We start from the raw sequence: 111770 nt of genomic DNA, 5'->3' as shown, positions 1-111770 counted from the left end.
CGATAACGATAAGGTACGAGATTCTACAGAAGTGAGCAACCCGCCTCTTTTTTCGTGCTTTACAAAGCACTGGTGGGATTATTATGCAAACGGGAAAACTTTGTGTTTGATGGTTTCAATATAGGATGTCCCCTAGTTTCCTGGTTTTTGTCTTTTCTGTGACTTCTCTTTTGCTTCTTGCTTTTATTGGCCTTCATGTGTATGATGAAAGTAAGCCTTCCGGTATAGGCATTCATCGCCGGACGGAGTTCCAGTCAACCTGAGACGGAGGAACACCATGAACTTCATCCGCCGGCCGGCTTCTGCTTCTCCCCTCCTTGATATTGTTTCCAGAGGGGAAGGTCTCTATACTGAATTCAAGCTCAAGGTGCATTCTCCTCCGAAAGTGGCCAAACCCATTGCCGCCTTCGCCAACACCCTTGGCGGCACCATGCTGGTTGGCGTTGATGACGATGGCAGTATCAAAGGGATACATAGCGAAAAAGAGGCGCTTGAAATCATCCATGAGGCCGTCAGGCATCACATCGACCCGATTCCCGACATCAGCGCCTATGTGGAGATTTTCCGGAAGCGGCTGGTGCTGGTCATCATTGTCCCCGAAAGCACATCCAAACCTCATGTTCACTGCAAAGAGCCCATTGAGGCTGGCTGCGGAACTGAAGGGAGCATAAGAAAAGTCTACATCAGGGAAGGAAGCCACAGTAGAGCTCTTGCTGATGGGGCAGACAAAATTGACTGGAAAGAATAAACACCGTGCATATATAACGCACATAAAAAAACCACAAAAGTATATATTGTCTGTATAATAGGCGGTCCCACCCCTAAACCCTTACAGACAATGAAACCCATCTGCATCAACGGCTACTGCTTTGACCGCATTCACCTCTGGGTACAGTACCACAAGAGCATACCCCTCTTCATTGAAGTCGTCGTCGAGGTCTTTTACCCGAAACACCGTCAGGCTGAGGGTCTGGTCATGTTCAACCACGGATTTCTCATTGGGAACGACCTTCTTTACTACCCAAAAAAAATCCTCGGTGCCTTCCTCAACGACAATCCTCTTTTCGGCATCAACCCTTCGTATTATTACAATTACAGCAGTGCTGCTGCCGATAACAACTGGGCGATTGCGTTCATCAGTGCGTCCCACTCACAGGGAACGGGCCTCCCGGCGATTGACATCGGCGGCAATCCGAGAGTTGGCCAAGAGGCCTATGCTGCTGCATCCTATCTGATCAAATACGGAGCAACTGATTTGTTTTACCGGGAAGATGAGTGCGGCAGGAACCAGTTGTTTTTTGACTGCAGCCTTCCCGGGAAATCCCGTTTCATGACATCCAACAAGGTTATTTTTGCCGGCCACTCGGTTGGGGGAGCACACGCCCAGGCAGCAGCATGCGGTTTTGATGAGCTGAAGAAGATTGGAGGAAAAACCGGAAAGCCCTTCAACCCTATCATTTATGACCGGGAGTTTCTGCCGGTTTCATCGGAGCCCCTCTCAGAGTGGGAGCCGGCACACAGGGCCTCACCGGTCGGACTGCTGCAGCTCTCACCGGTTGACCAGTATTTTCCCCTCGTAGCCCCGGGAATGCAGCCCTACAGAGAGGCGCTTTCAGTGAAGCCGATGCCTATTGTGATGGCGGTTGGAGAGTGTGACTGCCCGAGCCTCCTCAGCTCAACTCCCCCTGCCTGGCAGGAAAATACCGATAAACCAACGCAATTCAAGCAACTGGCACCAGCCGGAGGAAATTCCTGGGCCGTGGCGGCAAGAATAGCAAAAGGCAGCCATTGTGGCTACCTGACTGAACCCGACACTCTCTGCCAGGTAAGCGACAGCGAAAAAGAGTGCAATCTCTGCCCCGGCATTGCACCCTACCCGCCGGACGGGGATGAATCAGCCTTCACGACTGAACTCTTCAGGCGCTTTATCGCGCTGAATTCCAAACGCAACGAAGGAAAAGGCAGTCGCAACGAATGGCTTACAAGCCCGTTCATCTCCTGGCTGAATAAACAGAGCCCGGACGGAACAGTGAAACTGCTCCCGTTCAGGAGCGGGCAGTATATTGACTATGCAGGGGCAGAAACCATGCAGAAAGCTCAGGGTGCGGGAATTCCGTAGTATTCCCGGTACCAGACCACAAACCGCTTGATTCCTTCGTCAACGGAGGTCTGGGGCTTGTACTGCACATCCTCCATGAGTTGTTCCACATCGGCGTAGGTATCTGGCACATCGCCCGGCTGGAGCGGCAGAAACTCTTTTTCGGCTGTTTTTCCAAGCTCGCGTTCAAGGGCGCCGATGTAATCCATCAGCTCAACCGGTTTGCTGTTGCCGATGTTGTAGACTCTCCATGGGGCCCGGCTTGAACCAGGATCAGGCTTCAGGCCTGACCAATCAGGATTGGGTTCTGCAACATGATCAAGTGTGCGGATGACCCCCTCAACGATGTCGTCAATGTAGGTGAAGTCCCTCCGGTGCTTCCCGTAGTTGAACACCTTGATCGGCTTTCCCTTGATGATGGCATCGGTGAAAAGGAAAAGCGCCATGTCGGGCCGTCCCCAGGGGCCGTAGACGGTGAAGAAACGAAGACCTGTGGTCGGAAGCTGATACAGGTGGCTGTAGGTATGTGCCATCAGCTCATTGGCTTTCTTGCTGGCAGCATAGAGGGAAAGTGGATGATCAACATTGTCATGCACGGAAAACGGCATAGTTTCATTGGCCCCATACACGGAGCTTGATGAGGCGTAAACCAGATGCTCCACCCCGTTGTGGCGGCATCCCTCAAGAATGTTGGTAAAGCCGAGAATATTGCTCTCAATGTATGAATGGGGGTTGATGAGCGAATACCGCACACCGGCCTGAGCCGCCAGATTGACAACACGGTCGAACCCCCCTTCAGCAAACAGCTCCTCCATAGCCTTGCGATCGGCCAGATCCATCTTCACAAACCGGAAGTTCTCCTGCCCGGTCAGCCTCTCAAGCCGTGCCTCTTTGAGCGACACATCGTAGTAGTCGTTCATATTGTCAATTCCCGTCACCCGGTCGCCCCGCTCCAGAAGCCTGCGGGAAACATTGGAGCCAATAAAACCGGCAGCGCCGGTAACAAGTACTTTCATTAGTGCTGAGTTCTGAGTTCTGAATGATGAGTTCTGAATCCTTATACATATATAAAAACTAATCCCCGTGCCTGCAACCTCCCGACCACCTTTCTTCCATTATGTAACTTTTTTAGGCGTTAAATCTTTTTTTCCATAAAAAATTAAGGTATATAGCGGAAGGGCTATAAAAGCCCCTCCCGGCAATATGTAAAACGACGGATATGAAGCGTTTCTTTGACGGCTACCATCCTGAAGCGAGCCGTTTTTTTGATGAAGTCATGACAGGGGAAGGTTCCCCCCGCCCCCATTACGACAAACTGCTCAGCCGCTTCGGGCAGTTTTCCGTTGACGACATCAAGGCCCGCCGTGAGATGGTCAACATCTATTTCCGGAATCAGGGCATTACCTTTACCGTCTATGGACTTGAAGAGGGCATAGAGCGACTGTTCCCCTTCGACCTCATTCCCAGAGTGGTGCCCTCAGAAGAGTGGGCGCTGATAGAAAAAGGTCTCACCCAGAGAATCACGGCACTCAACCTCTTTCTGCACGACATATACCACACCCAGAAAATCCTGCGCGACAAGGTCATCCCCCCGGAGCTTGTTCTGGGCAGCCCCCATTTCAGGAGAGAATTCGTCGGAATCACACCGCCACGGGGAATTTATATCCATATCACAGGCAGCGACATCATCCGCGATGGCGAAGGGAACCATCTCGTTCTGGAAGACAACCTGCGCACGCCGAGCGGCGTCTCCTATATGCTGCAGAACAGGCAGGCAATGAAACGGGCCTTTCCCGTTCTTTTTGAGAAATACAAGGTCCGCCCTGTTGAAAACTACCCTCAGGAGCTGCTCCGCACCCTCCAGGAGGTTGCCCCGCATGGACGAGGCAATCCCAATGTGGTTGTCTTGACTCCGGGCATTTACAACTCGGCCTATTTCGAGCACAGCTTCCTTGCCCGCCAGATGGGTGTTGAGCTCACTGAAGGCCGAGATCTCGTTGTCAACGACAACATGGTCTACGCCCGCACCACCAGAGGACTGGAACGGGTCGATGTCATCTACCGCAGAATTGACGACGACTATATTGACCCGCTGATGTTCCGTCCCGACTCAAAACTCGGCGTTGCCGGCCTCATCAACGCCTATCGAAAGGGCAATGTCACTCTGGCAAATGCAATCGGAACGGGCATTGCCGACGACAAGGTCATCTACAGCTTCGTACCGAAAATCATCCGCTACTATCTCGGAGAAGATCCCATACTGCAGAATGTCCCGACCTGGCTACCGGGAAATCCGTCTGACCTCAAATACATTCTCGAACATCTTGACACGCTTGTGGTCAAAGCGGCAAACGAATCAGGCGGTTACGGAATGCTCATCGGGCCCGAATCAACTACCGAGGAACAGGAGCGGTTCGCCGAACTGATTGTCAAGAACCCCCGCAACTACATAGCACAGCCGACCATCTCCCTGTCGCGTCACCCCAGCCTCTTCAACGACTCGGAGCTTTACGGCTGCCATATTGACCTTCGTCCCTATGTCCTGAACGGAAAAACCACAACCATTGTGCCTGGTGGCCTTACCAGAGTTGCCCTGAAACGGGGCTCTCTTGTGGTGAACTCCTCACAGGGCGGAGGCAGCAAAGACACTTGGGTTGTTGATGAATAAACACACCATAAACTCCACTGCCACGACATGTTAAGCCGCGTTGCCGAATCACTGTTCTGGATGAGCCGCTATGTTGAGCGGGCCGAAAACACTGCGAGGTTTCTTGATGTGAACTTCAACCTCCTGCTTGATCTCAACCGGATCACCCCCACAGAGAACCCCGACTGCTGGATTGCGCTGACCGTTGCCACCAGCGACCCGGAAAAGTTTGAAAGCCTGTATGGAGAATACAGCGCGCGGAGCGTCACCGACTATCTGGTATTCAACCGCAGCAACTCAAACTCCATCATCTCCTGCATTGGTCTTGCAAGGGAAAACGCCCGCAGCATCATTGAAAGCATTTCAAGTGAAATGTGGGAACAGATCAACAACCTCTACCACCTGCTGCAGACAATGCGGCCGGAAAATGTGCAGAACGACCCCTTCAGCTTTTACCGCGAAATCAAGAATGCCTCGCACCTTTTTCAGGGTATTACCGACAACACCATGGCACGAAGCCAGGGATGGGACTTCATTCAGGTTGCCAAATATCTTGAACGGGCAGACAATGTCACCCGTCTCATTGATGTCAAGTACCATATGCTTACCCCTCAAACCAGCAGAGAGGCAATTGGGCTCATCAGCTCAGTCGACATCATCCAATGGATGGCCGTCCTGAAAAGCTGCAGCGCGCTTGAAGCATTCAAGAAAGTTCATCTTTCACGCATCAAACCCGAGAACATTCTGGAATTTCTCATTCTCGATAAAACATTTCCGCGTAGTATCCATTTTTCCATCGGTGCGGCAAAAGAAGCCCTATGGCGGCTCTCGGGAAACTCAACCCAGAAAAACCTCTCCAATTCCGACAGACTGATAGGCAAAATGGAAGCCGAGCTGAGCTACACCACCGTTGAGGACATTATGGAACGAGGGCTGCACGATTATCTTGGCGACATCAAACAACGGCTGCAAAAAGCAGGCGAGCAGCTGCATCTGGTCTATTTTGCGTATCATACCCCTGAAATCGAACCGCAGGACGAGAGCAAGGCGCTCCCCTTCACGGGAGTTGCAGGCGGACGGGCAAACTGGAGCCAGGCACAGCAGCAACAACAGCAACAGTTCTCCTTACGGAAAAACCGGGCAAGGAACAACGCATGATACTCAAAGTAGAACACCGTACGCTGTTCGCCTACAGCCGCCCCATTTATGAAACCGCCACCGAAGTGCGGCTTCACCCCGACAGCAGCCAGAACTCTTCACAGCGCTGCAGCAGCTTTACGCTTGACATTGAACACACCCCAACCATTTTTGAATACACAGACTTCTACGGCAACAAAGTCCACCATTTCAACATCCTGCAAAGTCATGACAGGGTCAGCATTCTGGCCACATCCATTATTGAAACAGGCAAAGGAACCCCGCTCTCTTCAGATAACGAAGCGATTCTGCTTATGGACTTCTCCGCCGAAAGCCGCTTTGTGCATTTCGATCCTGCCATCCGCGAGTTCACCTCCTCCTTCTCCCCCAAAATGCCCCCTCTGGCCCTTGGGGAAGCGATCTGCCGGAAAATCCACGACTCCTTCATCTATGAACCCGGCGTCACCGATGTTCACAGCACCAGTGCGGTTGTGATGGCACTGGGACGCGGTGTATGCCAGGACTTTGCACACATCATGCTTGCCGCATGCCGCAGCCTTCAGATTCCCGCCCGTTATGTCAGTGGCTACCTTTTCGGCGGCAGCACCCCTCTTGGCCACGAAGAAGCATCGCATGCATGGTGCGAAATTTACGGCGGCCCCGAAACCGGATGGGTCGGAATGGACCCCACCCACAGCTCACTCTTTGTCGATGAACGATACATCAAAATCGGCTCAGGGCGCGACTATGCCGATGTTCCGCCTGTCCGGGGAACATGGAAAGGCAATGCCGAGGAGACCCTCAGCGTCTCAGTCAAACTCACCGCCATCAGTTAAACCCCCATCAGCCCTCTTTCCTTTTTTATTTCTCTCCTCTGAAGGTTACCTTCATGGGGAGGCAAGGATATTAGTGAACAGTAAAAAAGCACCAGGCACTAAGAACCGAGCACTGAGAACTGAGCACTTCCATTCCCTTACCCGGTTTCATGAACTTCCGCCTTCTTCACACCGACACGAACACAGCTGCCCGTTGCGCAGAGCTCTACACTGACCACGGAACCATACCGACACCTGTATTCATGCCGGTAGGCACACGGGCAAGCGTCAAATCGGTGGAGCCGCATGAGCTTAAGGAACAGCAGGCCCATATCATTCTGGCCAACACCTACCACCTCTACCTCAAGCCCGGAAACGCCATCATGGAAAAGGCCGGAGGAGTGCACCGGTTCATGAACTGGCAGGGCCCTCTGCTTACCGACAGTGGCGGTTACCAGGTCTACTCGCTTTCCGAGCTCAGGAAAATCACCGAAGAGGGGGTCACCTTCAAATCGCACCTCGACGGCAGCATGCTGCAGTTCACCCCCGAAAATGTAGTTGACACCCAGCGCATCATCGGCAGCGACATCCTGATGCCGCTTGATGAATGCCCTTCCTCCACCGCTGAGAGGGAGTACATACGCAAATCGGGAGAGATGACCATCCGGTGGGCAGAACGGGCAAAACAGCACTTCAGCCTCACCAGGCCGCTCTACGGCCACGGCCAGATGCTCTTCGGCATAACCCAGGGAGGAACCCACGCCGACCTGCGCACCATTTCGGCAAAAGCTCTTGTCGATCTCGACTTCGATGGCTATGCAACCGGTGGCATGGCAGTCGGAGAACCGGCAGAAGAGATGTACCGGATTCTGGAACTCTCCCACACCCTGCTTCCCGAACACAAGCCCCGCTACCTCATGGGGGTCGGCACGCCCGAAAACATCCTCAACGCCATAGAACGGGGTGTCGACATGTTCGACTGCGTCATCCCGACCCGCGAAGGGCGGAACGGAAGGGTCTATACCCGGCATGGAAAAATGAATCTGCGCTCCGCAAAATATTCAGAGGACTTTTCATCCATTGACGAAGGGTTTGACAACGATGTCTGCCGGAATTATTCCCGAGCCTACATCCGCCACCTTCTGAATGTAGGAGAGATTCTCGGGCTCAAACTCTGCACCCTGCAGAACATCTCCTTTTTTATGTGGCTGACCCGAACCGCCCGCACCCAAATCCAGAATGGATCGTTTCGTGAATGGAAGGAGAGTTTTCTTGAACAATACAAACGCAATGACTGAACAATCCAACAGGGTCTTTCTGTTGAGCCTCGGCTGCTCGAAAAACACCGTCGACTCTGAACGGCTGATGGCACAGGCAGAAGCAGCCGGGGTTGTCTTCACAGAGAGCGCCAGTGATGCCGAAACAATCATCATCAACACCTGCGGCTTCATTGCCGACGCCAAAGAGGAGTCCATCAACGAAACGCTTGCCGCCATCACTGAAAAAGAGAGCGGCCGGGTCCGGAAAATATTCGTCATGGGCTGCCTCCCGGAACTCTACCGCAGCGAACTGCAGACTGAACTTCCTGAAGTCGATGGATTTTTCGGCACCCGCGAACTGCCCGCCATACTTACTGCCATAGGGGCACGCTACCGCAGTGAGCTTCACCTCCACCGTTCCCTTACCGCGCCCGGACACACCTCATTTCTCAAAATCTCCGAAGGGTGCAGCCGAAGCTGCTCGTTCTGCTCCATCCCCAGAATCCGCGGCCCATACATCAGCCAGCCCCTCGACCAGCTCCTCCGCGAAGCCCGGCTCCTCCAGGAGAAAGGGGTTCAGGAACTCAACATCATAGCGCAGGACATAACCCTTTACGGCGTTGACCTCTACGGGCGTCAGATGCTCAACGACCTTCTCCTCCGCCTCTCCGACATGGCGTTTCACTGGATCCGTCTTCTTTACGCCTATCCGCTGAACTTCCCGCTTGAAGTGATTGAGACCATGAGCCAGAGAGGAAATATATGCAACTACCTCGACCTCCCGCTCCAGCACTGCAATGACAGGATTCTCCGCTCCATGAACCGCGGCATCACCAAAGAGGGAGAACTTGCGCTTATTGAGGCCATTCGACAGAAAAACCCCGACATCCGCCTCCGCACAACCATGATTGCCGGGTATCCGGGTGAAACACGGCAGGAATTTGAGGAACTGCTGGAGTTTGCCGCAACCGTCCGCTTTGACCGACTCGGATGCTTCTCCTACTGCCACGAAGAATTCTCACCGGCATTCGCACTCGAAGACAGTGTTCCCGAAGAGGAAAAACAGAGCCGCACGGCTGAGCTTATGGAACTTCAGGAAGGTATTTCAGAAGAGAAAAACAAGCGACTTGAAGGGAGGGAAATCGCCGTCTGCATTGATCGGATTGAGGAAAACACTGCATGGGGCAGAACCGAGTGGGACGCCCCCGAAGTTGACAATGAGTGTTCGCTTGAAGGCGCCGGCCACACCATTGCCCCCGGATCGTTCTGCCTTGCCCGCATTGACGGCAGTTCCCCCTACGAACTCTTCGGCACCGTCCTGAAAGTGCTGGAATAGCCCCCCTTTCCAGTCGGGGCTTTTCGTCGTTTTTCGCTATATTTGTTCCAAAACCGGCAAGCCAGATAAAACCCCCGGAACCCCGAAGAGACCTAAACAGCAGTCGTGGAAAAACAGCACTCACTTATTTTTCTGACAGGATTCAGCGGATCGGGCAAATCCAGTATAGGGCCGCTTCTGGCAAACTCCCTCGGGTATGACTTCATTGACATTGACAGCGCAATTGAAGAGCAGGAAGGTAAAACCATCACCAGAATTTTTGCCGAAGAGGGAGAAAGGGCATTCCGGAAACTTGAACAGGCAATGATTGCCACAATCGCTGAAAGAAAAGAGATGGTTGCCTCTCTGGGAGGCGGGGCGCTGGAACACACCCCGACATTTGAACTGATAAGCACCACAGGCACCCTTGTCTACCTGAAATCTGATCCGAAAAATCTGGCAAAACGGCTTTTCCATAAAACAGACCGCCCTCTTCTCCGGAGCAGCGGCACAGAAAAACCTGATCGGGAAGCACTGGAGCGGAACATCTCCGCAATTTTAGAAAAAAGATCACCGCGATACGAATCCGCAGCCATCACTGTCTACACCGACCAGAAACGGATAGGTTCCACAGTTGAAGAACTGACAAGGAAAATAGAGCGGTTCGTCCGCAAACAGAGCTCCATAGAGCAAAACGACCAACACAAAGACAGACCATGAGCTCAATAGTTGTTGCAACACCTGCCACCGCCGGACTGGGAGAACTGTTCAGAACACACAAGCTTTCAAAAAAAACCGTTGTACTTTTTGACGCAAACACGAAGCGACTGTTTGGAGAGGACATTCTTCAAACCCTCCACAACGAAGGGTTCCGCACTCTGGAACTGGTAGTGCCGGCCAGGGAAACCTCCAAAAGCCTCACCACTGCCAACCGTCTCTACGGCAGCATGATTGAAGCCGATGTCGACCGGAGCTGGAACCTTATGGCAGTCGGGGGAGGCGTTGTGGGCGATCTCGGCGGCTACATTGCAGCCAGCTACTACCGCGGCATTCCAGTCATTCAATTCCCCACAACCCTGCTTGCCATGACCGACAGTTCCATAGGCGGGAAAGTGGCAATCAATCACCCGCTCGGCAAAAACCTGATCGGGTTCTTTCACCTGCCGGAACTGATCCTCATTGACCCCTCACGCCTCAAAACCCTTCCTTTGCGGGAGATATACTCCGGCATGGCCGAAGTGGTCAAATACGGATTCATTGCCGATGCCGCATTCCTTGCCCTGCTTGAGGAGCACTTCACAGACATCGTCGCCCTCCAGGAGCCCTGGCTGAGCGAAGCAGTCCGGAAAAGCGCGGGAACGAAAGAAGATGTGGTACGGCGGGACTTCAGGGAAATGAACGGTCTGCGCGCAACTCTGAACTTCGGTCACACCTTCGCACACGGATTGGAAAAAAGTGCAGAGTACCGCCATATCGGCCACGGAGAAGCAGTCACCATCGGCATGGCATGCGCCCTCATCCTCTCCCGGGACCTCGGATTCCTCAACGGGCAGGAGTGCCAGAGGGGGCTCAATCTCATCAACCGGTTCCGCTTTCCCAAAGGGCTCCTGAAAAAACGCTTCCTTGCAATTGATGGCCCCACACTGCTCCACAACATGCTTTCAGACAAGAAAAAGCTTGACCGAAAGCTCCGGTTCGTCTTGCTGAAACAACTCGGAGAGGCTTTTCTCCATGAGAAAGATGTGGATGACACGCAGGTTCTTGATGCAATAGAGAAGGCAAAAGAGTTCTTCAGCCTGAAGCGCCCCGATTGAGAGCAAACAGGTAACGGGCACCATGGAGAACAGCATGCTCGTCTATTCTCCATGTACCATCAAGCAGCCGGGCAAGAAGCGGCGCATGACCCCCGGTAGCAATGACCCTAACCTCCTGTTCACCATGCTCATCTTCAAGCCATCGGGTGATTTTTGAAACCAGCCCCTCAACACCCGACACACATCCCCAAACAACTCCGCTTTGAATGCACTCCCGGGTTGAATGGCCAAGAATCTCCCCCGGCAGAGTCACCGCCACCCTTGGCAGACGGGCAGTACCGGAATGAAGCACATCGGCCATCAGCTCCAGACCGGGCATGATGATGCCGCCCATATAGCGACCGTCTGAACCCAGCACATCAGCCGTAATGGCCGTCCCGACATCCAGCGCAATCACTGCCACCGATTCCTCCATCATTGAAGCACGGGCACAGAGGGCTATACGGTCAGACCCGAGAGCTCCAGGAGGATCATAGGAAAGGAGAAAAGGAAGCCGCAGTGACGCATTCACCCTCATCACCTCTCTATGGAGAGCGCCCTCAAGCCACTCTCCTACCGCCCGCTCCGCAGTAGGGACCACACTGCTTAAAACAGCATCGCAGAGGCCGGGAAAGCGGGAAAGAAAGGGAAGAAAAAGGGGAGACACCCCACCCGAAGAAATGAGTTCACTGGTTGCCCCCCTCAGGAAGGCAACCGGTTCATCACCTTGAAACACAGCTGCCACCAGAGTGGTATTGCCAATCTCGACAGCGAGCAGAAGATTGCCCTCCCTCAACCGCTCACTCATTCGCCTGCAGCTTCGCCCTGAGGCCGGTACCCTCACTCAAAAGCTCAATGAAGCGGTCGAACCCCACAAGCTTTCTGGTCACAAACAGCGAATCGCTGAGAGAATTGCGCGAAGCCACAATGAAAATTTTTGCCGGCGGATTGTAGGTGATGCTCTCCTGGCGGACAGCGGTAATCTCCGTCAACAGAAAAGACTTTTCAGTACCCGTGCGGTCAAGATAGCTGAGAGTGCTGCCGTCTATTTTCACTGAAGCCCCATCCTCTCCATGTTCTGCGGCAAAACGGGTATTGTAATACATGGGCCCCCCAAGGGTAACAACAAAGAGCACAAGCATCATCCCGGTTTTCCAGAAACACCCCAGATTGATTGCATAGGTGAAGCGGCCGAAACGGAAAAAAAGCCCCCACCCGAGAGCAAGCAGCAGCATGCTCAGAAACCAGGTCACATAATAGTAATAGTCCAGCCAGAGAGCCGGATAGGGCATGGGATAGTGAAAAACCTCAGCCATGGCACAGAGAGTTACATTGGAGATACACAGTCAAAAGGCAAACCGCTTGTGAATGTAGCAATAAAAATAATCCATAACCCAGCTATTACAAACAGCAATAGCTCACATCATTCTCAAGAGGAACTTCCGCATAGCCCCAAGGAACACCTCCGGCTGCTCCTCATGCGGCAGATGGGCGCAATCGGCAACAACCTCGAGAACTGAATCCTGAAGCTCTTCAGCAAGGCGCACGCTCTCCTCAACCTTGACGGTACGGTCAGCTTCACCGGTCAAAACAAGCACAGGCACACTGATTGAACCAAGCTGTTCATCAAGATGAAGATGGTGGGTTTCAAGAAACACCTCCCAGAACCCCCTCGGCCAGTTCCCCTGCATCATGTCCCCCCTATAGGCCGCAATCGTCCCGGCGCTCAACCTTGCGGGATCATTCCAGAAACTCAGCAGCAGGCGGTCAAAAAACTTATTGATCAGCAGGCGCATCAACCGGGCAAAAAGAGGGCTTGCCGCCTTCAGAACCGGCTTCATCACAGAGGGCACTCCGCTCGCCGCATAGGCGCTGTAAATCATGGCATCCACAAACACAAGCCCCGACACCCTTTCCGGATGGCGAAGGGCTGTAAGCATGGCCAATGTTCCCCCCGTTGAATTACCGACAAGAATCGCCTTTTCAATACCCAACACCCCCAAAAACTCATCAATCATGTCGCTCTGCGCCTCAGGCGCATAGCTCACAGCGTTCTGCCTTGAAGGCACTGGTCGTGAAGTGTTCCCGAAAGCCGGACGGTCAAGAACCACCACCGTCCCCATTTCCGACAGCGGCCCTGCAACAGAACGCCATGAACGCATACTGAGGAAGCTCCCGTGCAGAAGCAGCATGAACGGCCCCTCCCCGCTCCCCATCATCCGATAGTGCAGACGAAACCCCCTGCACTCAGCAAAGCGGCTCTCTGCATTATAGAGATCAATCATAGACATATCCTTTCAATGCAACATTTTAGAGTTGGGGACACTCATGACTGAGTGTACTTATAAGTACACTCAGTCATGAGTGTCCCCAACTTTCCCAACATTTCGCGTTTACCGTAAAATAGCAAAAAGGCCCGGGATACGGGCCTTTTTGTGTTGAGCATGATCCGGAAGAAACACTCAGTGTTCGAAGAGCATTTCCGAATATGTGGGGAGCTGCCAGCGGCTGCGGTCGACCATGAGTTCAAGGCGATCAGCAACTTCGCGAACCTTGACCATAAACGGAAGCAGAACATCAGCACAGTAGTCGGCTTTGGCAAACTCGCCATCAAGCGTCTCCAACTTTTCTGCAACGCCGTCAAGCTCTTCAGTCAAATCAATGAGGAGCGAGAGGTTCTCTGCAAGCGTCTTGAGATGTTTCGCCTGGCTTTTGAGCGCCTTGTCTGCAAGGCCGATCTCGGCTGCTGCTGACGCAAGGTTGTTGTAGGAGCTGCTGATGTCTCCCTGATACTCTGAAACATCAGGGATGACAAGCGTCTTGAGCATCAGCTGCAGCGTCCGGGCCTCAATGTCAACCCCCTTTACATAGCGCTCAAGGCGGATGTTCAGACGGGAATCAATCTCCTCATGGCTCAAGACACCGTACTTGATGAACATGGCCTGCACATCTTTGCTCTCAAGCGTCCTGAGTGCCTGCGGGGTGTTCTTCAGGTTCGGCAGACCGCGTTCCTCTGCAGCTTTCTGCAGCGCATCGCTGTAGTTGTCGCCCTGGTAACGGATGTTCTTTGTGGCAGTGATTTCTTCACGCAGCGTCTCAAGAATGGCTGTGTCGCGATCTTTTCCTGCGCTGATTTTGGCAAGCATTGCATCTGCCATATCATCAAGCGCTTCGGCCATAAGTGTATTGAGCACCATGTTCGGAACGGATGCCGCCTGAGAAGAGCCTACTGCGCGGAATTCGAATTTGTTGCCGGTGAAAGCAAAGGGAGAGGTTCTGTTGCGGTCGGTGTAGTCCTTGTTGACAACCGGCACCTGCGAGAGGCCAAGGTTCAGCACCTGTTTTTCTGTCTTCAGGTCAATCTTGCCGCTTTCAATTGCGTCAAGCACCCTCTCGAGCAACTCACCGAGGAAGGCGGTCACAACAGCCGGAGGAGCCTCATTGGCACCAAGGCGATGGTCATTGCCGATGCTGGCTATGGACATTCTGAGCACATCGGCCCGTTTGTAAACACCCTTGAGAACGGAAACAAGGAAGACGAGGAACTGGATGTTCTCTTCAGGAGTATCGCCCGGATCAAGCAGATTGATGCCGGTATCGGTACCGATGGACCAGTTGTTGTGTTTTCCGCTTCCATTGATGCCCGCAAAAGGTTTTTCCATCATCAGGAGAGCGAAGCCTTTCTTGTCAGCCACCTTTCTCATCACCTCCATAACCAGCAGGTTATGGTCAACCGAGATATTTGCCTCTTCAAAAACCGGGGCAATTTCAAACTGATGGGGAGCAACCTCGTTGTGACGGGTCTTGGCGGGAATGCCAAGCAGATAGAGCTCGTGCTCCACCTCCTGCATGAACTCGAGCACGCGATCGGGAATGGCTCCAAAATAATGATCCTCAAGCTGCTGACCCTTGGGAGGAAGCGCACCAAGCAGCGTACGGCCGCACATGACGAGGTCAGGCCGTTCTGCAGAGTACTTTTTGTCGACAAGGAAATACTCCTGCTCAATGCCGGCAAATGTCTTCACACGCTTCACGCCTGTAACGCCCAGCACTTCAAGAAGACGGACAGCCGAGTTGCTTACGGCGTTCATGGAACGAAGCAGCGGAGTTTTGGCATCAAGCGCCTCGCCGTTATAGGAAATGAATACAGTAGGAATGCAGAGGGTCAGTCCACTGCCGCCCTTCATGAGAAATGCGGGGCTTGAAGGGTCCCACGCAGTGTAACCGCGGGCCTCGAAGGTAGTCCGCATGCCGCCGGACGGGAAACTGGAAGCATCAGGCTCACCCTGAATCAGCTGCTCGCCCGAGAAGCGCTCAATGGCTGTTCCGTCACGATCAATGGAGAGAAAAGCATCATGCTTTTCCGCCGTTGAACCTGTCATCGGCTGGAACCAGTGAGTGTAATGGGTGGCACCATTATCCATGGCCCACTCTTTCATGCCATGTGCAACCACGCCTGCAATTTCTTCCGTAATTTCCCTGCCGGCCTTGATTGTTTCCTGCAAAGACTGAAATACCTCTTTTGGAAGCCTTGCGCGCATGGCTTTGTGATCAAAGGTCATCGCCCCGAAATAGGACGAAACCGCATGTTTACTCTCAATGCTCAAGTGATCCTCCTTGTTGTTTTGCATATGTGATGTTGCTCTCTAACTTTACTGAAACTGAAATTTAATTGAATACTCCGCCCTCCGTCCGCCCGGTCTATCTCCTTGACTTTTTCTCATCATAGGTAAGCAGCACCTGACGGTCCTGAAGATTTGCCCTTACGACATCCGAAGCAATCTTCCTTGTTTTCTTGAGCTGCGAAAGCACAAAACTTGTGTTGGTGCTCATCACTCCCGGCCAACTCTGTATCCGCGAAAGAAACTTTTCAAGCGATGCCGTATTGTGCGTCATGACCCGCATGATATGCGATCCCTCACCTGTCACAGAAAAGCACTCCATGATTTCATCCTCTTTCATGACATGCTCAAGGAATGACTTGTAATGCTTCGAGGAATCCACACCAACCCGGACAAAGGCCTGAATATCAAAACCAAGCTGCCGTTCGTCAACCTCAGTAGTAAAATGCTTGATGATACCGTTTTTCTGAAGCTTGTCCATCCGCTCACTCACTGAGGGAATGGAAAGTCCGACAACCTCGGCAAGTTCACTCAACCGAACTCTGCCGTTTTCGCCCAGAGACTCGATAATTTTAAGATCAATCAGATCAAGATGTCCCGACATGGCTGAGGTAAATTTAATTCGGTTATGTAAGAAAATTACACTTTTATAGGAAACAACCAACGACTTTCTTAAAAAAACCCATTCCTACTGCACTTTCTCTTAAATTATTTAGGGTTCGGCTGGCATTTCAGGGGAAAAAAATCGTGGGCGCTGTAATAATGAGGGTTGTCGCCGGTTTTCCCAATTTCGCAAATTATTTTATTTACCAAAGAGCTTAATGACTCATTCACGCCACAGCAGCCCCATTGTATCCGTCGCACAACAACACCCCATACCCTCAATGACCGAAAAAAAAACACCGGCACCTGTGCCCGAAACCCAGATGAAAACCAGCCAGACGCAACCACCAATGCGCCCTCCCGCAAGCCAGGATCTTCGCTTTGTGATAAAAGAGAGCATGCGGCTGGGACTCAGGTTTCTTGTTGAAGTGGAGAGGGCTCTGAAAAAACTCAACAGTTGATGAGTCCGGACATTAATTCATATATTCACGCTGGAAAGACGCAAGCGGCAGCATGCCTTGACAATCATCTCCTAACACTTAAGACACAGCAACCGTGAAAATAGCCATATTCGGGGCAGGCGTAGCCGGCCTTGCCGCAGCAATAGAACTTGTTGACCGCGGCCATACTGTTGAGCTCTATGAAAAACGCAAAGTGCTTGGAGGCAAGGTTTCCGTATGGAAAGACAGCGATGGCGACTCCATAGAGTCCGGCCTCCACATTGTCTTTGGAGGCTACCGGCAGCTTCAGGAGTACCTGAAACGCGTTGGCGCAGAGAAAAACTACCTTTGGAAAGAGCACTCACTCATCTACGCCGAATCGGACGGAAAACAGTCCTACTTCAAAAAAGCCAACCTTCCAAGCCCATGGGCGGAGGTTGTGGGGGGCATGCAGACCGACTTCCTCACCTTGTGGGACAAGATCTCCCTCATCAAGGGGCTCTTCCCCGCACTTGCCGGCAATGAAGAGTACTTCCGGAGCCAGGACCACATGACCTACTCTGAATGGCACCACCTTCGCGGTGCTTCGGAGCATTCGCTCCAGAAACTCTGGCGCGCCATTGCGCTTGCAATGAACTTCATTGAGCCCAATGTCATCAGCGCCCGACCGATGATCACCATATTCAAGTACTTCGGCACCGACTACGCAGCCACGAAATTCGCGTTTTTCCGCAAGAATCCGGGAGAATCGATGATTGAGCCCATGCGCCAGTACATCCAGAGCCACGGAGGGCGAATCTTTGTCGATGCCCGCCTCTCAAGGTTCGAGCTTAACAGCGACGAAACAGTCAAACATGCGGTGCTCCACGACGGTCACACCGTTGAGGCCGATGCATACATATCCGCTCTGCCGGTGCACAACCTCACCAAAGTCATACCCAATGAATGGCTGCAGCATAAATATTTCCGGAATCTTCACGAATTCACCGGAAGCCCTGTTGTCAACTGCCAGCTCTGGCTGGACCGAAAAATCACCGATACCGACAACCTCATGTTTTCTCAGGGAACCATTTTCGCCACCTTTGCCGATGTCTCCCTCACCTGCCCTGATGATTTTCAGAAAGGAACGGGAACTGCAGACGGCGGAAGCGTCATGAGCCTTGTACTCGCCCCTGCACATCAGCTGATGGGACTGCCCAACGATGTCATTACTGAACTGGTCATGAAAGACATCCACGACCGGTTCCCGAAGTCGCGGGACGCAAAGCTTCTTAAATCCACGGTGGTCAAAATTCCCCAATCGGTATACAAGGCTGTGCCTGATGTCGACAAATTCCGCCCCAACCAGATAAGCCCCATCAGAAACCTCTTCCTTGCCGGTGATTATACCGATCAGCACTATCTGGCATCAATGGAAGGCGCCGCACTCTCCGGAAAGCAGGCGGCTGAAAAACTGCTCAAAACCATGGACAGATAACTTTCCTATCTCCTGCCGCAATATCCCCCCTACTCCAATGGGTGGATATCGCGGCAGGAGCGCGGGGATTTGGCAAAGAGATTTCATATATTGAAGCAAGAGAAAACATCACCTTCATCACATAAATCAACCACTTATCATGTCAGAAGAACTCAACAAACCCGCTGCGCCAGTTCCGGCAGTGCAGCCAAAAGCTCCGGAGTCCACTCCCGGAAATGGGGAAATGGCCAACCTGATCGGCAACATCGGAATTCTCATTGACAGTGCCGTTGTATCCATGCAGGAACTGTTCGGATTTATCGGCACAACAACCGGTCAGCTGCTTGAAGGTGTCAACACAACAGTCAACTCCAAGCAGTTCAAAGACATGGTGGAGAATGTAGGACAGGCAACAACACAGATTGCCGATGGCGTCAACAGCACCATCAACTCCGTACAGGTCAAGGAGATGATTGAAAATGTCAGCCATGCCACAGGACAGATTGTTGAAGGCGTTACGGCAACAATCAACTCTGAACAGATACAGAGCTCGGTGCAGGAACTTGGCAGATTCTGGACGAACATCCTCCAGAACATTGACAACTCCGGACAGGTCAAAAACATGTTCGACAATGTCAGCGCCGGCCTCGGCCAGCTGATGGGAAGCATTCTCCCTGCAGGCACGCAGATGGGATCAGTTTCGGCCAGCAGCAAAAAAGAGGTCAAGGAGATTCCGTTTTCACCCAAAGAAGCGGTAAAACCAGCAGCGGCAATCCCCCCCGCCGTTACAGGAAAAAAATCCTGAGGAACTCCCTTTAAGAGACCGCAAAAACCACAAGAAAGAAGCGGGCGCTTCATAAGACCAACAGCACCAGGAAATCCCCAAACAGTTCATCCGGGGGTTTCCTGAACTGCAGGTGAATACAGAAACCCACCCCCCTGCAGGACATAATCGTGAAAAAAATTCATCACGAATTCACAGCCGGGAACGGCAGGGCCGGCATACAGAAAAGAAAAGTACTCATAGCCGACGATGACGAAACCTCACGCAGGGTATTCGGGCATTTTGTCTCCAAAATGGGCTATGAAGCCATAATGGTCAATGACGGGCGAGAGTGCGTCCAGACCATGGCCGAAGAGAGTCCCGATGTCGTTCTGCTCGACATCAACATGCCGGTTCTCGACGGTTTTGAAGTGATGCAGCATGCGAAATCGCAGAATGATACTACTCCGATCATCATCATCACCGCATCGCATGAAATTCCCAGTGCAGTAAAATGCATCAAGCTCGGCGCATACGAGTATCTGACCAAGCCGCTCAATATCGACCGGCTTGAAATCGTCATGCGCAATGCGCTTCAGGACTCCTCCCTGCAGTCTCAGGTAAAAATGCTCAAAAAAGAGCTTAAAAGCTGCAAGCTGTTTGAAAACATCATCGGCAAAAGCCCCGCAATCAAGGCCGCCATGACACAGGCGATGCAGGTGATGGAAACAGGACTTAATGTACTGATACTCGGAGAAAGCGGCACCGGCAAAGAGCTGTTCGCCGAAGCTATCCATCGGGGCAGCCGGCGGAGCAGCGGTCCCTTCGTCTCTGTCAACTGTGCTGCAATTTCAAGCTCGCTGGCAGACAGCATCCTCTTCGGTCACGCAAAAGGCTCTTTTACCGGAGCAGGCTCCGACCACATGGGATACTTTGAACAGGCCGATCAGGGAACCATTTTCCTTGATGAAATCGGCGACATGGGCTCAGATATTCAGGCCAAGGTTCTCAGGGTCATTCAGGAACGGAAAATCCGGCGGGTAGGCGAAAAACAGGAGCGGAAAACCGACTTCCGTGTCATATCAGCAACAAACAGGAACTTCAACGATGCCATAAGAGATGGCCAATTCCGTGAAGACCTCTACTACCGTCTTGAAGAGTTCCCCCTGTTCCTTCCAGCCCTCAGGGAGCGCCCGGAAGACATCCCGCTTCTCTGCCGGCACTTTCTTGACGAATTCTCAAGCGCAAACAATCTCGGGAAAATAACCATGAGCGACACTGCGCTGTCAGCCTCTGAAAACCATCGATGGCCGGGAAATATCCGGGAACTGAAGAACGCAGTCCAGCGGGCAGCAGTCACCAGAAAGGATGATGTCATTGAAACTCTGGAACCCAATATCATTCCCGGTTCAATGAAACCTGCATATGCTCCACCTGCACTGCTTCCCCCTGCGGCCGAATACGGACTGCAGCCCTCGGATTCACCCGACACCAACTCCTATTCGCTTGAAGAGCATGAACGGGAAGCCATCCTCAAAGCCTATAAAGCGGCGCTGGGAAACCTGACAAAAACAGCCGGCATTCTCGGAATCGGCCGGGCAACGCTCTACAGGAAGCTCGACAAGTTTGGCCTTGAGTACCTTAAAACCGGATAGAGCACAAGAAAACCAACCAGCTCCTCAGGAACGAACAGTGCCGGTGTGGCCGAATCCCCCATCACCCCGCACTGTCTCGCCAAGCTCCGAAACCTCCTCAAACGAAACCTCCTCAACCCTGGCAACAACCATCTGGGCAATGCGGTCGCCGTTGTTCACCGTGAAGGGTTGAGGGCCATGGTTGATCAGAATCACCTTCACCTCGCCACGATAATCGGCATCAATTGTTGCAGGAGAATTCGCCAATGTAATCATGCTGCGCAAAGCAAGACCGCTACGCGGGCGCAGCTGCATTTCATAACCGATGGGAAGCTCAATGGCAAACCCGGCAGGAATCAACGCAGTGGAAAATGGCTCAACAACCACCGGTTCCTCCAGGCAGGCAGAAACATCCATTCCGGCGGCATGCGCGGTAGCATAAACGGGAAGAAATGCTTGCTTGTTAAGGCGGACAATCTTTACTTTCAGCATTGCAGAAACATTGAAGTGTCAATAAAAAAAAGCCTCCTGAGGCGAAACTGACTGAAATATAGCATATAGCACCGAAGTGGAAACAACCCCTGAACAAGTCTATGCGCTCGCCTTCGGAGCCCACCCCGACGATGTGGAGCTCTCAATCGGCGCCACACTTCTAAAAATAATAGGTGAAGGCAGGAGGGTAGCCGTGTGCGACCTCACAAGAGGGGAAATGGGCACCAGCGGCACTGCTGAAAGCCGAAAACTGGAGGCCGCCGAAGCTGCCCGGCTCATGGGCTACAGCACCCGCGAAACTCTTGACCTTGGCGACTCCAGGCTCTTCTACAACGAAGAAAACCTTCACGCCCTCATACGGGTCATCCGCCGCTTCAGGCCTTTCGTCGTTTTTGCCAACCCTCCCGAGGAACGCCACCCCGACCACCCGAAAGCCTCACGGCTGGTCACCGATGCCGTCTACTATGCCGGACTCCGCCAGCTTGAAACCCTGTATGAAGGCCGGGTCCAGGAAGCCTGGCGCCCACAGCACCTGTTGTACTATATCCAGTACAAGCAGCTCCCCCCCAACCTCATTGTCGATGTCTCCGGCACTTTTGAAGAATCGCGCAAAGGAATTCGCGCGTTTGCCTCACAGTTCTGGCAGGAGGGTGATGGTTCCAGGCCCGCAACCCTCATCAAACGCAAAGAGTTTCTCGGAAGCCTTGAAGCCCGGGCACGAAGCCTTGGCGAACAGATCGGCACCCTCTACGGTGAGGGTCTGCTCACCCCGTCCACAACTGCCATCAGCTCATTCACAGCAACCTTTCCCGAACCCCGCCACCAATGAAACGCCAGCTCACTCTCATCGCCCTCATCTTCGCTCTCTGCAGCACCCTTTCAGCCTGCCGTCAGAACAACGGCGAGTTTCGAAGCAATACCATCATAACGGCGGTATCTGCTGACTTTGACTACCTGAACCCGCTTCTCATACAGCTCTCACTGTCGCGCGAGGTCTGTACCCTTATCTACCCCTCGCTCGTCAAACCGACCTACGACGAAAAAACCGGAAACATCGCCTTCAGCCCGTCTGCCGCCACCTCATGGGAATTCTCCCCCGATGGAAAAAATGTTTCGTTCCACCTCAAAAAAGGAATCCGCTGGGAAGATGGCACCCCTCTGAGCTCCCATGACTTCAAATACTCCTACTCCCTCTATGCAAACCCTGCAACAGCCAGTTCCCGGCAGGACTACCTGAACGATCTGCTTCTGAAAGAGAATGGAACCCCGGACATTCAGCGCGCAGTAGAAACCCCCGACAGCCTGACGCTGGTCCTTCACTTCAACCGCGCCCTCTCTGCGTCCATCGTACTCGACCACTTCAACGACCTCATGCCGGTTGCCAAGCATGTCATGGAGCAGTTCAAACCCGAAGAAATCCGCTCCCGCGCCACCGAAATTCCCATAGTCGGCGCCGGCCCTTTCAAAGTTTCACAATGGGCACGGCAGGACAAGCTGGTGCTTGAAACCAGTCCTACCTCCACACTGCCCTACCCGGCAAAAACCCGATCGCTGATTTTCGTTGTCGTACCTGAGTACACAACCCGCCTTGCCATGCTCAAGTCCGGCCAGATCGACGCACTCATCTCGGCGGGCGGCATCAACCCGATTGACACCCGTGAACTCGCACAGAATTCTCCCGATATCCAGATACGGCCGGTCAAAGACCGCTACTTCGACAGCATCGTCTGGCTGAATATTGACGGAGAGAAATGGCGGTCGGAGAAAAAGGTTGTCCCAAACCCTCTCTTCGGCGACCCCGCCGTGCGTCGTGCCATGACCCTCGCCATTGACCGCCAGTCCATCATAGACGGGTTCATGGGGCCGGAACACGCCACAATAGTCAACACATCGCTCTCTCCGGCCTACCGATCCATAGCCAACACATCGCTCGACCCTTACAACTACAATCCCCAAAAAGCCACCACCTTACTCGCCCGTGCCGGATGGACACCCGGAGCCGACGGCATACTGCAGAAAAACGGGGAACGGTTCTCTTTTGAACTTGCAGCCCCGGTCGGCAACCCGCGGCGCAACTATGCCGCCACCATTATCCAACAGAACCTCCGCCAGATTGGCATTGACTGCCGTCTCCGGTTCGAGGAGAACCTCGTCTTTCTCAAAAATCAGAACGAGTTCCGCTATGAAGCCGCACTTTCAGGCCTCGCCGCTGAAACCCTCCCCTTCCAGCTCATCATCTGGGGATCGGACTTCCAGAACCGCACCTTCAACTCCTCCGCATTCCAGAACGCCGAACTCGACTCCATCATAGGGAAACTCAGCGGCCCCCTCGCCGAAAAAGATGCACTGCGGCTTTGGCAGAGCTACCAGCGAATTCTGCACGACAGGCAGCCAAGAACCTTCCTCTACTATTATGACGAACTTGAAGGGTTCAGCCGCCGGGTGGAAAACACCGATATCAATCTTCTCGCAACCCTGTACAACGCCTACGACTGGACCCTCCGCAAGGAACCCTGAAGGCACAAGGTAAATTTTGGCTGATTAGGTATATTCAGCTGAATTTGAATCTGTATCACAGAAACCGACACAAATCATGCCCCGCTACACACCAGAACAGCTTGCCAGAAGAAACGCATCGGTATGGACAACCGTCCAGGCCATTCTGGCCCCCATACAGTTCGTCATGTTTCTGGCCGGTCTCACCGTCACCTACCTGTATCAATACGGCATTGGCATAGAAAATTTTGCATGGGTCACCTTTTTCGTCGCCCTGAAAACCTTCATGCTCATCCTCATATTCGTCACCGGAGGTTTTTTTGAACAGGAGGTCTTCGGAAAATTCGCATTCGCCCCCGAATTCTTCTGGGAAGATTTCGGCAGCTCCATTGCCATGGTAGTGCACATTGCCTACTTCGTCCTTTTCTTCATGGGTGCGAACGAAACCGTCCTTATCTGGACCGCTCTGGGAGCATACCTGAGCTATCTCATCAATGCCGCCCAGTTCGTCGTCAGGCTTCTCCTCGAAAAACGCAATGAGCGAAAACTGAAAGCAGGAGAAGCAATATGAAAACAAAAGCAATCGTTTTCACCGGCATCCGCCAGATCGAGGTATCGGAAGTACAGCTCAAGCCCCTCGGTTCAACCGATGTTCTGGTGGAAACCTACTGGTCGTCCATCAGCACCGGCACTGAAAAAATGGCATACAACGGCCTCATTCCCTCCCCACCATTCATTTTCCCCTTTATTCCGGGATATGAAACCGTCGGAAAAATAACTGAGGTCGGCGACCATGTCAAAGAAAGCCTGATCGGCAAGTTCGCCTACATTGCCGGTTCATTCGGTTACGAAGGAGTCAATGCCGCATTTGGTGGGGCATCGCAGTTCGTCGCCTGCCCGGTTGACAGCATCACCATCCTTGATGGCATCGAAAACCCCCAATGCGGCATAGCCCTGCCGCTGGGCGCAACGGCACTGCACATCGTCGACCTGGCAGAGGTCAAGAACAAAAAGATACTGATACTCGGACAGGGCGCCGTTGGCATTCTTGCAGCGGAACTCTCCAAACTCATGGGAGCGAAGCTGGTTGCCGCCACCGAACCCCATCCGAAACGCCTGAAATTCTCACCGGCCGACATCCGCATCAACCCTGAAAAGGAAGATGTTTCAGCCGCACTTGCCGGTCATGAGTTCGATGTACTCATTGACAGTACCGGCATCATGGCAGCCATTGACACAGGCCTGCGCTTCCTGAAGTTCCACGGCACAGTCATTTTTGGAGGCTACTACCAGCGAATGAACATCGATTACTCGCAGGCCTTCCAGAAAGAGCTCTCTTTCATTGCAGCAAAACAGTGGGCACAGGGTGATCTTGAGCGGGTCCGCGCACTCATTGCCGAACGGAGGCTCAACGCCGAAAAAATATTCACCCACCAGAGCCCGGTTGACGAAAGCATCACGGAAACCTACCTGAAGGCCTTCGGCGACCCCGACTGCCTGAAAATGATTCTCAACTGGAAGAGTGAGGGCAAAGAGGCAAACGGCTCCTGCTACCTTACCGGAAAACCCTGACAACAGACCGCATGAGCGCAAGAACCATAGCCATTTACGGAAAAGGGGGAATCGGTAAAAGCTTCACCACCACCAACCTCAGCGCCACCTTTGCCCTTATGCAGAAACGGGTGCTGCAGCTCGGCTGCGACCCCAAACACGACTCAACCACCTCGCTCTTCGGCGGCATGTCGCTGCCGACTCTGACCGATGTTTTTTCAGAGAAAAACGCCCGGAATGAAGAGGTCTCCATAGAAGACATTGTCTTCCGGCGCGACATAGGGGACTTTCCCCGGCCCATATACGGCATTGAACTCGGAGGCCCTCAGGTAGGCCGGGGGTGCGGTGGACGGGGAATCATTTCGGGGTTCGATACCCTTGAAAAGCTTGGCCTTTTCAAATGGGACCTCGATATCATCCTCATGGACTTTCTTGGCGATGTGGTCTGCGGAGGCTTTGCCACACCACTTGCCCGTTCGCTCAGCGAAGAGGTCATCCTCGTCACCAGCAACGACCGCCAGTCCATCTTCACTGCCAACAACATCTGCCGCGCAAACAATTACTTCAGAACGGTCGGAGGAACATCCCGCCTCCTGGGTCTCATCATCAACCGTGATGACGGCAGCGGCGTGGCCGAAAAATATGCCCGGGCCGCCGGCATCAATGTTCTCATGAAGGTCCCCTACAACATGGAGGCCCGCGACCATGATGACCGCTTTGACTTTGCCATCCGCATCCCCGATATCGGGCAGCGGTTCGAAAAACTCGCAACCGACATTCTCAGCGACAGCATAACCCCCTCCCACTCAGCAGGGCTTGATTTCAGTGACTTCATCCGCCTCTTCGGAGAAGTCAGCGACAGCCTCCCCCGTCCCGCAACAAAAGAAGAGCTCTTCAGCGCCGGCACTCCTCTCCATACAGCTACACCATCCGGCGCAGGGCAAAAAGAGGATGACAGAATGGCAGAATGCATCAGCCGGCTTGAACCGGACCATCAGTCAGTCTACCTCCTGCATGAAAAAGAGGGGAAAAGCACCGCCGAAATCGCCACGCTGCTCAACTGCACGGAACCTGAAGCCGCCCTGCGCCTCGCAGCAGCACAGAAAACACTCCGGACTCTCTTCTTCCAGCTCTAAAACGCCAGCTGCAGTACCATTTTTCTTCCTGCAACAAGAAAACCCTCTCATATCGTCATCACGATGAGAGGGTTCTGCTTTACCTGCCATCCGTCTCCAGAGTGGAGAGGAAACCGCTCAGGCGTTAGCTTTCTTGGTTGCCCTTGCACGCTGGTTGGCATCAAGAATCTTCTTGCGGATCCTGATGCTCTGGGGCGTTACCTCAAGCAGCTCATCGTCATTGATGAACTCAAGCGCCTGCTCCAGCGAAAGAATGCGCGGCGGGGTAAGGCGAAGCGACTCATCAGTACCCGACGAGCGCATGTTGGTGAGCTTTTTGGTTTTGCAGACATTGATGGTAATATCAAGCCCGCGGGTGGACTCGCCCACAACCATACCGGCATACACCTTCGTGTTGGGAGCCACGAAAAAAGTGCCGCGGTCTTCAAGACTGCTGAGCGCATAGGCAACACAGATACCGTTCTCGGCAACCACAAGGGCTCCGGTTTCACGGGAGGGCAGCTTGCCCTTGAAAGGCTGGTATTCGTGGAACACATGGGCCATGATACCCTCGCCCTTGGTGTCGGTGGTAAACTCAAGGTTGTAACCAATAAGGCCACGGGTCGGAATTTCAAACTCAAGGCGGACCATGCCGCCACGGAGCGTACCCATATGCTTCATTTCAGCCTTCCTGCGTCCCATCTTCTCAATGATGACTCCGGTATACTCTTCAGGAATATCAATGGTCACATGCTCAACAGGCTCAAGCATTGCGCCCGATTCATCCTTCTGCATGATAACCTGGGGCCGGGAAATGGCAAGTTCATACCCTTCACGACGCATGGTCTCAATCAGTACTGAAAGGTGGAGCTCTCCACGACCCGAAACCCGGAAAGTGTCGGCACTGTCGGTCTCCTCAACATTCAAGGCCACATTGGTCATCACCTCTTTCATCAGGCGCTCGCGAATCTTGCGGCTGGTCACCTCCTTGCCCTCCAGTCCGGCAAAGGGAGAGTCGTTCACCGAGAAAAGCATGGAAAGGGTAGGCTTGCTGATATCAAACGACTCAAGCACTTCAGGTGAGTCAATGGCTGTAAGGGTTTCGCCCACATTGGCGTCGGAAATACCTGCAATGGCAATAATATCTCCCGAAGAAGCCTCCTTGGCCTCAATGCGCTGCAGCTTGTCAAACTGGAAAAGCTTGGTCACCGTACCGCGGCCAATGATCCCCTCAGGGCTCACAACGGCAAGCTGAGTACCGGGGCTCACCTTTCCGCGATGAATTCTGCCAATGGCTATCTTGCCGATGTACTCGTTGTAGTCCAGGCTGGTCACCAGCATCTGGAACGGAGCATCGTCATCACCAACAGGAGCTGGAATCTCCTTGATGATGATATCAAGAAGCAGGTCCATATCGCCATCCGGATCGTCCATGCTGTACTTGGCCACACCGTTTTTGGCGGAGGTGAACAGGTAAGGAAAATCAAGCTGTTCTTCTTCAGCTCCAAGTGCAATGAAAAGGTCAAGCACCTGATCGTGCACCTTCACAGGGTCAGACTGGGGACGGTCAATCTTGTTGATGACAACAATCGGCTTGAGCTTCAGTTCCAGTGCCTTACGGAGCACAAACTTGGTCTGGGGCATCGGCCCTTCGAACGCATCAACCAGCAACAGCACACCATCAACCATTTTCAGAATCCGCTCAACCTCGCCACCGAAATCGGCATGGCCGGGAGTATCAACAATATTGATTTTGTGATCCTTGTAAACAGCTGCGGCATTCTTCGAGAAAATGGTAATGCCCCGCTCCCGCTCCTGGGGATTTGAATCAAGCACCCGCACATTCACCTGCTGGTTCTCCCTGAAAGCACCAGTTTTCTGAAAAATGGAATCGACAAGCGTCGTCTTGCCATGATCAACATGGGCTATGATTGCTATATTTCTGATATTCTTGTTCCGGCTCATCTTTTTTCCTTGTAACTTGTAAGAGAGTAAGGTTTATATTGAATGACGGGCGGAATATACATATTTTTCTTTCGTTATCCCGCCCCCACAACAATCTTTACCTTCCCGATGTCCAGGACAGTCACACCGGGGCGTATGGTCTTTGCCGCATAATTTCAACTTAAAGCGGATGCCCCCGTATCCCCATAGAAATAGAGGATGAACAATATACTGTTAACCAACTCGCCATTGCTTCTGCTGACGCAGGCACTCTCGCTGCTCTACCTGCTCACCACAGGCCTTTACGGAGCACATTTCTTTGGCGACATCCAGTTTGCAAAAAAATACAAACAGCCGTCACTCGTCATGACGCTGCTGACGCATCTGGTTTATCTCGGACTTCTCACCTCCATTGACGGCTTCCGTATAGGGTACTCCACATTCAACATCATGACCATGGTGGCCCTCACCCTGACCACCACTTATTTCTTCATTGAATTCACCACAAAGAACGACAAAACCGGATTTTTCGTTCTTGCCTTTGCCTCCGGCGCGCAGCTGCTCTCCTCCATACTGACGGCGCAGGCCACAGGCACGAGTGCAGCTTTCAGCGGCATCGGCATTGGAGTTCACCTCATCTCCTCAATTTTCAGCTTCAGCGCCATTGCCATAGCCGGCCTGTACAGCTTTCTCTACCTGCTGCTCTTCCGCCAGATTCAGCGCAACCGGTTTGAACTCCTCTTCCAGCGCCTTCCAAACCTTGAAGTGCTGGAACGACTCACCATGCACGCCGTCGCCTTCGGCTTCATTTTTCTCTCCATCACACTCTTTGCCGGCGTTATTGAGCTGAAAGCGAACGGCGGAGCAATAGAGCTGATGGACATCAAAGTCATCACACTGGTCATCATCTGGCTTTTCTATGGCGTCAGCATTTTTATCCGCCCACTCATCGGGTGGGACATAAAAAACATGGCCTATCTGTTTATCATATTGTTTGTCTTCATCACCATGCTCGTCACCCTGATGGCGATATTTTCGCCAACATTTCACACAGCAGCGCCATAAAAAAGCACTGCATTTGAAAATATGGGGTTAGAGGGATATATTTACAGTTCAGCAATCTGATACTGCCAAAGAGACCGGCATTCACGAAAAACCACGCTGCCATGAACATCATTTCAGTTGGTGTCAACCATAAGACTGCACCCATTGAAATCCGTGAAAGAATCTCTCTTTCCGAAGTTCAGAACAAAGAATTCGTCACAGGCCTTGTTTCAGCGGGCATTGCACACGAAGCCATGGTGCTCTCAACATGCAACCGGACAGAAATCTATGTTGTTCCGGCAATGCATGAAGTTACCGGCGAATATCTCAAGGACTATATCATCTCTTTCCGTGAAGCAGGAAAAGATGTTCGCCCTGAACACTTCTTCAGCCGCTTCTATTGCGGCACAGCCCGTCACCTTTTTGAAGTATCCAGCGCCATAGATTCTCTCATCCTGGGAGAAGGGCAGATTCTCGGTCAGGTAAAAGAGGCATACCGCATTGCTGCCGAAGTGCAGACAGCAGGCATTCTGCTCACAAGGCTCTGCCATACAGCCTTCAGCGTCGCCAAAAAAGTCAAGACCAGAACCAAAATCATGGAAGGTGCCGTATCGGTCAGCTATGCAGCGGTCGAACTGGCGCAGAAGATATTCTCGAACCTCTCCATGAAAAAAGTGCTTCTTGTCGGAGCAGGAGAAACAGGCGAACTTGCCGCGAAACATATGTTCGCAAAAAACGCGCGCAATATCGTCATCACCAACCGCACCCGGTCAAAATCCGAAGCACTCGCCGAAGAGCTCGGCACCAATCAGGTGCTCCCATACGAATCATACAAAGAGCATCTGCACGAATTCGACATCATCATTACCGCTGTCAGCACCAAAGAGTACATCATCAGCGAAGCGGAAATGCATGCAGCCATGCTCAAGCGCCGCCTCAAACCGGTCATCATCCTTGACCTCGGACTGCCGAGAAATGTTGATCCGGAAGTATCAAAAGTGCAGAACATGTTCCTGAAAGACATTGACGCACTCAAACACATCATCGACAAAAACCTTGAGCGCCGCAGTGGTGAACTGCCGAAAGTGCACGCAATCATTGACGAAGAGCTTGTGGCCTTCGGCCAATGGATCAACACACTGAAAGTCCGTCCAACAATTGTTGATCTCCAGTCGAAGTTCATTGAAATCAAGGAAAAAGAGATCGAGCGCTACCGGCATAAGGTTTCTGAAGAAGAACTCCGGAGAATGGAGCACCTGACCGACCGGATCATGAAAAAGATTCTACACCATCCGATTAAAATGCTCAAGGCACCCATCAGCACTTCCGACAGCATGCCAAGCCGGGTTGACCTTGTCCGCAATGTTTTTGATCTTGAAGAGCCGAACCAGTCACACTAAATAAAAATCTGTAACCGCTTTGAAAAAACAGCTTATCATCGGTACCCGCTCCAGCCCGCTCGCCCTCTGGCAGGCAGAATACACCAAGGCTGAGCTTTCCAGACACTTTCCAGACCTTGACATCACCCTCAAACTTGTCAAAACAACCGGTGATGTACTGCTGGACTCCCCGCTCTCCAAAATTGGAGACATGGGGCTCTTCACCAAAGACATCGAGAAATTCCTGATTGCCAAAGAGATTGATCTTGCTGTCCACAGCCTGAAGGATGTTCCAACTGCCACTCCCGAAGGGCTGATCATCAGTGCCTTCACTGAGCGGGAAGACACCCGTGATGTCATCATCTCGAAAAACGGTGTCAAAATGCTTGACCTGCCCAAGAACGCAAAAGTAGCAACCAGCTCGCTTCGCCGCATGTCGCAGCTCAAAAGCCTCCGCCCCGATTTTGACATCAAAGACATCCGCGGCAACCTCAACACCCGTTTCCAGAAATTTGACGAAGGTGAATTTGACGCCATGATGCTTGCCTACGCCGGCGTCTACCGCCTCAACTTCAGCGACCGCATTTCTGAAATCCTTCCGCATGAAATCATGCTGCCGGCTGTCGGACAGGGAGCACTGGGCATTGAAACCCGTGTTGACGACGAACAGACAAGGGAAATCGTGAAGGTGATGAACCACAGCAACACCGAGTACTGCTGCAAAGCTGAACGCTCGCTGCTCCGCCACCTTCAGGGCGGCTGCCAGATTCCCATCGGCTCCTACGCCTCGTTCAAGAACGGAACACTGCACCTGCTCGCATTTGTCGGTTCAGTGGACGGAACCAAGGGCATCCGCAACGAAATCACCAAAACCGGACTCACTTCTCCTGCACAGGCTGAAGCCGCCGGCATTGAACTTGCTGAAGAGCTGCTGAAACAGGGCGCAGAGGAAATCCTTTCGGAAATCCGCAAAACCTGCTGATGAAAACAGTTCTGGTAACACGACCGAAGAATCAGGCCGGCGCATTCGTCAGCCAGCTTGAAGAGCATGGGCTCGGTTCGGTCGTTTTTCCGACCATTGAAATAAAAGCCGTCGAAGGATGGGTGGTTCCCGACCTCTCAGATTTTGACGGCATTTTTTTTACCAGTCCCAACAGCGTCAGCGCCTTTATGGCCCGACTCCTCAGCACCACTCCCGAACAGCTGGAAAACCTTCAGAAGGCAACCGTCTGGGCAGTCGGCAAAACAACTGCCGGTGACCTTCTGACGCACGGCATCACCACCGAACCGGTCCCGAAAATAGCCGATGCCGTCACCATGATGAGTGAAATTGGTGAAGAACGCATTGCAGGGAAAAACTTTCTCTTTCTGCGCGGAAACCTCTCGCTCGGTGTCATCCCCGATGTCATCGGCAAACGGGGAGGGCAGTGCACAGAGTTGACTGTCTATGAAAACCGTCCTCCCTCTCTTGAAGACACTGCTGCCATCAAGGCAATGCTTGCAGAGGGCAGACTTGACTGCCTCTCCTTCACCAGCCCCTCAACGGCCACCAACTTTTTTGAAGCCATGGGGACAACCGGCCTGCCCGATGGGGTAAAAATTGCAGCCATCGGCACAACAACAGCCCGCGCCCTTGAAAAAATCGGCATAAAAACCGACATCATCCCCGAATACTTCGACGGCCCCAACTTCGCCAGAGCGATAGCCGAAGCTCTCCGCTGATCACCTGCCTGCGGCAATATCCTCAAGCAGCTGCCGCCCCATCACCATATTGGCACTGACCAACCCTGCCCCCGATATTGTCGTCTCTCCCCGGTAATCAAAACAGCACCCCCCGGCCTCCCTCACAACAGGAATCAAGGCAGCGCAGTCCCACGGGCTCATTATCTTGTCCACTGCAACCTCGGCCCTCCCGGAAGCAACCAGCATGTGGCCGTAGCAGTCTCCCCATCCTCTTACAAGGCCGGCATCATGGCGCAGCCGATCAACCGGATGACCCGAAACTTCGTCCATGAGATACTCTTTTTCGGTAAAGACCACCGTCGCATCCTTACTATCCGCAATAGAAGAAACACCAATTGGAGAGCCGTTCATGAAGGCGCCCTCTCCAGATTCAGCATGATACATCTCATGCAGAGCGGGAAAATTGACGACACCCAGCTCAACAGTCCCCTTCACCTCAAGAGCTACCATCACCCCGTAAAAGGGAACTCCATGGATAAATGAGCGGGTGCCGTCAATAGGATCTATGATCCACCGCCGTCCATTCGTAGAGAGGTGTTCCTCAAATTCCTCGCCCAACAGGCCATCCTGTGGATTGGCGCATAGAATCCCCTGACGGATCAGCTGTTCAGCCTTCCGATCGGCCTCGGTCACCGGAGAGCGGTCCCGTTTGGTTTCAACCCTCAATGATTTCCGGGAATAATACTCAAGTGTCAGCAACCCTGCCCTGTGGGCAAGATCAAGCGCAAGTTCCAGGTCCCCACTCATAGGTTTTTTCATCTAAATGACTGCAAAAAAAAGAAAAATAGCGATTATTAACGCCTCTCTGCATAACATGGGAGGATATTCCCCTTTTTTTTTGAATATTCAACCTATCACGGCGGTCACTGAAGCCGTCAAACCCTCATGCAGCATAGCCTGCAAAGCCCAGAAACGCTGATGGCATCAAGAATCAAAACCTCTGGCCATGCTTTTCAGCTAACCTCTCCAGGCATTCCCGCAAAACCCTATCGACCCACATCATGAAACGCTTGATTGCCGAACGCGAAAAAGCCCGTCTTGGCGGCGGAGAAAAACGCATAGAAGCGCAGCACAATAAAGGCAAGAATACTGCCCGTGAGCGCATTGCCATGCTTCTGGATGAAGGCAGCTTCGAAGAGTACGACATGTTTGTCACCCACCGCACCACAGACTTTGGCCTTGACAAGCAGCACTACCTCTCTGACGGCGTGGTTACCGGATACGGCACCATTGACGGACGCCCCGTTTACATCTTCTCACAGGACTTCACCGTCTTCGGCGGTTCCCTCTCGGAAACATACGCCGATAAGATCTGCAAAATTATGGACCAGGCTCTCAAGGTTGGCGTTCCGGTCATCGGCATCAACGACAGCGGCGGAGCCCGCATCCAGGAAGGGGTCAGGAGCCTTGCAGGCTACGCCAGCATCTTCCAGCGCAACATCATGGCCTCGGGCGTCATCCCGCAGATTTCAGCCATCTTCGGCCCCTGCGCCGGAGGTGCCGTCTACTCCCCCGCCCTGACTGACTTCGTCATGATGGCTGAAAAAACCAGCTATATGTTCGTCACCGGACCCAAGGTTGTCAAAACCGTCACGGGCGAAACCATTACCGAAGAGGATCTCGGCGGGGCAACCGTCCATGCATCGAAATCCGGTGTCACGCACTTTGTAGCTTCAGACGAGGAGGAAGGCATCCTGCTCATCAAAAAACTGCTGAGCTACCTGCCGCAGAATAACCTTGAGGAGCCTCCTCTGGCCATCTGTGACGACCCAATCGACCGTCTTGAGGAAAGTCTGAACACAATCATCCCCGAGCAGCCTTCACAGCCCTACGATGTCAAGAAAGTCATCGAGGCCATTGCCGACAACGGGGAATTCCTTGAAGTCCAGCGCCAGTACGCCCGGAACATTGTCATCGGGTTTGTGACCTTCAACGGCATCTCCACCGGCATTGTTGCCAACCAGCCAAGCTATCTTGCCGGCTGCCTCGACATCAATGCTTCACGCAAAGCCGCCCGCTTCATCCGTTTCTGCGACGCATTCAACATTCCCATCGTCTCTCTGGTCGATGTTCCGGGTTTCCTTCCCGGCAGTGCCCAGGAGTTTGACGGCATCATCAGCAACGGCGCCAAACTCATTTTCGCCTACGGAGAAGCAACCGTTCCGAAAATCACCATCATCCTGCGCAAAGCCTATGGTGGAGCATACTGTGTGATGAGCTCAAAGCATCTGCGGGGCGATGTCAACTACGCATGGCCAAAAGCCGAAATTGCAGTCATGGGACCGGCCGGCGCAACTGAAGTGCTCTACAACCGGGAACTCAAAGGCATAGAAGACCCTGAAGAGCGAGCCCGCTTTGTTGCCGAAAAAGAATCAGAGTACCGCGAAAAGTTTGCCAACCCATACGAAGCAGCCAAATACGGCTACATCGACGATATCATTGAACCTCGCAACACCCGCTTCAGAATCATACGGGCCCTGCAGATTCTCTCGACAAAAAAAGACTCGAACCCTCCCAAGAAACATTCAACGCTGCCGCTTTGAGCAACCCATTTAATTTTTCCGCAATTCAGCCGGAGCACCTCACCCTTGCCGCAACCGGCTACGGTGTCGTCTTTTTCTCCCTGATACTGCTCTACTTCATCTTCAGCATCATGCCGAAGGTGCTCGACTTCCGCCTCAAGAAACAGCCTGACCCGGAAGGGCATGCAACTCACGGGGCTCACCATGCCCCCACACAGAGTGGAGAGGTCAACGCTGCAATAGCAATGGCACTCTCACTCTATTTCAGCGAACTTCACGATCAGGAAACCGCCATTCTCACCATCAAGAAAGCGGCAAAAACCTACTCCCCGTGGAATTCGAAAATCTATAATGTCATCAACTTCAAAGGCGCGCAGCGATGAGGCAATACTCCTTCACCATAACCGGCAACAAGTACAGCGTTGACATCAAGTCAATCGAGGAAAACATCGCCGAAATTGAAGTCAACGGAACATCCTACCAGGTGGAACTGGGCAAAGAGATGAAAGCTCCCGCCACTCCAAAACTGGTCCGTTCAGCACCGACCACACCGGCAAAGGCACCAGCACCGATGAGCAGCACCGGCGTCAGTCTTGTCAAAGCCCCTCTGCCCGGAACCATACTCAAAGTCATGGTTGCCCCCGGAGCCACGGTAAAACGCGAACAGCCGCTCATGGTTCTTGAAGCCATGAAAATGGAAAACAACATCCTTGCCGAAAAAGACGGCACCATCAAAACCATCAAGGTCAACGAAGGCGACACCGTCCTGCAGGGCGACACACTGCTTGAAATAGATTAACCATCACCATGCAAGGAATCCTCCGCTTTTTTGAATATTCAGGCTTCGCCAATGTCACCCCGGGACATGTCCTGATGGTGCTTATCGGCCTCCTGTTCATCTACCTCGCCATCCGCCACGAGTACGAACCGCTCCTGCTCGTCCCTATCGGATTCGGCATACTCATCGGCAACACTCCCTTTCTGGAAAACGCAGGCCTGCAGCTCGGCATCTATGAACAGGGCAGCGTCATGAACTATCTCTACCAGGGGGTGCTCAAAGGCATTTTTCCGCCGCTCATATTCCTCGGCATCGGCGCCATGACCGACTTCAGTACCCTGCTCTCCAACCCGAAACTCATCCTTCTCGGAGCAGCCGCGCAGATCGGCATTTTCCTCACCTATCTGGGTGCTCTTGCTCTCGGGTTCGGCAACCCAGAAGCTGCATCGATAGGCATCATCGGCGGAGCTGACGGCCCAACAGCCATCTTCATTTCCTCGCGCCTCGCACCGCATCTCATAGGCTCCATAGCCATTGCAGCATACTCCTACATGGCGCTTGTCCCCGTCATCCAGCCACCCATCATGCGCCTCCTCACCACGCCTGAAGAGCGCAAAATCAGGATGAAACCGCCGCGTGCAGTATCCAAACAGGAAAAGGTCATCTTTCCCATTGCAGGCCTTCTCCTCACCGGATTCATAGCCCCCGGGTCGCTTCCCCTGCTCGGCATGCTCTTCTTCGGCAACCTGCTCAAAGAGTCAATGGTCACCAAGCGCCTCGCCGATACGGCAAGAAACGCCATGATCGACAGCGTCACCATCATTCTCGGCCTGACCGTTGGAGCCTCCACCCAGGCAACCACATTCCTCACGCCACAGTCGATACTCATCTTCGTCCTCGGCGCCCTCTCCTTCATGATTTCCACCGCCGGCGGAATCCTGTTTGCCAAACTCATGAACCGTTTCCTCAAGGGCGAGAACAGAATCAACCCCCTGATAGGAGCCGCAGGAGTCTCGGCCGTCCCCGACAGCGCTCGCGTTGCGCAGACCGAAGGGCTCAAGGCCGACCCGAACAACCACCTGCTCATGCACGCCATGGCCCCCAATGTTGCAGGAGTCATCGGCTCAGCCGTCGCAGCCGGCATCATGCTCAGCTTCCTCATGTAAAAAGAGGCCCCCTTCCTCTGAACACAATAGCCCCGAACACGCAATAATGCCGGCAGTTTTTCCTGCCGGCACTTCCCCTTTGTTCCGGATTTTCTTATTTTCAGTGATTTACCAAACATAACCCGTCACTACCAATGAGCCAGCTCGATCTTCTCAACATCCCCCACCGTCCCAGAAGGCTCCGCAGAACCGCCGCCATCCGGAACCTGGTGCAGGAACGCACCCTGACGGTCAACGATCTCGTCTATCCCCTTTTTGTCTGCCCCGGCAGCAATGTTGTTGAGGAGGTATCCTCCATGCCCGGCAGCTTCCGCTACTCCATCGACAACGCCGTCAAAGAGTGCAAAGAGCTCTGGGATCTTGGAATCCAGTGCATCGACCTCTTCGGCATTCCTGAAAAAAAGACTGAAGACGGCAGCGAGTCATACAATGACAAAGGCATCATTCAGGAAGCCATACGCGCCATCAAAAAAGCGGTTCCCGACCTCTGCATCATGACAGATGTTGCGCTTGACCCATTCACCCCCTTCGGCCACGACGGCCTGGTAAAGGACGGCATCATTCTCAACGATGAAACCGTCGAGGTGCTCTGTAAAATGTCGATTTCACACGCAAACGCAGGCGCTGACTTCGTCTCCCCGAGCGACATGATGGACGGCCGCATCGGCGCCATCCGCGAATCGCTTGACGATGCAGGCTTCTCCGATGTCGGCATACTCTCCTATGCCGCCAAATACGCGTCCAGCTTCTACGGCCCGTTCCGCGATGCGCTGCACAGCGCCCCCCAGTTCGGCGACAAGAGCACCTACCAGATGAACGCCGGCAATACCGATGAGGCGATGAAAGAAATTGAGCTCGACATCATGGAAGGAGCCGACATCGTCATGGTAAAGCCCGGTCTCGCCTACCTTGACATCGTCTATCGCACGAAAGAGCGCTTCGATGTACCCGTGGCCATCTACCATGTTTCAGGTGAATACGCTATGGTGAAAGCCGCTGCCGAAAAAGGCTGGATTGATGAAGAGCGGGTGATGATGGAATCGCTCCTCTGCATGAAACGCGCAGGCGGCGACATGATCTTCACCTACTACGCCAAAGAGGCAGCAAAACGCCTCCGCTAACAGCTGGAAAGAAGAAGAACGAACAAGAGACAAAAAAAAGAAGCCCGGCCGGAAGTGAAGAACAACACCCGGCCGGGCTTTTTCATAAAGGAACCTCGACTGAGACATGATACGATACTTTACCGCAGGAGAATCACACGGCCCCGCACTCTCGGCCATCATTGAAGGCATGCCGGCCGGCGTAGCCGTCAGCCGGGAAGAAATTGACCTCCAGCTACGGCGCCGCCAGCAGGGCTACGGCCGCGGGGGGCGCATGAAAATAGAACAGGACAGTGCCGAGGTGCTCTCCGGCATCCGCTTCGGCAAAACCATCGGCTCCCCGATTGCCCTCGTCATCCGGAACCGCGACTGGGAAAACTGGACCGACAAGATGGCACAGTTCGAGTCACACGAAGCGACCACCGAAAAAATCACCATACCTCGCCCCGGACACGCCGACCTTGCCGGCCGTATCAAATACGGCTTCAACGACATCCGGCCCGTCATCGACCGCTCCTCTGCACGCGAAACCGCAGCACGGGTTGCGGCAGGCTCACTCGCCCGCACATTTCTCTGTCAGCTCGGTATAGAAATCGGCAGCCGCATCTCCTCGATAGGCCCCGTAACCGACACCGGATCGGACAAAACCATATCCGCACTGCTTGAAAAAGGTGCGGAGTGCCTTGCAGGTGCAGCCGACCGCTCTGAAGTTCGCATGCTGGGGAAAAAAGCTGAAGAAGATGCAATAGCCGCCATAGACCTGGCTAAAGAGAGGGGCGACACCCTTGGAGGCATCATTGAAATCTACATCACCGGTGTGCCCGTCGGCCTCGGCAGCTATGTGCAGCACGACAGAAGGCTCGACAGCCAGCTTGCCGCAGCCGTCATGGCAATACAGGCAATAAAAGGGGTGGAAATCGGCCCTGCTTTCGAGAATGCCCGCAAACCGGGATCCGAGGTGCACGACGCACTGCATCTGGTCAAAGGAGAAGGGGTAGAACGGCCGACCAACAGATCGGGAGGAATAGAGGGGAGCATGTCGAGCGGAGAAACCATACACATCCGGGCCGCAATGAAACCAATCTCATCCATGCAGTCGCCCCTGCAGTCCTTTGACCTCGCAACGCTTCAGCCAGTCCTTTCACGATTTGAACGAAGTGACACCTGCGCTGTACCAGCAGCTGGCGTTGTGGCCGAAGCTGTTGTGGCTCCCGTCATTGCCAACGCCCTCTTTGAAAAGTTCGGCGGAGACCATCTTGAAGAAATCCGCAATCGCCTGAACCATTACCGTGAAGCGGTACGCTCTGCCTTCTCCGGCTGATCCTCATCCGCCTGGTTGTACCTGCCAACAAGGCGCTGGTTCATATCAAGTGAAGGCTCAGCACTCTCCGTCCGCCCAACAATCTCAGCAGGCACACCGGCAACCGTGTAATGCGGAGGCACATCCTCCAGCACAACGCTTCCCGCACCGACCTTCGCACCCTCCCCTATCACCACATTACCAAGTATCTTCGCCCCTGCCCCTATCAGCACCGACTTGTGCACCTTCGGGTGACGGTCGCCCGTCTCCTTGCCCGTACCGCCAAGAGTCACCTCATGAAGCAGCGACACATTATCGTCCACAACAGCCGTTTCACCAATCACAAGGCTCGTGGCATGATCAAGCAGAATGCCTTTGCCTATCACCGCTGCCGGATGGATGTCGACCGCAAACACCTCCGACATCCTGTTCTGGATGAAATACGCCATGGTCTTGCGGCCATTCTTCCACAACCAGTGCGCCAGACGATAGGCCTGAAGCGCCTGGTACCCCTTCAGAAACAGCATGATTTCAAAATAATAGACCGCAGCCGGATCGCGCTGCTGGGTTGCCACCAAGTCATACGCAGCCCAGGCAACTCTGTCCGGACACTGGCGATAAAAGTCCTCAATCAGCCCCTGCAGGACAGGAGGCGGAAAATGCTTCGAGCCCAGCTTCACAGCAAGAAGCATCGCCAGCGAAGAAGCAAAATCATCAAACTGCATGATATGCTGCTCCAGAAACATGCTGATGTCAGGATCGCGACGGCACTCAACCGCAGCCTCCGACACTATTCTATCCCACACCTTCCCTACATCTATATCCATAACACTTGAAAACGGCTCCCCGCCGCAAGAAAAACATTAAAAAATGAAGTCCAATAAACCAGTTACAACATACAAACAAACTGCTCCGTAAAATGTTCAAATAAAATAGCGTTTCAAGACACTCCAGCCCGCTCAGGGTTGTTTAAGATGCCGACCGGTTCATTTTACGAAGTTTCTGCAGCTCTGCCAATTCTCTTTTTTTTCTGCGATCATCCCTGCAATTTCGGAACTTCATTACCTGATCTGCAGAGGTATTGATACAACAACAGAAAAACAGCAAGAAGAGGCCAAACAGCTTGGTCTATTGAGCTACATTGCAGTTACCCCCCCTTTCACATAAAAAATGGAGGCAGCGATGAGTTTTGTCCATTTCCATAACGATGTACTCTTCACCCAGCGGCTCCTTGCCGCAGAACGGCTCTACCTCGGTGCACTTGACGGACTCTGGGGCCCCATAACCGAACGGGCCTACCAGGAATTCAGCCTGCGTACGGCAGCAATAACCAAAGAGCTGGGCGCATTCGACACCCGATCCGAACAGAACATCTGCACACTCTCCCTCAGAGCACAGCGCCTGTGCCGCATCTTTCTCACCAGAGTTCTGCAAGGAGGGATGAGGGTACGGGTGATTTCCGGTACCCGTACCTACAAAGAACAGGACGAACTCTTCCGCCGTGGCCGTTACGGCAACCCGGGCCCACGCGTCACCAATGCCAGAGGAGGTCGCAGCAACCACAATTTCGGCATTGCCTGGGACATCGGGATCTTCACTGCAGAAGGAGGGTATGTCACAGGGAGAGATGACTATGACGAAGCCGCACGAATCGGACTGACGCCCGACATTGAGTGGGGAGGGCACTGGAAAAGCTTCCCCGACAGACCCCACTACCAGCTCCGTTTCAGCCAGGAAATCAGCATAACTTCACTCCGGGAGCACTTTGAGGAAGGAGAGGCAATTCAATCCTATGCATGAGAAAGAGGCTGCATCTCACCTGCTTTTGAAAGCGGTTTTTTTTGCGTACACTTTGCTTGCTGTAGTACCAACCCCAACCGGCAACAACACTTTTGCAAAGCAATGCAGATATCACGCAAAATCGAGATTGATTACGGCCACACACTGCCGAACCACTATTCATTCTGCAACCAGCTGCACGGCCATCGTGGAGTGATTGTAGCCACCGTTGAAGGCCCGGTTGTCGCTGAAACAGGCGACAGCCGGGAAGGTATGGTCATGGATTTCAAGTTCCTCAAAGACATCATGGTGGAACGCATCCACAACAAGCTCGACCACGGGTTCGCCGTCTGGAAAGATGACCACGAAGACCTTGAGTTCATACTGAAGCGCAACACCCGCGTCCTCGTCACCGACGAACCCCCCACCGCCGAATTCCTGGCCAAATGGGCATTCGGCCAAATCAAAAACCATCTCCCCGAAGCCGTCACCCTCACCAACCTCCGATGGTACGAAACACCCAACAACTGGGCGGACTTCAACGGATAGCCTGCAATCGGGCATACTCCCCACACAGCAGCCATTGACCCGAAGATATCACCCCGTGATGCCTCTGAACTTCACTATACCTGCTCATTATTACTATATTGCCACAGTTGCCACCCGATCCAATCTACCGTTGGAGTCCTCTGCCACTGACCGCCATAAGGCGGTTGCAAAAAAGAGCTCTTTCTTGATGACCTCTTCTGTGTGTATGACCAGGAGAACCGGGAAGAGAGGGAACAGCCTGAAGGCCGGGGGCTCTCTCTGCCCGGGTTGAATGGATTTCATTAACCGGAACATAATGATGTGCTTGGTCTTATAGCAACAGGCTTTCTGGCATCTGCGATCGCGCCGGTGCTGTATAAGCGCTACAGGGAAAATTTCGGCTGGATCGCCGTGCTGTTTCCGCTGTATATGTTTTTCGGATTTCTTTCAAGGTATCCGGAGATTGCTGCCGGAAATTCCGTGCGGGAATCGCTGCCCTGGGTACCCTCTCTTGGAATCAATTTCTCTTTTCTGCTTGACGGGCTGAGCCTCACCTTTGCACTCATCATCTCGCTTGTAGGCGCGGCAGTGTTTCTTTTTGCCGGAGCATACATGAAAGGATACAGAGATGCCGGGCGGTTTTATCTCTACATCGGCGTTTTCATGACCTCGATGCTCGGCCTTGTTCTCGCCGACAACATGCTGCTGCTGTTTGTATTCTGGGAACTGACGAGCTTCAGTTCATATCTGCTGATTGGATTCAACCATCACAAAGAATCGTCCCGAAAATCCGCACTGCAGGCATTGCTCGTGACCGGAGGAGGTGGCCTTGCGCTGCTGGCAGGCATTCTTCTTCTTGGAAGCGTCACCGGCACTTACGAAATTTCCTCGTTCTACGACATGAACAGGATAATCACCAGCAGTGCACTCTATCCCGCAATCGTTGTTCTGCTGCTGCTCGGAGCATTCACCAAATCCGCACAGTTTCCATTTCATTTCTGGCTGCCGAACGCCATGGAGGCGCCCACCCCTGTCAGCGCCTATCTGCATTCGGCAACCATGGTCAAGGCGGGCATCTACCTGATAGCCAGACTCAACCATGAAATTGGCGGTACGCCTCTCTGGCAGGACACCGTTCTGATAACGGGAGCCGTGACCATGCTCTTCACTGCCACGCTTGCATTCAGGCAAACGGACTTGAAGAAACTGCTCGCGTACTCAACTCTCTCCGTACTGGGCACGCTGGTGATGCTGCTCGGCATCGGTTCAGAGCTTGCCATCAAGGCGTTCTTCATCTATCTCATAGCGCACTCGCTCTATAAAGGAACTCTCTTTCTGGTTGCCGGGACGATTGACCACGAAACCGGTACACGAGATGTCGGCAAACTCGCCGGCTTGCGCAAAGCCATGCCGGTAACAGCTGCGGCTGCAGCCCTGGCCTCCTTTTCAATGATGGGGGTAATCCCTTTGATAGGGTTTATCGGAAAGGAGACTGTCTATAAGGCCATACTGGAACTTGACCGCTGGGGCCTGCCGCTCATCGGTGCAGCAGTGCTGGCCAACGCCTGTGTTGTAATGGTAACACTGCTCGTTGGGTTCCGGCCGTTCCTGGGGAAAGCCAAAGAGACCCCCAGGCAGGCTCACGAAGCTCCGCTGAAAATGCTTCTCGGGCCCTCACTTCTGGCAGTTCTGGGACTGCTCATCGGTCTGTTCCCGGACTTTTTCATTTCCGCCATGCTTGAACAGTCTGCCAGAAACATCCTTTCCGAAGAGCTCAGTCTGAAGATTGTCCTATGGCATGGGTTCAATCTGGTACTGATCCTGAGTTTCGTTACGCTGCTGCTGGGAGGACTGTTCTATGCGCTCCGTCCGGTTGTTCTCCGATACTCTTTCTTCTCTTCCCTTCCGGCCCTTTTCAAGCCTTCCTCATGGTACGAAAGCGCACTCAAAGGGATGCTTTCATTCGCCAAACTCCAAACCCTCATTCTTCAGAACGGCTACCTTCGCAACTACACCATAGTCATTGTTCTCGCGGCTCTCATCCCTGCATCTTTTGCACTGTACAGAGCAGCCGAAGAGGTGTCGATCATTCCTGATTATTCAATCACCTTTTATGAGGCTGCACTGGGGCTGATCATCATCATTTCCACCGGCCTTCTGATAACATCCACCTCAAGGCTCAAGTCGATTGTGTCGCTCGGCGTCATGGGTTTTTCAATAGGCATCATCTTCGTCATCTATGGTGCGCCCGATGTTGCGCTCACCACATTCGCCATTGAGACGCTGAATGTGATCCTGTTTGTGCTGGTGCTGCAGAAACTTCCTAAATTTCTCAAGCTTTCGCGTTCCTCAAACAGAATAAGGGATGCTGTTATAGCTTCAGGCATCGGAGTGTTCATGACCCTGGTCGTGCTCTTTGCCACCTCATTCAACATCTCAACGGAACTGAAAGAGTATTTTGCAGCCGCAAGCCTGCCGGAGGGGAAAGGGCTCAATGTGGTGAATGTTATTCTTGTGGATTTCAGAGCCCTTGATACACTGGGCGAAATAACCGTGCTTACAATAGCGGCGATAGGAGTGCTGGCCATGCTCAAAACTGCAACAGGGAGAAAAGCGCAACCATGAATTCCGTGATTCTTGCAACCGCATCGCGATACCTGCTCACACTGATTCTGATGTTTTCAGTGTTCATGCTCCTGCGCGGCCATAACGAACCCGGTGGGGGTTTTGTTGGCGGACTGGTAGCTGCCGCCGCCTTTGCGCTCTACTTCATCGCCAACGGACTTGATGCAGCCCGCTCAATTCTGCGCATCGAACCGCTGCGCGCCGCAGTGCTTGGCCTGCTCCTTTCCCTTCTGAGCACTCTGCCCTCACTTGTATCGGGCAAGCCCTTCATGACCGCTCTATGGATAGATACCGGCATTGAGGCAATCGGAAAAGTAGGAACCCCTCTCCTGTTCGATGTCGGGGTATATTTCCTTGTGCTTGGCATCACGCTCACCATTATTTTTGCGCTGGCAGAGGAGGAGTGCCGCGTATGAGAGTTCTGCTTCCAGTCATTATCGGCCTGCTCTATGCAACAGGGATCTACCTCATTCTGAGGCGGAGCATGGTCAAAGTGATTTTCGGTCTGGTCGTTCTCGGCCACGCCGCAAACCTCATGATCTTCACCGTTGGCCGTCTGACCAAGGGCTCGCCAGCATTTGTGCCACATGGGGCTACAGGCATTGCCGAACCCTTTGCCGATCCGCTTCCACAGGCACTTATTCTGACGGCCATCGTAATTGGTTTCGGAATACAGGCATTCACAATAGCGTTGTTCAAAAAAACCTGCCAGAGTCTGAAAACTGAAGATCTTGACGAAATGAGGAACACGGACCAGCTTGAAAAGGAGAGTCCATGAACAGGCTCATCATACTACCGGTTCTGGTGCCATTGACCACAGCACTCATCATGCTGCTGCTGCCTCGCCGCATTGCTGTGCACCGGCTGCTCGGAGTGCTTTCAACCCTCCTTCTCTCGGTTGTCTCTGTCATACTGCTCAACAGCGTTCTTTCCGGTGGCATTCTGTCTCTCCAGGCAGGTGGATGGGCCGCACCGTTCGGCATCACAATGGTTGTTGATACCTTTTCCTGCATCATGCTGGCGATGGCCTCACTGATTGGTTTGACCACAGCCATCTATTCGATAGGCTCTGTGGACGAGAAGCAGGAACACAATTTCTACCATCCGCTCATTCAGCTGCTTCTGATGGGAATCAACGGAGCGTTTCTGACCGGAGACATCTTCAATCTCTATGTGTGGTTCGAGGTCATGCTCATCTCATCATTCGTGCTGCTCGTTCTTGAAGGCAAACCGGAACAGTTTGAAGGAGCGATAAAGTATGTCACGCTGAACCTGCTCTCCTCGGCAATCTTTCTGGCTGCAGTGGGGATTCTTTATGGCATGGCCGGCACGCTGAACATGGCGGACCTCGCCATGAGGCTTCCCATGCTGGAACATCGTGAACTGCTCTCGGTTGCTGCCGTTCTGTTTCTCATCACTTTTGGAATTAAAGCCGCTGTCTTTCCCCTCTTCTTCTGGCTTCCGGCATCCTACCATACTCCGCATGTCGCTGTTTCAGCAATTTTCGCCGGGCTGCTCACAAAGGTAGGGGTATACGCCATCATACGGTTCTTCACCACAATCTTCACACTCGAAAGCACCCCGTTCATCCATCACATACTGCTCTGGGTGTCGGCGTTCACCATGGTGACAGGCGTGCTTGGCGCAGTCGCACAGTACGATCTCCGCAAGCTTCTCTCCTTCCATATCATCAGCCAGATAGGCTACATGATTTTCGCCATCGCAATCCAGTCACCACTGGCTATAGCGGGAGGGCTGTTATTCATCGTGCACAACATCGCCGCAAAAACAAACCTTTTCTATCTCAGCGGAATCATCCGGCTCCTCTCAGGCTCCTGGAACCTCCGGCAGATAGGGGGGCTGTATGCGACCTATCCTCTTTTAGGACTGCTGTTTCTTGTGCCTGCGCTCGCTCTGGCGGGAATACCTCCGCTTTCAGGATTCTGGGCAAAACTCACAGTGATCCAGGCGGGTCTTGAGGCTCAGCAATGGCTCGCAGTCAGCGTAGCCCTTATGGTGAGCATACTCACCCTGTACTCCATGATCAAAATCTGGAATGAAGCGTTTCTGAAAGACAACCCCCTTAGCGGAGATGAAGGGCAGAGAGGCCGGGAATATCATGGGCTCTCTGCCGGCAAGAAAACCGCCCTGATTGCGCCGGCAATCATCCTGGCAATGTTCACCATAGTCTCCGGCCTCTGGTTCGAGCCATTTTTCATTCTCGCCAAGGGGGCCTCACTGGAGTTGCTTGACGCAGGCATCTATAGTAAAGCAGTGACCGGGGGGATACCATGAACCTCCTTCTGCTCAACATACTTCTGGCGGTCGCATGGATGATGCTGACAGGCGAAGTAAGCTCCGGAACCTTCACCGCCGGACTGCTTGTCGGATATCTCCTGCTTTGGCTGACACGCCCGGCATGGGGCGAAACCCGATACTTTTCAAAGCTCCTGCCGGTCATCAGGTTCGTCCTGTACTTTCTCAAGGAACTCCTGGTCGCAAACCTGAAAGTGGCCTATGACATCGTAACGCCAAAGGATCACATGGTACCCGGCATTGTTGCCGTCCCGCTTGATGTGAAGAGTGATATTGAAATTACGCTCTTCGCAAATCTTGTAACCCTCACGCCCGGTACCCTGAGCCTCGATGTCTCCCCGGACAGGCGGACGCTCTATGTCCATGCGCTCTATGTCAAGGATGCCGGGCAGTTCAGAAGGGAACTCAAAAACGGTCTTGAAAAAAGACTGATCGAGGTGATGCGATGAACTTCATGGAATGGGCTGTGCAGGCTTCGGTGATCGTTATCGGCCTGTCGATACTGATCATATTTCTGCGGCTGATAGTCGGTCCCTCCATTGAGGACCGCATCGTCGCGCTTGATCTGCTCTCAGCCAACGCAATCGCTTTCATTGCGGTGTATTCAATCCAGAAAAACACAACAACATTTCTTGATGTAGGAATCATCCTTGCGCTGCTGGCCTTTCTCAGCACTGTAGCGTTTGCATTCTATCTTGGAAGGAGAGAAAAACAATGAAAGAAATTCTCAGTGGCAGCCTGCTCCTCATGGGGAGCGTCTTCATCCTGCTTTCAGCAGTGGGCATACTGCGAATGCCGGATCTCTACACACGCATGTCCGCAACAACAAAGGCCTCAACGCTCGGCATCGGACTGGTGCTTCTGGGAACCATCCTCTTCTGGCAGGATTTCGGTATCGCTTCACGGGCCATCGCAATTATCGTCTTTCTTTTTCTCACAGCACCCGTGGCAGCCCATGTCATAGGCCGCGCAGCATACCTTGGCAAGGTCCCCCTCTGGGAAAAAACAAACATCGACGAATTCAAAAAGAGGGAACACCCTTCCGATAGCAGCTCCTCAATGCCTGAGTAATGGCTCATCTCCTGAATGCATCAGGCACGACCCACCCTCCCTTCGCCAGACTTCAAGACAGCAATCTCAATCCACCCGTCTCCCCTCACCCGAAATATCCGCTGCCCGCTCCCAAAAAACTCCCCCAAAGACCTTTCAATACCCTCAAGCGTGTAAAACCTTTCCAGAACGAACCCCGGTTCACTGCGCACCTCCTCCTCACGCCAGAACGAGAACTCACCGGTAAATGAACAATACTGCATGATCTCCCCGAACACGAGGCGCGGGATATCCCTCCGCTCCGGATTCACCTCTCCATAGGGCACGAGATACTCAAAAACAACCATTGAACCCTCAGCCAAATTCCGCCACTGCCCAAGGGCACTCTCCCGAGACAGATAATAGCTCAACCCCTCAACAATCGTCAGCGTGGGTGCAGCGTCCTGCCAACCTGCGCCAGAAAGAAGCCGGCGCAACCCGGCATGATCTTCAACATCTCCCTCAAGGCAAGAGAGGCTGCTTCCTGAAGCAACAGCAAGGCGTTCAACCATTCCTCTTTTTTCCCTCATACCGCTTGAATCAATCTCAAACACCTTCAGGCCTGCAAACCGGCTTGCAAGCTCAATGCCCAGCATGGAATAGCCGGCACCGGGGATAACCACCTGCCGAATATGGCCACCGGCAAGGATAGTTTCTGCCTCACGGGCTATGCAGAGTTTTCGGTAGCGGATAACCCGGTCATACTCCTCCCAGACAGCATGGCACCTGGCCAACAACTCCCGCCCTCGAGAGAGGTCAAGCATACCGGCATATTGCCGGACGGCGTCAGACTGATAAATCTCCTCTCCACACCAAAGCAGCACAAGTGCCGAGGTGTCGGATATGGCTTGAACGGGCAACCGGCCACTCTTTGGCACTGTATTTCTGTTCATACGGTAGTTGTTTATGTATCAGCCGTATCGGCTCTCAACAGCTTCACTCAATGTTCTGCACGCCCTTTGAAGAGCATTGCCCTGAGCGTCAAAAGAAGAAGAACGACCGCTGCCGCCATAGCCATGAGCGATGGTTCAGTATGAACCGGCCTGCCTACCCACCCTGTAAGATCAAGCCCAAGGAAGCGATACAGGCGATTGACCAGAATACCGGCAACAAGCGACATGACCATAATGCTCACAAGATAGACAGCGGTTGAGGCCTTGCCGAGCATACGGGAGATAACGGTCAGCGAAGCCGCATTGGTTGCCGGCCCGGCAAGCAGGAAGACGAGAGCCGCCCCCGGTGAAATTCCTTTCAGGGCAAGAGCTGCCGCAACAGGGGTAGAGGCAGTGGCGCAGACATAAAGCGGCACTGAAATGGCCAGCATCATCAGCATTGAGAGAAACTCGTTTCCGGCAACCAACTGCAGCATATCGGGCGACACAAAAACAGAAATACAGCCCGCAAGCAGAAGACCCAGAAAAAACCACTTCCCGATATCGGCCAGAAGATCAGAAAATGCGAAACGCAACCCGCCACGAACCTTCTCTATAAAAGATTGCGGCACTTCTGGTATGGCAGCGCTGCTTGAACAGGTGCCGCCACAGCAGGAGCCTGTAGCTTGTCCGGCTTCGGGAACAACGGCAGAGGGCTTCTCAAACCGTTCAAAAAAAGCCACAGAAACACCTGCCGCAATCGCAGTAACAAAAGAAACCAGGGGGCGGATAACAGTCATCAGTGGATCAAGCAGAGCATAGGTTACCGCAATGGAATCAACACCCGTCTCAGGAGTAGAAATAAGGAAGGATGCAACAGGCCCCTTCCCCGCTCCCTGCTTCCTCAGCCCTGCCGCTGCAGGCAGTACACCGCAGCTGCAGAGAGGAACAGGAATACCAAGTGCCGAAGCCTTTACGATCCCTTTAATCCCTCTTCCTCCCATATGTTTCGCAATCATATCACCGGGCAGCAATGCACGGAACAGCCCTGCCACCACAAAACCCAGAAGCATCCATGGCGCAGCCTCAACAAGAACATGCCAGGAAGCCACAAAAACTGATATCAGTATCGCTGTAAATTCATTCATGATTGGCTTCTCCCTGTTTGTGCCTCACAGCTCGTCACACATCTCCCCCCCCCCTCTCTTCTCTTACATGCTCAAACCCCGTTTCAATCAGCATGGCAATGTGAGGATCATCAAGCGAGTAGTACACATTCTTCCCCTCCTTTCTGGACTTGACTATCTTTGCCCCCCGCAGCACACGAAGCTGATGCGACACCGCAGACTGGGTCATCTTCAGTATCATGGTCAAATCGCACACACACAGCTCCGAACAGAGAAGAGCATTGAGAATCGACATTCTGCTCCCATCACCAAGCGCCTTGAAAAGCTCAGCCACAGCCAACAAATCTTCCCGTGAGGCCATAAAGCCACTCACCCTCTCAACCGTTTCAGGATGAAAGCACTGCTCCAGGCAGATTTCAGAACGGTTTTCAGTCATTGGTTTTTGTGCATCAACATTCATATGAGCCTTTGTTCATATGTTAATACATAACAGAAACAAAAACAAATCACTTCCCGACACGCCGGCAAGGAGAGGAGGAAACAGCTCCATTGAGCAGGGAGAACAAGACGGTGGATTTCGGGAAGATTTCCACTATGAGATAAATCGTGCTACCTTATTTATGGTACCTTGAAATAGAGGTGCCCTCATTCTTCACCCTGCGCATGGGCTATAACAGCCAGCAGTTTTGCGGCAGTTTTTCTCAATTCAATTCTGAACACAAGGAGCTGACCATGCAGAACGGATCACTTTTCGGCAAACTGTTTGACTTCTCATTCAAGGAGTTCATCACCCTGCAGATTGTCAAGTACCTTTACATTCTGTCAATGGTGTTTGCCGCCATTACCGCTCTGGGCACACTCGGGGCGGGATTTACCTCAATGCAGTTCAACTTCTGGAGCGGGCTGGGCGGTATCCTGATGGCGCCAATTGTCTTTTTCCTGCTGGTGCTTCTTGCGAGGCTGCTTCTTGAAGCACTTGTAGCAACCTTCCGCATTGCCGAAAACACCAGCATACTGGTAGAAAAAAAATAGGGGACGTTGTTGAATATCGTGAATAACTCTCAACGCCGCGAGAAAAAAAACGCAGCGGCTTGCCGGGTGTATTGCGCCAGAAACATTCCACCATGGAATGCTCCGTAGGATAGAACGAACTCCTATCTTTCTGGCTGACACGGGCAAGGCAGCGTTTCCTGCACGAATGGGGTGATTGAGCGAAACTTTCCCATCAACAAAGGTAAAAGACGAGTGTCGTCAGCTTTATAACAACAGCCCCTGGTTTCTGGGGTATGTCCCGTGTCAGAGGCTGGCTTGTGCGGAGTGCCTGAAGTGAAGCACGGGCGGGCACCGGTGGATTTGGGCGACTTTGGAAAACGCTAGACCGGCCCACGGCTCCGCACAATGCGGATGCTCTGCACAAGGATGAAGAGCGCCAGGGCGATAAGGATAACGGCTATTGAGGCGAGCAGGTATTTAGCCGGCTCGGCGGTGAGGAACTCATTGGTTTTCACGACGAGAGCACTGATGGTGGTGATGAGCATCAGGACTGCCGGCACAGCGGTCAGTTTCCAGTTCTTCCCCCTTGCGAACAGCCACACGCTTGTGACTATGAACACCACGCTCGCGACAAGCTGGTTGGCTGAACCGAATATGGGCCAGATGGCCTTCCAGTTGCCGAGTGCCAGTACTCCGGCCAGAAATCCTATAAGAAGGGTAACCCCGTATTTATTTTTCATACCCGGAATACCGAAAGTCTCACCGAGAAGCTCAGTTCCTATATAGCGCGTAATGCGGGTGGCAGAGTCGAGCGTGGTCATCACAAAAGTTTTCAGCATGGTGATGCCGATGAGAGCGCCGAAAGCACCGAGTACCGGCTTGGTAATTTCACCATAGCCGAGGCCGAAGGTCTTTATCCATCCCCCCTTCTGAAACACCTCCTGATAAACGAACCCGTGCTGACCAACCGGAATCTCTTTCCAGTAGAGACCTGCTGTAACGGCAACAATTGCCAGAACAGCAAGAGCAGATTCAGTGACCATGGCCCCGTAACCGACGGCCCGGATATCTTTCATTGTAGGAAGCTGCTTGGCGGTGGTGCCGCTGGCTACAAGGCTGTGGAAGCCCGATACCGCTCCGCAGCCGATGGTGATGAAAAGCATGGGGAACATCCAGCCCTGATCGGAGGAAAAGGAGACCACCGGAGGAGCGTGGAGTTCAGGACGGGAGAGCAGCAGCCCAAGGAAGCCGAAAAACATGCCGGCAAACAGGACAAGGGCGGCAAGATGGTCGCGCGGCTGCAGGAGCAGGGTAACCGGAGTGACAGAGGCAATCATACCATAAATGATGAGAATGATGGTCCACCATTGTGCCGGGTTCGACACCGGCAGGCTCAGGGGGTGGCTGTAGCCGAGGACGATGAGACCAAACAGCATGGCAACACCCAGCAGCGAAGAGAGGAGAATCGAGAAGCCACGATGGTACATCAGCCAGCCGATGAGCGCAGCAACAGGAATGAGGCCAAGGGTGGGAAGCACCACTTCAGGGGTGTTGGCAAGGGTCTGGCCGGCTATGGCAGCAAACACCGCCACAATGAGGATGAGTGTCAGGAAAACAAAGAGGCTGAAGACGATTTTTGCATTGCGGTCGAGGATGTTTTCCGTAAGGTCAGCTATTGAACGCCCCTCGTTTTTGGCGGAGATGGCAAGGGAAGCAAGGTCGTGCACAGCACCCATGAAGATGCTGCCGAACACTATCCATGCCAGAGCGGGAAGCCAGCCCCAATAAAGGCAGGCGATGACCGGGCCGATAATGGGAGCCGCCCCTGCAATGGAGGCAAAATGATGGCCGAAAAGAATCAGCCAATGTTTTGCCGGCACGAAATCGACACCGTCATGCTGTTTGACGGCCGGAGTCTCTTCCGATTCATCAATGCCAAGCTGACGGGCGAGAACCGGGCTGTAGTAACGGTAACCGAGGTAGAGCAGCAGGAGGGAAAGAGCTGCAAGAAGAATGGTGTTCATTAGTAATCGGGGGTTGTGCCTGTTTATTTTCGGGTAAAATACACAATTCTGTCAATATTAAGTCCTGAGGCAACGCAGGAAGCAGAGCACAGGAAGCGTCAAAGTATTATGAGCCGAAGAAACCTATGCGAACTCAATACTGATGACAACCAGAACTGAAGAGAGGAGAACATGAAAAAAGTACTTGCAGTTTCCCTGCTTCTGCTGGCTACGGGATGCACACCCTACTTGCGTAATCACAACGACGACCGCCGTGACGAAGGCAAAAGTGACCGGTATGAAAAAAAAGAGAGTTGGGACAGCGACAGGAAGGACCGGAAAGATAAGGATGAGCAGCGCTATGACGATGAGAGAACAGATGGCGACCCTTACCGCTGAGAATCAGTGAAAGCCGGCACTTACTCTGTCTTTTTCGTCCAGTAGGCTTCCCCTCCCTGTGTGATGAGGCTGAACCGGCCGGTGGCAAACATTTCTTTCATAACTTCCCCGACTTTCTGCGGAGAGTCGGAGAACCGGTCTTCAAGGGCTTTCCTGAGTTCATTTTCCTGCACGGGATGGCGGAGGGTTATGGCTGTTACCGCTTCAAGAATATCGGGGGTCCCGGAAAGATCCATGGAGCCTTTTATCGGGTGTACAACGGCAGCAACCTCCTGCATGAGGGCAACCGCCCGCTCAATGCGCTCTTCACTCGGGAGCAGGACATCCTTTTCGGTTGAGGGCCTGGTTGGAATGACAAGGTGCACCATGTCGGGGCCGATTTGAGCAAGTGCACCGGTAATATCTTTCAAGGCTTCATCGGTGTCGTTGACTCCTCCAAGGAGCATCACCTCAACCCAGAGGTTGCCGGTGTATTCCTTTCTGAAGGCGATAAGCCCCTCAAGGTGACGCCTGAAGGTAAAGCCCGGAGCATGACGGCTGATTTTCTGGTGCAGCTCTTCTGAGCCGGCGTTGAGCGAAGGGAGTACTGCATCAGCTCTCAAGGCCTCCTGACGGACTTCGGGCAGAGAGAAAAGCGAGCCGTTGGTAATAATGGCCACGGGAATATCAGTCATCTTCTTCACCTCGTCAATAAGCCTGCCTATACCGCGATACAGCATGGTCTCGCCCGAGCCCACAAAGGTAATCCAGTCTATGTGCGCTCCGGAGTCTACAGCCTCTTGTATTTCAGAGAGAATCTCTGCGGGCGGATAGAACTCCTGCCGCAGAAGGGTATACTCCCTGGTTCTTCCGAGCTGGCAGTAGATGCAGTTCCAGGTGCAGCTTTTCGGGGGAAGCAGGTCAACGCCGAGGGACTGGCCGAGGCGTTTTGAAGATACAGGGCCGAAGACATGGGTCATGGCAGTCATTGCTGATAATTATACGGAGGCTCAATCGACACCGCTGTTTGCGAGGACCTCGGAAAACTTCACACGGCTCTCCTCTTCAAACGCCTCTTTGGATATTCTGGGGAGCAGGAGGCTGGCAAGGCCGAACGCCAGGATTTCAAGACCGAAGATGGCACTGTAGGCCATCATGTAGCTGCCGCTGAAAGCATGCACCACATCGCGGATGATACCCGCACCAAAGTGGCCAAGGAACATGGCGAGGCTCTGGGCCGTTCCCCAGAGGCCGATATAGACGCCACTGCGCCCTGCAGTCATGGTCATCATCATGGTGATGTTCGAGACGCTTGAAGCGCCGAGGCCGATACCCGTAACCACAAGGCCAATGCGAAGCATAGACTCGTCGAGGGCGAAGCCGGCAGCAATGATGATGGAAAACCCGACCATGCAGAAGAGGTTGCCGATGAGGGCGCCGTTCTTGTTGCCGATCCGGTTCAGAAGAAACCCGGTAATGAGCATGAAAACGAGCTGCATGCCGCCCATTGTAGGACGGAAGAGTTTGGTGGTTACCCCTACGGGCATGCCGAACACATCTGCGCCGAACGGCTCCATCACAATTTCATTGGAAAACAGGGCAAAGATGGAGAGGAAGATGTAGAACGCGAAAAACATGGTTTTGGGTGACCGGGACAGCAGCCGGATCGACTGAACGAAACCAAGCGACTCCTCCGCTTTTCCTTTCTTCCCCGCAGCGTTTCGCTCTTCAACCCCCACAAACGCAATAAGGCCAAGGACAAGGGCGATAAGTCCGCCAGCAATACCCACATTCACGAGGCGTTCGGGTGTGTAGACATCAAGATAGGAACCGACCACACGGGCCGAAATGATGGTGGTAAGCACCATGAGGGTCCAGCTGGAGGAGGTCACCTTGCCGATGTGCCTGTCGCCCACATAGTCGGCGATGAGTGCGTAGTAGGCGGTGGTGGCAACCTGCAGGCCGAAACCGAAGAGGAGGAATACCGCCATGAGCTGCCAGAGGCCGACATCAAAAAGTACTGCCGGGAAAAGGGTGGCAAAGTCGGTGCCGCTCACCTCTACCTGATAGGCCGCCACGGGGGCGTACATGAAGGAGACGACGCAACTCACAAGCCCAAGAAGGATATAAGGGGAACGCTGGTACCCCAGAAAATGGGAACGGTCGGACATGCTTCCAACCCATACCTTGACGCCGAAAACGGCAAGAAGTTCTTTGAGGCTGATAAGACCGAAGACGATTGTGGAGGCGATGCCAAGCTCTTTGACCATGACGCGGTTGAGGGTGTCGTGCAGAAAGCCGAGCATGATACCAAAACCCATCTGGAAAAGTGCGAGGCGGATCAGGTTGAACAATCGCATTGAACGAAGAAAAAGAATGTTAGGGAAACGCCGTTGCAGGTTTCAAGGGCAAGGTGGGAAATATAATAAAAAAAGGACGGCAATCAGCCTATCGGAAGGCGGAGTGCGGCAGCAAGGCCGGTGAGGCGACCCTTAGAAGTGCACCTGGCGATGGCCGTTGCCAAGGCTTGCTCTTCACCAATAACCATCACCAGCTTTCTCCCCCTTGTTACCGCCGTATAGATGAGGTTCCGCTCCAGCATCGGGTAGTGAAGCATGGAGAGCGGTATGACCACTGCGGGGTATTCCGAACCCTGGCTTTTGTGGATGGTAATGGCCCATGCCGGCGCCATTTCATCAAGCTCACTGAAAAGGTAACGCACCTCACGGCCATCAAACAGCACCTGCATCTCCCGGTCGTCATCATCAATAGCGGAGATTATCCCGATGTCGCCGTTGAACACCTCTTTTTCATAGTTGTTGATGGTCTGAATCACCTTGTCGCCCCGGCCATAGGTGACTGCGAACCGTTCAACCCGCTTGCCTCCCCCGCCGTTCAGGCGCTCCTGCAGAAGAGTGTTGAGCGACTGCGAACCCAGAGGGCCCTTATTCATTGGAGTCAGCACCTGGATACCCTCCAGCGGGTCGAGCCCGAATCGCTCGGGGATCCTCTGGGCCACAACAGAAAGGAGCTTGCGGCGGATCTCTTCCGGGCCGGAGGCAGAGACAAAATAAAAGTCTGTCAGTTCGGGCCCCTCATGGCGAAGGAGTCCCTCCCCACGGTTGATGCGGTGAGCGTTCTGAATGATCATCGACTGTGCGGCCTGCCGGAAAATCTCCGTCAGGCGGACAACAGGAACAGCTTCGGAGCTGATGACATCTGCCAGAACGGCACCGGGCCCGACAGGGGGAAGCTGGTCGACATCACCGGCAAGAACGACTGCAGCCTTACTGGAAATGGCCGAGAGCAGGCGGTTCATCAGCACCACATCAATCATGGAAGCTTCATCAACAATGATGATGTCGGCGTTGAGAGGGTTGGAGGAACAGCGTTTGAAGTCGTAGGTATAGGGGTCGAACTCAAGCATCCGGTGGATGGTTCTTCCCTCCCGTCCGGTAGCCTCACCGAGCCGTTTGGCCGCCCTGCCTGTGGGAGCGCAGAGCAGCACACTGAGCCCGAACACCTCAGGAATGGAGAGCAGTGTCCGGATGATGGTGGTTTTACCCACACCCGGGCCGCCAGTAATGACAAGCAGCTTACTTGTAAGCGCAAGGCGCACCGCTTCGCGCTGTGAGGGTGAGAGTTCAAGGCGTGATCGCTCTTCAGCCTCCCTCACAGAGCGATCAACATCAATCCTCCCCCAGGGAAGCTTGCCTGAAGCAATCCTCTTTATACCCTCCGCAACGCCCTGCTCAGCCTTCCAGAGAGACTCAAGATAGAGATGCCGGTCTTCCCCCTCCCCTTCAGCAATGACATGCCCCACAGTAAGTTCACTCTTAAGAGCCTCCTGCAGGATATCCTCACGCATCTGGAGGAGCTGGCGGGCTGAATCAAGCAGCATGGTTTCGGGAACCCGGCAGTGGCCCCTGGAGGAAAGTTCCTGCAGCACCCAGCTGATGCCGGCCCGGGCCCGAAGGGGAGAGTCCCGGGCAATACCGATGCTTAGGGCAATGGCGTCGGCCGTGCGGAACCCAATGCCCGAAATATCGCGGGTAAGCCGGTAGGGGTCGCGGCTGACCACCGCCACGGCATCTGCACCGTATACTTTATAGATTTTCAGTGCTCTTGCGGTTCCAACCCCGTGCGACTGGAGGAATATCATGATGTCGCGCACCGCCTTGTGCTCCTGCCACGACTCCACAATCTGCCGCTGCTTCTTCGGCCCTATGCCGGGAAGCTCAAGCAGCCGTTCCGGCTGACCCTCAATGATGGTAAAAACATCGGTTCCCCAGGCACCCATCATGACAGAAGCCAGATGCGGCCCCACCCCCTTCAGCATGCCGGAAGCAAGATAGTTCTCCATCCCCTCATGGCTCCTGGGAGCCACAACCGAAAGAGTAGAGGCACGAAACTGCATACCCCAGTTCCTGTCATTCTGCCATCGGCCGACAGCCTCTATGTGCTGACCCGGTGAAACGGAGGCAATGCAGCCCACAACAGTCATCCCGGCCTCGTCCGCTCCGGAAGAGAGGCGAAGCACGGCAAAGCCGCTTTCAGGGCTGAAAAAAGAGACCCTGTCAACAACTCCGCTGAGCCGTTCATCCCCTGCCCCGTTCGCTTCCTCTCGATGCATGCCTGATTCCTCTCACTCAATGGGTTCAACGCTTCCGAAGCGCTTCTGCGTATTTGCAAATCAAGGTGAATTTAAGTATTGTGCCGATAGATTCACATCTTGGGGGTGCTTTCTTTTGAAGGCTGAGATCACACCCTTGTAACTTGATGCAGGTAATACTGACGCAAGGAAAGATTGAAGCTCTGCTCCATACCCTACCGTAGGGCCTTTAAGGGCTTCTCATCCTTCCCTTCCGTTCGTTTTCCTGCGGCTGACACCCGGAACCACACATGAGTACCAACACCACACACACCTCTTGCCCTAAAGAGTCCAGAGAGGACAGGGCGTTTCAGAAAACATATGCAGAAGGAACACTCTGGCCCGTCAAAGTGGGCATGCAGACCCTCAACCTGTCGGGAACATATTCCTGCAATGGAGTTCCGTTCTCTTCACTGCCTCTGTACGACACCAGCGGTCCGCACTCCGACCCTTCCTTACAGGTCAACCCTGCTGAAGGACTTGCTCCCGTGAGGGACAGCTGGAACTTCATTAAAAGCATCAGTGTGCCCTGTGCGGCACCAGTCAACACCGAATCGATGACCGAGCGCCATCCGCGCATGGCCGAGGACGGCATTGCTCTTACACAGATGCACTTTGCCCGCAAAGGGGTCATCACTCCGGAAATGGAATATGTAGCCATCCGTGAAAACCAGCAGCTTGAAGAGTGGATAAGGGCGAACGGCCGGGGGGGAACCCCTTCTGAACCCATTACCGCCGAGTTCGTCATGAGCGAAGTGGCTGCAGGGAGAGCAATCATTCCCGCAAACATCAATCATCCGGAACTTGAGCCGATGATCATCGGCAGGAACTTCAGGGTAAAAATCAATGCCAACATCGGCAACTCCGCCATGAGTTCAAGCATAGCCGAAGAGGTCGAAAAAGCTGTCTGGGCATGCCGCTGGGGGGCCGACACCGTCATGGACCTCAGCACCGGAGCCAACATCCACAAAACCCGCGAATGGATTCTTCGCAACTCCCCCGTTCCCATCGGCACGGTACCCATTTACCAGGCACTTGAAAAGGTAAACGGCGTTGCAGAAAACCTTACATGGGAGCTCTACCGCGATACGCTTCTTGAACAGGCCGAGCAGGGAGTTGATTATTTCACCATCCACGCGGGTATTCTAGAAAAGCACCTCCCGCTTGCCGACAAACGCAGGACCGGGATTGTATCACGAGGTGGTTCAATCATGGCAAAATGGTGCCGGGCAAATAAACAGGAGAACTTCCTGTACACACACTTCGAGGAGATCTGCGCAATCCTGAAATGCTACGACATTGCCGTCTCACTTGGCGACGCGCTCCGTCCCGGCTCCATTTCGGATGCCAACGACGAAGCCCAGTTCGGTGAACTCAAGGTACTCGGCGAATTGACTACGCTGGCCTGGAAACATGAGGTACAGGTGATGATTGAGGGGCCCGGACATGTGCCGCTCAACATGATTGAGGAGAACATGCAGAAGCAGCTTGAATACTGCCATGAAGCCCCTTTCTATACCCTCGGCCCTCTGGTCACTGATATTGCCGCTGGTTACGACCATGTCAATTCCGCCATCGGAGGCACACTCATAGCAAGCTACGGCTGCTCCATGCTCTGCTATGTTACACCCAAAGAGCATCTTGGCCTGCCTGACCGTAACGATGTCCGCGAAGGGGTTGTGGTCCATAAAATTGCCGCGCATGCTGCCGATCTTGCCAAGGGAAGCCCCATTGCAAGGCTCCGCGACGAACTGATGAGCAGCGCCCGGTTCGCTTTCAACTGGGAAGATCAGTTCAATCTTTCGCTTGATCCCCCAAAAACCCGCGAAGTGCATGCAGCAAGCATGAAAGCCGCAGGCCATGAAGGAGAAAAGGCAGACTTCTGCACAATGTGCGGGCCGGATTTCTGCTCGATGAAGAAATCGAAGGAAGCCTCCGCTGCCAGTGCGATTGAACCGGGAAGATAAACAGGAACGGCGCCAACTGAAGCAAAAAACTCGACCATGAAATCAGAAACTACCGGCAGAAACACATGGAAATCGAGAACCGGATTTATCCTTGCCGCTATCGGCTCGGCCGTAGGGCTTGGCAATATCTGGCGATTCTCCTATCTAACCTATGAGAACGGCGGGGGAGCATTCCTTATTCCCTACCTCATCGCGCTTCTGACAGCCGGCATTCCTCTCCTGATTCTTGAGTTCGGCATCGGGCACGAACGCTTCGGAAGCGCACCACTGGCATTCCACAAAATCAGTCCCCGATGGGAATGGCTTGGGTGGTGGCCCCTGCTCTTTACCATGTTCGGCATCGTTCTCTATTATTCAGCGGTGATTGCCTGGTGCATCGACTACCTCTTTTTTTCCACCACACTTGCCTGGGGCGATGATCCCAACAGCTTCTTCTTCAATTCATTCCTGCAGGTGACCTCGTCGCCCTTTGAGATTGGAGCCATCAGAATGCCCATCCTCATTGCCCTCCTTGTGGTATGGGTAGTGAACTGGATCATCATCGTCCGTGGCGTAGGCCCCGGCATTGAACTGGCAAACAAGATCTTCATGCCGCTGCTGCTCATCCTGACTCTGGCGCTCGTTTTCTGGTCACTCACCCTGGAGGGGGCAATGGTAGGGGTATCGGCCTATCTCACGCCCGATTTCTCTAAACTGTCGGACCCAATGGTCTGGGTAAGCGCGTACGGACAGATCTTCTTTACCTTGAGCCTCGGGTTCGGCATCATGATTGCGTATGCAAGCTACATGCCTTATGAGTCGAACATGACAGGAAGCGCAATCATTACCGCGCTGGCCAACAGCGGTTTCTCGCTGCTTTCCGGGTTCGGCGTCTTTGCTCTTCTGGGGTTCATGTCCGCCAACCAGGGGATTGCGCTTGAAGATGTTGTCCAGGAGAGCATCGGCCTTGCCTTTGTAGCCTATCCGAAAGCCATCTCGCTGCTTGGCACAGCCGGCCCGCTCTTTGGAGTCCTGTTCTTCCTGAGCCTTACCGTGGCTGGAATTTCCTCATCAATTTCCATCGTTGAGGCCTTCGTATCCGGCATTGAAGACAAGTTCGCCATCAACAGGGAACTGCTCGCCACCCTGCTCTGCCTGCTTGGCTTTGCGGGGGGACTGATCTTCACGACACAGGGAGGGCTGCTCTGGCTCGATATTGTTGATCATTTCATCAACAATTACGGTCTGATCGTAGCAGGACTGCTGGAATGCCTCGCAGTCGGATGGTTCTTCAAAATAGACATCATCAGGAACCACCTCAACAAGGTATCAAAGCTTCAGCTGGGCACCTGGTGGAACTGGATCATCAAGTTCGCCCTGCCAATCTTCCTCTCCATCATCCTCGTCAACCAGCTGTTCCGGGAACTGCTGGGAGCTTATGGCAAATACTCTTGGGAGAGCCTCATCGGAATCGGCTGGAGCTGGATAGGGATTTCACTGCTGCTCTCCTTCGTGCTTGCCGTACAGCCATGGAAAACCAGCAACCACCTCCAGAACGGCAGGGGCGAGGAACTCAAATAACAGGCGGCGGAGCACAAAAAAAAGGACACCGGGTTATCGGTGTCCTGAAAGAAGAAACAAGATGGTGCTGTGAGGCGGAAAAGCCGTTCAGCAGGCAGCTTTGACGATAGCCGCGAAATCTTCTGCCTTGAGGGCTGCGCCTCCAATGAGGCCGCCGTCAATGTCGGGCATGGCAAAGAGTTCTGCCGCATTGGAAGGTTTGACGCTTCCGCCATACTGAATGCGCACAGCATCTGCAGCAGGGGCTCCATAGAGTTCTGCGACCTTGTTGCGAATAATTTTATGGACTTCCTGAGCCTGCTCTGAACTGGCTGTCCTGCCGGTACCGATGGCCCATACAGGCTCATAGGCAATCACAATGTCGCTGATGTCAACAACGCCCTGCAGTCCGCCGGTCACCTGTGTGGAAACAACAGCCTCAAACGCGCCGGATTCCCGTTCTTCAAGGGTTTCACCGACACAGAGAATGGCTTTCATGCCTGCTGCAAGAACTTTTTTGATGCGAAGGTTGACGGTTGCATCTGTTTCACCGAAATACTGACGGCGCTCAGAATGGCCAATGATGACATAAGAGCATCCAAGAGCGTTGAGCATGCCGGTTGAAACCTCTCCGGTAAATGCCCCGTCATCTTCATAATGGCAGTTCTGTGCCACAAGAAGAACTTCACTTCCCTTTATGGTGCGGCCAACTGCGTCAAGTGCAGGATAGGTCGGTGCAATACCGGCCTCGCATGCTGAACAGTCGCTTCCAAGCGCAGCAACAACTGCCGAGGCAAGTTCGGTCGATTCAGCGACCGTCTTGTTCATTTTCCAGTTTCCGACAACAATTTTTCTGCGCATGGTATTGATTATTAGTACCCGGTTTTACTATCTGAATAGATTCTGTCGATATGGGCAAAAGCAATCCGGTGCGTCCCCTTGCGGGCATCCTTCAGTTCAACCTCGGCAGGGCCGATGGCTGTAATGGTGCCGTGCCACACCCGTGCCTCTTTGGTGACAAGGTTGACTTCACGGTTGAGGAGCTCCTTGCTTCCGGCAATCCGGTCAGGACGGTAGATGATTTGTCGCTTGCCCATGGGACAGTATGTTTTTGGTTCAGCCGCTTATTTAACGAAAATCTTTTTGACTTCATAATGAAGTTCCCCTTTCGGCACAATTATGGTCACTTTATCTCCGACCGCTTTGCCGATAAGGGCTCTGCCCACCGGAGAACGAACTGAAATCTTGCCAAGGTCGCTGTCTGACTCCTCGCTTGAGACAAGAGTGTATTCAAGAGTCTCTTTTTTGTCATCAAGGTTGAGCAGCTCAACGGAGGTAAGAATGTAGACCTTGTCGGTCTTGATATGTTTGGGATCGAGAATGGTTGCCGAGGAGAGTTTGCTTTCCAGATCGGCTATGCGCGCCTCTGTCTGCGACTGCTGCTCGCGGGCGGCATCATATTCTGCGTTTTCGCTCAAATCCCCATGGGAACGGGCTTCGGCAATCTTTTCAAGCACTTCGGCTCTGGTCACATGCAGCAGCTCATGAAGCTCATCCTTGAGTCTGTTGTAGCCATCCCTGGTCAGGTACACTCGATCACTCATCTCTTAACGGCTGATTATAAGTTGAAAAGAACGCAATGGGCCTTCTTCGCCATATTGACATTGGCTGATTTGGCAAAACAAAAAAACAAAAAAGTAAAGTCAGCTCGCACCCTCGCTGACCTTACCTTTATGAAATGTACAACTATCCGCGATTCAGGCAAACAATTCTTTACAGATTGAAGGCAAAATAAATCTTGTTGCCACGACGCTCAACAAGCAGAAACAGCAGCTCCCCCTTCTTGATTCCGCTGACTGAAGCAGAGTAGCCGGCAAACGATTCTACTGGTTTGCGGTTGATGGCAAGAATGAGGTCGCCCCGCCTGATACCGGCACGCCATGCGTTGGAGCTCTCTGAAACAGCAGTCACCACCACTTTTCCCGCAGTCGGGGAGATGCCGAGCGAACGCGCCTGTTCGGCACTCAGTGCAGAGGCACTGAATCCGAGTGAACTGTTTGCCGGTTGAGCAGAGGCCGCCTCGCCTGCCGCTTCGGCTGATGGTTGCAGCCCCAGGCGCAGAGAGCGCTGAAGAGGCTTGCCATCACGGAGAAGATCGATCTTCACGGATGTACCGGGGGCAAGCGCGGCAATGCGGTTACGGAGAGGCACGCTGCCACTCACTTTTTTTCCGTTGAAGCCTACAATGACATCCCCCGTTTTCAGCCCCGCCCCGGCCGCCGGGCCGCCCGCAACAACAGTGCCCACAAGAGCACCCTCGGGCTTCTCCAGCCCCATGGCTTTGGCGATGTTCTCGTCAACATCCTGTATGCTCACTCCCAGATAACCACGGGTAACGGTACCGCTCTCAATAAGCGAAGTCATCACTTTCCGGGCCATATTTGAAGGCACGGCAAATCCGATTCCCTCAAACCCGCCGGTTCGGCTTGCAATGGCTGTGTTTATACCCACCAGTTCACCCTGAATGTTGACCAGTGGACCACCCGAGTTGCCGGGGTTGATGGCCGCATCGGTCTGGATGAAATCCTCGTAATCGGCAAGCCCCACATTTGCACGCCCCTTTGCGCTCACAATCCCCTGAGTCACCGTGCGGGCAAGATTCTCACCAAGCGGACTGCCGATGGCGATAACCCACTCCCCCACCCGGAGCCTGTCGCTGTCGCCAATAACAAGAGGCTTCAGGTTCAATCCGGTAACCTTGATGACGGCAAGGTCGGTTTTCGGGTCGGTGCCGATAATTTCAGCGGTAAGCTTCCGGTTATCAAAGGTGCGGATGGAGACGGTGTCAGCCCCCTCCACAACATGGTTGTTGGTAAGAATATAGCCATCACCGGTCACAATAACCCCGGAACCCATTCCTTTCTGTACCCGGCTGTTCTCTTCACGGGGCCTCATGCCCGGAGGGGCAAAGAAGTCATCAAACTGGTGACCGAAAAAATCAAACGGCGATGTGAAGCGGCCGCTCACCTTCTTTTCGGTGTATACCGTCACAACGGAAGGGGTGGCAGACTCGGCAATCTGGACAAATGCCTCATTGAAGCTTTTCAGCGACAGGGCAGGAAAGTTCTCACTCTCACTTTTTGCCTGGGCATAGTTGGGCTTTCCTGACAGAGCAGCGCTTCCGCCTTCCGGGGAGTTGAAACCCGAAAAAGAGAACTCAAGGTTCGAAAAAAAGAGAGCTCCCACAAGAATGCCGGCGAGAACCAGCAGGATGGGATTCCGTTTAGCAGTATTCATGTTCTTCATGGTTGACTATGGTTATGAGCAGGTATCGCCACGCCCTCAGAGAGGGCCCTTATTGTATCGTTTCAAGACACTCAACAGCCGTAAGGCCCGCTTTCATTTTGTTCATTGTTTCCTGGTACTCGGCCTCAGGAGTGGAATCGGCCACTATGCCGCCTGCAGCCTGAAAGTAGATAGTTCCACCCTCAACCACCATGGTACGGATAGCAATTGCTGTGGTCAGGTTCCCTTTAAAATCAAGATAACCTACCGCACCGCCGTAGAGTCCGCGTTTTTCTTTTTCCAGTTCGTAGATGATCTCCATCGCCCGTACTTTCGGCGCTCCCGTCAGGGTACCAGCAGGGAAACAGGACCAGAACGCATCCATGGTGCCCAGTTCAGGGCGAAGTTCACCGCGCACATTACTGACAATGTGCATGACATGTGAATATTTCTCAATCACCATCATCTCTGTAGTCTCAACCGTCCCTATTTTGGCAATGCGGCCAATATCGTTCCTGCTGAGATCAATCAGCATCAGATGTTCTGCGCACTCCTTTTCATCACTGAGCAGTTCAGCAGCTATCGCCTCATCCTCCGCGAAAGTGGCGCCACGGTGACGGGTCCCTGCAATGGGACGGGTATCAACCATCCTGCGCCCCTGGCTGTCGTGTTCCACCTTTACCTGCAACTCGGGGGAAGAGCCAACAATCTGAAAATCGCCCATATCGAAATAGTAGAGATAGGGCGAGGGGTTGACGGTACGGAGCATCCTGTACACATCAAAAGGCCTGGTATTGAGTTTCCGGCGAAGCCGCTGTGAAATCTGTACCTGAAAAATGTCGCCAGCGAGAATATGTTCTTTGGCTATGGCAACCTTTGTAAGGTACTCATCCCTTGTGGTGTTGGACACAACAGGCTCGGGCGTTTCAGGGAGAAAATCAATCTGCGCTCTCTGGAGCGGCTTGTAGAGGCTTTCGGCAATAGCCTCGATTTTTTCCTGAGCTGCTCCACGGCCGTTTTCATCAAGATGATTGGCAATAATGAACATCTTGCGCATGATGTTGTCGAACACAACAAGCGTGTCGCAGAACAGAAGGCATACATCGGCCATACCAGCCGGATCGGGGAGTTCGGCCGCTGGAATGCGCTCAACAAGATGCATTGAATCGTATCCGAAATAACCAAAAACGCCCGAAGTGATCATTTGAACAGAACCGTTCTTCCGGCCGGCAATGCCGTCGGTATCAAATGCTGCAAGGCATCGGTCTATCATGGCGCGCAGGTCATTGCCCTCTCCCGCCACAGCCTTCAGTGCATTGAATTTCGAATCGCGGATTTCAAGCTCAACCGCACCACCAACCGTGCCACGGAGAATGGCGACGGGGTCTATGGCGACATAGGAAAACCGGGCAAGAAACTCCTCCCCTTCAACCGACTCAAGTAGACAGGAATATTGCCGCTGCAGTTTCAAATAGACTGAAACCGGCGTTTCGGTGTCGGCATGCATCTCCCGCACCAGCGGTTTGAGACGAAAAAGAGGGGAGGCTGGCTGTTCGGGCATAGGAAAAGAAAACTGAAATGGTTATGGGTACAGCCTAATAAAGAAAAAAATATTGTATCTATAAAAATTGCACCTCCACGAAAAAGCTCAGAATAACATTACCGGAACCCTGCTGCCATAATGGTCTGGAGACCTCCACACACCGCGTTCCTGAAGAAGTGGCTGAAAGCCTTTCTTGTCTCGCCGGGGGTGCTTTTTACCGCAGGTTACCTTCTCTGCTATCTTGCCGCCACGCTCTCTTTGAGCATGGGCTTCAAAACAGCCCTAACCCGTTCGTTTGAGAAGAAAACTGACAGCGCCCTTATCCTCAGCGTTGAGTCACTCCATGCAGACCCAAGCCTCAACTCAATAACACTGTCCACCGTTCAGATAACGCCCGCAGGAACTGACAGGGCCAATGGAACCGGATCCCTCAGCATTGCATCCCTAAAAGTCCCCTGTCCCGACCTGCTGCTCTTTCCTCTCAACAAAGCCACACTGGAATCCTCGGCAGAGAGCCTCAGTGGAACTATTCTTGAGCAGTGGGCACGCTATCAGTGAACCAGCAGACCTGTCCGCTGCCATCGGATGGAGGCGATTTTGTCAATCGGGTCGGTGAGAAGGGAGATGTTGGGGTTCCATGACCAGTAAACCAGGAGCGCACGACCCAGAATGTCACTCTGGGGAACAAACCCCCAGAACCGGCTGTCGAGGCTGTTGTCGCGGTTGTCTCCCATCGCAAAATAGTAGTCCCTCTCCACCTGGTATCTGGCGGCTGGAGCTCCATCAATAAACACGGTATCTCCATTAAGCGCAACCCGGTGACCCTCATCGGAAATCAGCCAGGCATACATGGGAAACGACTCCCGGGTAAGCCGTATGGTATCACCTTTGGCGGGAATGCGCATAGGGCCGTAGCTGTCTTTGTTGAAACCCGAAAAACGGGGAAAAATCATGCTGTCCTGCTCACCGGGAGCCATCTCCCTGCTGAGAAACTGCGCCTTGGGAGGAAGCAGAGTCTGCTTGCCGTTGATGAAAAGCTGGCGCTGGCGGATGGCGAGAGTATCACCGCTGACGGCCACGCAGCGCTTGATATAGTTGAGGGAGCGGTCATGGGGATACTTGAAAACAAAAATATCCCCTCGCTCTACAGGCTCAACCTTCGGGGTACGGAACTCGGTGAAAGGTACTTTCGCCCCGTAAACATATTTGTTGACAAAAATAAAGTCCCCCGCCATCAGCGTCTTCTCCATCGAGCCAGTGGGGATGCGGTACGACTCCACAACAAACACCCGCAGAAGCGAGGCAAAAATTGCAGCTATGATGAGCGCTTCAAACCACTCCCGCGACTGTTTCTTTCCGGAACCACTGTGCTGTCTGTTCAAGTCTCTCTCGTTTTGGTGTTGTTGGTTTGACGCCAGTTCCATGTGCTGCCTCTGCACCATGATGTTTATTCATCAATATTGAGAATCGCCAGAAACGCCTCCTGGGGAACCTCGACGCGGCCCACCTGCTTCATTCGCTTCTTTCCCTCTTTCTGCTTTTCAATGAGCTTTCTTTTCCGGCTGATATCGCCCCCATAACATTTCGCAAGCACATTCTTGCGCATGGCCGAAATGGTCTCGCGCGAAATGATTCGGCTGCCGATGGCAGCCTGGATTGCCACTTCGTACATCTGCTTGGGTATGATTCCCTTGAGCTTGCCGCAGAGCTTGCGGCCCCAGTCGTAAGCTTTTGAGCGGTGCACAATGATGGAAAGCGCATCAACCGGCTCACCATTGAGCAGCACATCAAGCTTTACCAGCTCCGATTCCCGGTAGCCGATGTACTCGTAATCCATTGAGGCGTAGCCTTTTGAAATGGACTTCAGCCGATCGTGGAAATCAAAGACTATTTCAGAAAGAGGAAACTCGAAATGCATACATACCCTCTTGGTGTCGAGATAGTCGGTGTTACGGTACTCGCCGCGCCGCTCCATGCCAAGTTTCATGATGTTGCCGATATAGTCGGCAAGGGTAATGATCTGCATGCTGACATAGGGCTCCTCCACATTGGTGATGCGCGCCGTATCAGGCATCTTGGAAGGGTTGTCAACAATAACGGTCTCGCCGTTGGTCATCAGCACCCGGTACTCCACATTGGGCACGGTGGTGATGATGTTCATGTTGTACTCCCGCTCAAGCCGCTCCTGGATGATCTCCATGTGCAGAAGCCCGAGGAAGCCGCAGCGGAACCCGAAGCCGAGAGCAACGGAGGTCTCGGGCGTATAGACCAGCGAGGCATCGTTCAGGGAAAGTTTCTCAAGCGACTCCCGCAGATCCTCGAACTCGTTCGAGTTAACCGGATAGAGACCACTGAAAACCATGGGTTTCACATCCTTGTACCCGGCAAGCCGCTTGTCAGCGGGGGCATCGGCATGAGTTACCGTGTCACCGACCTTTGCATCTTTCACATCCTTGATGGAGCATATCAGATAGCCGACATCGCCCGCCTCCAAAACCTGCTTTGGCTGGCGTTTCATGCTCATGGTGCCTATTTCATCAGCAAGAAACACCTTGTTGTTGGCAAAGAAACGGACCTTGTCCCCTTTTCTCAGTACCCCGTCAACAATGCGGAGATAGACCACCGCACCACGGTATGCGTCGAACACGGAATCAAAAATAAGTGCACGGAGCGGCAGATGGCCGTTGTCGGCCGGTGAGGGAACACGGGCGATAATTGCCTCCATCAGTTCCGGTACTCCAAGACCGGCTTTTGCAGAGACCTGCAGGATTTCCTCCCGCTCAATACCGATGAGATCAATGATCTGACTGGCAACCCCCTCAACATCCGAAGAGGGAAGGTCAATCTTGTTGATGACCGGAATAATCTCCAGGCCAGCCTCTATGGCAAGGTAGAGGTTGGCGATGGTCTGCGCCTCAACACCCTGTGTGGCATCCACCACGAGAAGCGCGCCTTCGCAGGCGGCAAGCGAACGGGACACTTCGTAACTGAAATCCACATGGCCCGGGGTATCAATCAGGTTCAGCGTATAGTCGTCTCCTGCCACCGAACAGTACTTCATCTGAACCGCATGGCTTTTGATGGTAATGCCCCGCTCACGCTCCAGATCCATGTCGTCAAGAACCTGCGCAGAATCCATCTGCGTGCGGTCAAGGGTATGGGTCATCTCAAGAAGGCGGTCGGCAAGAGTCGACTTGCCGTGATCAATATGGGCAATGATGCAGAAGTTCCTGATGCGGCTTACTTCCGGACTGGACGGGGCCATAAAAAAAGCGTTAAATTCTGGTTGAAAGTCAAGATCGGGAATATAAACAAAAATTCCTCTCACCGCTTACGGTGCTGCAAGAGCCACCCTCACTCCAGCAAGAGGCAATGACTCACTATGGCCAATAGTCTTAACCTCTGGACGTCCAAACACAGCTCAGCCCCCGAGTATCGTGCCGCTCTCCGCCCGAAATCCGCGAAGGAACTCCCCCGCATCCATCGGCCGTTTGCCTTCAAGCTGGAGGGAGAGAATTTCAATCCAGCCGTCGGTCCCACTGGCATAGAGGCAACCACCCTCAATCAGCATGGTTCCCGGTTTGCCGCAGGAAGTGGCGGGCACTGCGGGAGCTGGAGCAGATTGGAAAATCTTGAAGTTTTTCCCTCCAAGCGTAGTCCATGCGGTGGGGCGCATGGCAAGCCCCCTGATGAAGTTGTGCAGATCTTCCGCGCTTTGGTTCCAGTCTATCCTGGTGTTTTCACGCGTCAGCTTCGGGGCTTTCGATACCAGCGACTCATCCTGTGCTGAAACCTCAACAGTACCTTCAGCAATCAGGCGAAGCGTTTCAACAACAGCCTCTGCACCGATTTGCGAGAGCCGTTCCGCAAGTTGTGTGGCGTTCTCCATACTGTTGATTGGAGTGCTCTTTTTCAGAATGATATTACCCGTATCTACCTGCCGCTGAAGGAAAAATGTGGTGACACCACTCTCCCGTTCGCCCTCTATCAGCGCATGGTTGATGGGAGCCGCCCCGCGATATGCCGGAAGAAGTGAAGCGTGCAGATTGAATGCGCCGAGACGCGCTGCCCCGTAAACCGCAGGAGGAAGAATGCGGAAAGCCGCAACCACAATCACATCCGGCTGAAGCCTCCGGACAGCTTCAGCAAAGCCGGGATCTTTCACATCCTCAACCTCAAGCACCGGCAGACCAAGTTGCAGGGCAAGACTCTTGACCGGGGTCGGTTCCGCCTCGGCGTTCTTTTTGCGGCGAGGGCGGTCGGGAGCAGTCACCACCTGCACAACCTCAACAGGAAGGCTGGCATCAACAATGGCCTGAAGGGAAGGGACTGCAAAGTCGGGAGTCCCCATAAAAATAAGCCTCAACGGGGTCACATGCATATCGCACCCCCGCCGTCGCGCGAACAGGCGCGTGCAAGTGGGTAGTCTACCTCAATATTTCCTTTGGCTATGTCATCAAGCTCTTTCTGGATTTTACGGCGGTCGCGCTTTTCCATACGGTCTATGAAAAGAGTGCCGCTGAGATGATCTATTTCATGCTGAAGCACACGGGCAAGCATCCCCGAAAACTCTTCGGTCTGCTCCAGGAAATTACGGTCACGATATTTCAGGGTAATGGAGGATGGCCGCTGCACATCGCCCTGCACACCCGGTACGCTGAGACAACCCTCTTCCATCAAATTCTTCCCCTTTACCGACAGAATATGGGGGTTGATGACCACCATCGGAGCCACATCCTCGTATGACTTCATACATGAAATGTCAAGCACAAGAAGACGGAGTGAATGGCCAACCTGCGGAGCAGCCAGGCCTATGCCGGAAGCGTTCTCCATAGACTCGAACATTGAATCTATAAGTTCATCCACCGCTCCATCCACCCCCTTGAGTGGTTTTGCTGTCTGGTGAAGAACCTCATCGGTATATGTAGTGATAGGTAAAATCATGACTCGTCATACTCCTTACTGTTACTGTTCTTTACCACCCCTATCATGAACAAACCCGGAGGGGAAGCTTTTTCAGAGGTGAAAATAACATTCTCAACGGTATTTTTTCACCCACCCCTCCAGGCAGGCAACAACCATTGCCCGGGTGAATGTTATTTTTACTTTGTATACTTAAAATAACACGAATAGAAAAAAACCGTTCACCCCCCCGAAAGGGAGCGCCATATGACTCAGACCATTGCAACACCTCCCCTGCGCGAGGCAGCAGATTCCCGGCAGGCCGAATCGGTTCTGCGCAATGCACTTAAAGAGCAGGGGCTACGATGCACTTCCGCACGAATTGCGGTTCTGCGGGAAATCTACAGTTCCGGAAGCCATCTGGATGCTGATGAACTCTATCAGCGCCTGAAAAAAAAGGGGGTATCCATATCCCGGGCAACCGTCTATCATACCCTCGACCTCCTGTTCCGACTGCGGCTTGTTACCAGAATAGACCTCGGACACAAACACACGCACTACGAAAAATCACACGGCGTTGCCAACCACCTGCATGTGGTCTGTGAACAGTGTGGCCAGGTTGTGGAAATTACGAGTAGTGAACTCGGCAGTATGCTTGAAAAGCTCTGTCGCCAGCAGGGGTTTGAACTTGGCAGTTTCAGCCTGCAAGTGTTCGGTCAGTGCATTCCGGAAATGAGGAACCATTCCTGCACCCGACGCAGAAAAAAGTAACCACCCCTATTTTTCAGTCTGACGCTGAAGAGGCTTCCAACCTTTCCTGTATGCCTCCCCGAATATCTTGCCAAACCGCTCAAGGGTGTCAAGACCTTTTCTGAACGCCTTGTCAGGCAAAACCTCATCCACGGGACTCTGAACGGGCCAGAGCAGGATAAAACTGTTTTTCTGGAAATAACGGCCCAGATATGCAGGGATTTTAGCCATGCTGTCATGGTAGGAGCGATGTCGCTTACGGCTCATCACAATAATGAGGCTGTCATCTTTTTTAATCTCCCCGGACAGCGCGAGGAAGTCATCCCAGTCCTTGAATGGCCTGTACTCGGCAGTGGTGACTGCTGAACCCCATGTTTCTTTCAGAACAGCCGTGGTATGGCGTGAGGCATAGACAACCAGCTTGACACTTGTGTTTTTAACGATGTTGGCAATTTTGCCCATCCAGAGCCTGAACCCCTCTTCAAATTCAGCACCTGAGGGCACAACAATAATGGTGCGCTTGACTGTATCAAGCTGCTGGACCGGACGGTAGATGAATGTGGTGACATTGCCGCGCGCAAGAAGGCTTTCAGAAGAAGCCCCAAGGAAAGAGTCGTTCAAGCCGGTTTTCTCATGGAGGCCCAAAATAAGATCGGTTATTTTCTGCTCACGCAGCACCCCAACAATACCGTTCGGCACATCACTGTCGAAACGAAGCAGCGAAGTAACACTGTTGTCTGTAGAGGACGCCGCAACCTCGGCTTTTTCAAGAATCTTCCTGCCGTTCTTTTCACCAATTTCATCGCTCACGCTGTTGTCGGCCACATGAAGAGCGTAGAGAGCAGTTGGGCTTTTGGGAGACTTGAGGGTAATGCTGAGATTGATCAGCTCATCAACCCGCTCCTGATTGCTCAAAGGAATGAGAATTCGCTCTTCAGGAACAGCAGCGGCCGCCTCCGGCTTCTCCAGGGCGTCTGCAGCCTCTGCTACTTTGGCGGCTGCCTTCTCCCCCACAATAGTTGCCAGAGTACAGGTCACAAGAATGAACACAATGGTGCCATTGAGAATGCTCTCATCAAGCAGGCGAACAGGAGAGCCGTCAATGGCATAGCCGGTCACAATACCATAGCCGATCAGCACGGTGGCCAGCGCCACTGCAGCATGAGCCCCTATCAGTCCGTAAATGAGGTTGCGCTGGTCGTTGGTAAAGCGGAAAATTTTCTGGGTAATCCAGGCCGAGGAATATTTTGCCGTAGCTGCCGCAGCAGTAATGACAATGGCGACCCAGATGGTCCGGAAATCGCGGAAAAAAGCGCTGATGTTGATGAGCATACCTACCCCTATCAGAAAAAAGGGGATAAAAATGGCATTGCCGACAAAACGGATGCGGTTCATCAGAGGCGAAGTGTGGGGAATCAGGCGGTTGAGCGCCAGCCCCCCGAAAAACGCTCCTATAAGGGCCTCAACTCCGGCAGCTTCAGCAAGAAAGCCTGCCATGAAAACAAGTGCCAGAACAAAAAGATACTGAAGAACGCTGTCGTCAAACCGCTTGAAAAACCAGCGGGCAAGAACAGGAAAGAGCAGCAGAACCACAAGCCCGAAAACAATGAGTGAAATCACCAGCCTGATCCAGAATGCGCTTGTCAGAGCTCCAGACGACATACCTGTAACCACTGCCAGAAGAAGAAGGGCGAGGGTATCGGTAATGATGGTGCCACCCACGGCAATGTTGACCGCACGGTCGCGGGCAATGCCGAGTTTGCTGATGACGGGATAGAGAAGGAGTGTATGGGAGGCGAAAATGCTTCCTATCAGTGTGGCCGAAAGCAGCGGCAGACCGAGCAGCACCGTCCCCGCCCCTATACCGAGGGCGAGAGCAATGGAAAAAGTGTAAAGACCGAAAAATATGCTGTTACGGGTGTTCTTCCGGAAATCGGCAACATCAATTTCAAGCCCGGCCATGAACATGATATAGAGCAGACCCACCGTGCCGAACAGAACAATACTGCTGTCGCGAAGCATCATGTTCAGTCCATGAGGCCCAACAACGGCACCCGCAATAATAAGGCTGATGAGGCTCGGTATTTTCAGACGGTTGAGTATGAGAGGGGCAAAGAGAATGATGAGCAGAATCAGGGAAAACTGCAGTACCGGATTGCGCAAGGGCAACGATATGTCGAAAAGTCCCGTAAGCAGCATCGCCCTACATCAAAAAAGTTCATCACAACACCTGTCATAAAAAAAAGATATGGCCTTCAGCCAGTGTGGAAATATGCACATCTTTTCGCTTGCTGGCAACCCCGGACGACGGGCCGGAAAACAGGCTCCTGCTCCAGCGGAGAGTTTGTATATTGAGCACGGAAACGACCACAGGCCTTTCAACCACCTCACTGCAGGAACATGCACTGGATAGCACTTTTCATGGCCATCGCCACTGAAGTCATCGGAACAACCTTTCTGAAACTCTCAGACGGCTTCAGCAAACCACTCCCGGCAGTTTTGGTCTTTATTTTTTACGGGCTTAGCTTTACCTTGCTCTCACAGGCGCTGAAGGTACTGCCCATAGGCATGACCTATGCCATATGGGCCGGCCTTGGAACAGCTGTCGTATCAATGATCGGCGTCATCTGGTTTGCAGAAACATTGACTCCCGTCAAGCTCTTCTCCCTGGCGCTCATCATCATCGGCGTCGTTGGTCTGCAACTCTCCCAGCACACAGCAGCGTAACAGCATCATGAAACAGGCACATCCGCTCTACAGAAAAACGGTCGTCAAAATCGGCACCAATGTCATTACCCGAAAAGATGGCCAGCTTGATTTGGAGGTACTTGCAAGCCTCACCGATCAGCTCGCAGCTCTCCGCCGCCAAGGGGTACAGGTCATCCTGGTCTCCTCGGGTGCCGTCGGCGCAGGCCGCGCCATCATCAAGCAGCCGCAGAACCTTTCGCCCGTTGCCGTCCGTCAGGTCCTCTCTTCAACCGGACAGATACGGCTCATCAACACCTACAACGATCTGTTCGCCCGGCACGGCCTTGTTACGGCACAGATTCTGGTAACAAAAAGCGACTTCCGCGACCGGCTGCATTACAGCAACATGCGCACCTGTTTCTCAGCACTCCTGCAGCAGGGAATCATCCCCGTCGTCAACGAAAACGATGCAGTATCGGTCACTGAACTCATGTTTACCGACAACGACGAACTCTCGGGGCTGATAGCCTCCATGATGGATGCCGAAGGGCACATCATCCTCTCCCATGTAGACGGACTGTTCGACATGTCAGAAGGCAAGGAAACCCTCATCACGGAAATTGATCCTTCAGCAAAACATTTTCATCAGTACATCACCCCCACCAAATCCGAATTCGGACGGGGAGGAATGCTGACCAAATGCCATATTGCACAAAAACTCTCCAAACTCGGCATTACAGTCCACATCGCCAACGGACGCACCCCCGGCATTCTCACCCGGATTTTCCAGGGCGAAGCGGTCGGCACCAGATTCCTGCCCGCAAAAGCCGCACACGGGCCAAAAAAGTGGATTGCAAACAGTGAAGGGCTTGAAAAAGGAGCCGTCACAGTCAACCAGGGCGCCGAAGCAGCACTCCTCTCCACAGAGCGTGCCAACAGCCTCCTGCCTGTGGGCATAGAATCCATTACCGGCTCCTTTCACAAGGGCGACATCATCAAAATCTGCTCCTCCGACGGCCACATCATCGGCTACGGCATGGCGCAGTACAGCTCAGAAAAAACCCTACCGCTCATCGGCCTGAAAGACCAGAAACCTCTGGTTCATTACGATTACCTTTATATAAAACCAGTCTGATCGACTCAATACAACACTATCATGAGCAATCTGCCTAACTGTCCGAAATGCAACTCCGAATACACCTATGAAAACGGGACCCTTCTCGTCTGCCCCGAATGCGGCCACGAGTGGACGAAGAGCGAAGCCGCTCTGGAGGCGACCGCCCGCGTGTGGAAAGACGCCAACGGCAACGAACTGCACGACGGCGATACGGTTACCATCATCAAGGATCTGAAGGTCAAGGGAGCCTCCTCCCCCATCAAAGGCGGCACAAAAGTCAAGAACATCCGTCTTATTGAGGGCGATCACGACATTGACTGCAAAATAGAAGGGTTCGGCGCAATGGAGCTGAAATCCGAATTCGTCAAAAAAGCCTGAATCAGCCAACACAACCGACACGATATGAGCATGAACCTGAAGGAAACCATCATACTGAAACTCGACGAGGTCAGAACGGCCAGCCGGACACTTGTAACGCTAACCGACAGCACAATCAACGAAGTGCTGCTCGACCTGGCCGGCAGGATTGCACCAAACGCTGCGGCCATCCTTGAAGCCAACCACAAGGATCTGGAGCGGATGGAGAAAACCAACCCGATGTACGACCGCCTGCTCCTCAATGAGAAAAGGCTTGAGGGGATTGCTGCTGATATTCGAAATGTGGCATCGCTCCCCTCTCCGCTCGACATGACGCTTGAAGAACGGACACTTGAGAACGGCCTCAGGCTGCGCAAAGCCTCTGTTCCCATGGGGGTAATCGGCATCATCTATGAAGCACGGCCAAATGTCACCTTCGATGTCTTCGCGCTCTCACTGAAATCCGGCAACGCCACCGTCCTCAAAGGCGGCAGCGATGCAGACGCATCCAACCGCGCCATTGTGGAGCTCATTCACTCGGTTCTCTCAGACCACAACCTGAGCCCCGACACCCTCTACCTCCTGCCCTCCGAGCGGGAAGCCGCCACAGTCATGATGGGGGCAGTCGGCAAAATAGACATGATCATCCCACGCGGAAGCCAGGCGCTCATCAACCATGTGCGCAACACGGCAAAAGTACCGGTAATTGAAACCGGAGCAGGCATCGTGCACACCTATTTCGATAAAAGCGGCGAACTGGAAATGGGAAAAGAGATAGTCCTGAACGCAAAAACCCGCCGACCCAGTGTCTGCAACGCCCTCGACACCCTCATAATCCACAGCGAACGGCTCGGCGACCTTTCGGAACTCTGCCGGCCGCTTGCGGAGCACCAGGTCATCATTTTCGCAGACGAACGGGCATACCTTTCTCTACTCGCCTCCTATCCTGAACAACTGCTCCAGCACGCAGAACCGGAACATTTCGGAACAGAGTTCCTCTCGCTGAAACTCTCGGTAAAAACCGTCGACACACTCGACGATGCACTCGAACACATCGCCGCATACAGCTCACAGCACAGCGAAGCAGTCATAACAGAGGACCCGGCAGTAAAAGCGGAGTTTTTCAAGCGCGTTGACGCGGCTGTTGTCTACGCAAACACCTCCACCGCATTCACCGACGGGGCACAGTTCGGACTTGGCGCGGAAATAGGCATAAGCACCCAGAAACTCCACGCAAGAGGACCGATGGCCCTCCGTGAACTCACCACATACAAGTGGATGATTGAAGGCGACGGACAGACACGGCCCGCATGAAAATGCTCATGGAAGCCCGCGACATAAGCAAGTCCTACGCACTGCCCGGCAAAGCCCCGATTCCCATCCTCCACAGCGTGAGTCTTGAGGCCGGCGAAGGAGAGATGGTGACCATCATCGGCTCATCGGGCAGCGGAAAAACAACGCTCCTCAACCTGCTGGGCACGCTCGACACGCCCGACAGCGGCACAATCACCTTTGAAGGAGAACGCCTCTTTCATAACGGCCGGTACAGCCAGAAACAGAAAGAGCTGGCCGCGTTCAGAAACCGCAAAATCGGCTTTGTCTTCCAGTTCCACCACCTGCTCTCCGACTTCACCGCTCTGGAGAATGTTGCCATGCCGGAATACATAGCCACCGGCCGGCTCAAACCAGCCAAAACAAGGGCGGAAGAACTCCTTCTGGAGCTCGGCCTCAGCGAACGGCTCCACCACCTCCCCTCGGAACTTTCCGGAGGTGAACAGCAGCGCGTCGCCATAGCCCGAGCCCTCATGAACCGTCCGAAACTGGTTCTTGCCGACGAACCCAGCGGCAACCTCGACAGCCGCAACAGCCATCTGCTCTATGAACTGATGGCATCCCTCTCCAAAGAGCACCAGACATCCTTCATCATTGTCACCCATAACGAAGAGTACGCAAGAGTCGCCGACCGCTGCCTGAACATGGAAAGCGGCCACCTCTATCCATGCACCCCATAATCATAAACCCAGTCACCATTGAAATCATCAACTGAGCAGCACCACCTCGGCCCGGTCATCCTTTCTCCAGGAGTGCTTCCTCAGCACGGATGGACCTTTCTCTATGCCGCATTCGTCTCCATAGGGCTTGTCACCTTCGTCTCCATCGGTCAGGCATACATCCTCAACGAACACCTGAAAATACCCATCGCCGAGCAGGGGACAATCAGCGGCAACCTGGTGTTCTGGACAGAAATCGTCACACTGCTCTTCTTTATCCCCGCCGGCGTCCTCATGGACAGGATAGGAAGAAAACCGATCTACATAGCCGGCATGATACTCCTGGCAATCGCATACGGCCTCTACCCTATGGCCCAATCGGTCGCCGACCTTACCCTCTACCGCATCGTCTACGCCCTCGGCATTGTTGCCGTCACCGGCGGGCTGGCAACCGTCATGGTCGACTACCCGGCAGAACGCTCACGAGGAAAACTCATCGCCATCACCGGTTTTCTCAACGGCCTCGGCATTGTTATCCTCAACCAGTTTTTTGGGGGACTGCCTGAAAAACTCATCGGCCGCGGGTTCAGCGGTGTTGAAGCCGGAATCATCGCCCACATGTCCATCGCCGCCCTCGCGCTGGTGACCGCAATCGTTCTCAGTGTCGGGCTCAAAGGGGGAACCCCGGTCCGTAAAGAAGAACGACCTCCGCTCAAAACCCTCCTCACCAGCGGCTTCACCCACGCAAAAAACCCGCGCATCCTGCTCTCCTACGCCGCCGCCTTCGTCGCACGCGGTGACCAGTCCATCATAGGAACCTTCCTCCCCCTCTGGGGCACGACCGCCGGCATCGCCATGGGAATGAACCCGGCCGAAGCGGTCAAAAAAGGCATGATGGTCTTCATCATCTCTCAAGCCGCAGCGCTTCTCTGGGCACCAGTCATCGGCCCCCTCATCGACCGCTGGAACCGCGTTACCGCCCTTGTTGTCTGCATGGGTCTTGCCAGCGCCGGCTACCTCTCGCTCGCACTCATCGAAAACCCCCACGACAGCTTCTCAACCCTCTACTTCGTCCTGCTCGGCATAGGCCAGATCAGCGCCTTCCTCGGCTCACAATCCCTCATAGGCCAGGAAGCCCCACGAGAAGCCAGAGGATCAGTCATCGGAATGTTCAACATCAGCGGAGCAATAGGCATCCTCATCATCACCACCCTCGGCGGAAGAATGTTCGACCAGCTCAGCCCCAAAGCCCCATTTCTGGTCGTAGGTGCCATCAACCTCCTCGTCATGCTGGGAGGAATCTATGTCCGCATCAAAGCCCCCGGCACCATAAGCGTCAGAGCCAGCGCCAGCGCCAGCGAAAAATAACCGAAAGAGTTGGGGACACTCATGACAGAGTGTACTAATCAGTACACTCTGTCATGAGTGTCCCCAACTCCGGCAGCACTGTGATGCTGCCGGAATCAAAAAAAGAAAGAAAAGGGGAATGGAATTCAGGCAAGAAGAGCGGAGCAGACCAGCTCAATCTCCGACTCTTTCAGGTAGGGATGCATCGGGAGAGAAAAGATGCGTGAGGAGATATCCTCTGTAATGGGGAAATCGCCGGCACGATAGCCAAGATCGGCATATGCCCCCTGAAGATGGAGCGGAATCTTATAGTAGATGACCGAAGGGATCCCCTCTTTCTGGAGTGCCGCCATCAGTTGTTCGCGTTCGGCGCTGTCGGAAGCAAGCACCGAATACTGAGCCCATGCTGAACTGTATCCTTCCGGAACCACAGGTACCTGCACCCGCCCTGCAAGCCGTTTGCTGTAGGCATTGGCAACACGGTCGCGAAGCAGAAGCTCCTCATCAAAAATCGTCAGTTTTTCAAGCAGCACCGCAGCCTGCATGGCATCAAGGCGGCCGTTTATTCCAATGCGCACATTGCTGTACTTGTCAGCTCCACCCCCATGCACCCTGACCGAAACCATCAGTTCTGCCAGTTCGTCATCGTCAGTGAAAATGGCACCACCGTCACCCCAGCAACCAAGCGGCTTGGCAGGGAAAAATGAGGTTGCGCCCACAAGGCCGAAACTGCCGGCTTTTCTGCCGTTCAGCGCGCCACCAAACCCCTGGCATGCATCCTCAAGAATCCAGAGTCCATGGTTCCGGGCAACACTCTCCAGTCTATCATAATCAGCTGGAAGCCCGAACAGGTCAACAGGAATAAGGGCCTTTGGCCTCAAACCTTTTGCCTCAGCCTCTTTCACAGCGTCAGCAATACCGTCCGGATCGATATTGAAAGAAACGGGATCGATGTCAACAAACACCGGCGTAGCACCGGTAAGGCTCACTACCTCGGCTGTTGCCACAAAGGTAAACGGAGTCGTCAATACAGCATCTCCCGGCCCGATACCCTTCGCCATCAACGCAATCAGCAGCGCATCCGTCCCGGAAGAGCACGAAAGACAATGCCTGGTTCCTGCAAATGCGGCAAGCTGAGATTCAAGCTCAGCCACTTCAGCACCCATGATGAACTGAGCACGGTCCACGATGGACTCCAGGCGAGCCATAACAGCACCCCGGATGCGATCTTTCTGGGTAATCAGATCAATAAACTGCATAACGGCAACGGGTTAAAAATGATGAACGAAACTCACCCAAAATACAGATTCCCCCTTTCTTATGCACGAGGAAAAAAGTTCACTCAATAATGATGCCATTGCCATAAAGCAAGCCCGCCACATCAGGCATAGAGAAACGAGCCTTGATAAAAGTTGGAATGTTGGGGACACTCATGACTATCTGTACTTACGGCCAAAAGCCGAAAATCGCTTTCTCATTATAAAAAATGAAGTTAGATGCAACAAGTACACTCAGTCATGAGTGTCCCCAACTTTTTGGAGAGTTTTTTGTATATATCGGGATTCTGTTCGGAAACCTTGTGAAAACCTGATCATGAGCTCTCTTTATTTCATTGGTATTGGCGGTACGGCAATGGCTTCGGTGGCTGTTGCGCTTTCTCACCTTGGCCATGCCATTACGGGCTCCGATACGGGACTCTACCCTCCCATGAGTACCTACCTTGATGAACATCATATCCGGTATTTCAGCGGGTTCAGTGCTGATAATCTGCAGAGTGTGAAGCCTGATATGGTGGTGGTTGGCAATGCGGTGAGCCGTGGAAACGAGGAGCTGGAATATGCCCTGAATGAGAAAATGGAGCTGGTGGCGATGCCTGACCTGGTTCGCCGGGAGCTGATAGGAAAGAATACTTCCATCGTGGTTGCCGGTACGCATGGGAAGACGACGACAACTTCAATTGTGGCCTGGCTGCTGGAGTCGGGCGGACTGAGGCCGGGGTTCCTTGTGGGGGGGATTCCGGAGAATTTCGGGATCGGGTGCCGGCCGTCGGGGCGCAGTGATGAGGGGTTCTTTGTCAGCGAGGGTGACGAGTACGATACGGCGTTTTTTGACAAGAGGAGCAAGTTCATGCTCTACCGCCCCGACATTGCGATTATCAATAATATTGAGTTTGACCATGCCGACATCTTCAGCTCCCTTGAGGAGATCAAACGGAGCTTCCGTCTTCTGGTGAATCTCATCCCTTCCAACGGAGCGCTTATTGTCAATGGTGACGATCCGGTTGCAATGGAGGTCAGCAGCAAAGCGCTGTGCAGGGTGGAAACATTCGGCCTCACTGATGGTTGCGACTGGACGGCACAGAATATTCGGGTGGAGGAAAACGGCTCGTCGTTCGACCTTTATTATAAAGGGGGTTTTGAGCGCCGCTTCAATGCTCCGCTGTTCGGCAGCTATAATATCCTCAATACGCTTGCCTCCATTGCTGTTGCCACCCTTTCGGGCATGACGCTGGACATGACTGCTGAAGGGCTGAGGGAGTTTCTCCGGCCGAAACGCCGGATGGAAACTGTTGGCACCTATGAGGGAAACATCACCGTGATTGAGGATTTTGCCCACCACCCTACCGCCATCAGGGTCACGCTTGAGGCCATAAAGGAACGCTGGCCCGAAAGGCGCATCATCACCTGCTTCGAGGCTCGCTCAAACACGACGACACGGAATATTTTCCAGAAAGAGCTGGCTGAATGTTTCGGGCCGGCAGACATTGTGGTTTTGGGAAAGGTCCACCGTCCGGAGCGTTACGGGCCGGAAGGCAGCCTTGATACGGCACGGCTTAAAAAAGAACTTGAAGAGCAGGGCAAAACCGTCTTTCTGGGTGGATCGGATCCAAAGAATTATCCGGCAGACATCGTCGGGTTCCTTGAAAGCTGCAGGAAAAAGGATGATGTTGTGCTCATGCTCACGAACGGCAGTTTTGCCGGACTCAAAACCGCATTAACGGAAAGTTTTCAAAAAAAACGGTGAAGGACTGAATATTTCAAGAATGAAAGTATATCTTCATTCATATTTTTTGCATTGCATTTGTCTGCTCATGTGCATCAGGTATTCTTCAGACAACACCTCTAACTCATCTCATCACGGAAGGAAACTATGACTAAAGTGAAAGTTGGCATCAACGGATTCGGGCGTATCGGGCGTCTTGTGTTCCGCCAGGCCATGGACAACCCGAAATTTGAAATCGTTGCCATCAACGACCTGTGCGATCCCAAAACCCTCGCACATCTCCTGAAATATGATTCAACCCATAAGAAATTCAATGGTGAAGTTTCCGTAGAAGACGGCAATATCGTCGTCAACGGCAAAACCATCACCATCTGCGCGGAAAGAGATCCGGCAAACCTTCCCTGGAAGGCACTGGGATGTGACCTGGTTGTTGAGTCAACCGGTATCTTCACTTCCAGAGAGGCCGCTTCAAAGCATATTGCTGCCGGCGCAAAGAAGGTCATCATCTCTGCTCCTGCAAAGGACAAAATTGATGCAACAATCGTCCTCGGCGTCAACGAGAACCTGATCACCGGAAACGAGCAGATCATCTCCAATGCCAGCTGCACCACCAACTGCCTTGCTCCCATGGTCAAGGTTCTGGAAGACAGCTTCGGCCTTGAGAAAGGGTTCATGACCACCATCCATGCATACACGAACGACCAGAATATCCTTGATCTTCCTCATAAGGATCTTCGTCGCGCCCGTTCAGCAGGTGTTTCCATGATTCCGACCAGCACCGGTGCCGCAAAGGCCATCGGCGAGGTCATCCCTGAACTTGCAGGCAAGCTTGACGGTTTTGCCGTCAGGGTTCCCGTGCCGGACGGTTCAATGACCGACCTGACCGCAATCCTGAAGAAACCGGCGACCAAGGAAGAGATCAACGCAGCCATGAAAGCTGCTGCTGATGGCCCGATGAAAGGCTACCTCGAATACTGCACCGACCCGATCGTTTCGCAGGATATCGTCGGTAATCCTCATTCAAGCATCTTCGATTCGCTCCTGACCATGAGCTCCGGCACAATGGTCAAGACAGTCTCATGGTACGACAATGAGCTTGGCTACTCCACCAGAGTGGTTGATCTTCTTGAGATCTACTCAAACTTTGTCTGAGCAGTTGCCGGTACTTAGTTGAGAACAGAGAAAAAACGCCCTTTACCGGGCGTTTTTTCGTTCCCCCGGGTAACTGACGGGAGTCAACAGGCCATTAGCGATATTTCCTGCGATTCATTATTATGAAATCATAACAGCCGTTTCCCGCAAACAAAGAACCGCATACCCATGAAAGCAATTATCCTGTACGACAGCCGGAGCGAGGGCGGATCAACAGACCGGCTGGTTGATGCCATCGGACAGAAGCTCGCCGGGAAAGGGATGGATGTTGAAAAAGCCCGATGCCGGGCACAGGCCGATTACAGCTTCATCAGCGAGTTCGACCTGGTCATCATGGGCGCTCCGGTCTACTACCTCATGGTCTCTTCGCAACTGCTCGGCGCACTGATACAGAGCAACCTCAGCAGCATGCTGAAAAACAAGAACACAGCTCTGTTTCTCGCCTGCGGCAGCCCGCAACCTATGGCTGAACTTCTCTATATGCCGCAGATGAAAATGAATCTGCAAGGCAGCCGCATTCTGGCCGAAAAAGTGTTTGCACCTGCAGAGACTTCGGATATGGAGGTCATTGGAGAGTATGTTGACACCATCTATGCAGAGTGGCTCAAGGAAGAAGAAAGGCGGGGAAAGAGAAAATAAGCCTCGGGAGTACAGGCGAAAACTGAAAAAAAAGGCCGGGAATTCCCGGCCTTTTTCATTCCTCGGTCTTTCAACCGATGATGTCCTTCATTTTCTCAAAGAAACTCTTTTCAGTTCCTGTCCCGTGAGCTTCAGGTGAAATGCCGGGGGACTTGCGCAGCCCTTTCAGCAGCTCTTTATCAGTCGCAGAGAGGTCTTTGGGAACAAAGACATTGACCCTCACATACTGGTCGCCCTTGCCCGATCCCCTGAGATGACCGATTCCGTGGCCGGGAATGCGAAGCATGGTTTCGGGCTGGGTTGAGGGGGGAATGGTCATTTTAATGGCGCCATCAAGTGTCGGCACTTCAACCTTGGTTCCCAGCACAAGATCCGGAAAACTCACTGCAAGACTGTAGATGACATCGTCGCCGTTGCGCACGAAGAACTCATGCGGCTTTTCTTCAATCACAACGATAAGGTCGCCCGAAGCTCCACCCCGTGGACCCGAGTTGCCCTGACCGCGAAGGGTGAGGTAGTTGTTATCCTGAACTCCAGCCGGGACCGTTACCTTTACCGTTACCTCTCCCTGCTTTATGCCCTCGCCGTAGCAGGCCGGGCAGCGGTCTTTGACAATACGGCCTTCACCGCCACATGTGGGGCAGGCGGCAATATTGACAAACTGGCCGAACATTGTTTTTGATGCCTGGCGAACTTCGCCCGTGCCATGGCAGGTCGGGCAGGTTTCTGTCGCCCCCGTTTTTGAACCGGACCCGTTACACTCTTTGCAGGGCACCTGTTTCTTGATTTTGAGGGTCTTTTCAACACCCTTGGCAATCTCTTCAAGCGAGAGCTTCAGGCGGATTTTCAGATCCGTGCCCTGTATTCCAGCAGAAGCGCGGCTGCGTCGCTGCCCACCGCCAAAGGCATCTTCAAAGCCACCACGGCCCCTTCCGCCACCACCACCGCCAAACATGTCGTTGAATGCGCTGAAAATGTCGCTGAAATCAGCCCCTCCTGCACCGTAAGCACCTGCACCACCACCCGAAGCAGCTGAAGAGCCAACACCCGCATGGCCGAACTGGTCGTAGCGGCGGCGTTTATCATCATTGCTGAGCACTTCGTAAGCTTCGTTCACCTCCTTGAAATGATCCTCAGCATCCTTGTTGTCGGGGTTCTTATCGGGGTGATACTTCAGCGCAAGTTTTCTGTATGCCTTCTTTATTTCATCCTTGTCGGCTGAACGGCCTACACCAAGGATCTCGTAATAATCTTTTTTCATGGTAACATCCGCAAATTATGGATCTATCGGGAGACAATGACCTTGGCATGCCGGATGACCCTGTCACCCAGCAGGTAGCCGGTCTGGTACTGTTCAACAATTGTATCGGGCTCGGCATCAGGGTGCTCTATCTGTGAAATGGCTTCATGGAAATCCACATCCAGCTTCAGCCCTATGGCCTCAATCGGCTTGACCCCTTTTTCTTCCAGCCAGCGATCAAGGTTCTTTTTCATCAACTCAACCCCTTCAATAAAAGGTTTAGCTGCAACCGGAATGGCTTCAGGCTCGGGAGCATTGGCCAGAACGCGCTCAACATCGTCAAGCACGGGGAGCAGCTCACGGAGAATGGTCTCTTTTGCCCGTAATGAGGACTGAACCGCCTCGCGCTCTTTCTGTTTGCGGAAGTTCTCAAACTCTGCGGCACGGCGCAGCACTTCGTCGCGAAGTTTTCCGCTCTGCTCTTTTTCAGCAGTGAGCGCCGCTTCAAGTTCTGCCACGCGATCTTCCTTCTGCGGCTGAGGTTCAGCAGGTTCAGCATGCAGGGTCCCTTCCTGTTCCTGCAACGGCTCTTCGTTTTCGGGCATTGGTTTATCGCGGTGCTTCATCATAAATATTCCATCCTGTTGTTAGTTTGCATCAGTCAATGTCGCTGTCAGAGAGTCCGCCATATAGTTCAGGACCCGTACAGCGTGTTCATAATCCATTCGTTTCGGGCCTAAAATCCCGAGTCTCCCCACCATGTTTCCCGCATAGTACGGGGTGGAGACAATTGTCAGATCTTCTGCCTCCCGGGTACTGTTCTCACTGCCGATGCTGATGGTGACATCCATGTCTGAAGGTCGCAGGGCCTCACTCATATGGCCGCTTTTTTCCACAAGTCTCGCCACGCTGAACTTATCCTCAATCATGGTGATGAGTTCACGAACCCGTTCAGGCTGCTTGAATTCAGGCTGGTCAACAATGTATTCAGTTCCCGATATATAGAGCCGTTCAAAAATCGGAGACTCGTCAAAAAGGCTTCCCGCAGAACGGACAATAAGATCTTTCAATGCACCATCCCCGTGAGAGCCCGCAAGCCGATGGGCAATTGAACGGCGGATTTCCGAAAGGGTCAGGCCGGCAAGGCGTTCGTTGATGACATTGGATACCTCTTCAATCATCTTTCGCGACACTTCCAGAGGCAGTTCCATCACAATGGTCTTGACAAAGAGCGAGTGGATGGAGAGAATCACCATCATCCTCGTTGAACTGAGCAGAACCATGTCAAGCCTCTCAAACACTGCATCCGACAGGGTCGGCGAAAGCACCACGCTCAACTGCCGCGATATACATCCCAGCACTTTGGCCGCAGAAAGAAGAACATCTCGCGATGTGCCCGGATGTTCCATGGCAATCTGCCCGTAATCGGTCTCCATCCTGCGTTTCTCATCTTCATCTATCCGCTGCACCTTCATGATGAGGTCAACATAATACCGGTAACCAAGGTCGGTAGGAATGCGACCCGCTGATGTATGCGGCTGGTGTATATAGCCTTCATCCTCCAGATCGGCCATGACATTGCGTATCGTGGCGTCGGAAAGGCCGAGGCTGTAATTCCTTGCTATGTACCGTGAGCCTACCGGGGCGGCTGTGACCACATACGACTGTATGATAATACCCAGAACCTGCCGCTCCCGCAAACTCAGTTCACGAGAACCCATCTACTACCTGCTGAATAAATAATAATGACTTGCCCAAAAAAACTGAATGTACGAAAAACCAACCGAATTCCCCTCTCTTCCACTTAAGAGAGAAAGAGTTTCACCACTGAGAACGCACCTCCCAATCAATAAATTTCAAGCCTGCAGCCTGCCCGACACTAGCCTGTCGAGCCCCGAATAGTCTTTCGTCACAGTGATGGCAGAAAATCCCGATGAATCCATAATGGCGCCGACAGCAGCCGCTCCCTCAGCATGCACTTCAAAACAGAGTACTCCTTCCGGCTTCAGGAGCTCTCCTGCATGACCGGCTATTGCACGATAGCACTCCATCCCTGTCGGGGTCGTGAGTGCCAACCGTGGCTCATACTCGCGCACCTCCCGCTGCAGAAGCTCCCACTCGGCATCTGGAATATAGGGCGGATTGGAAACAATGAGCGAATAGGTGCCTGCTGAAAAAGGTGCAGTGAACGAGTCGCGGAATATGTCGGCCTCGTGAAAGCGGACCCGGTCCTGCACCTTATGGGCAAGCGCGTTGCCCCGGGCAACTGCAAGGGCTTCAACAGAGCAGTCAAGGGCGTCAAGCACGAGGGAGGCGTTACGGAGCGCCATAGTGACGGCTATGCATCCGCTCCCTGTCCCGATATCCATTACCCGGGCGCTCTGTGTGTTCTCCAGAAAACCCAGAGCATGCTCCACAAGCAGTTCTGTTTCGGGACGGGGAATGAGCACCCGCTCATCAACATGGAACTGCAGACCGTAAAAAAACTGCTCTCCGGCAATGTACTGAACAGGGCGGCCCTCCAGCCGCTGCCGGCAGAGCCCCCTGAACCGTTCCAGCTCATCGGGGTAAACCGGCCTCTGGTAGTTCAGATAGAGCTCAATGCGCTTGAGTCCGAGCACCTGCGAAAGAAGCATTTCCGCACCAATGCGCGCCTCATCAACACCTTTTGAAGAAAAAAATTCCTCTGTCGTTTTCAGGAGGTCGACCACCTGCCACTCACGCACCTGCTCCATCAGCATTTTGCTGCAGTGCCGGAAACCCGTGCCGCTCCGCCACGCGCTCCCGACCCCTTTTTCTGAAAAATCACACTCTCGAGAACAATGTACAGCTGCCACCGCTTTAAAAAAACAAGGGAGCCGTTACTTTGCTGATATTTGCGTAGCTTTGAAATGCATACCCATGAATAGAGAAGCGAATCCGATGAACAGAACAACAGCAACCATGAAAAAAGCAGCAATACTCCTCATCCTCCTGCTCTTCAGCATCCCGGGCCCGTCCACCAAAGCAGCTGAAAAGTTCAGTGGCGTCATGGAAATGATGCTCACCATGCCCTCCGGAAAAGGCGAACTGACATTCTCATTCGGGCGGGAGGCGCAGCGAATGGACATGTTCCTCCAGATGGACAACATACCCGCTCCTGTGCGCAGCACAATCATCACCCGAGCCGCAGAGCCCGACCAGGCAACCCTGCTCAACCACGACGCCCGCAGCTGGGCATCGCTCAACCTGAAAAATGCAGCTGAAGAGGCAATCCTGCTCGATTTCGACAGCAACTACACGCTGGAAAAACTCGGAACAGTGAAACTGCACGGTTACAGCTGCCAGCTCGTCCGCCTCACCAGCCGTACCGAAAAGCTTGAGCTCTGGCTCACCCGCGACCTCGGCAGTTTCACCTCGTTCAGCCTCCTTCAGCGCCAGAATCCGCACTTCTCCAATAGCGCACTCTCAAAAAAACTTGCCGCAGCAGGTGTTGACGGCTTCCCGGTCAAAACCCTTCAGCACAGCCAGAACGGCACATACACAATGGAGCTGGTAGAGGCATGGCCGAAAAGCGTTCCCGATTCACAGTTCCGGGTGCCGGCCAATTACACCCGCATCTCGGCCAACACCCCGAAAATCAGCAAGAGCCAGAAGGAGCACCTGAAAAACCTGATGGAAAAGATGAAAAAGTTTGAACAGTAGTCGTATATTTTCCCCCTCCACTCCTCTCAACATAATATATCCCCAGAACCTGTGGCAGATAAAATCACCTCAAGAGAAGCAGATTATTCCCAATGGTATATTGATCTGGTCCGCTCAGCAAAACTTGCAGACTACTCCGATGTCCGCGGATGCATGGTCATACGGCCGAACGGCTACGCAGTCTGGGAAAAAATGCAGGCCGCCCTCGACCGGATGTTCAAAGAGACCGGCCATGTGAATGCCTATTTTCCCCTCTTCATCCCTGAAAGCTTCATAGCCAAAGAGGCCGAGCATATTGAAGGGTTTGCTCCCGAATGCGCTGTCGTCACCCACGGCGGCGGAGAAGAGCTGGCGGAAAAACTCTATGTTCGCCCCACCTCCGAAACCATCATCTGGTCATCCTATAAAAAGTGGATCCAGTCATACCGCGACCTCCCGCTCCTCATCAACCAGTGGGCCAATGTCGTGCGGTGGGAAATGAGAACCCGGCTTTTTCTGCGCACCACGGAATTCCTCTGGCAGGAAGGCCATACCGCTCATGCCACCCCCGAAGAATCGCAGGAAGAGGTGATGCGGATGATACGCGTCTATAAAACATTTGCTGAAGAGTACATGGCCATGCCGGTCATCATGGGACGGAAAACCGACAGCGAAAAGTTTGCCGGTGCAGATGAAACATACTGCATTGAAGCGATGATGCAGGACGGCAAAGCACTGCAGGCCGGAACATCCCACAACCTCGGACAGAATTTCGCCAAAGCGTTCGACTGCCAGTTCCAGACAAAAGAGGGAGTGCTCGACTATGTCTGGGCAACCAGCTGGGGAGTCTCCACCCGCCTTATCGGTGCTCTCATCATGGCCCATTCAGACGACCGCGGGCTGGTTCTGCCGCCAAAACTCGCCACCCGCCAGGTGGTCATCATCCCCATCCTCAGGGGCGACAAAGCTGCCGTGCTTGCAAAAGCCGAGTCCATGGCTGCGGAACTCAAAGAGAACGGAATTCCCGCCTTTGTGGACGACAGCGAACAGAACTCACCGGGATGGAAATTTGCAGAATACGAACTGCAGGGCATTCCTGTGCGCATTGAGGTAGGCCCGCGCGACATTGACAAAGGGGTCTGCATTGCCGCCCGCCGCGACACGCTTGAAAAAACAGAACTCCAGCTTGACGCCACCCTGGCCGTCCAGGTGAGCGGCATGCTCAGTGCAATGCAGGCCGACATGTTCCAGAAAGCGCTCCGGTTCCGGGAAGAGAACACCCGGGAAGTCACAGATTACGAAACATTCAAGAGTGCTGTTGAAGAGGGATTCGTCATCGCCCATTGGGACGGCACAGCCGAAACAGAGGAGAAAATCAAGGAAGAGACACGGGCCACCATCAGGGTGCTTCCTGAAGAGAGCGACTACCGTGAGCACTACCACATGGACGAACCGGGAGTATGCATTTTTTCGGGCAAACCATCATCACAGAAGGTGGTTTTCGCCAAAGCCTATTGATATTTTCAGTTTTCAGTTCTCAACACCAAACATTGAGAACTGAAAACTTATTATAGATCAATCGTTTTTGAAGAAATCCTTCAGCCCTTCATCGGTCGGCTTCATGGCTTTATCGCCCTTGTTCCAGTTTGCCGGGCATACCTCACCGAACTGCTCTGTAAACTGAAGCGCATCCACCATTCTCAGCACCTCATCCACATTGCGGCCAAGCCCCAGATCGTTGACAACCTGATGACGCACAACGCCTTCGCAATCAATCAGGAAGAGACCCCGCAAGGCAACGCCCGCACCCTCTGCCAGCACATCATAATCTGCCGACACGGTTTTGTTGAGATCTGAAAGCAAAGTATAGGTCACACCCTGAATACCTCCCCGGTTGTGCGGCGTGTTCAGCCAGGCCAGATGCGAAAACTTGGAATCTACCGAGCAGCCGAGAACCTCCACATTCCGTTTCTTGAACTCCTCAAGCTTCTCCTGGAAAGCGTGCAGCTCTGTCGGGCAGACAAAGGTAAAGTCGAGGGGATAGAAAAAAAGGACAACATACTGTCCTCTGAAATCACTCAGTTTACATGAATCAACAAACTGTGAGCCGCCAACAACGGCCTCCACATTGAATTCAGGCGCTTTACGGCCAACAAGGACACTCATGGCTTTCTCCGATCAAGGGTTTTGGTGAGATGAATCGCTAAACAAGACTTATTTAGTCCAATATAAACAATCCCGCTCTTTCGCAAAAAAACATTATTCTTCCAGTGGCTTGACAATGTAAAATGGCTGAGTATACAATGAGCATCTCCTCCTATTTTGACTTCAAGGGTCACCGCACCGGCTACCGGCAGGAGTTTCTTGCAGGGGCAACCACCTTTTTCACACTCGCCTACATCATCGTTGTCAACCCCGCAATTCTGGAAGCGGCAGGCATCCCCAAAGGCCCTTCCATGACGGCCACCATCCTGACAGCCATTGCAGGAACCCTGCTCATGGGCCTCTACGCCAAACGCCCCTTTGCCGTTGCCCCCTACATGGGTGAGAACGCATTTATCGCCTATACTGTTGTCCATACCCTCGGATATTCCTGGCAGACTGCCCTTGCAGCCATTTTCATCAGCGGCATTCTCTTTACCCTCCTCACACTTGCAGGGCTCCGTGAATGGCTTGCCCGGTCCATACCCCTCTCCCTCAAACACAGCTTTGCCGTCGGCATCGGTCTCTTTCTGGCATTTCTCGGCCTCGGCAACATGGGCATCATCACCCTCGGAGTACCGGGAGCGCCCCTCCGTCTTGCAGATATCACCGGACTGCCGGTCCTTTTGAGCCTTGCAGGGCTGCTGGCAACCGCAGTGCTGCTTGTGCGCAAGGTAAGGGGAGCCATCCTGATTGCCATGGGTGCCACAACCGGAGCCTTTCTCCTGCTTGGTCTTCTTCCTGTTCCCCCCACCCCTGTCAGTCTCCCCCCCTCAATTGCCCCAATATGGATGCAGATAAACTTTCAGGGGGCTCTGGTATGGGGGTTTGCCGGAGTAGTCACCAGTGTACTGATCATGGATTTTGTCGACACAATGGGCTCACTCTTCGGCCTCTCCTCCCGCGCCGGCCTGCTTGATTCTGAAGGAAACCTTCCCCAGATTGAAAAGCCGATGCTTGTCGACGCTCTCTCCACAGTCATTGCATCACTTCTGGGCACCACCACCGCAGGTATTTACATTGAATCAGCCACCGGCATCGAGCAGGGTGGCCGAACGGGCTTCACGGCCATTGTGGTTGCAGGATTTTTTGTTCTTGCGCTCTTTTTTTCGCCGCTGCTTACCATCGTCCCCCCCTTTGCCTACGGTCCATCCATGGTCATTGTCGGTTCATTCATGATCTCCTCAATCCAGAAAATGGATTTCAGCGACTACAGTGAACTGCTTCCCGCATTCATCACCATTGTGCTGATGATTTTCTCTTTCAATATCGGTGTTGGCATCACCGCCGGCTTCATTGCCCACACGCTTTTGAAACTCCTGACAGGGCGCTCCAAAGATCTGAACGCGGGCATGTGGATCCTTGCTGCTCTCTCTCTTATCTTTTATCTTTTCTATCCCTATCACTAAAACCAGGAAAGAGACAACAATGCGCAAAGCTAAGCTGCATATAGCCCAGACCGACTGCACACTGGCGAATTTCGACGACAATCTTGAACGCCACTGCCGAATGACGGAAGAGGCAATCCGCAACGGAGCTGACGCCATAGCATTCCCGGAACTCTCGCTGAGTGGCTACAATGTTCAGGACGCGGCGCAGGATATTGCCATGCATATCCACGACCCGAAGCTTCAGCCGCTTCGAGAACTGAGCCGGCACATCTGCATCATCTGCGGAGGTATTGAGCTGAGCGAAGACTACGGGGTCTACAACTCGGCCTTCATGTTTGAAGAGGGGGAAGCCCAAAGCATCCACAGGAAAATCTACCTGCCAACTTATGGAATGTTTGAAGAGCTGCGCTACTTCTCTGCCGGACAGGAGATTCGGACGGTCGATTCAAAGCGGCTCGGCAGAATAGGAGTGGCCATCTGTGAAGACTTCTGGCATGTATCGGTTCCCTATCTGCTGGCCCATCAGGGCGCGCAGCTGATGCTGGTTCTGATGTCAAGCCCCCTGCGCATGTCGCCAGGAAACGGCGCTCCCGCAATTGTTGAGCAGTGGCAGACAATTGCCTCCACCTACTCATTCCTCTTCAGCTCATTTGTCGGCTGCGTCAACCGGGTGGGGAATGAAGACAGCTTCACCTACTGGGGCAACTCGTCCTTGAGCGGCCCGGATGGAACACTCATGGCAAGCGCCCCGCTCTTTGAGGAAAAGGTTCTGGAATGCATGCTTGACTTCAACGCAGTCAAGCGGACCCGGCTTCATTCATCCCACTTTCTCGATGAAGACCTCAGGCTCATTTCAGCAGAGCTCAACACCATCATCACCGGAAAGCCCCGGGGGTAAACTGGTTACTGCCGCATGGAAAATCCCGGTGGGGTAAGACTCACCGGGTAGCCTTTTGCTTCCATTGCAGCCATCACTTCCCGCGCCGCCGACTCCCCTTCAAAGAGACCATAGACCGCAGAGCCACTCCCCGAGAGAGAGGAAAAGAGTGCGCCTGCCGAAAGAAGATCGGTTTTCACCTGCCTGACATTGCCGAACTGCTCAAACACCGCCGACTCGAAATCATTCTCAAAGAGCCGCAGCAGCTCCGCTTTCCCATCGGAAGAGAGTTGCCGGGCAAGAGCTTGAAGGTCAGGGCGCTCAAGCTCAAAGCGTCTGTGGAAATGTCCGTAGGCCCACGCGGTGGAAATATGCTCGCAAGGAAAGACCGTCACAATGAACCACGGAATGGTCATGTTGAGATCAACCAGCTCATCACCTATGCCGCCGGCATAGGCAAGCCCCTGCATTTCGAGAAAATAAGGAACATCGGCTCCGAGTGAAACGGCAAGCCGGTGAAGGTCGACGGAGGACAGGTTGATGTCCCAGAAAGAATTCAGTACCCTGAGCACCGTTGCCGCGTCACTGCTCCCTCCGCCCAGACCTGCACCAAAGGGAACCCGCTTGTCGAGCAGCATTGACACACCCTCTTTCACACCACCCTCATCCTGCAGGAGACGGGCCGCCCGTACACACAGGTTGCTGTCATCAACCGGCAGATCAGGGTTGGTGCAGCTCATCTCAATGGCATCTGCTGCACTGAAGGAAAGAATGTCATACCAGTCTATGGGAGCAAAGAGCGTTGAGAGGGTATGATACCCGTCATCGCGCTTTCGGGTGATGAACAGGCCAAGGTTGATTTTGGCAAACGCTTTTACTGTCAAAGGTGTCTTGATCTTCATATGTCACTAAGGGTTGTGAAGCCGGGAAAAAAGAGATCAGAACGGGGAGTATGACGGATGGTTCCGTTTCAGGGAAAATTTTCTCATATTGCCACAACAGGCACCGATGCCGCATGATCAACGATTGAAACTGTCAACCGCCCTACACAAATGCATACCAGCCATTCGCTGCTGAAATTCCGCCCAGGCCTGTTCCTACTGCTTCTCATGACAATATTCCTGTCGCCTTCATCCGCACACAGCGCAGGAGCCCTATCCTTCAGCCGGCTCATAACGCAGGCTGTCAATGAAGATAAAATTTATTTGCTGGAAACGATTCGCCAAAAAGCAACCATCAACTCCGAAAAAACAGTCATAGAGGCCCTCCTGACCAAAGACGGCCCCAAAGCCGCAGAGCTTTTCAAAAAGCAGCTCACCCTCTACCCCGATCCTGCAATGGACGCAATCAGCAAGGCAAGACTTACTGACTACAAGACCGCTCTTGCCGCAGAACCGCCCCTGCCGAAACTATCAAAACCTCTACCGGCAAGGACTCTAGCGCCCCCCGCTCATACAGCGCAGGCAGCCGGCCCGGCAGTTCAGATGACGCCCCTCCAGTCAGCGCTTGAATCACTGAAAAAAAATGCCTCATCCGATGCCGGGCAATCAAGAAAAGGATTCACGCTGCAGTTCGGCAGCTTCGGTTCCAGAACCAATGCAGAAGCTCTTGCGGCAAGAATTGCACCCTACGGCCCTGTCGTCATTGTTCCTGAGAACCAGATGCACAAGGTACGCCTGAACAGCTCGTTCGGCTCTGAAAAAGAGGCGAAACAAGCCGGAAAGGCAATCCCCTTCGGATCCATTGTCCTTCCCGCCAGCCGATGAAGCCCGATACAGTTATCATTGGCGCCAGCGATGTGATGGAGCGTCTCCGTCAGTTTGCGCTTCAGGTGGCAGAAACTGACATCACCGTCCTTATTACCGGGGAAACCGGGTCGGGAAAAGAGGTTCTCGCACGATTCATCCACAACCACAGCCGGCGGGCCGGAAAAAGCTTCATACCCGTCAACTGCGGAGCCATCCCCACGGGCATTCTTGAATCAGAGCTCTTCGGACATGAAAAAGGGGCTTTTACCGGCGCTGTACAGGCAAGGAAAGGATATTTCGAAACGGCCGACAGAGGCTCCATCTTTCTTGACGAAATCGGCGAGATGTCGCTTGAAACCCAGGTCAAGTTTCTCCGCGTCATTGAGAACGGAGAGTTCCAGAGGGTCGGGGCATCATCAACCATTTACTCCGACACCCGCATCATAGCGGCCACGAACAAAAACCTCATGCAGGCGGTTGCGGAGCACAATTTCCGTGAAGATCTCTATTACCGGCTGCGCAGCGTGGAACTCCAGATTCCCCCGCTCAGGGAACGCGGCCGCGACATTCTGCTGCTCACGGAGCATTTCGTCCACGAATTCCAGCAGAAGCACACCATTCCCTTTGAAGGATTCACCCCCGATGCCACGGAAATGCTTCTGCGCTACCCATGGCCGGGCAATGTACGCGAACTGCGCAACCTTGTTGAATCACTTCTGGTTCTTGAAAAGGGGCGGGAGATAACCTCGGGAATTCTTGACAAGCACCTTATCCAGCGAAACCGGTTCAAAAGTCTGGTGCACGACCCGGTACGCTCAGAAAAAAACGAACTGCAGCTTCTCTACAGCAGCCTCATTCAGCTCCGCCAGGAGGTGAGCGACATACGGCACATGGTCCAGCAGCTTATGGAACCAGACCGTCCGCTTCATACCGCCCCGTTGCTCCTTCCCGACCCGTCGGAAAACACGGAACCACCTTCAATTACCGAACCCGGACCGGCACCCGCACCACCCTCACTTGACGAAGCGGAAAAAAAGACTATCATTGAGGCCATCAACAGGTGTGGGGGGAATAAAAAAAAGGCGGCTGCCGCACTCGGCACAACGGAGAGGACTCTCTACCGGAAAATCAAACGCTACGGTCTCTGAGGGGACCTTCTGCGGAAAGCAAAAGCAAAAAGAGCTGCCGTCATGAGAAGCGAGGCTTTCGGAAGAAGATCCGGCCACCGGGAATAGAAACTCAGCTCTTTTTCCAGAGGCACATCTCCGCTCAAGGTCCCCTTCTCCCACCATGACAGTTCAGCACCGACGCGCCCGAACCGGTCAATAAAGGCGCTCACACCCGTATTGGCACAACGAGCCATCGCCCTCCGGTTTTCAATGCAGCGGAACCGTCCGATTGCAAGATGCTGCCAGGGGCCATAAGAGGTTCCATACCAGCCATCATTGGTCACCAGCGTCAACAACCCGGCCCCTTGCCTGACAAAGCCGGCAACATAGCCAGGGAAAATGGATTCATAACAGATGATGTTGGCCAACACCACACTCTCTTTGTCCACAGTCTGCATGGTCATGAGCGTTGCTCCCGGTCCCTGTCCCCAACTCCCGGCTCCTGTCAGCGAGAAATTCAGCCTCTCAAGCCAGGGCAGCTGTCCCGAATAGGGAACCCGTTCGGCAAAAGGGACAAGGTGCGCCTTCCTGTAGACCTGCACACTATCATTGCGGGAAGAAAGCAGAAGGGTGGCGTTATATGACTCTTCCATCATGCCCGTCAGAGGATCCTGTTGACCCGGGCCGCCAGAAGGAAGAACCCCGCCGGCGGGAAGGCGGACGATATCGGTAAACCCGGAAAGAAGGGTGGTGTCCCATAAGCCTGCAGAGTGGCGAAGGAATCGGTAATAGTCACGATAACCGGGCTCAAGAATCGGAAACGACAGGGCGGTTTCCGGCCAGATGACCAGATCGGGATGCTCCCTTTCCACAACATCAGCTGTCATGCGCGAGTGAAGAACAAGGGTGCCGAATGCACCAAGCTGCTCCCATTTCTCCACAGGGTTGAGGTTCGGCTGTACCAGACTTATACGCACTGAGTTCCCAGGTGCTGCGCCATCAGCACCAATAACCCTGGCGCCATAGAGCAGCGGCAACAGCACCATAACAGGCAGCGGCACGAGATAGCGGAGCCGGCGGCCTTTCGGAGCATAGAGGGCGGCAACGACCAGCGCATTGAAAGCGTAGAGCCAGAAACTTACTCCCCAGACTCCCGTCATGTCGGCATACTGCACCATCGGGGTAAGCAACGCCTGAGAATTGCCGAATGTCAACCACCCCAAAGAGAGCTCCTGCTCCATATAGAGCCACTCCCATCCAACCTGGACGAACGGAAGGGAAAAGAGTGCAAACGAAAAACCGGCCATCCTCCTGAGTGCAAAAAAGAGCATGAACGGCACAGTCAGAAAAAAAGCCTGGGCCAGAATAGTCAGCACTCCCCCAGGAAAAGTCGCAAGAGAGACCCACCAGAGCGCGATGAAACAGTAAAGAAGCATGGCGGCATAAACCTTTCTGAAAAAATCCCCTGCACGGCGGACATCCCCCAGAGAAAGAAGAAGAGGAACCAGGGCAACCCAGGCGAGAACTTCAAGGCGAACGGAAGGGTAGGACGGAAAAGCCACACCAAGAAGCAGGCCACTGAAAAGAGGGGCCCTGAAAGCCGAGTTGCGTAACCCGCCAACAATTTGAAAGAAAAGGGACATCACAAAGCAATTGGGTTGGAGGAGAAAGAGATAAACGCGCCGAAGATATTTTGCTTTATATATTGAATAATATTCTTTAAATTTCTTTCAAGCTGTTATTTAACAGGAGTATGCGAAAGAAGTTCCCGACTCCTAAAAATATCCAATTTCAACGCCATCAGAAAAAGGAGAAATCATTATGGCTCTTTTCGGCACTAAAGACGCAACCACCGCACACTCCGACTACGAAATCGTACTCGAAGGCGGTGCCAGCTCATGGGGCAAGGTTAAAGCCAGGGCAAAAGTAAATGTCCCGCCGGCTCTTCCCTTGCTGCCTGCAGACTGTAATGTCAAGATCAATGTGAAACCTCTGGACCCCGCAAAAGGGTTCGTAAGGTTCTCGGCAGTCATCGAGTCCATAGTGGACAGCACTAAAAACAAGCTGGTGGTTGAGGCTGACATAGCCAATGAAACCAGCGAAAGACGGATCTGTGTAGGCGAGGGTTCCGTGACCGTTGGTGATTTCTCCCACTCCTTCTCATTTGAAGGCTCGGTAGTCAATCTGTTCTACTACCGTTCAGATGCAGTCAAACGCAATGTCCCCAATCCCATCTACATGCAGGGGCGGCAGTTCCACGACATCATCATGAAAGTGCCTCTCGACAACCCCGATGTCATTGACACCTGGGAAGGCACAATGCGTTCCATGCAGACAACAGGCGCTTTCAATGACTGGATCCGCGAGTTCTGGTTCATCGGACCTGCCTTTACCGCACTTAACGAGGGCGGCCAGAGAATTTCCAAGGTTGAAGTCAACAGCATCGGCACCCAGAGCGGAGAAAAAGGCCCTGTCGGTGTCACCCGCTGGCGCTTCTCCCACGGCGGTTCCGGCATCGTTGACTCCATCGCACGCTGGGCCGAGCTTTTCCCTGCCGATAAACTGAATCGTCCCGCTTCTGTCGAGGCTGCATTCCGTTCAGACTCACAGGGCATTGAAGTCAAGGTTGACGGCGACTTCCCCGGTGTTTCTGTTGATGCCGGCGGTGGACTCCGCAGAATCCTCAACCATCCGCTCATTCCGCTGGTTCACCACGGCATGGTCGGCAAATTCAACGACTTCACTGTTGACACACAGCTCAAGGTTGTTCTCCCGAAAGGCTACAAGATCCGTTATGCGGCACCTCAGTTCCGCTCACAGAATCTTGAAGAGTACCGCTGGAGCGGTGGCGCTTATGCCCGCTGGGTTGAGCATGTATGCAAAGGCGGCACAGGACAGTTTGAAGTCCTTTACGCTCAGTAAATCAGGCTGTAATAAGACAAAAAAGACCGGTGCAAACCGGTCTTTTTTTTCTCCACGAAACCCCCGCGCTATCCGAGGAGCTGGAGAATATCCTCTATTTCCGACTTTATCTCCCGCAAGAGGCCCTCACGGCGCTCCCCCACAAGCCGATTCTCTTTCTGAGTCTGCCCCATCTCCTTCTGCAGCTTCAGAATCTGTGCGGTTTTATGATCATCCTCCCGTGAAGGCTCCTCTCCCTTCAGAATGTTTCCGGCCTTCTTCAGCCGGTAGCCCTGCTCATGAACAAGCTCCTTGATTTTGAGCACCAACGCCATGTCGCGGTTCGTATACCGACGGTTCCCGCGGGTATCGCGCGCAGGCCGGAGTTCGGTAAAAAAGGTCTCCCAGTAGCGAAGCAGATAAGCGGGGACCCCCGCAATTCTCGACACCTCTCCGATGGAGTAATAGTTTTTTGTTGTTTCAAACGGCATAAGCACTCCGGAGTATGAGGGTATTTTGATTTCCTGTTACTTATTATACATTACAACCGTCACATCAAAAACCCTTGACGGATGAAAAATTTACTCAGCCTGAAACCCTACCTTTTCAGGTATTGGAAAAATCTGCTTGCCGGGTTTTTCTTCATCATCCTCACCAACTTTTTTGCTGTTGCCGGACCGCGCTACATCCGCATTGCCATAGACACCATGACCGGCCCGTTCGTCATTGAGGATGTTGCCCACAACGCCGGACTCTATGTTCTCTTTGCCCTTGTGAGCGGCTTTTTTCTCTTTCTCGTCCGCCAGAACATCATTGTGACCTCGCGGCATATAGAATATGACCTGAAAAACGCCTACTTCCGCCACCTCGAAAAACTCCCAAGGCGATTTTACAATACAACCAGCACAGGCGAACTCATCTCCCGGGGAACCAATGACCTGAATGCCGTAAGAGATTTTCTCGGCCCCGGCATCATGTACTCCCTCAACACTTTTTTCCGGCTTCTCTTCGCTCTTGTGGCCATGATTGCCCTTTCACCAAAACTCACTTTCTTTGCGCTTCTTCCAGCTCCACTTCTCAGCTGGTCGGTCTACAAGATTGGTCAGTCAATGCAGAAACGGACCAAGAGCATTCAGGAAAGCTACGCCGGAATTACCAACCTTGTGCAGGAAAACCTTTCAGGCATACGGATAGTCAAAAGCTATACCCGCGAACTCTTTGAAATCAGCCGATTCGAAAAACTCAACCAGCAATACTACACCAAAAACCTTTCACTCGGGAAACTGCAGGCACTTTTTTTTGCTTTTCTCACTGCCCTGACCGCTTTCTCCCTTCTCCCGGTGGTATGGATAGGCGGCATAAATGTGATTGAAGGAAGTATGAGCATCGGCGGCATAGCGCAGTTCATTGTGTATGTCACCATGCTGAGCTGGCCCATAATCTCCATAGGCTGGGTTACCAGCATCATCCAGAAAGCTTCGTCTGCACAGGCAAGGATTGATGAAATTTTCGCCATGCAGCCAGAAGAGAACGAACAAAGCAGAGAGAGCGGCAACAGCGAACCTGCAGACTTCCGGGGCAGCCTCGCTTTTGAAAATATCAGCTTCAGCTATCCCGGAACAAAGAGCGAAGAGATTCTCCGCGATATCTCATTCTCGATAGAGGCCGGCTCCAAAACTGCGATTGTCGGCGCAACCGGTTCCGGTAAAACCTCTCTGGTCAACCTCATCCCGCGACTCTATGAGCCCACAGCGGGAGCCATTCTCATTGACGGAAAAGACATTCGCAGCATTCCGATTACAACCCTCCGCGAACTTGTCGGATTCGTCCCTCAAATCAACTTCCTTTTCTCCGACACCATCGCCAACAACATCGGCTGGGGAAGCCGTGAAAGCACCATTGACGAAATCATTGCAGCCAGCCACTCGGCCATGCTCCATGAAGAGATAGAGGAGTTCCCGGACGCTTTTGAAACCATGCTGGGTGAAAAAGGGATAAACCTCTCCGGAGGTCAGAAACAGCGCACCTGCATTGCCAGAGCAATTGCATGGAACCCGCGCATTCTTGTGCTCGACGACGCCCTCTCGGCAGTCGACACAGGCACTGAAGCCCGACTGTTTGATGCCCTGCTCAACCGCCTCCCCGGCACAACGGTCATCCTCATAAGCCACAGGATTTCCACTGTCAAAAACTGCGACCGCATCATGGTGCTCAGCGAAGGCAGAATTGCCGAAAGCGGAACCCACGAAGAACTCCTTGCCAGAGGAGAGCTCTACCTGGAACTCTACAACCAGCAGCTGCTTGAAGACGAAATCCTCTCGATGAACTGATAGGTGCTCTCCACCCCCGCCCGGACGGCTCAACTGTGCCCACGGAGCAGCTTCTGAAGTTTTTCGAGTTCCAGCAGGGCCTCGATCGGGGTGAGCCGCTCAAGGTCAAGATCCTGAAGAGCAGTCTTCAGCCGCGAATCAACTTCATCAAACAAGCTGATCTGCATGTTCTCCTGAACGGAAAACGAACGGTCCGCGAAGGATACATCCTTTCTTTCAAGCCCCGACATGATTTCGCGCGCACGCTCAATAACCTCATTCGGCATACCGGCCATTCTTGCCACCTCTATGCCATAGCTGTTGTCGGTTGAACCCCTGACGATTTTGCGCAAAAAAATCACCCGCTCGCCGCTCTCAACAACCGTAGCATTGTAATTGACCACACCCGGAAGGCGCTCTTCAAGCTCGCTGAGCTCATGATAATGGGTGGCGAACAGGGTCCTGGCGCCAAGACGGGTGATAATGTACTCGCTCATGGACCAGGCAATCGACATGCCGTCAAAAGTGCTGGTTCCCCGACCTATTTCATCAAGAAGAATCAGGCTTGAGGAGGTGGCATTGTTGAGAATGCTGGCTGCTTCGTTCATCTCAACAAGAAAGGTGCTCTCGCCCGATGCAAGATTGTCGGAGGCTCCGACGCGCGTAAAAATGCGGTCGACCATTCCGATTTCAGCCCGTTCAGCCGGTACGAAACTGCCGGCCTGTGCAAGCAGCACAATCAATCCAGTCTGGCGGAGATAGGAGCTCTTGCCTGCCATGTTAGGCCCTGTTATCATCAGCATCCTCTGCTGCCCGTCAAAATGGCAGTCATTCTTCACAAACGGCTCATCAGGCTTCATGATGCGCTCAAGCACCGGATGGCGACCCTCTGTAATCAAAAGCCCCTCATGCTCTTTCATCTCCGGCTTGCAATACCCATACTCCTTTGCTGAAAGGGCGAAAGAGGCAAGCGTATCAATTTCTGCAATGGCAAGGGCACTTTCCTGAATGGAGGCAGCCCTCTCCGCTATGGAGGCACAGAGTGCTTGAAAAATCTCAGCCTCAAGGCGGAGGCTTCTCTCCTCTGCATTGAGAATCTTCTCTTCATAAGCTTTCAGGGCAGGGATGGTATAGCGCTCCGCATTGACCAGCGTCTGTTTTTTCATATACCCCTCGGGCACACGATCAAGATTGGCACGGCTTATTTCAATATAGTAGCCGAACACCCGGTTGTATTGCACTTTGAGTGAAGAGATGCCGGTCCTCTCCCTCTCTTCCCGCTGTATATCCATCAGGCGCTCTTTGGCCATTGAAGAAACACTGCGCAGCTCATCCAGCTCATCATTGCAGCCAGAACGAATATATCCACCATCGCGCACTGTTGCCCCGCACTCTGGATCGACCGACCGTTCAATTTCCGATACCAGCTCCGGAAGAGGCTGAAGCACTGCCGCCAGAGAGCGAAGAAGGGCGGAGAGGGCCGGGAGAAGCAGGTCGCGGAGCTGCGGAAAAACCGCCAGTGAGCGGCCCATCTGGAGCACCTCACGAGGCGATGTCCGAAAGGTTGCAATCCGGGCGAGAGATCTCTCAAGATCGTTGATTTCAGACAGAGAGCACCGAACGCCCTCAGAAAGCTCGGAGCTCTGAAGCAGCTCTTCAACTCCGTCATGGCGTTCCGCAATTGCTTCCGCAACCCTGAGCGGCCGCTGCAGCCAACGGCGGATGAGTCGTGCACCCATAGGATTCACCGTCCGGTCCATCACCTGAAGGAGACTTCCGTGGGGTGAACCGTCCTGCATTGAAGAAACAATCTCAAGATTGCGCTTAGTCTGTAAATCCAGCGTCATGAACTCCCCGCCCTGCATCTCGGAAATTCTGGTAATGTAGGCACGACGGCTCTGACGGGTTTCATCAAGATACTGCAGAACAACCCCGGCCGCTACCCGTCCTGCCCGGTTGCCCTCAATACCAAAGCCCTTGAGCGAATGGGTCCTGAACTGTCGCGACAGCACCGTTTCGGCCTGCTCTTCACTGAACATCCAGTCGTCAAGTCCGGTGACAAGCATCCCCGTCGCGTAGCCCCGGACAAGATCCTCAAGGCGGCTTTTCTCTGAAGCTGAAACAAGCAGTTCTGCCGGACCCAGAGAGAGAATGGTATCGCGGAGTGAATGGGGAGGAAGTGAAGCAATTCTGAACTCTGCAGTTGTCACATCAAGGTAGGCAATGCCGGCAACCGGGGTTCGCCCCTCTTTCAGAAAAGCAACTGCGGCAAGATAGTTGTTGTGGCGGTCTTCAAGAATGGAGTCACTGTAGGTAACCCCCGGGGTGACAATCTCGGTGATCTCCCGTTTCACAATTCCCTTTGCCTCAGCCGGATCCTCAACCTGCTCACAGACCGCAACCTTGAAACCCTTGCGGACAAGACGGGCAATATATCCTTCACTGGCATGGTAAGGAAACCCCGCCATGGGAATATCGGGCGCTGAACCGTTTGAGCGACGGGTCAGAACAATGTTGACCGCTGCTGAAATGGTGGCCGCATCATCAAAAAAAGTCTCATAAAAATCGCCGACCCTGAAAAGCAGCAGGTAATCAGCATATTGCTTCTTCACATCAAGATACTGGCGCATCATGGGAGAAAGCTCTTTGGATGCTCCGCTTTTTTTTGCTGCCATTGCCCGAACAGACCCGATTGATGAAAAAAACCTGCAAACCCGCCCCATTCATGCTGCCATCGGGAACACGGGCGTAAAACCACAGAATATGAAACTACTGCCGTGTACCCAAATAACCAAACCTCCGAACGGCTTACCGGGGCTCCCGATCACGCCACTCCGGCAGAGAGCGAATTTCTTGACAAGATATTTGAACTTCAGGCAAAGAATACTATATTTGAGACCTTTATCATTAATATCATAATACGAGCAAGATGCAGGCGCTGATCAAGATTTCCGACAAACAGTACCTGGTGCAGAAAGGCGATACGCTCTTCGTGCCCAGACAGAAAACCGACATTGGCGGCACCATGGAAATTGCCTCCATGGCACGCATTGACGGTGCAAATACCGTTCTGAATCCTGCCGAAACCGTTACCGCAAAAGTTCTTGGCCATGTCAAGGATGACAAGGTGGTGGTGTTCAAGAAAAAACGCAGGAAACGCTACCAGTCAAGAAACGGCCACCGTCAGCAGATGACGCAGATTGAGGTGGTTTCACTCTGAAAAAAGGCTGAACTGATTTTTTAACGAAAATTTATTTTTTCTCATGGCACATAAAAAAGGTGGCGGATCGACAAAAAACGGCCGCGACAGCAATCCTAAATATCTCGGTGTGAAAGCTGCCGGAGGCTCAACCGTAGCCGCAGGCACCATCATTCTCCGCCAGAGAGGCACCGTCATCAAGCCGGGCGTCAATGCCGGAATTGGACGCGACCATACCATTTTTGCACTTGAGGACGGCGTCGTGACCTTCCGCAATGGCCGCAACAACAAAAAACAGGTGGACATCATCGCCCCCTGAGTTTGGGTTGCCCGGAAAATAAGGTTATATTTAGCATAGCCGTCTTACAATATAAGACGGCTTTTTTTATGGAATCTCCAGTTGTGGCCAGAACGACCAGATGCCGCCGAACTCTATGCTTACACACCATTAAAATCTGATATTGTATGAAAATCACAGTGATAGGAGCAGGTCATGTAGGGGCAACCGCCGCACTGCGCATTGCTGAAAAACAGCTGGCAAGAGAAGTTGTCCTTATTGACATTATTGAAGGGATTCCCCAGGGGAAAGCGCTTGACATGTACGAATCAGGCCCGGTCGCGCTGTTTGACACCATGGTCAAAGGCTCAAACGACTATGCCGACTCCGCAGATTCCGATATCGTACTCATCACGGCTGGTCTTGCACGCAAACCTGGTATGAGCCGTGAAGACCTCCTCATGAAAAACACCGCCATCATCAAGGATGTGACCACACAGGTGATGCGGTATTCCGTCAACCCGATTCTCATCATGGTATCCAATCCTCTGGATGTCATGACCTTTGTTGCCCATACGGTAAGCGGACTCAAGCCGGAACGGGTCATAGGCATGGCCGGCGTGCTTGATACTGCCCGTTTCAGGAGCTTCATCGCAGAGGCACTCAATGTCTCCATGCAGGATATCAATGCCTTTGTGCTCGGTGGCCATGGCGACTCCATGGTCCCTGTTGTCAAGTACACCAATGTTGCAGGCATCCCCCTCACCGAACTGCTTCCGAAAGAGACCATCGACGCAATTGTGGAGCGTACCAAGAACGGAGGCATTGAAATCGTCAACCATCTGAAAACCGGATCGGCATTCTATGCACCGGCAGCATCAGCAGTTGAAATGATTGAGTCGATAGTCAAAGACCGCAAGCGCATTCTCCCCTGCACCACCTGCCTCGGGGGACAATACGGCATCAATAATGTATTCTGCGGTGTTCCTGTCAAGCTGGGAAAAGAGGGTGTCGAGCAGATTCTTGAAATCAACCTTGACGACAATGAACTCAAGGCACTTCAGGCCTCAGCGGCAATCGTGGAGAAGAACTGCAAAAGCCTTGCTTCTGCGATTTGAGGAGAAGAAAAAAGAGCTAAAAAAAAAGCGGCTTTTCAGCCGCTTTTTTTTGTGAGCAGATGTCCCCCATTACATCTGCTCAACCCCACGGGCGTGAGGTATTTCATAAAAGAAATAGCAACCACCGTGCCAAACCATGAGAAAAAGAAAATATTTTCTTTAACTCATTTTTAAACAAGAAGTTAGGGGGAAATAAAAATCGCCCGGCAGATCAGATTTCTGCCGGGCGACGCTCTTGACACAGATAAGGCGATACAATCTGTGCAGTTATGAAACAGATGACGCAGAACAGGCCAATACAAGAGGCTCTTCATGGGTGACGCAGTGAATGGCTCCTAACCCCCAGACAAGATCCCTGCAGTCAATCCCCACAACCCGTCTTTCGGGGAAACAGCTCTGGAGAACGGCAAGTGCCTCACTGTCGCGCCGGCACCCATAGACGGGCACAAGCACAACACTGTTGGCTATGTAGAAATTGGCATAACTTGCCGGGAGGCGTTCCCCTTCGTAAAAAAACGGCTCGGGCATGGGCAGCTTTACCACAGTGAGCGGCTTGCCATGCTTGTCGGCAAAGCCTTTCAGGAGCTGGTAGTTGTGCTGCAGCGGCAGATGGTTCTCATCCTCCGGATCATCCTCAACGGCAATCACAACCGTTGTCTCATTGACAAATCGCGCCATGTCATCCACATGGCCGTCGGTATCGTCACCTGCTATTCCCTCACCCAGCCAGATCACCGTTTCTGCCCCGAGCCACCGATAAAGGTTCTCCTCAATCTCGCTGCGGCTCATCAACGGGTTGCGATTCGGATTCAACAGGCATGCTTCCGTTGTCAAAAGAAGTCCGGCGCCGTTCACATCAATCGCCCCGCCCTCAAGCACCATGCCCGGCTTCACTGCCGTCAGACCCGAAAGGGCAGCCACCCTTGAGGGTACGGCATTGTCATCATCGAAAGGCTCATACTTACCGCCCCAGGCATTGAACTCCCAGTCAAGAATGACCTTGTCACTCTTCCCGCCATCTGCACGGCAGACAAAATTCGGACCATGATCACGACACCATGCGTCATTGGTTGGGATAGAATGGAAAAATATCCGTTCAATGCACAGCTCGGGATGGGCGATCTCCATAATGAGCTTTCTGGCAGCGGCTTCCATTTCCCTGTCAAGCACATTGATGTGAACCTCTTCCGAAGAGCTCAGCCAGGAGGCAAGTTCGGCAAACACGGCCGGAACCGGCCCGAATTTTCCCGGCCACGACTCAAGCTTGTGCGGCCATGACAGCCAGGTTGCTTTGTGGGGTGCCCATTCAGGGGGCATCCTGTAGAGTGGTGCATCCATAGGGATGGTTGGTATAGTGGATGAATCAGCTCCTGGAGGACTCAAGAGTTCTTCGTAACCGCCCGATACGCAAACTGACTGGCGGATGAGAATAGGTCATGAAAACATGAAGCGGATGGGGCGTCAGGTTGGTCAGGTTGCTTCGCGAAAGATTCCTCAAGGCGGTAATGAGTGCCTCCCCGCGGCTGTAGGTGGTAACAGCAAAATGGTCGGCTTCATACTCGTGCTTTCTTGAGAGCATCTGCAGGACTATGGAGAGAATGAACTCCACGGGAGTATAGAGCAGCATGAAGAACACCAGACTTCCATAGACTGAAATGTGCTCCATGAAGAATGCCTCAAAAAGTTTGGCGTTACCGATGAAAAGCGAAAGCAGAAAAAAGAGCACCCCCATGTTCACAATGCTGACAACCATCCCGATCAGGATGTGTTTTTTTGTATAATGGCCAATTTCATGTGCCAGAACAGCAACCAGTTCATCGACCGAATGGCTTTTGATGAGGGTATCAAAGAGAGCAATTCTCTTTCGTTTTCCGAATCCGGTGAAAAAGGCGTTTGCTTTGGAAGAGCGTTTTGAACCGTCAATGACATAAATACCCGAAAGCGGAAACCCTACCCCGGCGGCATAGTCGGTTATGGCTGATTTCAGTTCACCATCCTCAAGCGGCACAAACCGGTTGAAGAGCGGCATGATCCATGCGGGAGCCACATACTGGAGCAGAAGGCTGACAAGGGTGATTCCGCCCCATGCCAGCAACCACGCAATGCTTCCGGCTGACTGAAAAAACCAGAGAAGCAGAGCGAGAAGAGGCGCACCTATAGCCACTGAAAGCAGCAGGGTTTTCAGAAGATCGCCCGCAAACACGGCAGGAGTTGTCCTGTTGAAACCGAACCTCTCCTCTAACACAAATGTCCGGTACAAGGTAAAGGGAAGCGAGAGCACCGACTGGAGAAGCAAAAGGGAGCCTATATAAAAAACCCCCGTCATGACTGAACCGAGGGCGAACCCCCGAAGAAACTGGTCAAGGAGGTTGAAACCGCCGGAAAACCAGAAGACAAACAGCAGGACAAGGTCAAACGCACTGCTGAAAAGCGACAGCCTGCTGGTTTCGCGGAGATAGGCCTGTGACTTCCCATAGGCCTCATCGGTGTAAAGATCTCTGAATTCAGTCGGCAGCGGTGCGAGCGACGCCCTCAGATTCAGGAGCGTTGAAATGAGGTTGATGAGAAAAACGGTGACAAGGGTACCGGCAATAACTGAACCGAAAATATTCATGCTCGCTGCACAATGTTGTTGTTATGTCAATCAATAAAACGCTTCTGGAGTGCCTCGTAGCTCTCCACCCTCCTGTCACGGAGAAACGGCCAGTGACTCCGGTAATAGCCTATCCTGCTGAGATCACAACTCGCATGGAGAATGCTCTCAGCCTCACTGGAAGCCTCCGCCTCCAATCCGCCGAACGGCCCTGAAACAAAACTGCTGCCCCAGAACTCAAGTTCACCCTCGCGGCCCACCCTGTTGGCCGCGGCTACATAGACACCATTGGCTATGGCATGACTCTGCTGGATGGTTTTCCATGCCGCCAGCTGCGAACGGCGCACCTCAAGAGACTGCTCGCCTGAAGCCCAGCCGATGGCAGTGGGATAGAACAGTATTTCCGCACCCATGAGCGCCGTCAACCGTGCCGCTTCGGGATACCACTGATCCCAGCATATCAGCACGCCTATGGTGGCATAGCGGGTTTTGAACACCCTGTAGCCGAGATCGCCGGGAGTGAAATAAAACTTCTCGTAAAACCCCGGATCATCGGGAATGTGCATCTTGCGATACCGTCCGAGATACTGCCCGTCAGCGTCAACAACAACTGCAGTATTGTGGTAGAGGCCCGGCGCACGCATTTCAAACAGCGAGGCAACAATCACCACTTCAAGCTCCCTCGCCAGATCCTGGAGGATACGGGTGGTGGGGCCGGGAACCGGCTCGGCAAGAGCGAAAGGGGCATAGTCTTCCGTCTGGCAGAAATAGGTACTCGTGAACAGTTCCTGTGTGCAGATGATCCTGGCGCCACCTGCGGCCGCCTCCCGTATTTTCTCAACCGCTTTCGAAAGGTTACGGGCGCCTTCCCGACAGCAGGAGGTCTGGACAAGAGCTATTGCAACTGGTTCGGGATTCATGATTTTTTATTGCAAATGATCAGTTGAAAAGTAGGCCTGCCGAAAGCAGTGCTCCATGAATGGTCATCAGCTTTCCTGTGGCAGCCAGCACGCTGTTGAGCTCACGGCCCTCACTGCCGTAGAGAGTGCGGAGGGTTGAAACGGCAAGAGGAAGCGAGAGCAGCGAAAGAAGAACCCACACGGCCGAACCGCTGAGCCAGAGAAGCACCGGCACAAGATAGGCGATAACGGTAAGAAGAAGATACAGCATCCGGGACGGACCTGCGCCGATGCGCGCGGGAAGCGTCATCTTGCCGACTTTACGGTCGGTGGCAATGTCGCGGATATTGTTGCAGAGAAGGATGTTGACGGAAAAAGCCCCCGGAACAACAGCGGCAAGAAGTACCCTGGGTTCAAGCGCCGAAGCCTGAACGAAATAGGTTCCCCCGACGGCAACCAGCCCGAAAAACACAAAAACGAAAAGATCACCAAGCCCTGAATAGGCTATTGGCCGGGGACCTCCGGTATAGGCCCAGGCAAAAAGGATGGAGAGCATCCCGATCAGCAGAATCGGCCAGCCTCCTATGAACACCAGATACAGTCCGAGCAGGAACACCGCACCGAGAAGCAATGCTGCTGCACGAACCATGGTGTTTTCCGAAATAAGCCCCGCAGCAACCGTTCTCGTTGGGCCAAGCCGTTCTGCAGTATCTGCCCCCTTGCGGAAATCATAGATTTCATTGATGAAATTCGTGGCAACCTGAATACCGAGCGCACAGCAAAGTGCCACCAGAGCAGGCAGCAGCACAAATGAGCCGGCTTCAGCCGCAAGAGCCGAACCAAGCACAACCGGAACCGCACCGGCAGGAAGCGTTCTGGGACGGACTGCCAGCACCCAGGCCTCAAGCATGCTCTTCCTCTTTCTTCTTCGCCTTCGCCATTTTCACACTGCTGAAGCTGTGGCGGATCTTTTCGCCCGGCTTGATGTAGGTAAGGCTATGGCGAACCGCCATGGCAGCATCGCTGAGACCGGTCTGGATAATCTTGAGTTTTCCCTGATAGGAGGCAATGTCGCCCGCGGCGTAGAGTCCGTCAACAGAGGTTTTCATGTGTGCATCCACGACTACGGCATTGTCAACAAGCTCAAGCCCCCAGCTGGCAATCGGCCCGAGATTGGATTTGAAACCTATCAGGAGGAGCAGCCGGTCGGCTTCCACCGTGCAGACTGAGGCATTCTTCCTGCGAAGCTGCACCGAAGCAATACCCTCGCCCCGGCGCTCAATGGAAGCGACTTCGGTATTGAGATGCACATCTATCGTTCCTGCATCACGGGCTTCGTCAACCTCCCGTGCGGTTTTTCCATGCCCCTGGAACTCATGCATCCGGTGCACGAGGGTTATGTCTGAAGCGACTCCCTGCAGCCCAACCGTCCAGTCGAGCGCTGAATCACCACCTCCGACAATAACAACACGCTTCCCCTCAAAATCACTCTTCGCCTTCACCGCATAAAAAACAGATCTCCCCTCAAGGTCGCTGATGTCACCAAGCTGCGGCAGTTTTCGAGGCGAAAATGCCCCGAGACCGGCCGCAAGAAGCAGTGCCCGCGACTCGAACACACTGCCGGCATCAGTACTCACCTCGAAATTTCCATTGTCAAGCTTCCGGAACGAGACAACAGTCTCTCCAGTAACTACCTCTGGACTGTATCGCTCCGTCTGCTGCCAAAGGCTGTCGACAAGCGAAGCCGCCGGAACCTCGGGGAACCCGGCCACATCATAAATATGTTTTTCCGGGTAGAGGGCACGAAGCTGTCCACCCAGCTGCGGCATGCTTTCTATAACCCTGCAGCTGATATTGTTCATTCCACACTGAAAAGCGGCAAAAATCCCCGTAGGGCCGCCACCAATAATGGTCAAGTCGATGATGGCGCCTGCCGCACCGGTAAAAATCGGTTGGTCTGTCATGAGACTCCCTAACGGTTACTTATTGATCATTGGATCTCTTGAGGTACATGATTCCCTCAGGGTCAACCATGCCATACAGTATCGTAATCAAGTGGCCGCCCTCGTCCAGCTCATGGATTTCCACATGCTCGGCATTGCGTTTCGGCACTTGATTGCCCTCATTGTCACGAAAATAAAAGATCGCCACAACTCCTCCATGGGGGGTTTCCCCTTCAAAAATGTAGTTGCCGTCCTCAAGTTCATTCAGCGCACAGCCGGCAGAACCGGCAGCAATTGGACAGGAGGCACACTGGGAATAAAAACCCTCTTCAGCCTCGGCAAATTCACAGACAGGAAATTTCATGGCTTGTTCGTTCTTTTTTTCAGCTGGACTATGGTGCCAGCAAATATAATATTTACATTGTTTTTTTTACTGTCGCAGGCTTCA

106 protein-coding genes and 1 riboswitch are annotated in these 111770 nt (G+C 53.3%); of the genes, 63 read left to right on the top strand and 43 right to left on the bottom strand.

The genetic code is table 11. The features are described 5' to 3' along the window. Positions 1 to 277 precede the first annotated feature (277 nt). Complete coding sequence (locus tag EKD02_RS04445) at positions 278 to 748, top strand: AlbA family DNA-binding domain-containing protein (RefSeq protein WP_126383944.1); 471 nt, start codon at positions 278 to 280, stop codon at positions 746 to 748. Between the two features lie 90 nt (positions 749 to 838). After that, positions 839 to 2119, top strand: a complete 1281-nt coding sequence (locus EKD02_RS04440; protein ID WP_011890453.1) for a hypothetical protein — start codon at positions 839 to 841, stop codon at positions 2117 to 2119. On the opposite strand, the gene EKD02_RS04435 is transcribed toward EKD02_RS04440, so the two are convergent. Beyond that, positions 2098 to 3114: an NAD-dependent epimerase gene (locus EKD02_RS04435; protein WP_126342239.1), complete on the bottom strand. Its 1017-nt coding sequence runs from the start codon at positions 3112 to 3114 to the stop codon at positions 2098 to 2100. The two genes, EKD02_RS04440 and EKD02_RS04435, sit on opposite strands and share 22 nt — an antisense overlap. Positions 3115 to 3317: 203 nt before the next feature. On the opposite strand from EKD02_RS04435, the gene EKD02_RS04430 reads away from it, so the two are divergent. The 7 genes from EKD02_RS04430 to aroB all read left to right on the top strand — a co-directional run bounded on the left by EKD02_RS04430 (position 3318) and on the right by aroB (position 11085). Then, a complete protein-coding gene (locus tag EKD02_RS04430; RefSeq protein WP_126383941.1) occupies positions 3318 to 4766 on the top strand; it encodes a circularly permuted type 2 ATP-grasp protein in 1449 nt (482 codons plus the stop codon). Positions 4767 to 4793: 27 nt separating this feature from the next. Next, complete coding sequence (locus EKD02_RS04425; protein WP_126383938.1) at positions 4794 to 5903, top strand: alpha-E domain-containing protein; 1110 nt, start codon at positions 4794 to 4796, stop codon at positions 5901 to 5903. After that, on the top strand, positions 5900 to 6718 hold the full coding sequence (locus tag EKD02_RS04420) for a transglutaminase family protein (RefSeq protein WP_126383936.1): 819 nt from the start codon (positions 5900 to 5902) through the stop codon (positions 6716 to 6718). Before EKD02_RS04425 ends, EKD02_RS04420 begins: the two co-directional genes overlap by 4 nt. Positions 6719 to 6867: 149 nt before the next feature. Next, positions 6868 to 7995: a tRNA guanosine(34) transglycosylase Tgt gene (tgt, locus tag EKD02_RS04415; RefSeq protein WP_011890458.1), complete on the top strand. Its 1128-nt coding sequence runs from the start codon at positions 6868 to 6870 to the stop codon at positions 7993 to 7995. Further along, positions 7988 to 9292: a 30S ribosomal protein S12 methylthiotransferase RimO gene (gene rimO, locus EKD02_RS04410; protein ID WP_126342237.1), complete on the top strand. Its 1305-nt coding sequence runs from the start codon at positions 7988 to 7990 to the stop codon at positions 9290 to 9292. The genes tgt and rimO overlap by 8 nt, the downstream gene beginning before the upstream one ends. A gap of 105 nt (positions 9293 to 9397) precedes the next feature. Further along, positions 9398 to 9991 (top strand): shikimate kinase, encoded by a 594-nt coding sequence (locus EKD02_RS04405; RefSeq protein WP_011890460.1) that lies wholly within the window; start codon positions 9398 to 9400, stop codon positions 9989 to 9991. Next, positions 9988 to 11085, top strand: coding sequence for a 3-dehydroquinate synthase (gene aroB / locus EKD02_RS04400; RefSeq protein WP_011890461.1), 1098 nt, complete (start codon positions 9988 to 9990; stop codon positions 11083 to 11085). Before EKD02_RS04405 ends, aroB begins: the two co-directional genes overlap by 4 nt. Here aroB and EKD02_RS04395 read toward each other — a convergent pair. The 5 genes from EKD02_RS04395 to EKD02_RS04375 form a co-directional block, all read right to left on the bottom strand. Next, complete coding sequence (locus EKD02_RS04395; protein WP_011890462.1) at positions 11063 to 11872, bottom strand: type III pantothenate kinase; 810 nt, start codon at positions 11870 to 11872, stop codon at positions 11063 to 11065. The genes aroB and EKD02_RS04395 overlap by 23 nt on opposite strands. Continuing rightward, positions 11865 to 12380, bottom strand: a complete 516-nt coding sequence (locus tag EKD02_RS04390; RefSeq protein WP_011890463.1) for a hypothetical protein — start codon at positions 12378 to 12380, stop codon at positions 11865 to 11867. The genes EKD02_RS04395 and EKD02_RS04390 overlap by 8 nt, the downstream gene beginning before the upstream one ends. Before the next feature lie 102 nt (positions 12381 to 12482). After that, entirely contained in the window at positions 12483 to 13349 is an 867-nt protein-coding gene (locus EKD02_RS04385) for an alpha/beta fold hydrolase (RefSeq protein ID WP_011890464.1), read from the bottom strand. A gap of 177 nt (positions 13350 to 13526) precedes the next feature. Continuing rightward, a complete protein-coding gene (locus EKD02_RS04380) occupies positions 13527 to 15695 on the bottom strand; it encodes a glutamine synthetase III family protein (protein ID WP_011890465.1) in 2169 nt (722 codons plus the stop codon). 70 nt (positions 15696 to 15765) lie between these two features. Next, on the bottom strand, positions 15766 to 16290 hold the full coding sequence (locus EKD02_RS04375) for an Lrp/AsnC family transcriptional regulator (protein ID WP_011890466.1): 525 nt from the start codon (positions 16288 to 16290) through the stop codon (positions 15766 to 15768). Positions 16291 to 16507: 217 nt separating this feature from the next. Between EKD02_RS04375 and EKD02_RS04370 the strand changes: the two genes are divergently transcribed. The 4 genes from EKD02_RS04370 to EKD02_RS04355 all read left to right on the top strand — a co-directional run bounded on the left by EKD02_RS04370 (position 16508) and on the right by EKD02_RS04355 (position 20603). Then, on the top strand, positions 16508 to 16750 hold the full coding sequence (locus tag EKD02_RS04370; protein WP_011890467.1) for a hypothetical protein: 243 nt from the start codon (positions 16508 to 16510) through the stop codon (positions 16748 to 16750). A 94-nt stretch (positions 16751 to 16844) separates the two neighbouring features. After that, positions 16845 to 18206 (top strand): FAD-dependent oxidoreductase, encoded by a 1362-nt coding sequence (locus EKD02_RS04365; RefSeq protein ID WP_126383934.1) that lies wholly within the window; start codon positions 16845 to 16847, stop codon positions 18204 to 18206. Positions 18207 to 18345: 139 nt separating this feature from the next. Beyond that, complete coding sequence (gene csmH / locus EKD02_RS04360; RefSeq protein ID WP_011890469.1) at positions 18346 to 18990, top strand: chlorosome envelope protein H; 645 nt, start codon at positions 18346 to 18348, stop codon at positions 18988 to 18990. 149 nt (positions 18991 to 19139) lie between these two features. After that, the gene (locus EKD02_RS04355; protein WP_126383932.1) at positions 19140 to 20603 is read left to right on the top strand and encodes a sigma-54-dependent transcriptional regulator; all 1464 of its coding nucleotides are present in this window, start codon (positions 19140 to 19142) and stop codon (positions 20601 to 20603) included. Positions 20604 to 20627: 24 nt separating this feature from the next. Here EKD02_RS04355 and dut read toward each other — a convergent pair whose 3' ends face one another. Further along, positions 20628 to 21074, bottom strand: coding sequence for a dUTP diphosphatase (dut, locus tag EKD02_RS04350; RefSeq protein WP_011890471.1), 447 nt, complete (start codon positions 21072 to 21074; stop codon positions 20628 to 20630). Positions 21075 to 21150: 76 nt separating this feature from the next. Here dut and bshB1 point away from each other — a divergent pair, with 76 nt between their 5' ends. The 5 genes from bshB1 (at position 21151) to EKD02_RS04325 (ending at position 26257) form a co-directional block, all read left to right on the top strand. Then, entirely contained in the window at positions 21151 to 21903 is a 753-nt protein-coding gene (bshB1, locus tag EKD02_RS04345; protein WP_011890472.1) for a bacillithiol biosynthesis deacetylase BshB1, read from the top strand. Then, a complete protein-coding gene (locus EKD02_RS04340; RefSeq protein WP_126383930.1) occupies positions 21900 to 23591 on the top strand; it encodes an ABC transporter substrate-binding protein in 1692 nt (563 codons plus the stop codon). Before bshB1 ends, EKD02_RS04340 begins: the two co-directional genes overlap by 4 nt. A gap of 76 nt (positions 23592 to 23667) precedes the next feature. Further along, positions 23668 to 24141 carry a 2-vinyl bacteriochlorophyllide hydratase gene (gene bchF, locus EKD02_RS04335; protein WP_126383928.1) on the top strand — a complete coding sequence of 158 codons (474 nt, stop codon included), beginning with the start codon at positions 23668 to 23670 and terminating at the stop codon, positions 24139 to 24141. Beyond that, entirely contained in the window at positions 24138 to 25142 is a 1005-nt protein-coding gene (bchC, locus tag EKD02_RS04330) for a chlorophyll synthesis pathway protein BchC (protein ID WP_126342225.1), read from the top strand. Before bchF ends, bchC begins: the two co-directional genes overlap by 4 nt. An 11-nt stretch (positions 25143 to 25153) precedes the next feature. Then, positions 25154 to 26257 carry a chlorophyllide a reductase iron protein subunit X gene (locus EKD02_RS04325; RefSeq protein ID WP_126383926.1) on the top strand — a complete coding sequence of 368 codons (1104 nt, stop codon included), beginning with the start codon at positions 25154 to 25156 and terminating at the stop codon, positions 26255 to 26257. A gap of 117 nt (positions 26258 to 26374) precedes the next feature. Here EKD02_RS04325 and typA read toward each other — a convergent pair whose 3' ends face one another. Next, positions 26375 to 28201: a translational GTPase TypA gene (gene typA, locus EKD02_RS04320; protein ID WP_126342224.1), complete on the bottom strand. Its 1827-nt coding sequence runs from the start codon at positions 28199 to 28201 to the stop codon at positions 26375 to 26377. A gap of 198 nt (positions 28202 to 28399) precedes the next feature. Here typA and EKD02_RS04315 point away from each other — a divergent pair, with 198 nt between their 5' ends. The 4 genes from EKD02_RS04315 (at position 28400) to EKD02_RS04300 (ending at position 32325) form a co-directional block, all read left to right on the top strand. Then, positions 28400 to 29245, top strand: coding sequence for a cytochrome C assembly family protein (locus EKD02_RS04315; RefSeq protein ID WP_126383924.1), 846 nt, complete (start codon positions 28400 to 28402; stop codon positions 29243 to 29245). 101 nt (positions 29246 to 29346) lie between these two features. Further along, the gene (gene hemA, locus EKD02_RS04310) at positions 29347 to 30624 is read left to right on the top strand and encodes a glutamyl-tRNA reductase (protein ID WP_011890479.1); all 1278 of its coding nucleotides are present in this window, start codon (positions 29347 to 29349) and stop codon (positions 30622 to 30624) included. A 19-nt stretch (positions 30625 to 30643) separates the two neighbouring features. After that, entirely contained in the window at positions 30644 to 31585 is a 942-nt protein-coding gene (gene hemC, locus EKD02_RS04305) for a hydroxymethylbilane synthase (RefSeq protein ID WP_011890480.1), read from the top strand. Next, positions 31585 to 32325 (top strand): uroporphyrinogen-III synthase, encoded by a 741-nt coding sequence (locus EKD02_RS04300; RefSeq protein WP_126342218.1) that lies wholly within the window; start codon positions 31585 to 31587, stop codon positions 32323 to 32325. The genes hemC and EKD02_RS04300 overlap by 1 nt, the downstream gene beginning before the upstream one ends. Here the strand turns inward: EKD02_RS04300 and hisN are convergent, their stop codons facing one another. Then, positions 32326 to 33105, bottom strand: coding sequence for a histidinol-phosphatase (gene hisN / locus EKD02_RS04295; RefSeq protein WP_126383923.1), 780 nt, complete (start codon positions 33103 to 33105; stop codon positions 32326 to 32328). It abuts the gene before it with no gap. Between the two features lie 242 nt (positions 33106 to 33347). On the opposite strand from hisN, the gene EKD02_RS04290 reads away from it, so the two are divergent. The 6 genes from EKD02_RS04290 to aroC all read left to right on the top strand — a co-directional run bounded on the left by EKD02_RS04290 (position 33348) and on the right by aroC (position 39233). Continuing rightward, the gene (locus tag EKD02_RS04290; RefSeq protein WP_011890483.1) at positions 33348 to 34889 is read left to right on the top strand and encodes an acyl-CoA carboxylase subunit beta; all 1542 of its coding nucleotides are present in this window, start codon (positions 33348 to 33350) and stop codon (positions 34887 to 34889) included. Beyond that, a complete protein-coding gene (locus tag EKD02_RS04285) occupies positions 34886 to 35251 on the top strand; it encodes an OadG family protein (protein WP_126383921.1) in 366 nt (121 codons plus the stop codon). Before EKD02_RS04290 ends, EKD02_RS04285 begins: the two co-directional genes overlap by 4 nt. Next, on the top strand, positions 35248 to 35667 hold the full coding sequence (locus EKD02_RS04280) for an acetyl-CoA carboxylase biotin carboxyl carrier protein (RefSeq protein WP_126342212.1): 420 nt from the start codon (positions 35248 to 35250) through the stop codon (positions 35665 to 35667). The genes EKD02_RS04285 and EKD02_RS04280 overlap by 4 nt, the downstream gene beginning before the upstream one ends. Positions 35668 to 35675: 8 nt before the next feature. Then, complete coding sequence (locus tag EKD02_RS04275) at positions 35676 to 36812, top strand: sodium ion-translocating decarboxylase subunit beta (RefSeq protein WP_011890486.1); 1137 nt, start codon at positions 35676 to 35678, stop codon at positions 36810 to 36812. A 134-nt stretch (positions 36813 to 36946) separates the two neighbouring features. Next, positions 36947 to 37933: a porphobilinogen synthase gene (gene hemB, locus EKD02_RS04270; protein ID WP_011890487.1), complete on the top strand. Its 987-nt coding sequence runs from the start codon at positions 36947 to 36949 to the stop codon at positions 37931 to 37933. A 106-nt stretch (positions 37934 to 38039) separates the two neighbouring features. Further along, a complete protein-coding gene (gene aroC, locus EKD02_RS04265; protein ID WP_011890488.1) occupies positions 38040 to 39233 on the top strand; it encodes a chorismate synthase in 1194 nt (397 codons plus the stop codon). On the opposite strand, the gene cysE is transcribed toward aroC, so the two are convergent. Further along, on the bottom strand, positions 39197 to 40039 hold the full coding sequence (gene cysE / locus EKD02_RS04260; protein ID WP_011890489.1) for a serine O-acetyltransferase: 843 nt from the start codon (positions 40037 to 40039) through the stop codon (positions 39197 to 39199). The genes aroC and cysE overlap by 37 nt on opposite strands. A gap of 355 nt (positions 40040 to 40394) precedes the next feature. On the opposite strand from cysE, the gene EKD02_RS04255 reads away from it, so the two are divergent. The 9 genes from EKD02_RS04255 to mnhG all read left to right on the top strand — a co-directional run bounded on the left by EKD02_RS04255 (position 40395) and on the right by mnhG (position 47531). Next, positions 40395 to 41012, top strand: a complete 618-nt coding sequence (locus EKD02_RS04255; RefSeq protein WP_011890490.1) for a M15 family metallopeptidase — start codon at positions 40395 to 40397, stop codon at positions 41010 to 41012. A gap of 102 nt (positions 41013 to 41114) precedes the next feature. Beyond that, the gene (locus EKD02_RS04250; protein ID WP_126342210.1) at positions 41115 to 41540 is read left to right on the top strand and encodes a 6-pyruvoyl trahydropterin synthase family protein; all 426 of its coding nucleotides are present in this window, start codon (positions 41115 to 41117) and stop codon (positions 41538 to 41540) included. Positions 41541 to 41840: 300 nt separating this feature from the next. Continuing rightward, complete coding sequence (locus EKD02_RS04245; RefSeq protein WP_011890492.1) at positions 41841 to 44144, top strand: putative monovalent cation/H+ antiporter subunit A; 2304 nt, start codon at positions 41841 to 41843, stop codon at positions 44142 to 44144. Continuing rightward, complete coding sequence (locus EKD02_RS04240) at positions 44141 to 44560, top strand: Na+/H+ antiporter subunit B (RefSeq protein ID WP_011890493.1); 420 nt, start codon at positions 44141 to 44143, stop codon at positions 44558 to 44560. Before EKD02_RS04245 ends, EKD02_RS04240 begins: the two co-directional genes overlap by 4 nt. Next, the gene (locus EKD02_RS04235; protein ID WP_011890494.1) at positions 44557 to 44922 is read left to right on the top strand and encodes a Na+/H+ antiporter subunit C; all 366 of its coding nucleotides are present in this window, start codon (positions 44557 to 44559) and stop codon (positions 44920 to 44922) included. Before EKD02_RS04240 ends, EKD02_RS04235 begins: the two co-directional genes overlap by 4 nt. Beyond that, on the top strand, positions 44919 to 46439 hold the full coding sequence (locus tag EKD02_RS04230; protein WP_126383918.1) for a Na+/H+ antiporter subunit D: 1521 nt from the start codon (positions 44919 to 44921) through the stop codon (positions 46437 to 46439). The genes EKD02_RS04235 and EKD02_RS04230 overlap by 4 nt, the downstream gene beginning before the upstream one ends. After that, the gene (locus EKD02_RS04225; protein ID WP_011890496.1) at positions 46436 to 46909 is read left to right on the top strand and encodes a Na+/H+ antiporter subunit E; all 474 of its coding nucleotides are present in this window, start codon (positions 46436 to 46438) and stop codon (positions 46907 to 46909) included. The genes EKD02_RS04230 and EKD02_RS04225 overlap by 4 nt, the downstream gene beginning before the upstream one ends. Continuing rightward, complete coding sequence (locus tag EKD02_RS04220) at positions 46906 to 47178, top strand: MrpF/PhaF family protein (protein WP_126383916.1); 273 nt, start codon at positions 46906 to 46908, stop codon at positions 47176 to 47178. Before EKD02_RS04225 ends, EKD02_RS04220 begins: the two co-directional genes overlap by 4 nt. Continuing rightward, positions 47175 to 47531, top strand: a complete 357-nt coding sequence (mnhG, locus tag EKD02_RS04215) for a monovalent cation/H(+) antiporter subunit G (protein WP_011890498.1) — start codon at positions 47175 to 47177, stop codon at positions 47529 to 47531. Before EKD02_RS04220 ends, mnhG begins: the two co-directional genes overlap by 4 nt. Positions 47532 to 47551: 20 nt before the next feature. Here the strand turns inward: mnhG and EKD02_RS04210 are convergent, their stop codons facing one another. Genes EKD02_RS04210 through EKD02_RS04200 form a run of 3 tightly spaced genes read right to left on the bottom strand, consistent with a single transcriptional unit; the run spans position 47552 to position 50008 of the window. After that, positions 47552 to 48442: a class I SAM-dependent methyltransferase gene (locus EKD02_RS04210; RefSeq protein WP_126383914.1), complete on the bottom strand. Its 891-nt coding sequence runs from the start codon at positions 48440 to 48442 to the stop codon at positions 47552 to 47554. Between the two features lie 47 nt (positions 48443 to 48489). Then, complete coding sequence (locus EKD02_RS04205; RefSeq protein ID WP_126383912.1) at positions 48490 to 49569, bottom strand: SO_0444 family Cu/Zn efflux transporter; 1080 nt, start codon at positions 49567 to 49569, stop codon at positions 48490 to 48492. Between the two features lie 34 nt (positions 49570 to 49603). Then, entirely contained in the window at positions 49604 to 50008 is a 405-nt protein-coding gene (locus tag EKD02_RS04200; protein ID WP_244924394.1) for an ArsR/SmtB family transcription factor, read from the bottom strand. Positions 50009 to 50154: 146 nt separating this feature from the next. Here EKD02_RS04200 and EKD02_RS04195 point away from each other — a divergent pair, with 146 nt between their 5' ends. Next, positions 50155 to 50580, top strand: coding sequence for a DUF4282 domain-containing protein (locus tag EKD02_RS04195; protein ID WP_244924393.1), 426 nt, complete (start codon positions 50155 to 50157; stop codon positions 50578 to 50580). 341 nt (positions 50581 to 50921) lie between these two features. Here EKD02_RS04195 and EKD02_RS04190 read toward each other — a convergent pair whose 3' ends face one another. After that, entirely contained in the window at positions 50922 to 52565 is a 1644-nt protein-coding gene (locus EKD02_RS04190; protein WP_126342199.1) for a carbon starvation CstA family protein, read from the bottom strand. A gap of 171 nt (positions 52566 to 52736) precedes the next feature. On the opposite strand from EKD02_RS04190, the gene EKD02_RS04185 reads away from it, so the two are divergent. Beyond that, positions 52737 to 52943, top strand: a complete 207-nt coding sequence (locus EKD02_RS04185) for a hypothetical protein (protein ID WP_126342198.1) — start codon at positions 52737 to 52739, stop codon at positions 52941 to 52943. 20 nt (positions 52944 to 52963) lie between these two features. Here EKD02_RS04185 and EKD02_RS04180 read toward each other — a convergent pair whose 3' ends face one another. The 3 genes from EKD02_RS04180 to recD2 all read right to left on the bottom strand — a co-directional run bounded on the left by EKD02_RS04180 (position 52964) and on the right by recD2 (position 57555). Beyond that, the gene (locus EKD02_RS04180) at positions 52964 to 53902 is read right to left on the bottom strand and encodes a radical SAM protein (RefSeq protein ID WP_126342243.1); all 939 of its coding nucleotides are present in this window, start codon (positions 53900 to 53902) and stop codon (positions 52964 to 52966) included. Positions 53903 to 53932: 30 nt separating this feature from the next. Further along, on the bottom strand, positions 53933 to 55282 hold the full coding sequence (locus tag EKD02_RS04175; RefSeq protein ID WP_126342196.1) for a BCD family MFS transporter: 1350 nt from the start codon (positions 55280 to 55282) through the stop codon (positions 53933 to 53935). 83 nt (positions 55283 to 55365) lie between these two features. Further along, positions 55366 to 57555, bottom strand: coding sequence for an SF1B family DNA helicase RecD2 (recD2, locus tag EKD02_RS04170; RefSeq protein WP_126342194.1), 2190 nt, complete (start codon positions 57553 to 57555; stop codon positions 55366 to 55368). 91 nt (positions 57556 to 57646) lie between these two features. Continuing rightward, a riboswitch (TPP riboswitch) is annotated at positions 57647 to 57742 on the top strand. Between the two features lie 82 nt (positions 57743 to 57824). On the opposite strand from recD2, the gene thiC reads away from it, so the two are divergent. Both thiC and EKD02_RS04160 read left to right on the top strand, forming a co-directional pair. Next, the gene (thiC, locus tag EKD02_RS04165; protein WP_126383908.1) at positions 57825 to 59540 is read left to right on the top strand and encodes a phosphomethylpyrimidine synthase ThiC; all 1716 of its coding nucleotides are present in this window, start codon (positions 57825 to 57827) and stop codon (positions 59538 to 59540) included. Positions 59541 to 59576: 36 nt separating this feature from the next. Next, positions 59577 to 61100, top strand: a complete 1524-nt coding sequence (locus EKD02_RS04160; protein ID WP_011890509.1) for a sodium-dependent transporter — start codon at positions 59577 to 59579, stop codon at positions 61098 to 61100. 87 nt (positions 61101 to 61187) lie between these two features. On the opposite strand, the gene tpiA is transcribed toward EKD02_RS04160, so the two are convergent. The 5 genes from tpiA to trpE all read right to left on the bottom strand — a co-directional run bounded on the left by tpiA (position 61188) and on the right by trpE (position 65925). Further along, complete coding sequence (gene tpiA, locus EKD02_RS04155) at positions 61188 to 61940, bottom strand: triose-phosphate isomerase (protein WP_126383906.1); 753 nt, start codon at positions 61938 to 61940, stop codon at positions 61188 to 61190. A gap of 11 nt (positions 61941 to 61951) precedes the next feature. Further along, positions 61952 to 62176 carry a hypothetical protein gene (locus EKD02_RS04150; protein ID WP_011890511.1) on the bottom strand — a complete coding sequence of 75 codons (225 nt, stop codon included), beginning with the start codon at positions 62174 to 62176 and terminating at the stop codon, positions 61952 to 61954. Positions 62177 to 62203: 27 nt separating this feature from the next. After that, positions 62204 to 62683 (bottom strand): transcription elongation factor GreA, encoded by a 480-nt coding sequence (gene greA, locus EKD02_RS04145; protein WP_011890512.1) that lies wholly within the window; start codon positions 62681 to 62683, stop codon positions 62204 to 62206. Positions 62684 to 62852: 169 nt separating this feature from the next. Continuing rightward, a complete protein-coding gene (locus tag EKD02_RS04140; protein ID WP_126383904.1) occupies positions 62853 to 64385 on the bottom strand; it encodes a DegQ family serine endoprotease in 1533 nt (510 codons plus the stop codon). Between the two features lie 49 nt (positions 64386 to 64434). Continuing rightward, positions 64435 to 65925 (bottom strand): anthranilate synthase component I, encoded by a 1491-nt coding sequence (trpE, locus tag EKD02_RS04135; protein WP_126342190.1) that lies wholly within the window; start codon positions 65923 to 65925, stop codon positions 64435 to 64437. Positions 65926 to 66045: 120 nt separating this feature from the next. On the opposite strand from trpE, the gene EKD02_RS04130 reads away from it, so the two are divergent. Further along, positions 66046 to 66465: a hypothetical protein gene (locus tag EKD02_RS04130; RefSeq protein WP_126383902.1), complete on the top strand. Its 420-nt coding sequence runs from the start codon at positions 66046 to 66048 to the stop codon at positions 66463 to 66465. Here the strand turns inward: EKD02_RS04130 and lepB are convergent. From lepB to def, 4 genes are all read right to left on the bottom strand, one after another. After that, complete coding sequence (gene lepB / locus EKD02_RS04125) at positions 66459 to 67331, bottom strand: signal peptidase I (RefSeq protein ID WP_011890516.1); 873 nt, start codon at positions 67329 to 67331, stop codon at positions 66459 to 66461. The genes EKD02_RS04130 and lepB overlap by 7 nt on opposite strands. 23 nt (positions 67332 to 67354) lie before the next feature. Beyond that, positions 67355 to 69172: a translation elongation factor 4 gene (gene lepA, locus EKD02_RS04120; RefSeq protein WP_126342188.1), complete on the bottom strand. Its 1818-nt coding sequence runs from the start codon at positions 69170 to 69172 to the stop codon at positions 67355 to 67357. Between the two features lie 156 nt (positions 69173 to 69328). After that, entirely contained in the window at positions 69329 to 70273 is a 945-nt protein-coding gene (gene fmt / locus EKD02_RS04115) for a methionyl-tRNA formyltransferase (RefSeq protein WP_500681128.1), read from the bottom strand. Between the two features lie 5 nt (positions 70274 to 70278). Continuing rightward, positions 70279 to 70851, bottom strand: coding sequence for a peptide deformylase (def, locus tag EKD02_RS04110; RefSeq protein ID WP_126342184.1), 573 nt, complete (start codon positions 70849 to 70851; stop codon positions 70279 to 70281). Between the two features lie 225 nt (positions 70852 to 71076). Here def and EKD02_RS04105 point away from each other — a divergent pair, with 225 nt between their 5' ends. Next, a complete protein-coding gene (locus EKD02_RS04105) occupies positions 71077 to 71580 on the top strand; it encodes a Fur family transcriptional regulator (protein ID WP_011890525.1) in 504 nt (167 codons plus the stop codon). 6 nt (positions 71581 to 71586) lie between these two features. On the opposite strand, the gene EKD02_RS04100 is transcribed toward EKD02_RS04105, so the two are convergent. Then, positions 71587 to 73758: a cation:proton antiporter gene (locus EKD02_RS04100; RefSeq protein WP_126342182.1), complete on the bottom strand. Its 2172-nt coding sequence runs from the start codon at positions 73756 to 73758 to the stop codon at positions 71587 to 71589. Between the two features lie 201 nt (positions 73759 to 73959). On the opposite strand from EKD02_RS04100, the gene EKD02_RS04095 reads away from it, so the two are divergent. Genes EKD02_RS04095 through EKD02_RS04070 form a run of 6 tightly spaced genes read left to right on the top strand, consistent with a single transcriptional unit; the run spans position 73960 to position 79080 of the window. After that, entirely contained in the window at positions 73960 to 74286 is a 327-nt protein-coding gene (locus EKD02_RS04095) for a DMT family transporter (RefSeq protein ID WP_011890527.1), read from the top strand. Positions 74287 to 74293: 7 nt separating this feature from the next. Next, positions 74294 to 75382, top strand: a complete 1089-nt coding sequence (gene proB / locus EKD02_RS04090) for a glutamate 5-kinase (RefSeq protein ID WP_126383898.1) — start codon at positions 74294 to 74296, stop codon at positions 75380 to 75382. A gap of 21 nt (positions 75383 to 75403) precedes the next feature. Beyond that, on the top strand, positions 75404 to 75742 hold the full coding sequence (locus EKD02_RS04085) for a zinc ribbon domain-containing protein YjdM (protein WP_011890529.1): 339 nt from the start codon (positions 75404 to 75406) through the stop codon (positions 75740 to 75742). Between the two features lie 24 nt (positions 75743 to 75766). After that, complete coding sequence (locus EKD02_RS04080) at positions 75767 to 77035, top strand: glutamate-5-semialdehyde dehydrogenase (RefSeq protein WP_126342178.1); 1269 nt, start codon at positions 75767 to 75769, stop codon at positions 77033 to 77035. Next, positions 77032 to 77733, top strand: coding sequence for an ABC transporter ATP-binding protein (locus tag EKD02_RS04075; RefSeq protein WP_126342176.1), 702 nt, complete (start codon positions 77032 to 77034; stop codon positions 77731 to 77733). The genes EKD02_RS04080 and EKD02_RS04075 overlap by 4 nt, the downstream gene beginning before the upstream one ends. Positions 77734 to 77751: 18 nt before the next feature. Next, positions 77752 to 79080: an MFS transporter gene (locus EKD02_RS04070; protein ID WP_126342174.1), complete on the top strand. Its 1329-nt coding sequence runs from the start codon at positions 77752 to 77754 to the stop codon at positions 79078 to 79080. A gap of 125 nt (positions 79081 to 79205) precedes the next feature. On the opposite strand, the gene EKD02_RS04065 is transcribed toward EKD02_RS04070, so the two are convergent. Continuing rightward, entirely contained in the window at positions 79206 to 80318 is a 1113-nt protein-coding gene (locus EKD02_RS04065) for a DegT/DnrJ/EryC1/StrS family aminotransferase (protein WP_126383896.1), read from the bottom strand. A 334-nt stretch (positions 80319 to 80652) separates the two neighbouring features. Here EKD02_RS04065 and EKD02_RS04060 point away from each other — a divergent pair, with 334 nt between their 5' ends. The 3 genes from EKD02_RS04060 (at position 80653) to EKD02_RS04050 (ending at position 83853) form a co-directional block, all read left to right on the top strand. Then, positions 80653 to 82083, top strand: a complete 1431-nt coding sequence (locus EKD02_RS04060) for a UDP-N-acetylmuramate--L-alanine ligase (protein ID WP_011890544.1) — start codon at positions 80653 to 80655, stop codon at positions 82081 to 82083. Positions 82084 to 82209: 126 nt separating this feature from the next. Then, positions 82210 to 83214, top strand: a complete 1005-nt coding sequence (gap, locus tag EKD02_RS04055; protein ID WP_011890545.1) for a type I glyceraldehyde-3-phosphate dehydrogenase — start codon at positions 82210 to 82212, stop codon at positions 83212 to 83214. Positions 83215 to 83382: 168 nt separating this feature from the next. Next, positions 83383 to 83853, top strand: a complete 471-nt coding sequence (locus EKD02_RS04050) for a flavodoxin domain-containing protein (protein WP_126383894.1) — start codon at positions 83383 to 83385, stop codon at positions 83851 to 83853. Between the two features lie 70 nt (positions 83854 to 83923). Here the strand turns inward: EKD02_RS04050 and dnaJ are convergent, their stop codons facing one another. The 4 genes from dnaJ to prmC form a co-directional block, all read right to left on the bottom strand. Then, positions 83924 to 85114, bottom strand: a complete 1191-nt coding sequence (gene dnaJ, locus EKD02_RS04045; RefSeq protein WP_011890547.1) for a molecular chaperone DnaJ — start codon at positions 85112 to 85114, stop codon at positions 83924 to 83926. Between the two features lie 23 nt (positions 85115 to 85137). Then, the gene (locus EKD02_RS04040) at positions 85138 to 85722 is read right to left on the bottom strand and encodes a nucleotide exchange factor GrpE (RefSeq protein ID WP_126383892.1); all 585 of its coding nucleotides are present in this window, start codon (positions 85720 to 85722) and stop codon (positions 85138 to 85140) included. Between the two features lie 18 nt (positions 85723 to 85740). Further along, positions 85741 to 86814, bottom strand: coding sequence for a heat-inducible transcriptional repressor HrcA (hrcA, locus tag EKD02_RS04035; protein ID WP_011890549.1), 1074 nt, complete (start codon positions 86812 to 86814; stop codon positions 85741 to 85743). A gap of 135 nt (positions 86815 to 86949) precedes the next feature. Beyond that, a complete protein-coding gene (gene prmC, locus EKD02_RS04030) occupies positions 86950 to 87834 on the bottom strand; it encodes a peptide chain release factor N(5)-glutamine methyltransferase (protein WP_126383890.1) in 885 nt (294 codons plus the stop codon). Between the two features lie 181 nt (positions 87835 to 88015). Here prmC and EKD02_RS04025 point away from each other — a divergent pair, with 181 nt between their 5' ends. Both EKD02_RS04025 and proS read left to right on the top strand, forming a co-directional pair. Continuing rightward, the gene (locus EKD02_RS04025) at positions 88016 to 88777 is read left to right on the top strand and encodes a DUF4412 domain-containing protein (RefSeq protein WP_126383950.1); all 762 of its coding nucleotides are present in this window, start codon (positions 88016 to 88018) and stop codon (positions 88775 to 88777) included. 51 nt (positions 88778 to 88828) lie between these two features. Beyond that, positions 88829 to 90274 (top strand): proline--tRNA ligase, encoded by a 1446-nt coding sequence (gene proS, locus EKD02_RS04020; RefSeq protein WP_011890552.1) that lies wholly within the window; start codon positions 88829 to 88831, stop codon positions 90272 to 90274. A gap of 57 nt (positions 90275 to 90331) precedes the next feature. On the opposite strand, the gene EKD02_RS04015 is transcribed toward proS, so the two are convergent. After that, complete coding sequence (locus EKD02_RS04015; protein ID WP_011890553.1) at positions 90332 to 90922, bottom strand: peroxiredoxin; 591 nt, start codon at positions 90920 to 90922, stop codon at positions 90332 to 90334. Positions 90923 to 91044: 122 nt separating this feature from the next. On the opposite strand from EKD02_RS04015, the gene EKD02_RS04010 reads away from it, so the two are divergent. Both EKD02_RS04010 and EKD02_RS04005 read left to right on the top strand, forming a co-directional pair. After that, positions 91045 to 92367, top strand: coding sequence for an NCS2 family permease (locus tag EKD02_RS04010; RefSeq protein ID WP_011890554.1), 1323 nt, complete (start codon positions 91045 to 91047; stop codon positions 92365 to 92367). A gap of 19 nt (positions 92368 to 92386) precedes the next feature. Further along, entirely contained in the window at positions 92387 to 93247 is an 861-nt protein-coding gene (locus tag EKD02_RS04005) for a nitrilase-related carbon-nitrogen hydrolase (RefSeq protein ID WP_126383888.1), read from the top strand. Positions 93248 to 93252: 5 nt separating this feature from the next. Here the strand turns inward: EKD02_RS04005 and ispE are convergent, their stop codons facing one another. Continuing rightward, positions 93253 to 94128 carry a 4-(cytidine 5'-diphospho)-2-C-methyl-D-erythritol kinase gene (gene ispE, locus EKD02_RS04000; protein ID WP_126383886.1) on the bottom strand — a complete coding sequence of 292 codons (876 nt, stop codon included), beginning with the start codon at positions 94126 to 94128 and terminating at the stop codon, positions 93253 to 93255. Positions 94129 to 94278: 150 nt separating this feature from the next. On the opposite strand from ispE, the gene EKD02_RS03995 reads away from it, so the two are divergent. Beyond that, positions 94279 to 94992 (top strand): SPOR domain-containing protein, encoded by a 714-nt coding sequence (locus tag EKD02_RS03995; RefSeq protein ID WP_126383884.1) that lies wholly within the window; start codon positions 94279 to 94281, stop codon positions 94990 to 94992. Next, on the top strand, positions 94989 to 96122 hold the full coding sequence (locus EKD02_RS03990) for a sigma-54 interaction domain-containing protein (RefSeq protein WP_126383882.1): 1134 nt from the start codon (positions 94989 to 94991) through the stop codon (positions 96120 to 96122). Before EKD02_RS03995 ends, EKD02_RS03990 begins: the two co-directional genes overlap by 4 nt. On the opposite strand, the gene lnt is transcribed toward EKD02_RS03990, so the two are convergent. Then, a complete protein-coding gene (lnt, locus tag EKD02_RS03985; protein WP_126383880.1) occupies positions 96110 to 97726 on the bottom strand; it encodes an apolipoprotein N-acyltransferase in 1617 nt (538 codons plus the stop codon). The two genes, EKD02_RS03990 and lnt, sit on opposite strands and share 13 nt — an antisense overlap. Positions 97727 to 97904: 178 nt before the next feature. Between lnt and EKD02_RS03980 the strand changes: the two genes are divergently transcribed. Beyond that, positions 97905 to 99005, top strand: coding sequence for a bacteriochlorophyll a protein (locus EKD02_RS03980; RefSeq protein WP_011890560.1), 1101 nt, complete (start codon positions 97905 to 97907; stop codon positions 99003 to 99005). Between the two features lie 68 nt (positions 99006 to 99073). Here the strand turns inward: EKD02_RS03980 and EKD02_RS03975 are convergent, their stop codons facing one another. After that, positions 99074 to 99475, bottom strand: a complete 402-nt coding sequence (locus EKD02_RS03975) for a MerR family transcriptional regulator (RefSeq protein ID WP_011890561.1) — start codon at positions 99473 to 99475, stop codon at positions 99074 to 99076. A gap of 81 nt (positions 99476 to 99556) precedes the next feature. On the opposite strand from EKD02_RS03975, the gene EKD02_RS03970 reads away from it, so the two are divergent. Then, positions 99557 to 101314, top strand: a complete 1758-nt coding sequence (locus EKD02_RS03970; RefSeq protein WP_011890562.1) for an ABC transporter ATP-binding protein — start codon at positions 99557 to 99559, stop codon at positions 101312 to 101314. Positions 101315 to 101343: 29 nt separating this feature from the next. Here the strand turns inward: EKD02_RS03970 and mutS are convergent, their stop codons facing one another. Then, positions 101344 to 103968, bottom strand: a complete 2625-nt coding sequence (gene mutS / locus EKD02_RS03965) for a DNA mismatch repair protein MutS (protein WP_126383878.1) — start codon at positions 103966 to 103968, stop codon at positions 101344 to 101346. A gap of 254 nt (positions 103969 to 104222) precedes the next feature. Between mutS and rplU the strand changes: the two genes are divergently transcribed. The 3 genes from rplU to mdh all read left to right on the top strand — a co-directional run bounded on the left by rplU (position 104223) and on the right by mdh (position 105887). Then, the gene (gene rplU / locus EKD02_RS03960) at positions 104223 to 104513 is read left to right on the top strand and encodes a 50S ribosomal protein L21 (RefSeq protein WP_011890564.1); all 291 of its coding nucleotides are present in this window, start codon (positions 104223 to 104225) and stop codon (positions 104511 to 104513) included. 43 nt (positions 104514 to 104556) lie between these two features. Then, positions 104557 to 104811: a 50S ribosomal protein L27 gene (rpmA, locus tag EKD02_RS03955; RefSeq protein ID WP_011890565.1), complete on the top strand. Its 255-nt coding sequence runs from the start codon at positions 104557 to 104559 to the stop codon at positions 104809 to 104811. A 146-nt stretch (positions 104812 to 104957) separates the two neighbouring features. After that, a complete protein-coding gene (mdh, locus tag EKD02_RS03950; RefSeq protein ID WP_011890566.1) occupies positions 104958 to 105887 on the top strand; it encodes a malate dehydrogenase in 930 nt (309 codons plus the stop codon). Between the two features lie 267 nt (positions 105888 to 106154). Here mdh and EKD02_RS03945 read toward each other — a convergent pair whose 3' ends face one another. Genes EKD02_RS03945 through EKD02_RS03920 form a run of 6 tightly spaced genes read right to left on the bottom strand, consistent with a single transcriptional unit; the run spans position 106155 to position 111686 of the window. Then, entirely contained in the window at positions 106155 to 107225 is a 1071-nt protein-coding gene (locus tag EKD02_RS03945) for an agmatine deiminase family protein (RefSeq protein WP_011890567.1), read from the bottom strand. Positions 107226 to 107250: 25 nt separating this feature from the next. Further along, entirely contained in the window at positions 107251 to 108501 is a 1251-nt protein-coding gene (locus tag EKD02_RS03940) for a M48 family metallopeptidase (RefSeq protein WP_011890568.1), read from the bottom strand. A gap of 26 nt (positions 108502 to 108527) precedes the next feature. Beyond that, complete coding sequence (locus EKD02_RS03935; protein ID WP_011890569.1) at positions 108528 to 109400, bottom strand: carbon-nitrogen hydrolase; 873 nt, start codon at positions 109398 to 109400, stop codon at positions 108528 to 108530. Between the two features lie 19 nt (positions 109401 to 109419). Beyond that, the gene (locus EKD02_RS03930) at positions 109420 to 110289 is read right to left on the bottom strand and encodes a 1,4-dihydroxy-2-naphthoate polyprenyltransferase (RefSeq protein ID WP_126342152.1); all 870 of its coding nucleotides are present in this window, start codon (positions 110287 to 110289) and stop codon (positions 109420 to 109422) included. Beyond that, on the bottom strand, positions 110282 to 111343 hold the full coding sequence (locus EKD02_RS03925) for an NAD(P)/FAD-dependent oxidoreductase (RefSeq protein ID WP_126342150.1): 1062 nt from the start codon (positions 111341 to 111343) through the stop codon (positions 110282 to 110284). Before EKD02_RS03925 ends, EKD02_RS03930 begins: the two co-directional genes overlap by 8 nt. A 19-nt stretch (positions 111344 to 111362) precedes the next feature. Beyond that, positions 111363 to 111686, bottom strand: coding sequence for a hypothetical protein (locus tag EKD02_RS03920; protein ID WP_011890572.1), 324 nt, complete (start codon positions 111684 to 111686; stop codon positions 111363 to 111365). Positions 111687 to 111770: the final 84 nt, after the last annotated feature.

Origin of the sequence: Chlorobium phaeovibrioides (assembly GCF_003968655.1) — a bacterium.
Taxonomy (GTDB): domain Bacteria; phylum Bacteroidota; class Chlorobiia; order Chlorobiales; family Chlorobiaceae; genus Chlorobium; species Chlorobium phaeovibrioides.
Note: the sequence above shows the minus strand (reverse complement) of the source record. Positions and strands in the feature narration are given on the sequence as shown.

Coding starts and splice junctions, on each gene's coding strand:
- EKD02_RS04445 (WP_126383944.1), top strand. CDS start 278: ATGAACTTCATCCGCCGGCCGGCTTCTGCTTCTCCCCTCCTTGATATT.
- EKD02_RS04440 (WP_011890453.1), top strand. CDS start 839: ATGAAACCCATCTGCATCAACGGCTACTGCTTTGACCGCATTCACCTC.
- EKD02_RS04435 (WP_126342239.1), bottom strand. CDS start 3,114: ATGAAAGTACTTGTTACCGGCGCTGCCGGTTTTATTGGCTCCAATGTT.
- EKD02_RS04430 (WP_126383941.1), top strand. CDS start 3,318: ATGAAGCGTTTCTTTGACGGCTACCATCCTGAAGCGAGCCGTTTTTTT.
- EKD02_RS04425 (WP_126383938.1), top strand. CDS start 4,794: ATGTTAAGCCGCGTTGCCGAATCACTGTTCTGGATGAGCCGCTATGTT.
- EKD02_RS04420 (WP_126383936.1), top strand. CDS start 5,900: ATGATACTCAAAGTAGAACACCGTACGCTGTTCGCCTACAGCCGCCCC.
- tgt (WP_011890458.1), top strand. CDS start 6,868: ATGAACTTCCGCCTTCTTCACACCGACACGAACACAGCTGCCCGTTGC.
- rimO (WP_126342237.1), top strand. CDS start 7,988: ATGACTGAACAATCCAACAGGGTCTTTCTGTTGAGCCTCGGCTGCTCG.
- aroB (WP_011890461.1), top strand. CDS start 9,988: ATGAGCTCAATAGTTGTTGCAACACCTGCCACCGCCGGACTGGGAGAA.
- EKD02_RS04395 (WP_011890462.1), bottom strand. CDS start 11,872: ATGAGTGAGCGGTTGAGGGAGGGCAATCTTCTGCTCGCTGTCGAGATT.
- EKD02_RS04390 (WP_011890463.1), bottom strand. CDS start 12,380: ATGGCTGAGGTTTTTCACTATCCCATGCCCTATCCGGCTCTCTGGCTG.
- EKD02_RS04385 (WP_011890464.1), bottom strand. CDS start 13,349: ATGATTGATCTCTATAATGCAGAGAGCCGCTTTGCTGAGTGCAGGGGG.
- EKD02_RS04380 (WP_011890465.1), bottom strand. CDS start 15,695: ATGCAAAACAACAAGGAGGATCACTTGAGCATTGAGAGTAAACATGCG.
- EKD02_RS04375 (WP_011890466.1), bottom strand. CDS start 16,290: ATGTCGGGACATCTTGATCTGATTGATCTTAAAATTATCGAGTCTCTG.
- EKD02_RS04370 (WP_011890467.1), top strand. CDS start 16,508: ATGACTCATTCACGCCACAGCAGCCCCATTGTATCCGTCGCACAACAA.
- csmH (WP_011890469.1), top strand. CDS start 18,346: ATGTCAGAAGAACTCAACAAACCCGCTGCGCCAGTTCCGGCAGTGCAG.
- dut (WP_011890471.1), bottom strand. CDS start 21,074: ATGCTGAAAGTAAAGATTGTCCGCCTTAACAAGCAAGCATTTCTTCCC.
- EKD02_RS04340 (WP_126383930.1), top strand. CDS start 21,900: ATGAAACGCCAGCTCACTCTCATCGCCCTCATCTTCGCTCTCTGCAGC.
- bchF (WP_126383928.1), top strand. CDS start 23,668: ATGCCCCGCTACACACCAGAACAGCTTGCCAGAAGAAACGCATCGGTA.
- bchC (WP_126342225.1), top strand. CDS start 24,138: ATGAAAACAAAAGCAATCGTTTTCACCGGCATCCGCCAGATCGAGGTA.
- EKD02_RS04325 (WP_126383926.1), top strand. CDS start 25,154: ATGAGCGCAAGAACCATAGCCATTTACGGAAAAGGGGGAATCGGTAAA.
- typA (WP_126342224.1), bottom strand. CDS start 28,201: ATGAGCCGGAACAAGAATATCAGAAATATAGCAATCATAGCCCATGTT.
- EKD02_RS04315 (WP_126383924.1), top strand. CDS start 28,400: ATGAACAATATACTGTTAACCAACTCGCCATTGCTTCTGCTGACGCAG.
- hemA (WP_011890479.1), top strand. CDS start 29,347: ATGAACATCATTTCAGTTGGTGTCAACCATAAGACTGCACCCATTGAA.
- EKD02_RS04300 (WP_126342218.1), top strand. CDS start 31,585: ATGAAAACAGTTCTGGTAACACGACCGAAGAATCAGGCCGGCGCATTC.
- hisN (WP_126383923.1), bottom strand. CDS start 33,105: ATGAAAAAACCTATGAGTGGGGACCTGGAACTTGCGCTTGATCTTGCC.
- EKD02_RS04290 (WP_011890483.1), top strand. CDS start 33,348: ATGAAACGCTTGATTGCCGAACGCGAAAAAGCCCGTCTTGGCGGCGGA.
- EKD02_RS04280 (WP_126342212.1), top strand. CDS start 35,248: ATGAGGCAATACTCCTTCACCATAACCGGCAACAAGTACAGCGTTGAC.
- EKD02_RS04275 (WP_011890486.1), top strand. CDS start 35,676: ATGCAAGGAATCCTCCGCTTTTTTGAATATTCAGGCTTCGCCAATGTC.
- hemB (WP_011890487.1), top strand. CDS start 36,947: ATGAGCCAGCTCGATCTTCTCAACATCCCCCACCGTCCCAGAAGGCTC.
- aroC (WP_011890488.1), top strand. CDS start 38,040: ATGATACGATACTTTACCGCAGGAGAATCACACGGCCCCGCACTCTCG.
- cysE (WP_011890489.1), bottom strand. CDS start 40,039: ATGGATATAGATGTAGGGAAGGTGTGGGATAGAATAGTGTCGGAGGCT.
- EKD02_RS04255 (WP_011890490.1), top strand. CDS start 40,395: ATGAGTTTTGTCCATTTCCATAACGATGTACTCTTCACCCAGCGGCTC.
- EKD02_RS04250 (WP_126342210.1), top strand. CDS start 41,115: ATGCAGATATCACGCAAAATCGAGATTGATTACGGCCACACACTGCCG.
- EKD02_RS04240 (WP_011890493.1), top strand. CDS start 44,141: ATGAATTCCGTGATTCTTGCAACCGCATCGCGATACCTGCTCACACTG.
- EKD02_RS04235 (WP_011890494.1), top strand. CDS start 44,557: ATGAGAGTTCTGCTTCCAGTCATTATCGGCCTGCTCTATGCAACAGGG.
- EKD02_RS04230 (WP_126383918.1), top strand. CDS start 44,919: ATGAACAGGCTCATCATACTACCGGTTCTGGTGCCATTGACCACAGCA.
- EKD02_RS04225 (WP_011890496.1), top strand. CDS start 46,436: ATGAACCTCCTTCTGCTCAACATACTTCTGGCGGTCGCATGGATGATG.
- EKD02_RS04220 (WP_126383916.1), top strand. CDS start 46,906: ATGAACTTCATGGAATGGGCTGTGCAGGCTTCGGTGATCGTTATCGGC.
- mnhG (WP_011890498.1), top strand. CDS start 47,175: ATGAAAGAAATTCTCAGTGGCAGCCTGCTCCTCATGGGGAGCGTCTTC.
- EKD02_RS04210 (WP_126383914.1), bottom strand. CDS start 48,442: ATGAACAGAAATACAGTGCCAAAGAGTGGCCGGTTGCCCGTTCAAGCC.
- EKD02_RS04205 (WP_126383912.1), bottom strand. CDS start 49,569: ATGAATGAATTTACAGCGATACTGATATCAGTTTTTGTGGCTTCCTGG.
- EKD02_RS04200 (WP_244924394.1), bottom strand. CDS start 50,008: ATGAATGTTGATGCACAAAAACCAATGACTGAAAACCGTTCTGAAATC.
- EKD02_RS04190 (WP_126342199.1), bottom strand. CDS start 52,565: ATGAACACCATTCTTCTTGCAGCTCTTTCCCTCCTGCTGCTCTACCTC.
- EKD02_RS04185 (WP_126342198.1), top strand. CDS start 52,737: ATGAAAAAAGTACTTGCAGTTTCCCTGCTTCTGCTGGCTACGGGATGC.
- EKD02_RS04180 (WP_126342243.1), bottom strand. CDS start 53,902: ATGACCCATGTCTTCGGCCCTGTATCTTCAAAACGCCTCGGCCAGTCC.
- EKD02_RS04175 (WP_126342196.1), bottom strand. CDS start 55,282: ATGCGATTGTTCAACCTGATCCGCCTCGCACTTTTCCAGATGGGTTTT.
- recD2 (WP_126342194.1), bottom strand. CDS start 57,555: ATGCATCGAGAGGAAGCGAACGGGGCAGGGGATGAACGGCTCAGCGGA.
- thiC (WP_126383908.1), top strand. CDS start 57,825: ATGAGTACCAACACCACACACACCTCTTGCCCTAAAGAGTCCAGAGAG.
- EKD02_RS04160 (WP_011890509.1), top strand. CDS start 59,577: ATGAAATCAGAAACTACCGGCAGAAACACATGGAAATCGAGAACCGGA.
- tpiA (WP_126383906.1), bottom strand. CDS start 61,940: ATGCGCAGAAAAATTGTTGTCGGAAACTGGAAAATGAACAAGACGGTC.
- EKD02_RS04150 (WP_011890511.1), bottom strand. CDS start 62,176: ATGGGCAAGCGACAAATCATCTACCGTCCTGACCGGATTGCCGGAAGC.
- greA (WP_011890512.1), bottom strand. CDS start 62,683: ATGAGTGATCGAGTGTACCTGACCAGGGATGGCTACAACAGACTCAAG.
- EKD02_RS04140 (WP_126383904.1), bottom strand. CDS start 64,385: ATGAAGAACATGAATACTGCTAAACGGAATCCCATCCTGCTGGTTCTC.
- trpE (WP_126342190.1), bottom strand. CDS start 65,925: ATGCCCGAACAGCCAGCCTCCCCTCTTTTTCGTCTCAAACCGCTGGTG.
- EKD02_RS04130 (WP_126383902.1), top strand. CDS start 66,046: ATGGTCTGGAGACCTCCACACACCGCGTTCCTGAAGAAGTGGCTGAAA.
- lepB (WP_011890516.1), bottom strand. CDS start 67,331: ATGGAACTGGCGTCAAACCAACAACACCAAAACGAGAGAGACTTGAAC.
- lepA (WP_126342188.1), bottom strand. CDS start 69,172: ATGGCCCCGTCCAGTCCGGAAGTAAGCCGCATCAGGAACTTCTGCATC.
- def (WP_126342184.1), bottom strand. CDS start 70,851: ATGATTTTACCTATCACTACATATACCGATGAGGTTCTTCACCAGACA.
- EKD02_RS04105 (WP_011890525.1), top strand. CDS start 71,077: ATGACTCAGACCATTGCAACACCTCCCCTGCGCGAGGCAGCAGATTCC.
- EKD02_RS04100 (WP_126342182.1), bottom strand. CDS start 73,758: ATGCTGCTTACGGGACTTTTCGACATATCGTTGCCCTTGCGCAATCCG.
- EKD02_RS04095 (WP_011890527.1), top strand. CDS start 73,960: ATGCACTGGATAGCACTTTTCATGGCCATCGCCACTGAAGTCATCGGA.
- proB (WP_126383898.1), top strand. CDS start 74,294: ATGAAACAGGCACATCCGCTCTACAGAAAAACGGTCGTCAAAATCGGC.
- EKD02_RS04085 (WP_011890529.1), top strand. CDS start 75,404: ATGAGCAATCTGCCTAACTGTCCGAAATGCAACTCCGAATACACCTAT.
- EKD02_RS04080 (WP_126342178.1), top strand. CDS start 75,767: ATGAGCATGAACCTGAAGGAAACCATCATACTGAAACTCGACGAGGTC.
- EKD02_RS04075 (WP_126342176.1), top strand. CDS start 77,032: ATGAAAATGCTCATGGAAGCCCGCGACATAAGCAAGTCCTACGCACTG.
- EKD02_RS04065 (WP_126383896.1), bottom strand. CDS start 80,318: ATGCAGTTTATTGATCTGATTACCCAGAAAGATCGCATCCGGGGTGCT.
- EKD02_RS04060 (WP_011890544.1), top strand. CDS start 80,653: ATGAGCTCTCTTTATTTCATTGGTATTGGCGGTACGGCAATGGCTTCG.
- gap (WP_011890545.1), top strand. CDS start 82,210: ATGACTAAAGTGAAAGTTGGCATCAACGGATTCGGGCGTATCGGGCGT.
- EKD02_RS04050 (WP_126383894.1), top strand. CDS start 83,383: ATGAAAGCAATTATCCTGTACGACAGCCGGAGCGAGGGCGGATCAACA.
- dnaJ (WP_011890547.1), bottom strand. CDS start 85,114: ATGAAAAAAGATTATTACGAGATCCTTGGTGTAGGCCGTTCAGCCGAC.
- EKD02_RS04040 (WP_126383892.1), bottom strand. CDS start 85,722: ATGATGAAGCACCGCGATAAACCAATGCCCGAAAACGAAGAGCCGTTG.
- hrcA (WP_011890549.1), bottom strand. CDS start 86,814: ATGGGTTCTCGTGAACTGAGTTTGCGGGAGCGGCAGGTTCTGGGTATT.
- prmC (WP_126383890.1), bottom strand. CDS start 87,834: ATGCTGATGGAGCAGGTGCGTGAGTGGCAGGTGGTCGACCTCCTGAAA.
- EKD02_RS04025 (WP_126383950.1), top strand. CDS start 88,016: ATGAACAGAACAACAGCAACCATGAAAAAAGCAGCAATACTCCTCATC.
- EKD02_RS04015 (WP_011890553.1), bottom strand. CDS start 90,922: ATGAGTGTCCTTGTTGGCCGTAAAGCGCCTGAATTCAATGTGGAGGCC.
- EKD02_RS04010 (WP_011890554.1), top strand. CDS start 91,045: ATGGCTGAGTATACAATGAGCATCTCCTCCTATTTTGACTTCAAGGGT.
- EKD02_RS04005 (WP_126383888.1), top strand. CDS start 92,387: ATGCGCAAAGCTAAGCTGCATATAGCCCAGACCGACTGCACACTGGCG.
- ispE (WP_126383886.1), bottom strand. CDS start 94,128: ATGAAGATCAAGACACCTTTGACAGTAAAAGCGTTTGCCAAAATCAAC.
- EKD02_RS03995 (WP_126383884.1), top strand. CDS start 94,279: ATGCATACCAGCCATTCGCTGCTGAAATTCCGCCCAGGCCTGTTCCTA.
- EKD02_RS03990 (WP_126383882.1), top strand. CDS start 94,989: ATGAAGCCCGATACAGTTATCATTGGCGCCAGCGATGTGATGGAGCGT.
- lnt (WP_126383880.1), bottom strand. CDS start 97,726: ATGTCCCTTTTCTTTCAAATTGTTGGCGGGTTACGCAACTCGGCTTTC.
- EKD02_RS03980 (WP_011890560.1), top strand. CDS start 97,905: ATGGCTCTTTTCGGCACTAAAGACGCAACCACCGCACACTCCGACTAC.
- EKD02_RS03975 (WP_011890561.1), bottom strand. CDS start 99,475: ATGCCGTTTGAAACAACAAAAAACTATTACTCCATCGGAGAGGTGTCG.
- EKD02_RS03970 (WP_011890562.1), top strand. CDS start 99,557: ATGAAAAATTTACTCAGCCTGAAACCCTACCTTTTCAGGTATTGGAAA.
- mutS (WP_126383878.1), bottom strand. CDS start 103,968: ATGGCAGCAAAAAAAAGCGGAGCATCCAAAGAGCTTTCTCCCATGATG.
- rplU (WP_011890564.1), top strand. CDS start 104,223: ATGCAGGCGCTGATCAAGATTTCCGACAAACAGTACCTGGTGCAGAAA.
- rpmA (WP_011890565.1), top strand. CDS start 104,557: ATGGCACATAAAAAAGGTGGCGGATCGACAAAAAACGGCCGCGACAGC.
- mdh (WP_011890566.1), top strand. CDS start 104,958: ATGAAAATCACAGTGATAGGAGCAGGTCATGTAGGGGCAACCGCCGCA.
- EKD02_RS03945 (WP_011890567.1), bottom strand. CDS start 107,225: ATGGATGCACCACTCTACAGGATGCCCCCTGAATGGGCACCCCACAAA.
- EKD02_RS03940 (WP_011890568.1), bottom strand. CDS start 108,501: ATGAATATTTTCGGTTCAGTTATTGCCGGTACCCTTGTCACCGTTTTT.
- EKD02_RS03935 (WP_011890569.1), bottom strand. CDS start 109,400: ATGAATCCCGAACCAGTTGCAATAGCTCTTGTCCAGACCTCCTGCTGT.
- EKD02_RS03930 (WP_126342152.1), bottom strand. CDS start 110,289: ATGCTTGAGGCCTGGGTGCTGGCAGTCCGTCCCAGAACGCTTCCTGCC.
- EKD02_RS03925 (WP_126342150.1), bottom strand. CDS start 111,343: ATGACAGACCAACCGATTTTTACCGGTGCGGCAGGCGCCATCATCGAC.
- EKD02_RS03920 (WP_011890572.1), bottom strand. CDS start 111,686: ATGAAATTTCCTGTCTGTGAATTTGCCGAGGCTGAAGAGGGTTTTTAT.